This window comes from Halalkalibacter lacteus, from assembly GCF_036663595.1.
Classification (GTDB): Bacteria; Bacillota; Bacilli; order Bacillales; family Bacillaceae_D; genus Halalkalibacter; species Halalkalibacter lacteus.
The window spans coordinates 1-115343 of sequence record NZ_JAWRVL010000008.1; the positions used below are offsets into that span (position 1 = coordinate 1).

The following is a 115343-nucleotide window of genomic DNA, read 5'->3' on the forward strand; positions in this document are numbered from 1 at the left end:
AAGTCCATGTTCTTCAAAGATTTGTCTTGGTAGTTTTCCTTTCTTATTTTGTTCTATAAAAATATGTTTAAATTCCTAAGTATAAGTGATTCCTATAGAGCTAACTGTCTTCACATACGGATTAAAAGACAATAGTTCCATTTCTTTCTCAGAAAAATTCTTTTTACTCATAAACTGATCCACCTTTTTTATTTAATTGTACACAAAAAGACCCTATAGAGCAGTCTTTTTCAAGTGTCTACTCTACAGGGTACATTTTAACCCACTCATAGCGGGCTTTAAAACAAGGCAACGGCTACGCTTATTGCTTAAACTTAAATGCCACTGAAAAGTTAAAAAGCAACCTTTTTCAGTGGCCTCGGACACGGCACTTCCTATGGCAAGTCGCTGGTATCCTCCACACTTACAAGGATTAGCAATGGGGTATTGCTGGGGCCGGTAATAGTGGGACATTACTTGCAACGCTTTTTGGTCCAAGGATTGCAGAGCTTGTTGGTTGGAACGGAGTTTTTGGAGTAGCCATTATCCCGTTAGCACTTGTTTTATTTTCCTATATCTTTTTGGCAAAAGAGCCTCCCAATCAACCAGCGCCTAAGCCGATTAAAGAATACTTTTCAATTTTTAAAGAAAAGGACACATGGTATTTTTGTATCCTTTACAGTGTAACGTTCGGAGGGTTTGTCGGCTTAGCAAGCTTTTTAAGCTACTTCTTCTCAACTCAATATGGTGTATCTGGGGTAAGAGCAGGTGATTTTGTAACGTTAGTAGTAGCAGCAGGAAGTTTCTTACGGTCAGTTGGTGGTATGATTGCCGACAAAATTGGCGGGGTACGATTATTACAATTTTTACTTATCGGAGTAGCGATATGTATGTTTGCTGTTAGTTTACTTCCGCCATTAGCTTTCGTAACTGTTGCCTTATTTCTAGGAATGGGTTGTTTGGGAATGGGGAATGGGGCAATATTCCAATTAGTACCTCAACGTTTCCAAAAAGAAATTGGTATGGTGACAGGTGTTGTTGGAGCAGCTGGCTTTATAACATTCTCTCTAGTAGCATTGATAGCACTTGGATTACTAGTTTTTGCTCAAGTCGGATGGAGAAAACAATGGAAACTGTCAGGGAAATCAGTCCGAATATAAGTGAAAAGGCGAAATACTAAACAGCTCTATAATAGATATCCTTTACTTTTGGTTTGGACAGGGAATCACCTGTACTTCCAATTTAAAGGGTATTTTTATTGTGAAAATTTAAAATCCTTTAAAGATGGAACAGGGGATGTCCTTTAAAACGAGTATATAGATTACAATAATATGATAAAAACCTTATTTCATCACTTGGTGCAAGCGTTTGCACTTTAGGTGCTTTTCCGGTAAACTATAGTAAATAGTGTTGTAAGTTATTTGTAACTTTTTTTAGCCCAATATACAAAGTATCGCATGCGGGGGAATGAAGTTGAAAAAAAGGTCAATATTTCTTCTAGTTATTATTGTTTTTACTACTAGCTTACTAGTTTTTATTTCTAATTCATTTGCGAAAGAAAACCCTAAAATAGTTGTTGTTTTAAAAGATTTAGATACAGAGTATTGGCAACTTGTTAAAGCAGGAGCAGATCAAGCTTTTCAAGATTTTAATGTGGACGGCAAGGTTGTTGCCCCTGGTTATGAACATGAAGATGATATACAAGATCAACTGTTAAAAGATATTCTTATAGAAAAACCATATTCATTAATTGTTTCTCCTGAAGCATCTGTTATCCCAATATTAGAGGAGTTTGTTAAAAAAAATATTCCTGTATTACTAGTAGATACAGATGACTCTTGGGAAAATAAAGTGTCTTATGTTGGGACTAATAACTTCCATTTAGGCAGATTAGGTGGGGCGTTATTAGCTTCGCAACTTCAGCCTGGTAATGAAGTGGCTCTGATTGGCGCAGATGAAAGCCATCCAGTTTTTAGTAAGCGGATAAATGGAGCTAAAGTAAGTCTAGAAGCTGCAGGGATCAAAATGGCAGTAGAAGATGATGAGTATGAGACAGGTAGAGAAGCAATGGAAACGATTCTGCGGGATCACCCTAATATAAAAGGAGTATTTGCACCAACGGATCTCATGGCACTTAGTGCTTTGGATGTCATTAAGGAGCAGGGACTTCAAATACCGGTTATCGGAGCAGATGGGATTAATGAAATGATTGAATTGATAGAAGAGGGATTATTACCTGGTACAGTAGCGCAAAACCCTTATGATATGGGTTATTTAAGTGTTGAAGCGGCAATGAAAGTGATCAAGGGTGAAAATGTTGAAGAAAATATTGATAGTGGTGTAGACATTATTATCAAAGGTAATGCAGAGCAACGGCTAAAATTCCAGAGAAGGTTGTTGAGGTAACGCGCCAGTAGTATTCATTAAAAGTCAATGGTTCTGATGAGGAGGAATTCTTAAAGGACCTAAGTAGATTGTTAGAAGGAAATAAAATAGAAGCTTGCGTGCAGGGAAAACGTGATCGGTATTTTCTTTAAATAGGAGATGATCTGATGGACATGTGGGTAGGAAAAATTAAAGGATATAATTGTGATGGGGAATTTATAGGAACGTATCGGGCTGTTATTGTGAAGGATGGGGATATTCTCTTTAGGATGAATTTATATTTTGACGCTACAAATAATAAAAGCAAATGTCCATTTAAAAAGAAAGTCTATTTTAGTTCAAATCTAGATGTGTTAAAGAGAAAGTTTAGAACTTCATTACCTACAAAAGAAAAAGCAAAAGTACTATGGAAAAAGAAAGTTGGCGATTGTTGAGTCGCTTGAAAAAAACGTGGTTCTGTCCATCAGAGTTTTTTCTGATTGATCGACAGCCACGTTTTTTGTTTTAAATCAGTATCATAGAAAAAAGTCTTCTTAAATATAAATTGCTTTGTCTGTAGTCGAATTATATAAATCACAACGAAGATTCGAAATACTCTAATTAAATGTATGCTTGCTCACCTCTATACTGAATTTATACAAGAACATCTGTAAAACTATATACATAGACTAATTGAGTAATCACACTTTTATTTTGAGGAGGAAATAAGTGATGCATACTGTTCAACCCGGAGAGACGCTATGGGCTATTGCCAATCGTTATGGTGTAACGCTTCAAGAACTCATGTTTATTAATGCCATTACAAACCCAAACATAGTTTATATAGGTCAAGTGCTTAGGATTCCTCGTTTTCCCCCAACACCTTTACCGCCAACACCAACACCAACACCCATACCAACAGGTATAGCACAACGTGTCGCGCGTTTAGAAACACAAGTTGAGGAGTTAACAAGAAGAGTTCGCCGTTTAGAGTTTGGTCGCTAATGTAGCAATGGAATCCATTTTGCGGGTCAATAGCAATCCATTTAAAGAATGAAGTTATACTTTAACTAGGGTGTAAGGAAGTCGGGAGGTAAAAGAATAACACGCAACCATGAACAGACAATGGTTGCGTGTTATTTGCTGTTAGCTTATATATTTTAGCTATTTTTGTTTACCGGTACTTTTCCCTATTATTAACTCAGCTTGTTTTGTTATAGCTTTAGGAATAGTTTTATTTTCGTTAATTCGCTTTAAAAGCATGTCAACTAAAGTCCTGCCTTGCCATTCAAAGTCTTCATGAACGGTGGTAAGTTTTGGTCGTATATTTTTAAATATATCAATATGTCCAAAAGAAATTAAAGATATATCATCTGGGATCGTATATCCTTCATCTAATAGACAGTTTAATGCAGTTATAGCGGTTACTTCATTAGAAAGCAATAGGGATGAAGGATGTTCTTCTTTGTACAGATTTTTTATAAAGTTGTAGCTGTCTTCCATAAATCCCGGAGTTTTTAGAAGATTATTTTCATTAATAGGAAGTCCATATTCCTTTAAAGCTTGCTCAAATCCTTTTATTCTTTCTATGTTATGCGAGAGTAATTTCCCTTTTATATCTCCCACAATTATTTTTATATTTTTATGCCCTAAATCTAATAAATACTTAGTAGCTATATATCCACTATTTACATGATCAAAGCTCACGTAATTATCATCATGTTCGTTAGAGTATTTCATATTAAAGACATAAGGGATGTTATCCTTGTCTAATTTTTCACTCAAAGTATCATTGGCTGTAGAACCTAGTAGAATAAAACCATCTGCTGTATTATTCTTTATTACATCAATGTAGGAATCATAATTAATTCCAGCTGGATTAATTAATAAAATGTGGTACCCATAACTTTGTGCTCTCTCTGTTATAGCTTTTAACAGTAGAGGATAAAACGGGTTTAATATAACTTCACTAAACTCTTGTTGAGTAACGACTAGACCGATAATGTTATTTTTGCCAGATTTAAGTGTTCTTGCGGCTGTGTTAGGAACAAAACCTAATGAGTTCATTGATTCTAACACTTTACTTTTCGTTTTTTCACTAACTTGAGTAGATCCATTTAATACTCTTGATACAGTTGATTTCGTGACGTTAGCGTGTTTAGCAACATCATATATAGTTACTTTTTTTATTTTAATCACCTACCTTTAAGTTGAATTTTGCGCCTCAAAAAGTGAAAAGATACCTTCCTCTCGATTGTCAAGTGAAAAAACGTTTCGGTATCGATCCCATTATATAATACATCTATTGATAAAGACAAATATAGAATTAAAAAAATATAAAAAAGGATATTGACATTAACAATCTATTGAATTAGTATTTAGTTACAACATAACGGTATCGATCCCGGATATTAAATTACTGTAATATTAACAATTATAGTTTTTTTAAAAAGAATTAATGGTATCGATCCCAAATTTTATAAAAAGGATTTGGTAAACGAAATTTAATACTTATTTATTTTTTGGAGGGTTATGGAAGCGTTATCATTAGGAAGAATTTAGTGAGGGGGAGAAAAATTGATTGTATCTATTGGGAGTGACCATGCGGGGTTTCCGTTAAAGGCGACAGTAATGAAATTTCTAAAATCTAAGGGAATTGAAGTTATTGATCATGGAAGTTATACACCTGATCCTGTCGATTTCCCTGATATTGCACGAATGGTATGTGATTCTGTAAGGAATGGCCAAGCAAATCGAGGCATTATGGTTTGTGGTACTGGAGTTGGAGCAAGTATTGCAGCAAATAAGATTCCAAGAATAAGAGCAGCTGTATGTCACGATATCCATTCAGCTTATCAATGTGTGGAACACGATGATGTAAACGTGATGTGTATCGGGGCCAAAATTGTAGGAGATTGGCTAGCTAAAGATTTAATTGAAGCCTTTCTCAAGGCAGAATTTAGTACGGAAGAACATTGTAGACGTAGGGTAAGAAAGTTGGAATTATTAGAAAAAGATTCAGCTAAAGAATTGCAAGATAAATTATCTGATTATTAGTAATTTTCTTTCTTTGGAAGGGGGAATTTCGTAATAAGACTTATGATATTAAGTTTTGGGACTAATCATTATTTCTGAAAGCTATTAATTGGAGGGGATGAAATGTTTAGTTTTAAGAAAAAGAAGATTTTAAATATTATGATTGGAATTTTAATCGTTGTCAGTTCAGTAGCTTGTGCTAATCAATCATCATCAGAGTCTGAAGGGTCCACAAATGATGAAAAAACAAAAATTGTTTTTTGGCATAATTGGGAAACTGGTCCTTCTGGGGAATCATTAAAAAAATCAGTAGAATTATTTAATGAAACACATCCACATATCGAAGTGGAAGCGGTTTATGTAGCCCCTGATGGAGGTGATGCAGTTGGTTCGAAATTATTAACTGCTGTTGCTGGTGGAAACCCTCCCGATGTCTTCTTTACTAGTCGATATGGCATTGCAGAATATATGGATGCTGTCACCCCGTTAAATGAGTTTGCTGAAAGAGATGGTATTAGTCAAGATCTATTTTATGATTGGGCGTGGGGTGAAGCAACATATGAGGATACCTTACTCGGTTTACCATATGACGGTACCGCACGAGCCTTATTTTACAATAAAGAACATTTTAGAGCAGCGGGCTTAGATCCAGACAATCCTCCAACAACAATAGAAGAATTAGAAGAAGCTGCAAGAAAGCTAACGATTAAAGAAGGAAACAGGTATGAACAAATTGGATTTATTCCATGGTTTGGTGAAGGATGGTTATATAGTTGGGGTTGGGCTTTTGGTGGAGAATTTATTGATGAAAACGGAACAATAACGGCTAACGCGCCTAAGATAGTAGAGGCGCTAGAGTGGGAAACAGATTTTGCAACAGAATATGGAATTGAAACACTTAACAGCTTCGTAAGTTCAGCTGGAACGAATGCAACGAACCCATTTATAACTGGACAATTATCAATGATGGTAAATGGGAACTGGATGTTAGGCCAGATTGATGAATACGCTCCCGATTTAGATTATGGAATAAGTTATATTCCGACACCGACCGGGGATGGTTTTACAACCTATTTAGGAGGGCGAGCTCTCATCATGCCTAAAGGTGTAAAGAACCAAGAGGAAGCTTGGGAATTCATAAAATTCATGTGTACAACTGAGGAAGCACAAAGTTTGAAAAAAATTGCAGGAGATTTTTCGGCAATCGCTGATGTCAATCAAAAAATTTATGGAGACGATCCTAAACAAGAAATATTCCTTGAAGTGATGCCGAACGGACATCATCGTCCTGTAATTCTAGCTGGGAATATGATGTGGGATGAATTGGCAAAGGCTCCTGAATTAGTTATGAATAATCGCGGTAGTGCTCAAGAAGTATTAGATGAAATTACTAAAAAAATAAATAGGGAAATAGAAACGAAAAAAGCTGAATAAAATAATTACCTTTTTAACAGAGAAGGATTGATGGATTCTTCTCTGTTAAATAAAAGGGGGACATTATGTCAAATCCGGAACCAATTCAAAATGATATTGTTGTGCAACGTAAAAAAGATGAAGAGCCTAAGTTTAAACTAAACAAAAAGAAGGTGCACCATTTTAGTATGGAACATCAACGTGCTAGAGCGGGAATCTTATTTGCTACACCGTGGATTATAGGGTTGTTATTATTTTATGCTTATCCATTGGTTAGCTCGTTGTATTTTAGTTTCACGAATTACAATGTTATAAGTGAAACGAAATTTATTGGACTAGATAACTATGTAATCTTATTTCAAGACAGACTATTTTGGAAAAGTATATCTAACACGCTTATTTACGCAGCAATGTTTGTGCCTTTGAGCATCATCGTAGGTGTCAGTTTAGCTATTCTTTTAAATCTTCCCATCATTGGGCAGGGGTTTTTTAGAACCCTATTCTTTTTACCATCTTTATTACCAGTGATCGCTTTATCGATATTATGGCAATGGCTATTAAATTCTCAAATTGGACTTGTTAATTATTTGTTGGATTTAATTGGGATAGCTGGTCCAGGTTGGTTAAGTGATCCCACTTGGGCAAAGCCATCGCTTGTCGTGATGATGCTATGGGTAATTGGGAATGCCATGTTAATTTATTTAGCTGGCTTACAGGATATTTCGCAAGATTATTATGAAGCAGCAGAAATGGATGGTGCAAACTGGTTTTGGAAAGCGATGCATATCACTTTACCATTGTTAACACCTGTTATTTTCTTTAACTTAATCATGGGAGTTATTCAAGCATTACAAGAATTTACTCTGCCTTACGCCTTAACATACGGTACAGGTAGTCCAGCTGAATCCTTACTCTTTTACAGCATGCATCTCTACAATAACGCATTTTTATATATGAAAATGGGATATGCTTCATCGATGGCATGGGTTTTATTTATTGTCATTATGGCCATTACACTAATTCTATTTAAAACGTCAAAAAAATGGGTGTTTTATCAAGGCGATTAAGGAGCTGGAGGTGTAATTGTGAAAACTCAATTAACAGTAAAAAAGATATGGATCTATTCATTTTTAATAATAGCAGGGGTAACATTTGCAGCGCCCTTTGTTTGGATGATTTCTACTTCATTAAAACCTAATTCACAAATGTTTTCTTATCCGCCGCAATGGATACCTGATTATTTATATTTTGAACATTATATAAAGGCAGTAACGGACATTAAATTTTTTACATTTTTTCAAAACTCACTAATCATTTCTTGTCTTTCAACTATTGGGGTAATGATTTCTTGTCCTTTAGCTGGATATGCATTTGCTCGATTGAAATGGAAAGGTCGAGATACATTATTTATCGTCACTTTGGCAGTAATGATGATCCCATTCCCGGTAACGATGGTTCCCTTGTTTGTTATGTTTTCAAAATTCAATCTAGTAAATACTTTCTTGCCAATGATAATCCCAACATTTTTTGGTGTTCCATTCTTCATCTTTCTTATGCGTCAGTTTCTTAAGCAGTTACCAAAAAGCTTGGAAGATGCAGCAAGAATAGATGGTTGTTCTGAATTTATGATTTATCTAAAGATTATGCTTCCATTGTGCCAACCAGCCATTTTAACGATAGGTTTATTTCAATTTATGTTTTCATGGAACGACTTTTTACAACCATTAATTTATCTTAATGATGAATCCATGTATACATTGCAGTTAGGACTTCAGCAATTCAGGTCAGCACAAGATACAGCATGGGGACCAATGATGGCAGCGTCCGTCTTAATTTCATTACCAATTATTGCTATCTATTTCTTTGTACAAAAAGCTTTTATTAAAGGTATTTCATTTGGTGGAGTTAAAGGGTAATTCCTTTTACTTATATAAAAAATAAAAATAAAAATAATAGGATGGTGTTTATTATTATGGGTAATGTTAGTTTAAGAGATAAGTTTTTTGGGTGTATTTCAGGAGTTCATATTGGTTCTGCCATGGGGGCGGCTGTCGAAGGATGGAGCTATCAAAAAATAGAAGAAGCCTATGGTACTTTGCAAAATTTACAATCATACGAGCACTATAACAATGGTTGGGTGAGAGAGCCAGGTACAACGGAAGACGGTGTGGAAAGACAAAAACTTATGATTACAGCAATGATTGAAAAAGAAGATCGTGTAAATGCTGAGGACGTTAAAAAGATTTGGATTAGAGATATTAAACCAGAATCAATTGGGATGATCTCAGAGCCATTCGAAGCAACATTACTGTCAATGGCTAAAAGCGATATACCTGCTGTAGATTTAGGGAAATACTGTGATTATTCAGGGTTAAATAGTTTTGCACGTGCTTGCCATCCTATTGGATTAATAAATGCAGGTGATCCAATTGGAGCTTTGGATGATGTATTTGAAGTTGGGCAACTCTATCAATCTAGTAATAGTAGAGGGTTAAAATGGGCTTCTGTTACGGCAGTTGCTATTGCATCAGCCACTAAGCCTGGGGCAACAGTTGATCGTGTTATTGGAGATATCTATGATTTATGTGATCAAGACCGTGTCGTAAAAGAAATCGACAGAGAGTTGAAACATACAGCTCATTGTAAAGATTTTAGAGAGTTAAGAGAAACGTTTGATAGTGTTTATACGGGTGAGGGAATGGACTATGCGTATGCATGGGCAAATGAAGTTGTTACAAAAGGTATTTGTATCTTTAAAATGGTTGATGGCAACCTAAAAGATGCAATGGTATCTGCTGTCAACATGGGAAGAGATGTGGATTGTATCACTGCTGTAGCATCTGGTATTTCAGGCTCTCTTACAGGTGCTTCTTCTATTCCTGAAGAATGGATCAAACAAACAGACTATGCTACAAGCCTTAATAAAGTGACAAATTCTCAAAGAACAATTCGAGAACATTCAGATGGGTTATATCGTGCCTATCAATCTCGACTTACAAAGATCAAGAATTTTGCAGATAAGATGTTAGTTGAGGAAAATGTCATATAGTACATGGAAGATGATGGAAAGCGAATTCTCTCCATTTGTAGTACTAATCTAACAAACAAAGAGAAATGTATATTAAAACAATGGGTTCAAAATAACTCACTATTAAAATGGGAAGAACACTTGTGTTTAGCAGAGTGTAGCACTTGCTCCTACCATAAAATTGTGAAGGTTCAAGACCAAGTTTATCGTGCTAAAAATGTAAATCAGCTACTAAGCTTTATAAAATTTAGATTGTAAAGCTATAACTTTTAATCATAAGTAATGTTTTCTAAACGAAGCTCAAAAAATCTTGTTCTTGGAATCTGGTGTAAACGCCAGATTCCTTTTTAAAGAAAAGTTTTAAATATACTTATTAGGAAAGAGAGTTGTTTATTTTTGGGGAAATTATTAGTTGTCGGAAGTATTAATATGGATATTGTTAAGAAAGTACGCAGGTATCCATTACCTGGTGAAACGATAAAGTCATTAGATTTGACTTACTGCCCTGGTGGTAAGGGAGCTAATCAGGCAATGGCTATTCATTTAAGTGGTTGCGAGGTATATATGGTAGGTGCAGTAGGCCAAGACCCAATAGGGAAGCAATTACTTTCTCATTTTGACCATTTAGGAGTAAACACGAACAATATAGATGTAATAGAAGGGACATCAGGAATGGCTTTTATTACGGTTAATGAACGGGGAGAAAATCATATAGTGATATCTGAAGGAGCTAATGCTAATCTATCAAAGGAAAATGTAGAATTAGTAATACGGAATAGCTCATGGGGAGAAGGGGATACGGTGTTGCTTCAAAATGAAATTCCCTGGACTGTTACAAAGTTTGTGATTGAGCAGGCCTCCTGTAAAGGAATCCAAGTGGTCTTTAATCCTGCACCTGCTTTAAAAATTCCTGAGAACGCTTTTTCCTTGATTGATACCCTAATATTAAATGAAACAGAAGCACAATATATCACAGGAATGAAGATAAGTGACCATGCTGAAGCTTTAAAAGCTATCCAGTCGTTAATTAATCGTGGTGTGAAGGAAGTCATCATCACATTAGGAGAAAACGGCGCTTTATACCTCAATCAAGACCAAGATGAAATTTTCCAACCAGCTTTTTCGGTAAAAGTAGTTGATACTACTGCAGCTGGAGATACCTTTATCGGAACGTTTATTGCTGCAAGAGGAAATAGTTATCTGTCCACAGACCATTGTCTACGTTTTGCAAGTGCGGCAGCAGCGCTTACGGTTACTAGACAAGGAGCACAGAGTTCAATACCAACGATTGCAGAAGTAGAAACTTTTTTAAGTGACCAAGTCGAAAGTAGGCTTAGGTAAAATATAAGTGTAAATTGGTAAAAATAGATATGGACTGAGGGGGAGACCATGCTTAAACTAAAGATTCAGTGATGTGCAGTTTCTGTAATGGCTGTCATTTGGTGGTCAATGACTCTTTACCCTGCTTATTTTCGTTCCACGCTTTTATAGATTGTAATCATTATCACTTTGTGTTGGTCAATATAAAAGTATAAAAGGTCTTACGAGCACTTCTTCTCGAAAGACCTTTTAATGTCGCTTACGATAATTGTCTGTTTCATAAAAAGTCATGTTTAGTCCAACATTGGTAGGACAAAACCCTTCATAATTGAATAATTAAAATAAAAACACTCAACTATTTTCTTTCATTAAAAATATTTTTCTGCACGATTGTGAATAATATTAATACACAAGAAATATTCAAAAGGGATATCTGTCATGCTTTAATCTGAGCATGATATTTACCAATTTACATATCATTTAAAGTGAGGGAACAATTGTGTTTAGACAAATTAACGGTAATGCATAGGCTTGTTTGGTTGTTGAACCATGTATTTCATAGCTTTTATCAGTATGACTCTGATGTTTATCATTCGTCATTTTACTACACAGGAGAGCGAAATCGGTATTAGAAAACGTCAAGAGTCAGGTGCAATGAATATTAGCAATTCGTTGAAGTTGTATGAAGCTTGTCAGCGTGAAGGAATTACTCTTTGTTATCATAATCATGATTTTGAACTTGAACGACTGAACGATGGGAGAATGGCGCTTGAGGCTATTTTTGATGATACAAACCCAAGCCATGTCCAAACAGAGCTTGATGTATATTGGTTAACGAAAGCTGGAGAAATTCCTACAGCATGGATTGATCGATACCAAGGAAGAACACCGTTAGTCCACTTAAAAGATATGACGACAGACGATGAACAATTTTTTGCGGAACTAGGAACAGGTGGCGTTGATATTGAAGCGGTACTAGCTAAAAGAGAAGAAACGAATGTTTGTTGGTGGGTTGTTGAACAAGATGTTAGCCGACGTTCGCCTTTAGAAAGTATTGAAATAAGTATATACTACTTGAAGGAAAAGTTACCGCAGCTTGCTAATAAATAAAAGGGCTAACATTATGAAATACATACGAATGCGAGAAGCCGAGTTTATTGAAATAATAAATGAGATCTATACTTCCACAGCAAACGACCACTCAAATCGGTATGCAAAATAAAAAAATAGCAGATAAGCACCAAACTGTCGATATAGTAAGCAGAATAAAACATTCAGATAATGATCGAGTCATGCGTTTGGTTTATGGAGAAGAAGATGTTACGGGAACAGAACATGAGTTACTTTCCCTTATCGAAAAAACGTATTCGAATGAGCAAAAACCTATTTTATATCAGTCTTGTGGAACAGAGGATTTTTTGTATGAAGACAATATTCGGTTTAAAGAGCTGTGTGAAAAGACGAATTATCAATTGACGACTGATTTTGGACCTGGTGAACATGAGTAGGGATATTGAGATAAAACAATACAAGGTGTATTGACTTGGCTTCCTTTAAGAATCAATAATTGTAAAATGTAGGAGAAATTCTATTTGATAGAAAAATAACATAAGACCGTTGAGAGCTCTTAGCTCTCAACAGTCTCTTTTGCGTGTACGATTAATTTCTTCTTTCTCTTTGCTGTTATTCCTTCAATATATGTATATAAAGAGTGTGGTACGTCGCAGGAATATTTCCCTGCTCTGTTAGGAAACGCTCCTTATAAATAGTGCACATTTCTCGAAATAAGGAAACGGACTGACTTTGGTGTTCGGTGTTGCTATTAGATGCACCAATTTTATTAATGCTTTTCAAAAAATCTCTTACCTCAGAAAACATTTCCACATGTAGTTCTTCATAGCCATTGACGTTACATCTAGTTTCATCTGAGTTTCCTTGGCAAATTGTAAGGAGGTCTTCTAAAGAAAGAAAGCGCTGACTGACTTCTACTCTTTTTTCATAAGAGATCTTCAATTTAGCAGCTTGCATTGATTGATTCAATTCATAAAAGGTAGATGGACCGAAAGTAGAAAAGAGAACTTGGCCACCCCTATTCAAATGATTGCATGTTTTGGCAATCGTATCAGACAAATGGTTAAACCATTGAAAGGTAGCATTGGAAACAATTAAATCGTAGTTTCTAGTTAATTTTACTTCTTCATAATCACAGCAAGTGAAAGTGACATTTTTATTTTGTACATAGTGTTTTGCGGAATCAATCATACCTGGAGCTAGATCGATTGCATCGATCAGAGCATCTGGGTATTTATCAGCAAGTTGTTTAGTAAGTAAGCCTGTTCCAGAGCCAATTTCTAAAATAGAAGTAGGTGGATCAGCCGGTTCAGGTTGTGTAAAACTGAGCAATGAAGCCGCCATGATTCTCTGAACATTAGCGTAGTCATTATAGGTTGCGGAGTTTTTAGAAAAACGTTTTTCTAAAAGGGATTTATTAATCATCAATCACACCTCTTTATGTAGGGCTTGAAGGAGAATCTCAGCACATTGATGAGATTTTGTGAAAAAGGGCAAATGACCACTATCTATTTGGTGAAAAGTAGAATTTGATAATTTGTTTAAAAGCCATTTTCCTGCATGGATAGAAATAATCTTATCTTGTTTTCCATGAATGATATGAGTAGGTTTCTTAATATTGTGTAGGCTATCTCGGATATCGGTTTCCATTAAATAATCCAAACCTAGTTGTAAGTCTTGTTGTCTAAGAGAACGAGGGGTGTATTCCTCTATAAATGACTCGAAAAATGGCATTTCTCTTTCTTTTTTTGTAAACATTTTTTGATAGAAAGAAGCTAATGTTTTTCCTTGATTTAGAGCTAAGTTATCCTTCATTGCTTCTAGTGATTTTTTCGTCCAGCCAAATGGGAGATCAGATGCTGCATCTTTTAGAAAACGAGGAGTCGAACTGAATAAGATGACTTGGTCTATTTTATCTTGATAAATAGAAGCAGCCTTAAGCGCAGTAATGCTCCCTAAAGACCATCCTACAAGTGTTACAGAATCTGACGGATTTAGATTTGTTATCAACTCAACCACTCTCTTATCAATATCTTGTGAAGAATGGAGGTTAGACCATGAAACTTGCTTAACAGATAAGTCTTTTGATAAAGAGGAAAATAAAGGACGCCATATCTTTTGGTCCGTAGCCCATCCTGTTAAGAAAACAATAGTCTTGCTCATACAATTAATCACCCACCCTTATAATTTATTATTTAGTATACAAGATAGAAAGTTTATTGTTAACCCATAAAAACAATATAGTTAACAAATGTATTGTAGTGTTCAATATTCACAAAAAAGTGTTTTATGTTAAGCGCTTACATGATTTCGTTTAAAGTTGGTATGGAGATAGTATATGATTGTGTCACTGTTCCGTAATAAAGAGACTAGAAAGGAGGTAACTGGTGAAAGAAAAAAGGTAGGATTTAATCGAGCTGAAAGACGTCTTAATGCAATTATAGCAATTTTATAGTATTTCAGTGTTGTTTAGATTCTTTTCGTGAAGTGAATGGAGAGAGTTTTTATGCTCGAGCAGATGAGTATGGAATTAAATAAGAGGATTTTAATCACTAGTCTAAAAAATGGAGGGCTTTTTATTGTGAAGAATTTTAAACGTATGGTAACAATGACACTCGCAGGCACAATGCTTTTAACTAACGCATCATGTTCAAAAAATATTACAACTCCAACAAATAGTGGGGAAATGATACATGCTGTAACGACCGACAAGGCGATGTATGATCCAGGAGATAATGTTGAGATTCATATTGATCTAAAAAACAGTAAGGGAAGTGACTTTACAGGGACGATTGAGATTAACGCAAAACATCTTGATAGTCAGGTTGGTTCAACGATTGAAAAATCTTTCTCATTAACTAACGATGAAACCGACAGTATTATAGCAAACTGGGAGGCACCTTCAACAGATTTCAAAGGCTATTTGCTTGAAGTAGATGTTAGAGATTCATCTAATAATCTACTAGACTCAGACACTGTTGGTGTTGACGTTTCATCATCATGGACAAAGTTCCCCCGTTATGGGTATGTGTGGGATTTCACTGAAAATGTTGATGCTTCTCAAAGAATTGAAAAACTAAAGGATTACCATATTAATGCCCTTCAATATTATGATTGGAAATATCGTCATCATAAGCCAGTTGCGGATAATCTGGAAGTTTGGGATGATTGGACTGGTAGAGAGATTTATGGGGATTCAATCAAAAGCTATATTTCTGAAGCTCACGACGTAAACATGGTCAACATGTCTTATAATATGGCGTATGCTGCAGTCTCAGGATATGAGGACGATGGTGTGAAGCAAGACTGGGCCCTATATTATTCGGATAACAACGATAACGGAGAAGGTCATTTTCAATTTAAAATGTTAGATGAAACTCCAACAGGGATCACCCATTTATATTTCTTCGATATGAGCAACAAGGAGTGGCAAGATTATATCTTTGCCGAGTCAAATAAAGTGTTTGATGTCTTTGAATTTGATGGCTGGCATTCTGATACGGTTGGTGAATGGGGCGAGATGCAAACTGCTGACGGGAAAACTCTCTATGTAAAAGATACTTATACTGAGTTCCTGAACGCTGCTAAGGAAGCAATTGGCGATAAGTACCTAGTATTTAATCCAGTTGGAGCACAAGGGATTGAAAATGTGAATATAAGTGATGTGGACGTGTTGTACACAGAAATGTGGCCATGGGATAGAGATAGAGATGGAGAGCTGTATCACTCATATTACTCTTTGAAGAAAGAAATTGAGAGAGCTAGAGAGGAAAGCGGAGGAAAATCGTTAGTCATCCCTGCTTACATGAGTTACGATTACGGAGAAGCAAATCCAGGAAGCCCCTTTAATACGTCAGCTGTTTTGTTAACTGGTGCTGCTGTCTATGCGGCAGGAGGTGCACGTATGGAGCTTGGTGATGATGGGAATATGCTAAGCAACGAATACTTCCCAGCTCAACACTTATATATGACGGAAGAATTAGAGCAACGTGTAGCTAAACAATATGACTTCATTGTTGCTTACCAAAACTTGCTTCGAGATGGACAAACAGAAACTACGAACCGAATTGAAGTTTTAAATTATGATAACAATCCATATGGCGATCCGAACACAATTTGGACATATAGTAAACAAGACAGTAACTATGAAATCATCCAGATGATTAATCTATTAGGTGTTAGCCAGAATGACTGGAGAGCAAATGATGGTCAAAAAGAAACTCCAGATAAAGTATCTGATTTCAAAGTGAAATATTACTATTCAAATGAAGTAAATTCTGTTTGGTTAGCTTCCCCGGATAACAATGATGGCCGTTCACAAGAGCTATCATTCATGAAGGGACGTGACGAATACGGGAACTATGTGGAAATCACTGTTCCTTCATTAGAATATTGGAACATGATTTACATGAGTAGTAATACATCAGATGGTGTTGAAAATATTGGGACTGGATTAACTCAATCAATGAATAATTATATTGAAAGTGGTGACGTAAGCGGACCATTGGTTAAGCAGCTTACCGATACACTCAATCAAGCAGATCATCATTTAGAGAAAGGTTCAAATGAACAGGGGATCAAATTTTTAGAAGATTATTTAGCCCATTTAAATCGTAAATCAAATGATCAAAACGTCTCTACTGAGGCAAGAGATAATCTAAAAGAGACCGTTGAAGCATTGAACAACTACTTAAGTCATGGGGAAGAAGAAATTACGATACCAGCTGAAATCATCAACGGTGGCTTTGAAAGAGGGGACCTAAGAGGTTGGAATATAACGGGTTCCAATGTCGGTGTCGATGGTAATGATGTAAATAGTGGAGAATACAAAGCTTACTTCTGGGGTGATAAACCTTATGAACAAAAAATCGAGCAAGACCTTTCACTTATAGAGAACGGCGTTTACACCGTCACTGCTATGGTTAAGCAAAACACGGGTACTCCTACGATTAGTAGAATGGAAATATCAGGCTACGGTGGAGAAACAGTATATACGGACATTCCACATGAGGAAGAGTACGTTAAGATTAATGGAATAGTTGAGGTAACAAATGGAGAACTAACTATTGCTTTCCATCAAGCAGCTGATGGTTCTACAAATTTACAAATTGATGATGTTGAAATTATAAAAAATTAAAACCGTTTCAATTAAGTTATTAAATAAAAGAAAAGTCATGACCCAATAATAATGGGGTTATGACTTTTTCTATTGATTACGAGAATTCAAAATGGTTTTATCGGAGTGGTGTATTATTTTATGATTTTATAATGATATAAAACACCAACGAAACACATAGTAAAAAATGGATGAATGATCGTAATATAAGACACCTCATTCGTAATGCAAACGGTTTCTAGAAAACGATTTCAGATAGATAATAAGCATGTACTAAAAAACAAGGGGGAAGTAAAAATGAAGAAAATGAAATTATCTCTTTTCTTTTCAATGTTAATTTTACTTGTTGTTGTAAGCGCTGCATGTTCATCAAGCGATGATACTTCAAGTAATAATGATGGATCAAAAGTGGTACTAGACTACTGGCACACTTATGGAGAGCAAGAAGAAAAAGTATTAGTAGAACAAATAAAGCCGGCATTTGAGGAAGATCATCCCGATATTGAACTTAAGCTTACTAGGCAGCCTCAAGAAGGCTTAAAGCAACAAGTTATTGCTGGTGTGGCTGGCAATGCTGCACCTGACTTAATGAGAATGGACATTGTTTGGACATCTGAATTTGCAGAGTTAAATGCATTAGCAGAAGTAAGTACTTTTGAAGGTTTCGACGAAGTTAAAGAACAACTGTTTGAAGCACCAATGTCTACAAATTTCTATGATGGTGGTTATTATGGATTACCAATAAACACAAATACAAAAGTAGCTATTTATAACAAAGAAGTACTCGAAAAAGCTGGTTATAGCGAACCGCCAGCAACAATGGACGAACTTGAGGATGTTGCTCGTAAAGCGGTTGAGGCAGGAGCAATGGGTGGAATTTCGATTACAGGTGTAGGACAAACGTGGGATTACCTTCCATACTTTTGGAGTTTAGGCGGAAGATTAACAGATGATGATTTTACTCAATTTGAAGGTCATTTAAATAGCGGGGAAAGTTTACATGCTTTAGAAACGATTGTTCGATGGAATGAAGAAGGATTAGTGAGTCCAACTATGCTCGGGGGAGAACCAGGAACATGGGAAGGAATTGACAGAGGCGAGTATTTAATGATTGATGATGGTCCTTGGTTCTTCAGTATTTTAATGAATGAAGAAGGAAAGGCAAATCCTCTAGATTATAGTGTGTCGGCACCAATTCCTGAAGGTGTAGGTGGAAGTCGTTCTGTTATCGGAGGAGAAAATTTAGTCATCTTTGAAAACTCAAAAAATAAAGAAGCAGCTTGGGAATTCGCTAAGTGGATGACTGGCGAAAAGGCGCAAACAATTATTGGTGTAGAAACAGGGTTAATTCCAACTAATATGACGGCAGCGCAAACTCCTGAGTTTTTAGAGTTGCCATTTATCGGGCCATATGTTGAACAACTTGAAACGGCTCTTCCTCGTACTCCATTACCACAATGGTCTGAAGTTGAGCAGATTATTACATTAAATATCGAAAAAGTGCTTCGTGGAGCAATGGATCCCAAAGAGGCGTTAGACGACGCGGCAAAACGAGCTGATGAAATTATTAATAAGTAATTTTGAATAAAAAGAGGGTGACTCAAAACCAAAGGATCTGCTTCCCTAGTAACGAGTAGGGGGCAATCCCTTCTTGAGAAACCCTCTTTCACCAAAGTAATGCAAAAGGGGTGAAAAAATTGAGTCAAACAGATGCTCAGGTTCAAATGAAACAGAAAGAACCAAAGAGGAAGAAGGAACGAACTAACCTGAAAAAGGGGTTACAGCAATGGAAAGAAGTCTTTCCATTCATTATATTAGGCTTAATTGGTACAGGTGTTTTCGTTATTTATCCATTATTTAAAGGAATCATCATGAGTTTTCAAGATTACAACATTATGCCAGGTGCAGAAAGCCCATGGGTTGGTTTTGAGAATTATTCACGAGCATTTGAGGATCAAAAGTTCGGTTACGCTGTTAGAAATACATTTCTAAATACAATTGTTACAGTCCCAATAAATTGGTTTTTAGGTATCTTCTTTGCGGTGTTAATTAATCTTCAATTTATTAAATATAAAATTACATTTAGAACGTTGTATTATTTACCAATTATCACATCGTGGATTGTAGTAGCATTTTTATTCCGTTATTTATTCGCGTCTGGTGAAAGTGGTTTTATTAACTTCGTACTGTATACACAATTAGGAATTATTGAACAACCAATTAGTTGGCTGCAAAATCAATGGACAGCCATGTTTGTTATCTGGTTGTTCCACATTTGGAAAACAGTAGGTTGGACAGTCGTTATTTATTTGGCAGCATTACAAAGTATTCCGAAATCATTATATGAAGCAGCAACGATTGACGGAGCAAATGGTATTAAAATGTTCCGTTTTATTACGATTCCAATGCTTGCGCCAATAACGATTTTTGTTGTGATTCAATTGGTTATGGGTGCATTTAACATCTTCCCGCAAGTGTATTTCCTAACTGGCGGCGGACCGATGAACCAAACGGAAGTTATCCAAAGTATGATTTATACAGAAGCCTTTGAAAACATGAACTTTGGCTATTCATCAGCACTTGGGGTTATGATGGGCATAACGATCTTTATCGTTACTTGGAGTCAGCAAAAGAAGATTGGGAAACAAAAATTTTATTAGTTAGGGGGGAGAACGTTGAAGAATAAGTCAGAATTATTTTGGAAAATCGTCGTTTATGCAATTTTAATTCTTGGGGTTATTGCGTTTATATTCCCGTTTATTTATATGATATTGACCACCTTTTTAAAGGGGGCCTATTCACTACCAAGGCCGAGTGAAGTATTGGCAGCTAGACCTAATCTCGATAACTATGTAGACGTGTGGACCGGATACAACTTTTATCGGTACTTCTTAAACAGTTTATTAATAGCAGGTGTAGCAATGGTTGGAGGGCTTTTTCTAGGGGCGATGACGGCGTATGCCTTTGTTCGATTTGAATTTCCGTTTAAAGAGTTTTTATTTAGAACATTCTTATTTACGATGATGATTCCGCTCGTTTTGGCGATTGTTCCACAGTTTACGGTTATCAATAGCCTTGGACTAGTAAATACGTATTTAGGACTATGGTTAATTTATATTGGTGGAGGAGTAGTCGGTTCTACTTTCTTCTTGCGGGGTTTCTTTGAGACCATTCCTAAAGATTTAGAGGAATCAATTCTTATAGATGGTGGCGGAAATTGGAGAATATTCTGGAATATTTATTTGCCATTATCCAAACCAGCTTTAGGTACAATGGCAATTTTTGCTTTCTCAGGAACATGGGATGAGTACTTCGTTGCTTTAACCATCATTAAAGACGAAGCAATGCGTACTTTGCCAATTGCTTTAATGATGTTCCAAGGGCAGCATGCGAGTAACTGGTCATTAGTATTTGCGGCATCAATCATTGCCATTCTACCAGTTATGATTGTTTATATTATTTTCCAAAAGAAGTTTGTGAAAGGAGGCCAATCAGAGGGGGCTGTTAAAGGATAGAGGAATGCTATCTTTAAAATTAATAGAATAGAATTAATCAAGTATAAGTAATACCTTGCTACAGTATAGGAAGAAAGTTATGATGAAACCAAGAAATTGTGTAAATAAAAGCGGGGTTAAATGATGACCAATCTAAGTATGAATAAAAATCGATTCGCTACAAAAGTGGTAGTAGTCATTTTAATTGTGAGTTTAATCCCAACGATATTTAACAGCGTTTTCTTTTATGTATCATCATCAAATATCATTAAAGAAAATGTAAGAGAATCGTCTTTGCAAACTGCTCGTCAAGCAGCAGATTCGCTGACTTATGTATTAACTACAGGTAGTGACATGGCAGATCTTATTTACAGCAATGAAAGACTACAAGAAGTTGTAAAACAGGATGTAAATGAAGAACTACCCGAAATTGAGAGGCTAGAAAATCAACAAACGATGAATGCGTTCTTGAACGAGAATATATTTTCTAGCTCTTTTGTACGAATGATTTATGTTCTTAAAGAAGAAGGTTCAAGCTGGGGAAGTGGAAATTTTTCTTGGTTTAAATTTTCTCAATATAATTTGCGAGAACTAGATTGGCCTAAAAAAACAGTTGAACTAGATGGTGAGCTATTATGGCAGGGGCTTCAGTTTGATCGTTTTAGTGGGGCAGGGGAACGCGCCGAGTTGGTATTGCCGATTAGTAGGGTAATGAAAGATTTTGAAAATCTGAACAATATTGCCTATATTCAAGTTTTTCTAGATGGGAATGCTGTATTAGAAAAAATTAATCAGATTAAACTTGGGAAAACTGGACATTTCTTTGTCGTTGATCAACAAGGGAAAATAATGATCGATTCAGATATTAGTAAAATCAATCAAACAATCTCGAATGAACAATTGTATCATCGTGTTATTAATAAGGAAGAAATAGAGTTTGAGTTTGATGAAAATGGACGTGCTTATTATGGGGTCAAACAACCACTAGCCAATGGCTGGACAATTGTAGGAATTGTCCCTATTCAAGAAATTACCGGTCAATTATTAACGATTCAAACCATTGTGGTGCTAACGTCAATCGTATTTGGCATATTGGCAATGATGATTGGCTATTTCTTTGCCAACCGAGTGACTGATCCAATTAAGGTACTTACAAGGCAAATGAAGCTAGTAGGTGAAGGAGATCTTAATGTTCGGACAAACGTGCGAACATCTGATGAAGTTGGAGTTATGAGCACGGAGTTTAATCGAATGCTTGAAAAGGTTGAGCACTTAATGGATCAAGTAAAAATAGAACAAGTCCAAAAAAAAGAAGCTGAGCTACGTGCCGTAAAACACCGTATTAATCCACATTTTTTGTTTAACACACTTAGTACGATTCGGTGGTTAGTGAAATTTAATCAGGTTGACAGGGCAAATACGGCTTTGGCTGCACTAACTAAGTTACTTGAGGCGAATATGGGCAAAAAAGGAACATTCGTTACAGTAAAAGAAGAACTAAACATTATTGAGAAGTTCATTGACATTATGCAAATTCGTTATCAACAAACCTTCCATCTAAAACTGGATATTGATCAAAAAGTGAATGATTTTTTCATTCCCCAGATGTTACTACAGCCGATCGTGGAAAATGCTATTTTTCATGGGATTGTACCAACTGGTATGGAAGGTATGATTCAAATATCGGGCCGGAAAATAGACGATAAAGTAGAAATAGTCATTCAGGATAATGGGAAGGGAATGGATGAGGAAATACTAAACCAGATTCAGCATACACTTTACTCAATGAATAAGCCTGTTGGAATTGGCTTACTTCATATTTTTGATTCAATGAACCTTTATTTTGGTCCGGATTCTGCAGTAGAAATTGAAAGTAGCGAAAAGGGAACTGTCGTTAAGCTGATCATGAAACCGAAAAACAGAGGTGTGAATCATGTATAACGTAATAATCGTTGATGATGAACCAGTAATCCGTTTTGGTTTAAAGGCTTCTGTAGAATGGGAGAAAGAGGGATTATCTCTTATTGGAGACTTTCCTAATGGGGAAGAGGCCATAAATGCAATGAAGAAACAACATGTTGATCTTTTAATTACGGATATTAAAATGCCGATTATGGATGGGCTAACTTTAATGAAGAAAGCAATAGAACTCTTTCCGAAATTAAAGGTTATTTTAGTAAGTAGTTATAACGAATTTGAGTACGTCAAAGAAGGGATAAAATACGGGGCCGTTGACTATGTTTTAAAGCCGACATTAGAACAAGAAGAGTTTGTCCAATTAATTCAAAAATGTGTAAACAAAATGGATGAAGAAACAAACATTGAGAAAAAGCTCATTTTTGTTGAACAGACGACCTCTTTGCATGAACGGAAAAAGGTAGAGCAACAATTAAAACGTGTTCTTGCAAATGAAAAAGACTCTTCTCACTTTAAAGAAATAAAGAACTCGATGTCTGGTTCTCTTCTCGTTATTAATATGAAGATCAACGATGTAGCAAATATTGAAGAACAGTACGGGATATTATTTAAAAGTTTCACTCTCGAAGAAATTCAAGAGCGATTTTACTCAAAATATGAGAAAGGTGTTTGTCTTGCCATTTCGGAGACAGATCTGCTCTTTTTCATAGAGGCAAATTGTAATCCAGTCAAATTGATCCATCAATTGAATGATGAAGTAGTGAAGAAATCTGGTTTGAGTTTTTCATTTGGATATGATGTTATTACCAACTTATACGAAGCGGATATAGGCTTTCACAGAAGTTCTTTGGCTTGTGAGAGACGGTTCTTTTATCCTAATGAAGTTGTTTTTTCCTATAAAGAAGGAAAAGAAACACAAGAAAAGCCATACCAAGTAGAACAATTAAAAGAGTTACTGTTGCCAGTTGATGAAAAGAAGGTAGCAACGTATATAGAAGAGCGATACGAGCACTGGCAGCAAGGTGAAATACAGCCTTCTGACATTAAACAAGAAGCATGTGATTTAGTAACAAGCTTGTTTGGAAATAAGCTCGCTCTCTCCTTACTACTTGATAAATGTGAACAGTTAAAAAAAATTGAGTCATTATATGAGTTGTACACGGTCCTTACTAAACAAATTGCGGAATGTATTCGACTGATCTCAGATCTGCCTCAAAAGTCGAGCGTTGATAATGAATTAATGGAACGTGCGTTAAGCTATATTCACCAGCATTATACAAAAGAGTTAACGCTTCAAATGGTTGCCGATTATATTCATATTAGCCGAAATTATTTTAGTGTTCTATTTAAACAGTTTAGTGATCAAAATTTTATTGATTACGTAATTGACCTTCGTATTAAGAAGGCAACCGAGCTATTAATGAATACGTCGTTAAAAGTGTACGAAGTTGCTGCAAGATCTGGGTTTAAAGATGTCAAATATTTTAGCAAACTATTTAAAAGGATAACGGGCTATTCACCTGTAGACTATCGGAGTGAGCATCAAAAATAGGAGGTGACTGAAAATGGAGGTAATTCGACAAGTCAGAATATTTTTGTTGATAATCGCACTTGTTATGATTGTAACTGGTTGTGGGAACCAAACTATTATTGGAAACAGTCGACCTTCATTAGATGTTAAACCTTCAAAAGAAGAGCTAGTTGTTTGGCATACGTTTGGTGAATATGAAACGCACGTCTTTGAAAGCATTCTTATTCCTTTATTTGAAGAGCAATATCCAAGGATTGATGTGAAGTCTGTTAGACAACCATATAAAGACGAATTAAAAACTTGGCTTATTTCTAGAGCATCCACAAACAATCCTCCTGATATCATACGTATGGACATTGTTTGGATTCCGTCATTTGCTCAGCTCGGTCTGATACATCCTGTAAGCGGTTTTGATGATTTTAATGAATTAAAGGATCAGTTTTATGAAGAGCCATTACAATCTAACTATTATAACGGAAAGTATTATGGTGTTCCTTTAAATACCAATACAAAGGTTTCAATCTATAATAAGGAGATGCTTGAAGCGTCAGGAGCAGATCATCCACCTGAAACGATGGATGAGTTTATAGAAATGATTGAAAATAACCAGTTTGTCATTGGAATGGAAAATTTTTCGATATGGGATACTTTACATTATTTTTATGGACTTGGCGGAATGCTTACCGATCCTACTTACACAAAAGCAACAGGGTATTTGGACAGCGAAAAAAGCATAGCTGCTGTTAACAAGCTTTTGACACTTTTTCAAAATGGGAATTTAACAACATCTATTGCAAAATGGAATGGCGTAATAGAAGGCAATTCCTTTGTCATTGATGAAGGTCCATGGTTTTTTAGTGTTCAAACACCCGAACAAATTGATTATATTAACGAAGTAACAGTTTCAGCCCCGTTTCCCATTAGTAATGGGAAAAGAGCCGTTTTAGGTGGAGAAAACCTAGTTATTTCCAAAGCAACAAAACATAAGGAAGCGGCATGGACATTTGTCAAATGGATGACAAGTAAAGAACCGCAAACGTATTTAGCGCAAACTGGTTTAATTCCATCGAATAAATATGTGGAATTATCAGGTTTTTATGATCAATATCCTTACTATCAAACATATTTAGACAGTCTTGATGATGCACTTTTACGACCGACGGTTGCTCAGTGGTGGGATATTGAAGAAATCTATGGCAAGTACTTCACACTAATTTTCTCGGGAAGAATTAGTGTAGAGGATGGTTTAGCTCAAGCGGCTAATGAAATAGATCAAATACTAATAAATAAGAAAGGAAGATAGAAAAATGGAGAAAAAATGGTGGAAAGAAAGTGTTGTTTATCAAATCTATCCAAGAAGTTTTATGGACAGTAACGGAGATGGAATTGGCGATATTAAAGGAATTACGTCAAAACTTGATTATTTAAAGGAGTTAGGTATTGATGTAATCTGGTTATCACCAGTATACAAATCACCAAATGATGATAATGGTTATGATATAAGCGATTACCAAAATATAATGGATGAGTTTGGTACAATGGAAGATATGGACGAGCTTTTAGAAGAAATGCATGCCCGTGGAATGAAGCTAATGATGGACCTTGTTGTCAACCATTCTTCTGATGAGCATGAATGGTTTGTTGAGTCTCGTAAATCTAAGGATAGTCCTTATCGTGATTATTATATATGGCGCCCGGGCAATGATGGAGAAGAACCCAACAACTGGACATCTTTCTTTAGTGGATCGGCATGGCAATACGATGAAGCAACAGATGAGTACTTCCTGCACCTTTTTAGTAAAAAGCAACCAGATCTAAACTGGGAAAACCCGACATTAAGAAAAGAAATTTATAACATGATGACATGGTGGCTTGATAAGGGTGTTGATGGTTTTCGTATGGATGTAATTAATCTGATTTCAAAAGCGGATGGATTACCTAGTGCTCCAGGTGGAAAAAGGTATGACTGGGGTGGAGAGTTTTTCATGAATGGTCCGCGTGTTCATGAATATTTGCAGGAAATGAACCGTGAAGTCCTTTCAAAATATGACATGATCACAGTAGGGGAATGCCCAGGTGCTTCAACAGAAGATGCAGCAAAGTATGCAAATCAAGAAGATACAGAATTAAATATGATCTTCACATTTGAACATATGGATTTAGATTCGGGTCCTGGTGGAAAGTGGGACGTAAAACCATGGAAACTTGCTGACTTGAAGGAAGTTATGACAAAATGGCAAAAGGATTTGGAGGGGAAAGGCTGGAACAGTCTTTACTTAAATAATCATGATCAGCCGAGAATGGTATCGAGATTAGGAAATGACAAAGAGTATCGTGTGGAATCAGCAAAAATGCTTGCAACATTCCTTCATATGATGCAAGGAACACCTTATATTTACCAAGGTGAAGAGCTAGGGATGACAAATGTTCGTTTTGAATCTATTGAGGAATATAACGATATTGAGATTCAAAATATGTACCGTGAAAAAGTTGTGGAAGGTAACGAGGATCACCAAAAAGTGATGGAAGCGATTTATGTAAAAGGTCGTGACAACGCAAGAACGCCAATTCAATGGAATGATAGTGAAAATGCGGGCTTTACCACAGGTACACCTTGGTTAAAAGTGAATCCAAACTATAAAGAAATCAATGCAAAAAAAGCTTTAGAAGATAAAGATTCTATTTTCTTCTACTACCAACAATTAATTAAACTTAGAAAAGAGCATGATATCATTGTGTATGGCACATATGATCTTATTTTAGAAGATGATGAGAAAATTTATGCTTATACACGTACATTTGGTGAAGAGAAATTACTTGTAATGTGTAATTTCACAACGGAAGATGCAGAATTTAAATTGCCAGAGGGTATTCATTTTGAGTCTACTCAATTGCTTATCAATAATTATCATGTTCAAAGCAGTGTTGATATTTCGTCTATTATACTAAAACCATATGAGTCTCGTGTATATCTTTTAAAATAATGAGTAAAAAAAGCAGTACTATGTAATATTAAAGACAAGTGATTAGCTGTTCTTGTTATAAGAATAGGGATTGTCTTTAATGTTACACATTATATTCAATTGAGAACATCACTTATATGATTAGTGGTGTTCTTTTTATTTTTATGACCACTGAAATGACCTCATTTACAACAACAACAAATGCCGAAATTTGATTGTTGAAGCTCCATCAATTGTTGCGGTAAAATAAGAACGAACATTCTCAAGAACGTAAGTTCGATAATTAGGAGGTTGAATGCGTGAAAGAGTATACAGTGAAAGAAGTTGCGGAGCTCCTGGGTAAACACGAGGAAACAATTAAGCGTTGGATTCGCGCGGGGAAACTCCCTAACTCCTACCGCAATAGCGATAAGGAAGGTTGGAGAATCGCTGAATCAGATTTACTCAATTTGAACCATCCCCCTGTTTCTAACGATGTGCCAGAGCAGGTTAACGAAGAAAAAGAAATACAACTAGCCGTTGAACAAGTTGAAGGGGATGAACAGGAGTTAGTGAGATTAGCCTATGAAGCTGTTACATTAACCTCTCCCACGGATCAAATGGTCCAGACCTTGGCTTATGTAGGCATTAAAAGAACATTAGAAATATTGTTAATCATGCAGCAGTCACCCCATAAGGTGAAAAATCCAGATGGATTTATTAGAAAGGCGATTTCAAAAGGTTGGTCACCAACTACCCTGCCTCAAAAGATCGATAAAAGATTGACTGAATTCGAGAGTAGAAAAAAAAGAACAGAACAGATCCAGCAAGAGGCTCCAAGTTTTAATTGGTTAGAAAATGAATGGCAAAGGTGAAGGGTATGGAGTTAAAGTATACGTATTTCTATTGTCCCAAAGATGTTGAAAGTCGGTATGAATTACTTGTGTTTGATGGGAACAACCATCCCTTCCTCCCATTAACAGAACATTATCACGATTGCATCGGAAGAATTGGGAAAAGTTCTGCCATTTCCTATCTTCAATGCCTTCTGCCTTTTTTCAGTTGGTTAGATGAATACAGTAATTATCAAGGGGAACGGGTTAAGTGGGATTGTACACCCCAAGCGATACGCGTTGCCATTGAAGAATATCTCATGAACGAAATGGCTTGTAAGGTGCGTCAAAAAGACTTGTTTCGTTTTGTCAATCGTTCCAATAAAAGTCCAATTACCGTAAGCCGTTTTCTTTCCGCACTAAAATCATTTTATAAATCACTTATTTACTTAAAGCAATACCCATACGCTAACCCGCTCATTGATTCTCACGCTATTTTAAATGAGTATGAACAAACCGAAGGTGTGCGTGAAGGTAAACCAAGAATGCCAAAAGTTGCAGGAACAGAAGACGCCATTACCCATCGGAGATTAACAGATTCCTATTTCAAACTAATTAATGAAGAATGGCAGCCTGAAATCATTGGAGATATTCACCTCCCCTATCAAGTCTATCAAGCAGGAAAAAAAGTGAATTGGTCATTAAGGGAAATGGTCATTGCGCGTATGCTTTTTGAAACAGGGGCAAGAGCGTCAGAAGTAATTGAATTAACCATTGGGGATTACCGTTCTCGTAAATCATTCCAAGAAGCCAGCACATTTAACAAAGGCAGTCACGGAAAAAGAGTGAAATTCCTTCGGTTCAGTAAAGATACGGTAAAACTGCTCATGCGATATATTAATCTAGACCGAAAGCAATACGATGAATTACAACGGCATTTTGACACTCTGCCTAACGAAGCACCAATCTTCCTTACGGAAATTGGAACACCATTTACTTATGAGGCGTGGTATTATCACTGGGATAAAGCGATGAAAGAATGTGAGATGAAGTTAAATCCACATAAAACAAGACATTGGTTTGTTACATCAAGATTGCGTGCAATCTATCAAACTTCTAATACAGAAGCAGAGGTCAAACAAAAGAAGAATGAACTCATTAAATATATCAAGTGGAAAGATGAAGAAACCCTTAAAGTTTACGAGCATTATTTTGACGAAGAGAGCCACCGTAAAGCTCACGATGGCATGCTAGAGAGTATGGCTGAAAAAGAAAAAGCATACTTAGAACAAAAGAAAAGCAGACAAAAAAAGAAACCAAGTCTAACAGTCTTAGAAAATAATTTTGATGATATGGAAGTGGATGACGAAATAAAAGAATTATTGGATGGATTGGAGTGATTACCCTGACAGTATTAATAGATAAACTACAATCGCCATTTTATGAGCAATTAGTAGGGAGAGTTGATGAACAACTTCTTCATCTGCAAGATGTAAGAGGAGAATATTTGTTAGATAAAGTAATTGATAGAAATATGAAGTATTATGTTCGTAATGTGGTAGATAAACCTTGGAATAACCATATATTACTTGCGGTTTTAGTTTATGCCGATAAAAATTCAGGTGTATCAACAATAGAGCATATTTATAAAGATCTTCATACGAGATTAAATAATTTATTTGATGTTTTCCATTTAAGCAAAATGGCTGAGTTTGATGTTGAAACACACATGTATCAATATTTTAAAGGTTCAATCTACAAAGAACATTCGGACAACATGAGAAGAGTATTATTAAAACAGTATAGGTCTGCTTCTTATAAGGTAAAGAAATGGCTAAAACTAAAATTAAACAGTGACCAACAATCCTATTTTGAGCAATACCTATTCCCTATGCCATCTTATGATTCAAGAGATTTTTCTTTTACTAAATCAGCAATAGAACAGGCTCAAAACACTCGTAAGAGTGAAACGGATGCTATCGTACCTTTACTCCCTCAAATTCGAGCAGAAGGACATTTTCGTTGGAATCAGTTACATCGACTTCGGCAAGCGTTTTTAAAGGCGTGTGAAGAAGCGCAAACAACCAAATGTGCACTCCCCTTAGAGTTTCATTATGATGAACCTGAACGTATCGGAGAACGCTTTTATTTCCGTCTATGGGACAAGCATTCGTTTGTTTTACATCATCAAGATCAATTCACTGCATCATCGTTAAAAGCTGCATCCAATCGGACAGGTGCTTATTCAGAGGAAAAGAATAACTACTTCGTTGAGTTTATAAAAGCAGAACGGTTAAACGATGACGAAGAAGCTGAAGGACTTTGGTTTATGCAGCTTTTTGAAATGGGTGTTATTGGTGGTGGGTGGTATCAAAACGCAAGTGATGATGAATTACAACAAAAGCGAGAGTTGTTATATTCGTGGGGGTATGGTGATGAAAGCTCTACTATAAATCCTGTTCCTTTCAATTCTCAACAAAAAGGAATCATTACACCAAGCGCCTTTATTACTCGTAATCAAGATATCGCAGAGGGCATTTTATTTGATGTGGAACCTATCTATGCAGGCGTAGCCTTTGGTTTATTAGCATTAGATATTTTTACAACAACTGGTGCAAGACTTAATGAACTATTACAAATTAATTATTCAAAAGAATGCATCAAATCAGTAAAAGTTGATAATAAACTTCATCACTCCTTTTACGCTATACCAAAAGGTCGAGATGAGTTTGAATCCTTTTATATTAGCGATCAAACCATGAAGTTAATTGCCAAAGTTGTGAAACTCCTTAAATATCATTATAGTGCAACCAAGATACCGAGCGTGGAATATCGTGGTGAAAGAAAGCATTTATTCCCTAAACCAAAACCCTACCTCTTTCAATACAACAACAAGTCCTTTAAGAATAATGCGATTTATTCATGCCTGCGCGTTTTGCTCCATGGGCTACATTTTGAAACACAAGAAGGGAAAGCAGTTACGATTAAAACACACTTGTTGCGTCATGCATTTGCTACCGAAGCCGTTCAACGCCAAAAGTTACCGATTGATATTGTAGCAAAGATTTTACACCAACGAGATGTCGGTGTTACAGGATATTATTCGGAGCCTACACCAAGCCAAGTGGCTCAATCGGTCAGTGATTTACATGATGTGATTTCAGATTATGTGGATTTAGATGAAGCCGTCCTCCGCAGTCCAGAAGAGCTGCAACAAGAGCTGGAAGAATACAAAGAAAAAGTTGGTGTGTTTAATAATGTTTTGGGTGGAACGTGTGTCACAGATTTTGTATGCCCAACTAAAATGCAGTGTTTAGGGTGCCAAGCTAAAGTTCCGCAACCTGAAAAGAAACATGAGCTAGAAGAAGTAATAGAGCTTTCTAAAGACATGGAGAAACGTTTTTCTAAAATGAACTTGCCTGTGGAAGTGAAAAAAGCAAAAGCAATGCGGAAACATGCTCGAAATGAATTAAAGGAAATTGACCTTATTGAAAAGTATCGGGAGGAACAGAACTATGAGCCACACATTCGATTCGATAAATGACAAAGAGTGGCTAAAAGAAACACATCTAAAACGAAGCAACCGTTCTGTTGAATTGGGAAAACAAGCAATAAACGAGTTAATCAAACAAGGTAAGCCAGTGACTTATAAGAATATATCAAACCTCTCTAAAGAACTGGATCCCGAAGGGAAAGGGATTCATCCAAATACGATCCGAACAAATGATGCGTTATATGGCTATTACAAGCAACATAGTAAAACATACAAACAAAAAGAAAATGGTAAAAACCTTAAACCACAACGTATTGAATTAAACGATAATATGGATTTTCGAAAGATCAAACCAGATCGTAAGATTGAGAAGGTTCAACGCAATTACATGAAATTATCGAAGCAAGAACTTGTTCAACGACTGATCCTTGCTGAACAGTATATCGCAGAAAATAATACGAAATGGGTGGCGAATTATTTTGAGATGTTTAAATAGGTGATACAATGGAAACTATCCTATTTCTTCTTCAACTAACGGAGCAGTTTAGTGAAACAAGACGAAATAACTGGAGGCAAAAATGAATTGTGTCAAAGTAAGTGTTGCTTTAAGCATAATGTTATTATTTTTAATTGGTTGTTCTGATAAGCAAATTAGTTTTGAAGAGCGTTTCGAACAACAAATTCAGAATGCTTCATCAGAATCAATTATTCATTACGAGGTTAAAAGTAATTACGTCTATGTTTTCTATACTGACCATGAAATGTTAAGATACCAAGCATTTAAGATGTCAGGTAGTACCATAGAATGGGTAGATGGCTCTGGAGGTTCTGATATAAAAAAGGGGGGCTTTTCAGCATCAAATAATCCTGATATTCCCTTTTCCTTTTCTTACTTTACAAGTAATAATCCTGATGTAAAACAAGTGTTAGTTCATGGACAGGAAACTAAATATATAAGAGTAAATGATACCATTTCTTTTTGGGTTGCATTTACAGAAACCCCGTTTGAACGAGGAGATTTCGTTGCATTATCTTTTGAAGGTGATGAAGTTGATTTAGTAATATATGAATAGCGATAGCTTAATAAGGTTTTCATTAAGCCAACGGATATTCAAGTAACGGAGCAGGTTTCTCAAATAAGGTGGATTGCAGAAAGAAGGAGGATATTATGAAATTTTTACTCTTACTGCTTCTTTTAACCGTATCAGTTGCATGTTCAAATGATGGTGCAGAAGAAGAAGAAAATTTCATGGCAGTCAAAGATGAAGATGTAGTAGCTGTTGTAAAAGGTAAAGAAATTACATTAAAAGATATTCGTTCTTTATACTTTGTAGAAGACCAAGATATTCCTATAATGGTCGAAAAGTTTGTACAGGAAGAAGTTATGGTATTAGAAGCAAAAAGTATGGGGATTGATGTATCGGAAGAGCTTGAAAGTATGGAATTGTTATTTCCTCTTGGTAACACTGGAAATGAGGATTTCTTTGAAATTCAAGCGGATTATTTAGACATTACTGTTGAAGAGTATTACGAAGAATACTTTAAGGAACGTATCGAACGTGATGCTTATGTGAACTATTTAATTAACGAAAGACTAGACTTATCAAATTATGGACTTGATGAGTCCGAGGTAATAGATAAAGAAATTAACGACTTTATTTCTAGTGTATGGGATGAATATGAGGAAGATATAGAAATCCTATTATAGAAATACTTTGTTAAGCTAACGGATGCATTTCTTTAACAAGGAATGCCTTTTTCTATGTCAGTAAAAAGGAAATTAATGTTAAACTAAAGGGCAGATGAGTGAAGAAGAGTATTGGATTTTTATGGTAAAACATTAATTAGGGGAGGGATTTTGTTCATGAAAACATATTTAATAATTGGTGCTGTGGTCATATTGGGTCTTTTTCTTGCGCTACCGCTTTTCGGCATTGAAAGTTTTATTCTTTTTAGTTTAATTGAATGGACTACAAAATTTATATTACCTTGGGTAGTTTTGTATTGGTTAATGAGAGCAATTAAAACATTAGAGAAAAAAAGGTGAATACTCTCTTTACTAAATAGGGTGCGAATGCTATAAGTATTCGCCTTTCTTTATTGAAGTAATGAAGCAGTTTAGCACAAGAAGGACTATAAGAAAATATAACCAATTACTAGAAATGTATGGGTAAAATTGAGTAAATGTTATAAAGAAAGTTGGGTGAGTTTAATGTATTGGAAATTAAGAATTCCTCTACTACTGGGGGTTATCGGAGTTATATCGGGACTTGTTCAAAAGTTTCCAAACCTCTTTCTTGTGAACGCTTCTTATTTCATTAGAAGTGCTATTTTTATTGGTTTAATAGGTATCATTTTTACTATCTTAGAGAATACAAAAGTAAATGAAAAAAGGGTTCATTTTATGTTTGGGGTTGGGATAATCCTTTTAGGTATTATCTTTGACTATCTAATGGCATAGATTTCTTGTTGTGCTATTTGGCAGAATTGTTGAAGAAAGAGTAGTACAATTAAGTGTAGAAAAAGGGGGAAGGTTTTATGCGTTTATCACTTTTAGGTATTTCAATATCATTATTTGGCATAGCACTTATTCTAACATCAAGTGGTTCCGCAACATCATTTGGCCTTGGGGTTTCAGCAGTAGGGCTAATTGTTTCAATTTCTGGATGGAAATATGGAAAATAATTTTAACTAAAGGGTGCGGTGATCCAAGAAGGGTCAGCGCTCTTTTGTTGAATTACTAAACTAACTGGCAGAAGAGTACAACAACGATTTGAAAATATATTGAAAAAATCGGTTAGGGGTGATATTTTGAAAAATTTGAATGCAGTTGCACTATTTTTATATATTCCAGCTATTGGTGCGGTGATTTTTGGTATATTTGTACAAAGACAGTTCGATATGAGTGATGGCTTGAACTTATTAGTGAGTATAGGTAGTTTATTTGGTGGTTTTCTTTTATTAGGGATAGCAGAGATTATTAGACTACTTTCAAAAGTAAGTCGGCAGATTGATGAAAACAAGTAAATAATCTTTAACTCTAACGACGCAGTTATGTTGAATAAGAATTTTATAAAATTTAAACTGTTTTCGTATTAAAATGGAAAAAATCAGGGGTGGTTTAATGAGAAAGTTATTACCGTTTCTTTTATGTATTGTTATTTTATCTGGATGTAATTCAGAATTATCCTTCATCGAAGTAAGCAATGAAGGTGTTAACAAAGACATTCAATCGTTTATTAACAATGTTAAGGAAGAAAATGGGGTTCATCTTTATTTAGATAAACATAAAGCTATTTATGTTTATTTGAGCGGTGCAAATGTAAAACAAGGTGAAAAAGCTGTTCATTTTACTGATTTTAAGGTGAAAGGAAACGGTGACACTTTACACATTCTCTATAGTAACGATGAAACAACTGACTATTCAAATCAATCTTTAAATCATGAACTCTTATATAAGGTGAATTTAGATAAAAACTACGAGAATATTAAGGCTTTTAATAATGGTCAGGAAGTTTCTTTTGGTTTAATATCAGGTAATCAATAATTGCTTTGTTAAAGTAACGGGTAGCGATTGTTCAATTAGAACAGTCTCTTTTTTACTAACTGGGCAGGTTAGTGAAACAAGGAATCAAGGAAAAATGTTTATACTTAGAAGGAAACGCAAACATTATGAAATATAATCATTTTTCTTTTGGTGAATGGAGGGCATCTTAATGTGCACCTTAATTGGTTTTGGAATTGGCTTATTCTTTCTATTAATTGGTGGATTTTTCTTGTATTTGAATACAAAAGATGAGCCGAAATTTTTAAGGCTAATTTCTCTTTTTTCGTTTGAAGGTGGAGCAATTTTATTGGGTTTGCTAATAATCTTAATAACTATTCTTCCTATCTTGGGCATCGGAACTGGAACGTGTGAAAGTGATCTTTTCAACTAACGGTGAGCAATTGCGTAATAGTAATTAGCTCTATCTTATTTTATAAAAGTACGATAAATTTTTGAATAAAATAAAAGCCAAAAATGGAGGTAATATGATAAACATTTTATCGCAATTTATGAAGGAGCATTTTAATAATCTTAATCTAAGACCACCTCTATTTTACTTATGGAAATATGGTATCCGTTTTGAAATTTCTATGCCTTGGGTGGAACATGAAGATAAAGATAACCTTCAGCAAATAAATGAAAGAACCGTTACAATATTTAACAAGGTGTTTAATCAGGAGGATGATATATTCCTTATTACAGATATACATTGTGAAAAAAATAATACATTCTTGCAAAAGAGACCGACAAAAGTTTATCAGAAATATATAAAGAACAAGGAGACAGTAAGAAAACTTCAACATAGAGTCTTGCCAAGTGTTTTTTGGGAAGATGAAGATGGAGAAGATTATGCAGAGATGGTCACGCATAGATTTGTTTTGTCCTGTAAAAAGAATGACATTCGATATAAAGCACTCTTGACTGCCATTAGTTATGAGGATTTCCCACATCCAGAGCAAATTCTAAAAGGGTTCCCACGTAATGGAATTGACATATACTTAGTCAATATTACAAAGAAAATGATTTACCACTTATATGACGACCGAGGTTGTGACGTTATGGCTTCTAATAAAGAGGATTTATATTCGCTTTACCAAGATTGTAACGATTGGATATTGGACTATGACCGAGATGAAATTGAAAAAAATTATTGAGCTCCCTCAGTAAAATTGACTTATCTCACGAATACTCGCTTATTCGCAGGATTTCAAACCACTTGTAAGAAAGGTAGCGGATGAATGGTATGAGTGTTGGATCTTTTGGCTACATGAAGGCATGTGTAAATAGAGGGTACAAGTATAACCCCATTTATTACCATATACTGTACGTATTCTCCACGCCACCCCTGGAGGTTTTCGCTCCCATGTCTCAACGGGTCAATGCCCTCTCATTCCTTCGTCACACCTATCCAAGTGGTGGAGGCCGGTCTTTCTAACGGAACGGGTCTGAGCCCTTTGGCACAATACATCCGGTACTCCGCACTTTCTTTTGAGATCCTACGAATAAGCCAACATTCGTTCTAAAAATAAATTTAATGATTGAGTGCTAGTTATTTTCTTTAGGTATGTTATCTTAAAGCGTATAAAGTAAAGGCTTCAGTTATGCTGCTACCGATGTTAAAGGTTGTATTTTTTCAGGGCAATATGCCTCATTACGTCGGGACATTCCTACTAACATTCTTGCTAGTTTGCCAATCAGTTTCATGACGGACTTCATTTTCTTCATCTTTTTCACTTTGACATTATGGGTATGAAGCTCCTTGAACTCAGGGTTATTCATGATTAGACTCATTGTTGCTAAATACATGAAACGCCGCAGCCGAGATCTTCCACGTTTAGAGATGACAATTTGCCCTTTCCATTTACCTGAGCTAGCCTCTGCTAAATGCAATCCCCCGTGCCGTAATAGAGAGTTACCGTGGGCGAAACCACTTAAATCTCCTGCTTCTCCTAAAATGCCTGCTAGTGTAATTTCACTAATTCCTTTAATGGCAATTAATTTATCTGCGAAAGAAGTTTGCTTAAGTACGTCAGTGACTTCTTTTTCGATTCTTTCAAGTTGGGCTGTAGCGAGATCAAATTCTTCAAGTAATTGTTCTAGGTGTAATTTATATGCATCATGTGCTTGTTGGTTACCAACAGAATGCTTAGCTAATTCAACTAGTGAATGGGCTTTTTTTAGTCCAGCGTGTCGCTTCATTTTTGTTTTCCATCCTTTAACGATATCCTGAGCTTCCATGGAACGTAATTCGATGGGGGTAGGGAATAAGCGCAGGGTTGCGATGGCCCCTTTTCCTTTTACGTCTTTAAACACTTGTCGAAGTTCAGGAAAAACGATATCGACCCAACGATTAATTTGGTTGATGGAACTGACTAGCCGTTTAACGATTACGTCTCGGTTAGACATGAGTACTCGTAGCTTTTCGAAAGCCTCTGAAGTTGGACGAATAAAGGAGTAGTATCCATTCTTGACCATATCTGCGATGACGAGAGCGTCTTTTTTATCACTTTTGGATTGGGTGTTATCACGATTTTCTTTATTCTTTTTTACAAGGTGAGGGTTGACCGTTACGACGTCAATGTTTTGTTCATATAGACAAGTTGATAGGTTCGTCCAGTAATGCCCGGTAGGTTCCATACCAACGATTGCCGTATTAAATGTTGAAGCTTTTAACCGGTTGATCCACTGTAGTAGTCTAGCGAATCCTTCTTCATTATTTTCGAAAGAAAGAGGATCACCGACCACAATACCACGGTAATTTACTGCTCGAGCAACGTGAATCTGTTGGGCAATATCTACGCCTACGACAAGATGTTTGTCTGAAATTCTTTCAATTAGTTGATTTTGTTTGTCTTGCATTTTAAACTTCATAGTAGAGCTTCCTCCTAATGATGATTTTGTGTTGTGTGTGTATAATCATCTTACTGAGGAGCTCTATTTTTTTCAAAGTTGAAATGTAACGCTCTACAGGAATTCTAACGGGGGCGTTAGTGCAACAAAACCTAACTCTGTTGTTGTGGTAAATGAGGTCATTTGTCGTACAAAAAAAGGATAGGCAAAGCAGTTATCCTCACTGCTCTCCTATCCTTCTTCTTTTGCCCTTTTAAATGTGTAACATTTTATAAATAAACTACAATATAAAAGGTTTTAATCATTTACTTGACTTTTAATAAAACTTCGGCTGCTTTTTTTGTTTTACTTTTTTATGACAGGAATGTGATTGTTCTCTACTATTCATAATAATACCTTGAAGATGGATTCTTAAAATAAGAAATAATATTAATCCATACTCTAATCTATTGTATTAAATATGAATCATTTTTTATATGTTTGTTAAAAAGGTGCCATATTTCTCTATTGATCTATTAATATAATACACTCTTGGTGATAGATGGTAATTTTCCGGGTGACTAGTTGTAATAATAGACACTTTAACCATAATGAAAACGGTTTCCTGAAAGCGTTTTCTGGTAGATACTAAACGTGCAACAGAAAAGAAATAATATATTTTTCTTCAAAGGAGAAACCATCTTGTTATGGTGTAGTAATGAAGGGGGTGAACATTAAACAATACAACGAACAATAAAAGAAGTTCTGTAATTTTTCAAGGGAAAATTTAAAAACACGGAGGACATGATGAAAAAAAGAATCTTATTTTTATCCACTTTATTGGTATTGTTACTTCTATTATCTGCTTGTACGGGAGAGAGTAGCACGAAAGAAACTAGAAATGAGGATGGGACAGATGAAGCTCTAGACTTATCCGAATATGTCGAAATTGATGAGAATGAAAGTGGAACTCCAGATTGGCAAGAAAGAGAAATTAAATTAGTGTATGCAAGTAAATTCTATGGTGAAAATGATGGAACCAATCCAATATTCTTAAATATCCAAAAGTTTATGGAGAAATATCCGAATATTACAGTTGTTCGTGACCGTCAGTTTGCTGCTGATGAAGAAGATTTTACCCAAATGGAAATGCTTACGGCGAGAGCAAATGAACGAAATCTGCCTGATATTTTCTATTCCCCGCTGGCAGCCGAAGCGTATGACAGGGAGTTAACGTTAGATTTAACTCCATATATTGAAGCTGATCCGGAAGCGGAGTGGATTTCTGAGAACGCAAAAAGGGTTATGAAGACGTATGATGGTGAAGAGATTTATGGGATTCCGTGGATGTCTGTTGGTCAATTCCCAGCAATAAATACGAGATTGCTAAGAGAAAATAACATCCAGGTTCCAACGTATGATTGGACTTATCAAGATTATGAGGATCTGCGAAGTGAAGTGGCAAAACTAACTCCGGATAATCCGATCTTCCCAGGAATTATTGAATTTCAAGACCATGGTGCACATTATTTTGATAGTATCCCTAATGGGTGGTTAGGATACAATATCGAATCGGAAAGATGGGATTTTACCAATAGTAAAAGATATGGTGAGTGGTTTGAGCAAGTTGCCAGAGAAGGGATTGAAGGCTTGCACTTCTATGACCTTCCTGAGGCAGAAAGAATTGAGAAAGTCGGAAATTTAGGTTGGGCATGGGGTGATGGTTTAGAAGCGGTTAGCAATATGTGGATGTTTGCACTCAGTGGAGATGTTGGGGAACTAGTCGTAAACCGTGAAATGGAGATTGATATTTATCCTATGCCGGAAGCTCCAGAAGGTGGTTCGACAAGCATTCGCGCTTATTATGATACCTTAAGCATATCAAGTGCATTAGAAGACGATCCAGTCAAAGCAGAAGCAGCGTTTCAATTGTTGAAATGGCTTACGTATGGGGAAGAAGGTTTGAAGTCGAAATGGTCATTGATTGATGTATATTCTGGATTACCTGAAGATGCTCCACTAAGAGTAGAAGACCGGTTGATGGACTTCGTTCAAGGTTGGCCGATTACAACGAACCCGGAAGTATTAGAGCTTCACCCGCTTGTACAGGGTTTCCCTGAAGATAGTGAATTGGCGATCTTTAACTTTGAAGCGTTTAAAAATCCACAATTCCAACAGCAACTGGCAAATCCAGTTCCGTATCCAAGACAGATGCCGGCTGTTGCTAACGCGTTTCAAAACTTAGACATTTGGGAGTTGAGAAATCAGATTAGAGATGAAGGTGTAAGATACAATGATATTGTTTCTGAGTGGGATACGATGATGAATGATTATCTAGAGGATTATTTGAGACAGTATAACAGATAAATGGACTATATGAAATAAATCAAATCTAATAAACTATTAAATTCAGATTTTCCTAGGTTTTAAGTTATGAAAAAAAAGGAGTACTTCCCACATGTCAAGTTCGATTTAACCGACAACTACCGCTGGGGAAGGCTCCTTACCTATTATATTAAGAAATTTTTAGTAAAATTTGATTGTGTTAGGTTGGGATCAAATGACGATAAAAAAGAAGATAATTTACTCGATTTCCGGTCTTTTGATCATTGCACTTACTATTATTCTGCTTATCGGTAAAGAAAATATGAATAACAGTTACGAAGAGCAATTATCAAAAGCCGATTATGAACGTAGTATGTCGGCGATCGAAGCATATATTAGTGGTTTTCAATCCGATAGCAATTATTATAGTGTCACGAAACAATGGGAAAACGATCAGCAAGTTTTTCCTGATCAGAGCTATGACATTAACCATTGGCAAATTAGTGGTGGAGAATTATATGAAAGTTCGAAAAGTAAGGGCTATGGAAGTGAAGTCATTTATGTAGAACCGGGTAATCATATTTCCTTTGATGTTGAAGTCGCAGAGGAAGGACTCTATGAATTATGGATTGATTATTATATTTTGCAGGATACTCATTTAAGTCCTGAGCTTGCTATTAAAATTAACGATGAGATTCAATTCAATGAGATGAACAGGCTTAGCCTTTCTATGGATTGGAGACCGATAGCATTAGAAGGAGACTTAAAGTATGACCGATACGGTGATGAATTGAATCCAAGATCTGAGTTGATCTCAGAATGGAAAAATAAAGGCTTGATGGATCCAAATCATTTCTTTACAGAACCTTTGAAATTTAAGTTAAATAAAGGGATGAATTCGGTCACAATATCAATAAATGAAGGGTATGTTTTACTTGGGGATATAACGATCCACAATACTGTTGATTCCACTCCGACATATGAGGAGTACAGCGAATCAACACATGAACAAAATGATGCTCCTGAGAGTACGATTAAGATCGAAGCAGAAAATATGTCATCGAAAAGCAGGCAAAGTATTAGACCTAAGTATGTTAGAGATCCACAGGTAACGCCATATGAGTACAAGACGAGAGTGCTTAATGTATTAGACGGTTATTCTTTCGGAGATAGTGGTGACCGTGTAGACTATCATTTTACTGTTGAAGAGAGTGGATATTATCATCTTACATTGAAATATTCCCAAGATACGAATAATGGGATGCCAACGTACAGAAGAATTGAAATCAATGGCGAGGTTCCTTTTGAAGAGCTGGAATTATACATGTTTGACTATTCAAGTAACTGGAAGAATGAAACGCTAAGAGATGCGAACGGCAACTATTATGAAATCTATCTAGACAAAGGTGAACATACGATTACCTTGTCTAATAATAATTCACATGTTAGGGATGTTTACCATGAACTTCTTATGACACTGGAGGGGATTGATTCAATTTCCAGAGAGATCATGCGTTTAACCGGCGGTCTAGTAGACAGAAAAAGGGAATGGAGAATCGAAAGGTATATTCCCGATATTACGGATTATTTGTATGGAATCGCAGGAAGAATCGAAGAACAGAGGCTTGCTCTCATAGAACAGACCCAAATGAATGACTTGCCGGTGATCACAGAGCTTGAGATTGCTCATAAATTGATAACTGAATTTGCGGAGAAACCGGATGATTTACCACATTACATGGCTAGATTCAATGAAGGACACTCTTCAGCATACGGACGCATTCAGACGATTTTACCGATGCTCATTTATAATCCGATGCATTTAGACAAGTTTTATTTTCACAATCACATGGACTTGCCCAAGCCTAATGCTGGGATTGTTACTAGTCTGATAGAGGGTGTCAAGGCATTTGGTTATTCCTTTTTTAATCCGAAATACAATGAAGCTGCTGTAATTGATGATGATACAATTGAGGTTTGGGTTAACCAATCGAGATTGTATGTAGAAATTATGCAGCGAATGATTGATGAAGAATTTACACCAAACACAGGCATTAATGTAAATTTATCACTATTGCCGGATGAGAACAAAATTATATTATCCAATGCGGCAGATAGCACGCCTGATGCGGCTTTAGGTATTAGCCATGGAAGACCTTTTGAGCTGGCATTGCGTGGGATCATTGAAGATTTAAGAACGTATGATGGTTTTTTTGAATTAGCAGTACAGTTTAATCCCAACTCCTTTGTTCCGTTTATTTATGATGAGGGCGTTTATGCAATTCCAGAAACGCAAGATGTAAAGTTGCTATTTTATCGTAAGGATATTATGGAGTTTTTAGGTGAAGAACCTCCGCAAACGTGGGAGGAAGTTGTTAGTCTTATTCCAATGCTCCAAAGATATGACATGAATTTCTTTGTTCCTCTCGGAGCTGATAGTGCATACAAGGGATTTGATACAACGACCCCATTCATTTATCAGTTTGGAGGTGAACTGTATGACGAGACAGGTAGTAGAAGTGTCATTAATCAAGAGGGATCTTATGAGGCTTTCGATTTTATGACGAGTCTTTTTACAGTTTATAATATGCCGATTACAACGTCCGAATTTTACCAAAACTTCAGGAATGGAAAATCGCCAGTAGGTATAGGGGATCAGAATACTTATATTCAATTAAAGCATGCTGCTCCTGAGTTGGCTGGACAATGGGAAATCTTACCGATACCAGGGGTGAAAAATGGTACCGGAGTTATTGAACGCTGGGATCCGACGTATGGAAGCACAGGGATCATTTTTAGCGAGAGCGATAAACATGATGCAGCATGGGATTTCTTAAAGTGGTGGACAAGTTCTGAGACGCAAAGTGCGTTCTCATACGATATTCAATCAACGTTGGGGAATCAGTTCCTCTATTTAACGGCAAACATTGATGGTTTTAGACAAAGTTCATGGCCTTCGGAATCCAAACTTGCCATTTTGGATCAATGGGAATGGATCCAAACAACGGGCAAGGTTCCTGGTGATTATATGGTAGAACGTGAAATTAGTAACGCATGGAATAAAGTGGTATTCGAAAGAGGAAATTCAAGAGTTGCCATTGATCATGCAGTCAAAACCATCGATAGAGAATTGGAACGAAAACTAAGGGAGTTTGGTTATATAGAGAATGACCAACTAATCAAACCCTACATGGTTCCGACGATAGAAAACGTAGAGAAGTGGGTGAGAAGAGATGGAAAAGAGCAGTAGCATTAATCAACCGTCCGTAAATCGGCCGCCCTTAAATAGCCCTACTAAGTCAAAAAGCAGACAAATGAAGAACCTGTTTTATAAGGTCAAAAATTCACCTTATCTGTTTATTTTGCCTTACGCTACATTATTTACACTGCTTATTATCATGCCAGTACTTGTCGCGGTGTTCTTATCTTTTACGTATTTTAATACTGTGCAGTTTCCTGAATTTGTAGGTTTTCAAAACTATATCGATTTATTTACAGGAGATACAGTTTTCTTGCAGCATGCAGTATCTAGTACATTATTGTATGCAGTGATTGTAGGACCAATCGGTTATATGATGGCTTTCTTTCTTGCTTGGATGCTATCGCAGGTTCCTCATAATGTCCGAACGATTTATACAGTGATTATTTATTCTCCCTCGGTGACAGGTCCCGTCATGATGGCGATTGTTTGGAGAGTTTTATTTAGCGGCGACCAGGTCGGCTATTTAAATTTTTGGTTATTGGAATGGAACGTCATCAAAGAGCCAGTTCAGTTTTTACAGTCTCCTGAATTCTTAGTGCCTGTTATGATTTTTGTTGGACTTTGGGGCAGTATGGGTGTCGGTTTTCTCGCGATGTTAGCGGGTTTAATGAATATTGACAAGAGCTTGTACGAAGCTGCATACATTGATGGGATTCGAAACAGGTGGCAAGAAATCTTTTTCATTACGATCCCTTCGATGAAGCCGCAAATGTTATTTGGTGCAGTAATGGCTATTATTGGCACATTTAATGCTTCTGGGATAGCCGCAACACTTAGTGGAGGCACACCGCCTCCGCAATATGCCGGCTGGTTAATCGTCGATCATGCAAATGACTTTGGATTTATTCGTTACGAAATGGGTTACGCATCGGCAGTTACCGTCGTACTCTTATTAATAGTTCTCTTGTTCAATAAAATCAGCTATAGATTATTCGGAGAAAGTAAATAGTTATTAAAAACATAAAGAGTGGTGAGAACTTTGGCGAATTCAATGAAAATTAACCCGAGAAAGTTTCATAGAGATCAGTTGAAATTTCATGGTGCTTTGACGTTTCTCTCTATTTTTATGGCGCTTCCTATTTTATTTATTTTTAACCATGCCTTTAAACCGTTTACAGAATTATTTGCATATCCGCCTCGATTCTTTGTTCAATCGCCAACCTTAGAGAATTTCCGGTTGTTGATTAATTTTTCCGCTGAGTCGGGGATGCCCTTGTCAAGGTATGTGTTTAATAGCTTGTACGTGACGATTCTAGTTATCTTGCTTACTTTGTTTATAAGCTCTTTAGCTGCATTCGCATTGTCCAAATTAGAGTTTAAAGGAAAAGATACCTTTAATAAAATCAATACGCTGGCGTTAATCTTTGTACCTTTAGCTGTTGCGATTCCGAGATTCTTTATTATTGTAAATTTAGGAATTTTCAATACGTATTGGGCGCATATTATACCTCTATTAGCGATGCCGATCGGGATCTTTTTACTCAAGCAATTTATTGACCAGATTCCAAACGAACTTCTCGAGGCTGCAAGAATCGATGGAGCGGGGAACATGAGGGTCTACTGGAGTATTATCCTGCCTTTGGTCACGCCAGCACTAGTTACGGTAGCGATCTTAACCTTTCAGGCAAGTTGGGGTAATGTCGAAAGCTCAGCTATCTTTATGGACAAGGAGTCTATCAGAACGCTTCCTTTTTATATGGAAACATTAGTATCACAGTCTGGCAATATTGTTGCTGGTGCTGGATTATCGGCGGTAGCGGGTTTGATCATGTTTGTTCCTAATTTAATCTTATTTATCATTTTGCAAAATAAAGTCATGAATTCCATGGCTCATACGGGGATTAAGTAATATGAGTATGTATATGAAGATCACATTGTTACTAGGGATTATACTGATTGCCATTCACCCTAATTCGTATGTGTTTGCCGAAGCACCTTATTATACGTATACGAGTGACAGTCAAGGAACCATTATTAAAACCCAGACCGGCTATACACCAGCCAATCAAATAAACGTAATTAATGGTGAAAGATTAGAAATGCCTGAGCATGTATTTGTTGATGACGAGGACTATATTTATATATCCGACAGTTCGCACAATAAAATATATATATTGGACCGAAATTATCGCTTCTATAAAGAGTTGACTAGTGAAAAGTTTACTACTGTTCAAAGTTCATTTGTAACGGACCAATTTATTTATGTTGTAGATAGCTCTCAAAATAAGATCTTTCTCTTTGACAAATTGACCCATGAATATGTGAGAGAAATTGGGCAGCCGGACTCGCCGATTTTTAATGAAGGCTATAGTTTTAGTCCGACACATATTGCTGTAGATGTTAGAGGGAATATGTATGTTAGAAGCAGTGGATCTGTGAATGGGTTGATCATGTTAAATAGAGAAGGTGAATTTATTACTTTCTTTGGTGCTAATCCATTAAATGTACCATTGTTAGATCAAGTCAGGTCATTCTTTTTAACAGAAACACAACAACGGAAACTTGAGAGGGTTTTTCCAGATGTTCCTAGTAATATCGCAATAGACGATAAGGGATTTATCTATACAGTTACATCATCTATTGAAACGAATCCGATAAAGAAATTTAACGTCTCAGGAACCAACTATTTCCCTGATGAATTAGTAGCAACGCACAATATGGAAAGCGTTTGGATTGGAAAGCACAACAATGTTTATTCTATTACCTCAGAAGGATGGATTTTCGAGTATGAATCTGATGGAAATCTATTATTCTTGTTCGGGGGAAGCGATGTGAATTCAAGCCGATTTGGGCTTTTGAGCCGACCGGTAAGCATCGCTGCGAATTCAGCTGATGAGCTTATTGTTGTTGATCAGGGAACGAAAAGGATTCAAACCTATCAATCAACTCAATTTGCAGATGCAGTGCATCATGCAATGGGAGCTTATCAAGCTGGTGATTATACGGAGAGTAAAGAATTATGGGAATATACGATGAAGTATAATTCGATTTTTGACAATGCTCATATCGGTTTGGGGGATGCGTACCTTCGAGAAGGTGATCCGCACAGAGCATACGAAGAATATTTTGATGCTCAGTATAGTGAGGGGATCTCAGAAGCTTTTTGGGAAATTCGTCAATCATGGTTGGAAGATAATTTAAATAACGTATTTTCGCTTCTTTTAGTTGTAGTAGGTGTTGTTTCTACACATAAATTCTTGAATCGAAAATATCGTTATGGACCAAGGGTTAGAAAACGGATCAGTGTCCTAAAAAGGATAAAAATGGTTGATGATTTGCTTTATATGTTTACCTTCTTGAAACAACCGTTAAACGGTATTTATGAAATACAAGATAAAAACAGAGTAGCCAGAAGATCATCAACGATGATTTTTATTTTGATCGCTGTTATTTTTATCTTACATCATATGTATACGAATGTATTATTTGTTCCGAAAAATGAGTATATCCTTTATGAATTATCGATTATGATGCTTCTTTTTGTTTTGTGGCTCGTATCTAACTATTTAATTTGTTCGATTAATGATGGCGAGGGAAGCTTTACACATGTATATAATAGTACGGCGTATGCTTTGAGTCCTATCGTGATCATCATGCCTCTAGTCATCTTATTTAGTAACGGGTTAACTTTAGAACAGTCAGTATTCTATCATCTACCGGTTCAGGGCATGTTTATATGGGGAGCATTTCTACTGTTCTTCACGATAAAAGATATTCATAATTATGATGTCGGTGAAACAATCACCGTCATTTCCAAAAGTGTGTTTACGATGCTGATTATCGGATTGTTTTTATTTGTTTTATATTCGTTAGGCAATCAAATGATTGAATTCCTATACGATGTGGTTACGGAGGTGAGCAAACGATGGTAAAAAGATTCATGAAGTACGGAGTCGCATTTCTTATATTAAGTATCATTGGAGTTACCTACTTCCAGTTCAATACTCAAGGTATTCAATATGCAATTGCTGTAGCTGAGGATAACTTTAAGGATGTTATTGTGAATGATCAGAAGGGTACGTGCACCAATCAACTAGTTGAGGAAGATATTCCTGAACGATTTACGAAAGTAGCTGAAAATGAACAATTAGAGCTTTATCTTGAAGAAGAGTCTGTTGCAATTGCTGTGAAAGATAAATGTAATGGCTATACATGGTTCTCTTATGATGTTCATAGAGACATGGAAGCAGATGGCTACAGTCAAGAAATGATCAGGTATATACATTCAGGTATCTCATTAGTAACCTATGATGGTTTTACACCAGGCAGGAGAACCGTTCTGGATAGCAATATCGAAAAGACCTATCAAATGATGGACAATGGATTTACGGTAACGCTTGACTTTACTGCTCAGCAAATAAAGTTTGATGCGGTTGTTACCTTGCAGGGAGGGGACTTGCTTTTTCATATCCCACAGGAAAGTGTAGAAGAGTATAACCCAGATTTGTGGAAGCCGGGAAATAATAATGTGTCAATGAATGATCTGATTATCTACCCGTTTTTTGGGAGCGCAAGCCACAAAGATGACGGTTATATGGTCATTCCTGATGGAGCTGGAGCGATTGTAAATCTAGATGAAACCCCAAAACATGCAGCAGGCTATTCTGCTCCTGTTTATGGGAGGGACATGGGATATGAAAACTCCTCTTCACCAAGTCAGAGAGGGCTGACTACTAAGCCATTAGAGAATGTATCACTGCCAATTTTTGGGGTTATTCATGAAGTCGATAAAACGGGTGTGTTAGTTATCTCGGAAAGCGGGAGTAGTTATGCTACTTACAATTATCGATCCAGAGATACAAATACGAATTACTATCAATCGTATTTTGCTTATAACTATCGTACCGCCTATTCTCAGTTTCAAAGCCGGGTTAATGAAGATCAGCATGTTCTAGGTTTCCAACAGAAACCAAATGAGTTTGATCTCGTTCAAAGATATGTCTTCTTAAATGAGAATGAAGCAAACTATGTTGGTGTTGCTAAAAAATATCGTGATCTCCTTGAAAAAAAAGAAGGGCTAACGAAAAATATAGATTCTTCTTACAATGAAATTCCTTTGAAAATTGACTTTGTCAATAGTGAAATCACTATGGGGACGCTAGGTGAGGAGAGTATTCCGGTAACAACGTATGATCAAGCAAAAGAGCTGAGTAAGACATTATTGGATAAGGGATATGAGAATTTAAATGTTACGTTTAAAACATTTATTCAAAATGAACTTACGTATAAATTTGGCGTATCGGAAGGACTTGGAGGGCAAAAAGATTTAGAAGAAGCGATACAATTTTTTTCTGCAAACGATATTACATTTAACTACTATGCAGATTATGCTCGGTCTTATTTTGAGAAAACGAGATATTCTGCTAGTAAAATGAATCGGCAAAATCTTAGCGTGTATAACCGTCAGAATAATCTATTAAACTATTTGAATAATCCAAAATATTACACAGTTTTAGCTGAAAAAGATTTGGATCGTTTCAAAAAAAACAAGATAGATTCACTAGCATTAGGTGGATTTTCCGGTAGCTTATTTACCCATTACGACAGTGGTACGATCGGGAGCAGTACTGAGGGGATGGAGTATACCAAAAAGGTAATGGAATATTTACACGATCATGGTATTCGCACAAGTATGTATGCGCCTGATGCTTATCTTTATCGATATATTGAGGAGTATTTCGATGCACCTATTCATTCGTCAGGATTAATGTTTATTGATGAGACCGTTCCATTGGTTTCGCTAGTCTTAAGTGGTTACAAAGACATGTATTCTACGTATATGAATTTCTCATCCAATGATATCGAGGCAAAATTGAGGTTAATTGAGTTTGGGGTTTACCCGTCATTTGTTTTGACAGGTGAATCGACTTACAAATTAAAAGGTACTGTCTCAAATGATATCTATGTTTCAGAGTATAGCTATTTAGAAGATCGTATTGATGCCTACTACAACTTTGTCAATGAAGGGTTGGGTGATGTTATAGGCAGTGAGATGATCAACCATACAATTGTCGATCATGGGATCGTTATAGTCGAGTATAGCAACGGGAAGGAAATCGTTATTAATTATAATGATTCAGATTATTTATATGGAGATGTGCAAATTAAAGCAAAAGGGGTTGTGATATTATGATGACGCTGAGTATGAAGCAAAAAAAAGCTTTAACTGGTATTCTCTTTATCAGCCCCTGGATTCTCGGTTTTTTGGTTTTGGTTTTGTATCCGTTATACAGGACCATATTCATGAGTTTCAATAATGTTTCCTTTGGGAACAGATCAGGGTGGAGATATAACTGGGTCGGTCTTGAAAACTACCAAAGGATTTTGTTTGAAGACGTCGATTTTGTCATTGCAGCTCAAAACTTCTTTGTCAGTACGCTGTTGTACGTACCGGTAATTATTGCAGTATCTGTTATCATTGCGGTGCTGCTGAATCAAAAGATAAAGGGAAAGTCGTTTTTCCGATTGCTGTTTTTCTTGCCGGTCATTATTATGAGTGGTGAGTTGATGGAAAATATAAGTAGTTACGGCGGAATGGCGATAAGTGCCAACAGGCTGCTTTTAGATGTGATCTATACGATTATTCCATCTCAAAATGTTGTTTTGTGGATCGTTTCCCTTTTTGAACTGATTGTTCAGCTCTTGTGGTACAGCGCCGTTCCCATTTTGATTTTCCTTGCCGCTCTTCAGAAAGTCGGCAAGGACATGTACGAGGCTGCATCAATAGATGGAGCCTCGCCATGGACAGCTTTTTGGAAGATCACATTGCCTACTATATACCCTCTAGTAAGTGTATGCGTAGTCTTTGTCGTTGTTTTTCTAGCAAATTTTGAACTTAACCCGATTATAAGTATTATTATGGAGTCCACATATGACGGTTCTAGACGTGAGGGGTATGCTTCTGCGATCTCCATCCTGTATACGATCGTTCAAATAGTACTGATCTCCATATTGTACTATGCGACTCGAAGCAGAAAGACAAGTGTGAGGTGATGATAAATGTATAGTAACTTAGCAGAAACATATAATCGTTTCACGTACGAAGTTAAGAAAAACAGACTAAAAGCAAAGAAGATTTTTTTCGGTTCGCAAATGAGCGACGGACTCATGTACAAATTATCAACCTACACGATCTTGTTAATTTTTGGTTTTGTTTTTCTTTATCCTTTAATTTACATGTTTTCGGTAAGTTTGATGTCCAATTTAGATTTGGCTGATAGTACCGTCGAATGGCTACCAACCAGCCTCTATACGTTTAATTATGAGTTGACATGGAATGCGTTAAATATGCCAAACGCTTTTGTAACGACAGCACTTTTAGCTGGTGCGACTACAATATGTGTTATTATATCCTCTGCATTAATAGGATATGGTTTAGCCCGATTTGATTTTAGAGGGAAAAATATCGTATTTATGTTGCTGTTGTTTACGTATATCGTACCGAAAACATTATTTTTTATTCCGCGATATCAAATTTTTACGGAATTAAACCTAAAAGGAAATATTGGAGCTTTGGTAGTCCCAGCGTTAACAGGGCAAGGGGAACAAGCTGCATTATTTATTCTTATCTTCTTTCAATTCTTTAGACTAATCCCAAAAGCAATGGAGGAAGCTGCATTTCTAGATGGAGCGAATGCACTAAGGACGTTTTGGACTATAGCGATACCAATGGTTCGTCCCGCCTTTATCATCGTTGGTGTGTATGCTTTTTCGTTATATTGGAATGAAACGTTTTTAACATCCTTTTATTTAGAGGGGAAAATTCAGACAGTTCCAATGCTATTAGGATCTTTGCAGCAAACCTACGAGGGAGTGGCTCAGGCAAGTGGTGCTGGTGACCCTGGTGTAAATCCAAACTTAAGTTTTACAGAAGCGATAGCCTTTGCAGGTACCATCATATCAATTCTTCCACTAGCACTGATGTATATTATTGTACAAAGATGGTTTGTGGAAAGTATTGATAAATCAGGTATTACAGGCGAATAATAGTATAAAAGATTGAAGCGGTTTCTTAGTAAACCTGAAAAATATTAATGTAGAGACTAGAGGATAAAAGATTAGTAATATAGACATATTGTGAGTGGACTTGGTGTTAAATGCTGTATCACAGTATGAAAAGCTGAAATTGTGCAGTCTCCTGTTACTTTCTTATATACGGAAACATGGGAGCAACCTTATTATGAAGATTAAAAAAGTATTATCATCAAAATGGTGACAAGCCTACAATTTCATTTGTAACAGTATTGTCATAAATAAAATCACTTATAGGATTATAAGCAACCCTATAAGTGGTTTTTTAAAGCTATTTTCATTTCTTTGGCCCGCGGTATTATGATGATAGTTGTTAAAGCCAAAAAGAAAACATATATCTTAATAGTGTTTTATAATCTTAAATAGGGGGTCTTCAATTAAGCGCTTTCAATGTTTGTATATCCATATACATTTTCGCGTTTTATAATGAGAATGGACTTTTAGAAGAAAATAGCTTTTTATACGTAGGAGGGTAAAACATGATTAAAAATGATGTAGTAACGGTCGGGTTAATTGGACTTGGCGGGATGGCGAATGCGCATCGAAGAATGATCTCTGAATTAGAACAACTACAGTTGGGTGCTCTTTGTGATGTGAATGAGGAGCTTTTGAATGAAATTGGTAATGAAGAAGGGGTTAGTGAAGAGAAACGATTTAATGATATGGAAGCTTTGATTGCCGATCCAGATGTTGATGCTGTGATTTCGATTGTGCCTAACCATTTGCATGCTAAGGTAATAGAGTTATGTATTCAACATCAAAAACCGATTATGGCAGAAAAACCTTTTACTTTAAATTTTGATGAGGCCGAGAAATTAGCACTCTTGTATGAACAACAACCAATACCATGTATGGTTGGTTTTTCTTATCGTTACATTTCTTCTTTTCGCTATGCGAAACAGCTGCTAGAAGAAAATAAGATTGGTTCGATTCGTCATATTGCTGTTCGATATCTTCAATCATTCGGAGCGCCACTATTTGAAGTACCTTATGCTTGGCGTTTTAATAAAGCGATTACAGGTACGGGAGCACTAGGGGATTTAGGTGCTCATATGATTGATAGTGCTAGATTCTTTGTTGGAGAATTTCATTCTGTATCAGCATTAATGGAAACGTTTGTTCACGAAAGAAAAGAACCGAACAGTGGAGAGTGGAAGAAAGTCGATGTGGATGACTACGCTAGTTTTCAAGCAGTGCTTGATAATAATGTAATTGGTAATTTTCTTACGACAAGAAATGCAGTTGGATCTGGGAACCAGCACGAAGTATCGATTTACGGTGATTACGGTACGATTCATGTCAATTGTGAACGGCCAGATGAGATTGACCTTTGCTTTAAAGAAGAAAATGATAAAAGACCTACTTTTCAAACACAGAAAGTACCTGAACATTATAAGAAACAGCAATTGCAAGATTTTGCTGACTTAGTAACAAACAATCAGCAAGCGGGAACTCCGACTTTCTATGATGGTTACCAAAATCAAAAAGTACTTGAAAGAATTATTCAGTCTGCTGAAAGCGGTCAAACTGTGAAAGTAGATTAATAGAGTTTGTTCCAAAAGGTCATTTCTTACCTTTTGGAACAAACTCGAAACATGCAGGCGCTTAGCAAGTTAAGGCATTGCAGGTTCTTTGTTTAAAACATACTACTATTTATTCTCAGGAGGATATTATGAGTGTAAGTAACATAAATATTGGGGTAGTAGGAGCAGGTTCATTTGCAGATTTATGGTATCTCCCTATATTAGAAAGGCATCCAAACGTTCACATACAAGCCATTTGTAGTCCGAGTGGAACGAGTGCTGAAAACCTAGCAAAAAAATACACCATTCATTCAAGCTATCAATCATATAAAGAAATGTTTGAGAAGGCAGAACTCGATGGCATTTGTATCGTTACGCCGAATGAATCACACCATGACATTGCTGTAGAGGCAAGCAAACGTGGCATTCATGTTATGTGCGAAAAACCATTAGCAATGGACCAGCATGAGGCTCATTCAATGGTTAAAGCAGCAGAAGAAAATAAGATTATTCATGGTGTGAATTTTACATACCGTGAAAACCCAGGAGTGCAAAAACTGAAGGAACTTCTAGAGCGAGGTTTTATCGGGATAGTTTATGACGGGAAATTTCAGTATACAGGAGCCTATGGATTATCGGGTCCTCCGGGATGGCGAGGAACGAAATCTAAAGGAGGGACTGGTGGAGTTCTTGCTGATTTAGGATCTCATTTGATTGATCTTGTTCAATTTGTATTAGGTGAAAATGTTCGTAGTGTACAATCCTCTCTTTCCTTTTTACATGAGGGAAAATTAAAAATGATACATGATATGGACAACTATGATCAATCAGCAGATTCTGTTTATTTTAATGGTACTTTTTCTTCTGGTGCACATGGTTCGTTTTATACAAGCTGGATTTCTTCTCAGGGGAATAGAGGCCAAACCATTGAGTTATCCTTTTTTGGTAGTGAAGGAACGATACAATTTCTCTCTAGTGAATTAGGAGTGCAATTAAAATATGCCCATGGAAAAGGGCAATGGCAAGAAATTCATTTAGAAAATGTAATCAAATGGGATGACATGGCTGAACCGAATGAAGGACGGTTTAGACCATGGCGCTTAACCAATCGGAATGAGATATGGAAATGGCTAGATTTAATTCTAAAAAGAAAAAAAAGTGAAAGACGATTACTAACTGGCATTCCTAATTTTAGAGACGGGTATTCAGTTCAAAAAGTAATTGATGCCGTGATTCAATCCGCTTATTTGGGAAAAGTAGTGTCTGTTAAAGAAATAACAAAGTCAAAAAGTCATTAGTCAAGAACATTTGATGAGTCAAAAGCTGTTGAGAATCAATTCTCAACAGCTTTGTTCTTTTGGCGATGTCGCAATAGAACTAGATAATTATGTAAATCTATCTGAGCGTGATCAAATTACATTTACCTTTTCATCGTAACAGTAATGGCGTTAGGTTGGAATTGATTATGAATTAACGATCGTTGGGGGGATTATGTTCTTGATTAGGTGTTATATATTATTAGTTTGAACTATAAATATTACAATCAATGTGATAAATATTCATAATAGAAATAGATAGAAAAACTAGGGTTATATTATAAGATAGCTTTCAAATTTAAGAAGGATCTAGGGGCGAATTCATTGAAAAAAAGACCAATTGTTCTTCTTCTACTCGTTACTTTTTCTAGTATTTTATTAGCATTCATTTCTAAACAGCTTGCTGATGAAAGACCAACAGTTATCGTTGTTTTAAAAGACTTAAACACAGATTATTGGCAAATTGTTAAAGAGGGTGCAGAAAAAGGATTTCGAGACTTTGATATTAACGGTAAGGTGATCGCTCCTCATGAAGGATCAGCAGAAGAACAGGGCAAGTTGTTAAAGGTTGTCCTTAAAGAAAATCCAGATGTATTAGTCGTCTCACCTCATTACCCGGATTTTATCATTCCCATCTTAGAAAGGTTTGTTAAAAAGAATATTCCCGTAATGTTATTAGATACAGATGATCCTTGGGTAAATAAAACCTCTTATATCGGTACTGATAACTTTGATTTAGGAAGAAAAGCAGGGGCACTTTTAGCCTCTGAATTACAGCCTGGCAATAAAGTTGCCCTAATAGGTGGTGATGTAGAAAGTCCAGTTGGAGGCGGGCGATTACAAGGAGCAAAAAGTAGTTTAAAAGCAGCAGGAATAATCGTGGCGACAGAAATAGCAAACTTAGCAAATGAATTTGATGTTATTAAAGAAACAGTTGAATCAATTTTAACTGATCATCCTGATATTAAAGGGATAATCGCTACTAATGACACAATGGCTCTATATGCTTTACAGGTTATTGAGAAAGAGGGGGTTACAATTCCAGTTACAGGTGCTGATGGAATGAACGAAATGATTGAGTTAATAGAAGAAGGAACTTTACCTGGGTCCGTAGCACAGAACCCTTATGATATGGGCTATATAAGCGTTGAAATTGTAAGGAAAGTGATTGAGGGAGAGAAAGTTGAACGAAATATTGATAGTGGTGTAGATATTATCATCAAAGGTAATGCAAAGCAAAGATTAGACTTTCAAAAAAAGTTATTGAGGTGAGTATTCGTTATCTATTTACAAAAAAGGAGTATGTTCTTATGATTACAAAAAGAATGAAAGTGAAAATGAATACAGGTCTACAAGCTCGGCCTGCATATGAACTTGTTAATGTCTCACAAAGGTATTCCTCTAACGTTTTTATTCATGTAAATAACAGGGAAATTAATTGCAAAAGTATTATGGGTGTGATGTCGTTAGGTCTTGCACATGGTACAGAAATTACGTTAACCGTTGATGGCTATGATGAAAAAGACCTTTTAAATGAGTTAACTAGTAGATTTTTTAAAGGGTAAAGACTCTATAAAAAATACTCTATATTTTGTTAGGAGGGATAATAAACCTAATGGAAATGTGGGTTGGAAAAATCAAAGGTTATAATTCAGAGGGACAATATATCGGAACGTACCGGGCAGTCATTAAAAAGGATGGTGAATTCCTTTATAGAATGACACTATATTTTAATGGTCTTACTAATAAATCCAAAAAGCCTTATAAACGGAATGAATTTGTTAGTTCAAATTTAGAAGTGTTAAAGAGAAAGTTTAGAACATCTTTGTTTACGAAGGAAAAAGGGAAAGTCTTATGGAAAAAGAAAATAGACGTTTGTTAATTAGAATATAATAGACTCAAGGATAGTAACCTTTTAGGGGGGATTTAGGGGGAACGAATGTTACAGATTGTAAATGGTGATGTAGTTGGCAATAAACTTCGTGTACATTTTGAGCGTATAATCGTCTGGAGAGAAATGTATGATTTTGGACCATTAAGCTTGAGTTGGTCAGATGAAGAACTGATTAAAAGACGTTCGGCATTTTTTGAAGAAAAACTAGGAATTCCATCTTTAGAGTTTATTGCAAACTGTAATAAGCAGAATAAGTTACTAGATGACGCAGTCAGAACAGAAGAGGTTGTTCTATGGTTTGAGCATGACCGTTATGATCAGACAATGTTGATGTATTTGATTACAGAATTATCTTCTAAAGGCTTTAACAACCTTTCGATGGTGAGCATTAATCAGTATCCGGGGATTGAGCCATTTTTAGGGTTAGGGCAATTGACTTCCGATCAGCTGATTGAACTGTTTTCTTGTAGAAAAAAACTTACTTATGAACAAATTGAAGAAGCTCTCAGAGGCTGGATTGCGTATAATTCGAGTGATGTACAAGCTTTTGAAAATTGGATAGAACATAATCAGCACCAGCTCCCTTTTCTCTGGCAAGCGTTTCAATGTCATAAAGAATATTTTCCTTCCAAAAAAACTGGAGTTAATGAAGTTGAATGGTTAGCATTATCTTTTATTAAAGAAGGCATGTGTTCTTTTAATGAATTGTTTCAACATGTAGCGCGTAGTAGAGGAAATGATGGGCTAAGTAATCTTCACTTTGCAGCGATTTTAAACGAGCTAATGATTGGAGATAAGCCATTGCTTCAAAGTGATAAGCCATTGCCTAAGTATAATTCGCCTAACGTAGAAGCTAATATAGAAATAACGAATGATGGTGTGGATGTGTTGAATGAAGAGCAGCACCGTTTTGCATTAACTGGATTTGATTGGTGGGTTGGAGGAGTACATCTTAAAATAAATAGGTAGTGATTTCTCAATTCAATTAGTTAAAGGTCTTTGTTGTGACCAAACAAAACTGGAGGTAACCCATGCAAAACGTTATCCCTGCATTGCGAATAACAGATTATAGTAAAAGTAAAATGTACTACGTAGATGGACTTGGATTTAAAATTGATTGGGAACATCGATTTGAGCCACATTTTCCTGTGTTTATGCAGATTACGCGCGATGATTTCACGATCTATCTAACGGAACATACGGGTGATTGCCAAGTAGGAGGATTGGTACATTTTGTTGTTCACAATATTGATGAATGGTACTCTGAGTTTAAGAGCAAACATATTGTAAATGAGCCTCCAAACGAGATGGTTGAAGGAATTCGAGTGATGAATGTAGTAGATCCTGATGGGAATCAACTGCGCTTTATGAAGTATAAAAAAAGTTAGATGTCAATTTTTAATATGATAAAAAAAGAGAATGATCAAATGACAACTACGAAATAAGCATAAGTAATACCAGAGAAGCCCAATGAACCTCTTAAGTTGTTTGATTGGATTTTTCTTATTCTGTGATGAAGGTCACAGTAATATATTAGAAGCTAATAGTATTATGTAGTTATAGAAAGAAGCAATAAAAGCTTTTAAGTAACAGCAACTTAGGAGGGGTCTATATGAGATTTAATATTCGCGGTGAAAATCTAGAGGTGACAGATGCTCTAAGAGATTTCATTATGAAAAAGGTAGAAAAGCTTGAAAGATATTTTGACGGCTCCATCGCAACTGAAGTTCAAGTAAAGTTAAACGTTTACGAGAAAGATACAAAAGTAGAAATAACGATTCCGTTAAAATCATTACTTCTGCGTGCTGAAGAACAGCATGTAGATATGTATGCAGCAATTGATTTAATTGTCGATAAATTAGAGCGTCAAGTACGCAAATATAAGACAAAGGTTAACCGTAAACCAAGGCAAGTGAAAGCAGTAAATAAGCAAATCTCAAGCGCAGTTTTGTTAATGGAACCGGAAGTAGATAAGGAAGATCAAGAAGAGGGAATCCAAGTTGTTAGGACAAAACGGTTTAATTTAAAGCCAATGGATACAGAAGAGGCAGTTCTACAAATGAATATGTTAGGCCATCAATTCTTTGTTTTTACAAATGCCGAGACATCTATGACTAACATTGTATATCAACGAAATGACGGGAAATATGGAGTAATTGAACAGAATAAGTGAACTACTTTTAATTGAAAAGTAAATGAACCCTTTTCCACGATGGCAAAGGGTTCATTTACTATTTTTAAAGAAAGAGGTTAGTTCCGATCATAAAGGTCCCAAGCGAGTTTCAACGATTCTGTAATGTAATTAGCAGCTTCTTCCTCATCGAGATGATCGGTTGTAAATTTCAAATGATGAGTAGAATATATTTCTTTTCTTTTGTAAAAGAGTGCTTCAATCTCCTCCATAGAAAGCCCTTTTAAGACTGGGCGACTATCAATTATCATATTAAGACGTTCTTTCCACTGATCCCAAGAAATATCTAAAGCTATGACAATACAATTCGATAAGCAAACATCACGAACTTCTTTTTGTAAAAATGCACCGCCTCCTACGGAGATGATCTTACGTTTTTGGTTACAAAAATTCGTAATTAGATCTTTCTCTTTTTCACGAAAAGCTTTTTCACCGATTGTTTTGAAGATTTCCGTTGTTGGCATGTTATACTCTTTTTCAATTTCTTCATCTATATCAATGAAACTTCTGAATAATTTCTGTGCGACTAGTTTTCCAATGGTGGTCTTTCCTACTCCCATAAATCCGATAAAAACAATACTTTTCTCTCGTGGAAACATTTTAAAATTAGACATTTAAAAGCTCACTTTCCATTTATTCTGTTCGTTAGAATTGGTTATCCAATGATAGTTAAATTATAATATAGTTTTCAGATGAAGTAAAAATATTGTTGGAACTTTTAATATAATAGTTTTGCTATATGGGTTTTATAGGGACTGACCTCAACAATAACAACTAGGATATTAATTAAAGCTAGCAATAGTAGGCTTTAGCTTTAGTGCATAAAGGTATTAAGATTATATTGTTGTGTAGGTAGTTGCTCAATAAGCGTTGTTCATTTATGATTATAACAACTATTATAAAAGAGTGAAGTTGATTGTTATCAAGGAGGAAACTGTAGATGAATGAAAAAGTTGCTAATCAACAAACTGTAAAGGTAAGAGGGGTTCAACTAGGTAATGGCAACGCTCAGATTTGCATGCCGTTGATCGGTACATGCCAAAATGAGATTATGAATGAGTTAGAAAGTGTCAAGCAAGAAAAACCAGATCTAATTGAATGGCGTGGTGATTTTTTTGAAAATTTAGATGATACTGTAAAAGTAACCGGAATGCTTGCTACAATCCGATCTCAAGTAGCGGACACTCCAATTCTGTTTACGATCCGGTCGACAAAAGAAGGAGGAAATCCTATCTCTTTATCAGAGGAGGATAAAGTTCAATTAATAGCAGATGTTTGCGCAACAAACAATGTTGATATGATCGATTATGAATTAATCAATGATAAAGAAGATATTGAGTATCTACGAAAAGCTTCAACTAGTCACGATGTTCGTTTGGTTTTGTCATTCCATAATTTTGAGTTAACACCAGATCTTTCGGTTCTTATGGATAAGTTTAAAGCAGCTGAATCATATGGTGCGGACCTTGCTAAAGTTGCCGTAATGCCACAAAATATGGATGATGTGTTACTTCTATTACAAGCAACACAAGATGCTACTAAGAATATAAACATTCCTTTGGTGACAATTTCAATGGGCAAATATGGTGCGATTACTCGGATGTTTGGTTTTGTTTTTGGTTCGACAATTACATTTGGAGTAGGGCAAAGTAGTTCTGCACCAGGCCAAATACCGATTGAAGAGCTTAGGACTGTTATGGAGATTGTTAAGAAGTCGATATAGGTTGAGGCTACTAGTGTAAACGTGGAGGTGATATAGGTGAGATACAAACAGGTTCAACGAACAGACATTCAATGTTCAGTTCTTTGTTTGGGTGGTGCAAACATAGGGAGTACGTTAAATCAGCAAGAATCCTTTCGTTTAATGGATCTTTATGCAGATCGTGGTGGGACATTTATCGATACGGCTCAAGTGTATGCGAACTGGCTTCCCGTTGAATCTAGTATAAGTGAGAAAACAATTGGACAGTGGATGAAGTCTAGAAATAACCGGAACCACATGATCGTGACAACAAAAGGGGCACATCCACGTCTAGAAACAATGCATATCCCAAGACTTTCTCCTATAGAAATTAAATTGGATATAGAAGAGAGTTTGCGGAATCTTCAGGTCGATACAATTGATTTGTATTTTCTCCACCGTGATGATACAAGGCGTTCTGTCGGAGAAATAATAGAGGTCTTGAACGAGCAAATAAAAGTTGGAAACATTCGCTATTTCGGATGTTCCAATTGGTCGACAGCTCGAGTAGTAGAAGCCGAAGAGTATGCCCATAAACATGGGTTACAAGGCTTTTCTGGAAATCAAGTCATGTGGAGCTTAGCGGAAGCGAATCCAGAGAAATTAACAGATCAAACCCTTGTCCACATGGATCATCAGATGAGGCAATTACATAGAGAAAACAGGTTAGCCGCATTTTCTTATTCGCCGCAAGCACAAGGATTGTTTACAAAGTGGGATACGGGCTTGTATTCAAAAGAGGATGAGAGAATAAATCCTGCTTATCAGATGAAAAAGAACTGGAGGAGATTTGAAAGAGCGCACCAACTTGCATCAGATCTATCGATTACGATGAATCAAGTTGTACTTAGTTATCTTACCTCACAGCCGTTTCCAACTTTTCCTGTTATTGGATGCCGTGTGACTGAGCAATTAGAAGAAAATTTAAAAGCTGTAGATGTTCATCTAACTCAGGAACAGTTAGACTTTTTAGAGGCAGGGAATCAATAATTTTATAAGCTTGATAAAATAGATTGTCCTATTTAAAGAAGAAGGCCAATGAAGCAGGAAGCTTCATTGGCCTTTAAATACGAGGAACTAGTGATTCGAATGAAATGCAGGCGTCTATCACCTTCCTTCACGAGTAATAGGTGACCTTTTAAGTCTCACCAGAATCCATGCAAGGATTGAATGATAGATATTCCTTCCATAATTTTCGACTTGTGGCTGTTCCTCCTTTTCTCATTACAAGAATCGTCATCGGTTGTACCACTACTTTCATCGGTCATTAAAAACAGTTCCCTCGTTTACACTTTTCCTGTTTAACTTGAAGTGCCCTTCGCTCTAACGAGCAACGTTGACCGCTTCCGACGTTCCTTTCCGACGATCATTGTTTCAACTTAGGTGTCTCCTTTTCCCCGTGTCTAGCTCCACAGACTGTAACTGCGTTAGGATTTACTATCCGAATGAAAATTTCAATCCTTTAGACAAGCGTTATTTTCACGCCCGATTCATTTCTAAACCGTACTTCTGTCGAGGTTTACCTTCGGAGATTCGTCAGCCGTTGGTACGACATTCTCACCATAGATTGTTTATAGCCACCCGGCCTATCGCGTACCATATAATTCTGTATAAGCAATTACTTAGGCTTGTTTCAGCCGACTTTACCTAACTTCATACCTTTTAAGCTATCACTGTTCCAGGCATGTAGGAGTATTAGTGAGGCAGTTTCAAGAAAACGTGATTTCTTTCACTTCCTATCTTCAAAATAACAGTTAGACTAATTTTCAGTCCTTACATTTTATGCCATTTGGCATTTATAGTAAAACAGTTCGTACGAGGCTCTATGTCAAGCCGGCACCAACCAACCGCTTAGGCAGATAGTTCAGGCTTTAGGCGGTCTTCAAAATGAATGGCTAGCTGTGATATACATTCTTTCCAACCTCTTACCGGTATAGTCCATTTTTTGAAGCTAATATAGTAGCTAAATAAATAACCTTTCTCAGAGCCTCATCCGTTGGATAGGCTGTTTTTGTTTTCGTTACCTTTCTAAGTTGCCTATGAAAACCTTCAATAATATTAGTTGTATAAATCATCCTTCTAATGTCAGGCGGATAACTAAAGTAGGAAGTCAGCTCCATCCAGTTGGATTCCCATGAACGAACAATGATTGGGTGTTTCTGACCCCATTTATCCTTAAATTCATTGAAAGCCAACTCTGCTTCTTCGATTGTCAAAGCTTGATAGACTTTCTTTAAATCGAAGCGGTACACAATCAACTGTTTTTAGCGCTCATCACGTATTGTCCCAATGTTCTTATCCAACTCAAAACCAAAAGTAAGCAAACACTTTTATAAATTACTCGATGGTTAAAGAGGACCATATGGCGCCTGGCAAGAGTTTGGCTTAGCTACATTGTTCCTAGCGGGATTCCGTAAGAGAAAAAAAGTCGTTGTCACCTAAGTCTAATTGTATAATTTTACCAAATAAACAGTACCACCTTACGCTTGGTATTGTCGTTTTAGCTCATTTACCAGAATGAATAAATGACAGAATAATCAGATTTTAAATATCTTCTTTTATGCAACAATAGTGAAAAAAATTTAATAATATATTGCTCCCAAAAGCTTAATTAGTTATACTTAAAAAGTAAAAAATATACTGAAATTTAAATTTTTACTAAAATGGTAATATTGTTACGGGGGAAATTGGAGGTGGAAGTATGAGCACATATTTGATAAAAAGAACAAATGCCGAATTGCCTATTTTGCTAGGGAAAATAAAGAAATCTCCTTTCTACCAAAAGAAATTAATTGAGATAAGTAGACCTCATTCTATAAAAGATATTCCCTTTACTACTAAGGAAGAATTAAGAAGAGCTTCAAAATTTGATTTATTGGCTGTAGAAGCGAAGTTCATAAGTCATTATCACGAGTCCTCAGGGACAACTGGAATTCCGTCTACTTCGTGGTATACCAAAAATGACTTAGAGACTGGTGGCAAAGAGATTGCAGCCTCTGGTATTAAACTAAACGAAGATGATTTGATATTAATTAGGTTTCCTTTTTCCTTATATGTCCCAGCTTTTCTTGTACTTCAAGCTGCGTATTATAAAAATGCTGCTGTTATACCAGCAAGTAGTAGAAATACTGTTGCTACATACACTAAAGTATTGGAACTAATGACAGAGTTAAAAGCAACTGTCTTTGCGGGTATTCCTAGAGAATTAGAATTGTTAGCGGAAACAGCATCACAATTATCTCTTAACTTACATGATGCTCTTCCTAACTTGAGAGGGATATTGGTAGCTGGCGAACTATTATCTCCTTGTAGAAAAGCATATTTAGAAAAGCAGTGGGGAAAACCTATATACAATTTATATGGGTCAACAGAAACGGGGAATATCGCAAAAATGTGTGAGTATGGCGTTCTTCATTTATCTGAAGAAAACTACCTTATAGAGGTTTACGATGAGGATCTAAATCAAGAAAAGAAAATTGGAGAGAAAGGTGTTGCTGTAATTACAACACTTACAAACCAAGGTTCACCTTTATTGAGATACGTCAGTGAAGATTTAGTCTCTCTCCATAATACTAATTGCAAGTGCGGATCTAACCATTTAGAAGTTCGTCATTATGGACGTTTAAAGGACTGCTTATCATATGGCAGTAAAACTCTTAGTTTATACGACTTTCAAGAAGTCATTTATTCTTTGGAACAAATCCCGATTGCCTGGAAGGTACAAGAAAAGGATTACGGGATTGAAATATTTATGCAATACAATGAGGATTTACACCAAACGAAGGGAGCGATATTAGAATTTCTAACAGAAAAAATTGATATACCCGGAAAAATAGATCTAACTCTAGATAAACAACTTTTTGATACTTCAATGCTGCTCAATAACGATACTAGTCGAAAACCAGTTTATATCGAAAAAACAATACAATAACTCGAATATTTTTAAGGGAGGACCAGAGAATTGGATTTTTCACCTACAACACAAGCAAAATCTAGTATGTTTAATGGAACCTTAGAAAGCTTAGTCTTTGCTAAACTTAATCAATTTTTTAATGAAATACATAGTCAAGGAAAAAACATTGAAACATTAAATCAACAGCACAAAGACGAGTATTACTTAATGGCAATTAATTTGTTATTAGAATATGTTTGGGACAATAATAATTACTACCGCGAAAAATTAATAGAAAATGGATTTACACAACCTCACATTGCCCACAAAAAAGATATTGAAAAGATACCCTTTCTTGAGAAAGACCAGTTAAAAGGTAATAGGGACCTTCTCTTATCCGTAGACCACTTAAAAATCACTCAATATCACCTTACATCAGGTACTACAGGTAAGCCGATATATAATGCTCTTACCCTTGCAGACCAATACTACCATGATGCTATACCCTCATACCCCACTCTATACGAAGGAGACTCTTCCTCAGACGTTGTAGGAATAGCTTTACCCTATGAATTTGCACAACCTGCTTTAGGGTTTCACAGACTTTATCAATTTATTTTTGGAGCAGCAATAGTTTCATTAGGGAAAGGAGGGTACATGGCTCCACTAGATAAGACGGTTGATGCCATTCAACAATTTAAAATTTCTATTATTATTACAACCCCTTCTTATGCTGCCCTACTGGCTGAACAGATTGAAAAGGTGGGACTAAGCATAGGGAAAGAAATTCAAGTTAGAAAACTAATGCTTACTGGAGAAGGATGTTCTCCTCAGTTCATTACTAGATTAAAAGAAATTTGGAATTGTGAGATCCATCAGATTTACGGTTCGACAGAATGTGGCTTAGTTGGGATACAAAGCAACGTCGAAGATGGCTATCAGGTTTTAGATGGAAATGTATTAGTGGAAATTATTAATGATAATGGACAACCAATTGAGGATGGAGAGGTTGGGGAAATTGTCATCACTACCCTTTTAAGAGAAGCAATGCCTTTTATTAGATATAAGACTGGGGATATAGGTTTCTTACAAGAGCCATCAGAAAACGCTAGAAATAAATTAAAGAGGTTACATCTTAGAGGAAGGAAAGGATCAACTTTCATAATTGAGGGAGTAGATTATTCTCCTATTTTGTTGGAGCACTTTTTATTAATGATTCCTGAAGTCGGTTTATGGTTTACATTCGTGATAGAAGAAGAGGAATTAACCATTGAGATTGAAAATCCAATAGGCGTAGATGAAGAAGAATTAATAGAAAATGTGAAGAGACATATGTATAGCTCTGCCGGTGTAGTTTGTGAAGTTAGAATATCTAACAACATAGAAAGACAATATTCGAAAGTTAATCGAGTCTTTTTTAAAGGAGAGAAAAAATAATGATTATAGATGGCCATGCTCATATTGCTGAATTACCTTACATTAGTGTTGAAAAGTTAATCGAAACAATGACTTATTCAAAGGTTGACAAAACGATTTTATTTCCTGGTGGAATGGTGGATGTAAGGAAAATGACAAATTATGTTATTGGAAAGGATAAACCTGAGAAGCCAGATGCAAACAATGATTATGTTTTAAGTTTGGTAAAACATTATTCAGATATTTTTTACGGTTTCTGTAATGTAAATCCTAATAATAAGGCTGATAAGGTATTAGAGCAACTCGAATTCTATATTAGTCAAGGCTTAATTGGATTGAAGCTTGCTCCAATGGTTCATCAGTTTTCCTTACTAGGAAAGACTTCTAAAGCTCTAGCTGATTTATGTGGACAATTAAATATTCCATACTATACACATACACTTTTTCATGCCAGCGCAAGTACTGCAGCAGTTGGGAGATTAGCTAGTGAATTTAAAGAAACTACATTCATTATAGGACACATGGGCTTTGGACCATTTGATATTGAAGCCATTGAATTATCGGCTAAAATGAAAAATGTTTTTCTTGAGACATCTTCTGCCAATTACCTAACTATTGAAACTGCTGTAGAAAAGTGCGGTCATGAAAAAGTGATTTTCGGTTCCGAGTTTCCTTTATCCGATCCTTATGTAGAAAAAGTGAAAATTGAAAGATTACCAATCTCGGATGATAAAAAAGATTACATTTTTAGTAAAAATATACTTCACTTAATCAAAAAAGAAGTGGAGGTAAGGTAGATATATGTTAACAGTAAAAGATTTACTCACTATTAAAAATGGTGAGTTTCACTTACAGAGTATTAAACGCTGGTTCAATGGTTTAGAAGAAGAAGGACGTTCTATTGAGTCGATGGAAAGAGAAGAAGTCAGAGATTTTCATGAATTTTCATTAAATCACTTACTTCGCTATGTCTGGGAGAATAATCCTTTTTATCGTGATAGACTACAAGCTTCTGGTTATAGCTCCGACATTACTTTTGACATTGAGAATTATCGTTATATCCCTTTCCTAACAAAAGATGACCTAAGGGAGAGTTATAAGGATATTTTAACTAAAAAGAAACTTGCATATATCTGTAAATCTACTGGAACGACTGGGTCTAAACCAAGTTATATTGGCCATACAATGGATGAATTATACTCTTATTACTTTGCACCAAAGTATCCAAAGTTAATGAGTAAAGTAAAAAATTTAGTCGTTGCTAATATGCTCCCTTACGAAATGAGTTCCTCAGCACTCACATTCCATCACGAGTTTCAGCACCTGTTAAATTGTACTATTCTACCAATTGGAAAAGGGGGGGCATATTCAGACCCAGACATTGCTCTCCATTTTATGATGGATTGGGAAGCTGAAGTACTTGTAACAACACCATCTTATGCCATTGTTTTATATGAAGAAGCAAAAGTACTAAATATTGATGTTCAAAATGATTTAAAGATTAAACATATATTTTTAACTGGTGAAGGAACCTCTCATTATTTTAGAAAAAGAATTGAGGAAATTTGGGGTTGTACATCCACAATATTATTTGGATCTTTAGAGGCTATGCTTGTTGGACTTGAATGTGAAGAGCAAGATGGGTTCCACGTTGCTGATGGCCATCTGTATCTTGAAATTATAGATCCAGAAACCCTAGAACCATTAGAGGTAGGTCAACAGGGCGAGATTGTCATTACTACTTTATTAAGAGAAGGTATGCCACTAATTAGATTTAGAACGGGTGATATTGGATTTATTGATGAGAGTGGTTGTACTTGTGGTGTTAATCTACCGAAACTATACCTAAGAGGTAGAAATATTGAACAAATTAAGATTGCTTCAGGAGAATTCTCGCCAGTTTACCTTGAAAACATTTTAATGCAGGTTGAGGGTGTTGGGAACTGGTACCGATTTATTGTTAAAGAAGAACGATTAATTGTTGAGGTAGAGCCTTTTGACCAAGAAGTTGATATTGAATTATTGCAAGAGCAAGTTAGCACATCTCTTGAATTTCATATAAACATGGAATGCAAGGTACAAGTCGTTAAAGAGGTAAAGAGGAACCCAGGAAAAATAAAAAGAGTATGGTTTGAGTAACAGGAGGAATAACGATGAAAAAAAGGATTATTTGGTACGATGCAAGGAGTAATTATAGCAATTTAGAAGATATTATTCTAAAAGTTAATCAATCTAATAATTTTAACGGAATACTGTATCATGCTCATCAAGTTAAGGAATTTATACACTCTGCACGAATGAACATAGCTATTTTAGTAAATTCCTTAGTAGAATTAGAGGATTGTTTTGAAAAGCTTGATGGAGAAAATGGCAAGATAATTATAGTCTCTAAGGACATTGATGTTCTGAACAGAGCCAAAGAAGCAAATTTTGAAATAGGTATATATATATATATTGATGATGAAGAGTCCATGATGAAAGCGTGTATAGAAGGCGGGAATTATTCATATTTAATAGTTGAATTTAAGGATGAAACAAACATTCCATTAGAACTAGTTATTGCAAAGCTTCAACCAAAAGATGTAGTTATTATTAAATACGTCCAAGCAATTAGTGATGCTGTTGTTTCTAAAGAAGTTATGGAAGTAGGGTGTGATGGATTTTTGTTTGACACAGGCAAAACAGAAGATGTTTTCCAGTTAAATACAGTTATTGAAGAAAATAAAAAGACATCGCTTCCCGTTGTAAAAGCTAAAGTTTCAAGAGTAACTCATCTAGGACCTGGAGAGCGTGCTTGTATTGATACAACAAGTTTATTGACAAAGGAAGAAGCCATGATAATTGGTTCTACGTCAAGCGGGGGACTGCTGGTATGTAGCGAGACACATTATTTACCTTACATGAATACTAGACCTTTTCGAGTAAATGCCGGAGCAGTTCATAGTTATGTCTGGTGTCCGGATGATACAACAGAGTATATTACAGATTTAAAAGTAGGAGAAAAAGTTTCAGTAATTGATATTAACGGAAATGCAAGAGCAGTTAATATAGGTAGAATAAAAATCGAAGTCAGACCACTTCTGCTTATAGAAGCTGAATATGATGGAAGAAAAATAAATACTATTGTTCAAGATGATTGGCACATTAGGATATTCGATGGTGATGGGCAGCCTAAGAATGCTACTACCTTCGAAGTTGGCGACGAAGTTTTAGCTTATGAATGTGAGCCAGGAAGGCATGTAGGGGTCAAAATAAAGGAAAAGATAACAGAAAACTAAAAAAACTATCTTAAAATGAGGTGGAATGTCGTGAATAAGGCTCTCCGAATGAATAGATTAATTAATCCTGTATCAAAGAATTCCATCTTTTTCCCTATCGACCACGGGACTACTTTAGGTCCATTAATGGGTTTAACCGATATTCCAAATTTGGTCAAGGTTGTTGCAGAAAGTAACTTCCAAGCGGTTGTTGCTCATAAAGGAACAATTAATTATGCCTTACAAAATATTGAAAACACTAGGAATATTGATTATATTCTTCATCTTTCAGCTTCTACTAACTTTGTATATAACGGGGAGTTCAAACAAATAGTTTCTACTATTGAGCATGGGCTTAGAATCGGAGTCACTGGCATTTCTGTACATGTAAATTTGGGAGTAGCTGAGGAACCAACAATGTTAAAAGACTTAGGGTTGGTGTGTGACGAAGCTTATAAATGGGGACTTCCTGTATTAGCCATGATGAACGTTTTTGATGAAGATGATAGCTTAAATCCAAATAAGAATGCTATAGCACATGCTGTAAGGGTAGCGGGTGAATTAGGTTCAGATATTGTAAAAGTTAAATATGCTGGCAACCAAGAAAAAATGAAAGAAGCCGTTGATGCATTTGATATACCTGTCCTTATATCTGGAGGAGAGAAATCTGATAATACTTTAAATATTTTTAATCAAATTTATGAATCTATTCAAGTTGGGGCACGTGGGATATCTATTGGTCGTAATATATTTGAAGATAAGAATCCCCGCGCAATGTCATTGGCACTATCAAGTCTAGTTCACGATTTTGTAAAACCCAATGATGCCCTTGATATTTATCTTGAAATTTGTGAGCAGCTAGATGGTTCAGAAATAAGGAGGATAAATTACAGTGTTACAAGTACATAAATTTTCGCGCAAAATGGTTGTTAATATCGATGAGGAAATTTGCTACGAACCTCTATTAAGCTTTTTTGAAGAGATAGAGGAAGCAGGGTTTTCGTTTGATGCCTTGCCTAAGGAAACGATTGAAAACTATCAATTATCCGCATTAAATATGCTTTTAGAACATGCTTTAACAAATAATTCCCACTATCAAGACTCCTTTAAAATGAAAGGTGTCACATTCAATAAGTTGCTTAACATAACCCATCTCTCTCAACTACCATTTCTTCAAAAAGATATGATAAGAGGAGATAGAAGTAAAATTCTCTGTGTTAATCCTAAGCAAATTGGACAAGTCCATGTAACTTCCGGAACTACAGGTAAGCCAATATACACATCGTTCACATTAGCTGATCAATACATCTATGAATTACTACCGAAATATACTCACTTATTTCCAGAGAACGAAAACGATATATGTGCAGTAGCCTTGCCTTACGAATTCGCTTTACCAGGGCTTGGATTCCAAAGACTCTTCCAATTTTCATTTGGATCAACCGTTCTATCGTTAGGTAAGGGTGGTTACATGGCACCCGTAGATAAATCATTAGAACTTATGAACGAATTTGGAGCTACAGTCTTAGCTACGACGCCTTCCTATGCAGCACTTCTTGCAGAAGAGAGTCAACAACTAGGCATTGATCTAAAAAAGGATATGGGTCTTAAGAGAATTATTTTGACTGGAGAAGGTTGTTCCTATTCTTTTAGAAATCGGTTAGAAAAACTATGGGGATGCAAAGTATCTTTCTTTTATGGTTCTACAGAGTGCGGTGTTATTGGTATAGAGTGCAAAGAACATAACGGTTATCACATAGCTGAAGGCCATGTGAGGGTTGAGATTGTGGAGGTAGGTGGAGATGAGGTATTAGATTATGGTCAAACTGGTGAGCTAGTGGTTACGACATTGCTTCGTGAAGGAATGCCAATGATCCGTTATCGAACAGGTGATATTGGATATCTAGAAAAATCAGAATGTGCTTGCGGTTGTAAAATGGATATTCTGCAACTGAGAGGACGACTAGAAAGTCAAGTGAACATTGATGGTGAATTATACTCTCCATTTATTTTAGAAAATTTTCTTTTAGAAATTGAAGAAGTAGGGCTGTGGTATCACTTTGTGATTGGAACAGATAATAAAGTAACTATTGAAATTGAACCAAATCCTACTATTAGCAACGATGAGTTAAAAGAAAAAGTTGAAAAGCACATGAATTCTATATTTCCTGTACCTTTTAACGTTAATTTTAAGGACATTCCTAGAACATTTGGAAAGGCAACAAGAATTTTGTTTAATAATTAAAACTCAATGTAAGGGTGGAGTCAGTCTTATGAACGCAACTGAACTATTAAACACCGGCAAAAAGAACTTATTGGAAGACGATTATATAGCCGCAAAGAAATATTTTCAATCTGCAATTAAATTAGACCCTAATAATGGTGAAGCTCATGCATTTTTAGCTGCTAGTTACGGAAAGTTAATGGAAAATGGGGGTTTTATGGATAGGATTAAATATTTTCCCCAATTAGAAAAAGAGATAGCAATAGCGTTAAAGTTAAGTCCCGATTCAACTGTTGCGAGAAGGGTTAATGGCTTGAGACTAATTAAAACCCCTAAGGAATTCGGCGGTAATCCTAGTAAAGCTATTGGAGAATTTCTCTATTGTATTGAAAGAGGAGTTCAGGATGCGGACTTATATTATGGCTTAGGGCTTGCTTATATTCAAACAAAAGAGTTCACAAAAGCTAAAGACGCCCTGGATCATGGTCAAACATTGTCTCCTAATCATCTTCTTATTCAACAACAATTAGGCTTGGTAAACAGGAGTGTTAGTAATGGAAATAGTTAAAGTAACTAAAATCGAAAAACATTTCGGGGAAAATCATGTCATTAAAGGAGTTAACTTTTCTATTGAAGAAGGTGAAGTCTTTGGTTTATTAGGTCCTAATGGGGCTGGCAAAACAACGTTAATTTCAATATTAAGCGCCCAGATGTCGACATTTTCTGGGCAAATAACTATAAACAACCTAGATATTGAAAAGAACACTTCAGACATAAAAAAATTAATTGGAGTAGTACCTCAAGAAATTGCTTTATACCAAGAGTTAAGTGCGTATGACAACTTAAAATTCTTTGGGGCTCTGTATGGTTTGAAGAGAAAAGATTTAAAAGAAAAAGTAAAGTGGATTTTAAAATTAGTAGGATTAGAAGATAGGGCTCATGAACCCATTAAAAACTATTCAGGTGGTATGAAGCGAAGAATTAATATTGCAGCGGCTCTTCTCCACGACCCTCTTGTAGTGTTTATGGATGAACCGACAGTAGGAATTGACCCGCAATCTAGAAACAAGATATATGAATTAATAACTCTGCTTAAGAAACAAAAGAAGACTATTATTTACACAACACATTACATGGAGGAAGCGACAAGCTTATGTGATACGATTGCCATTTTAGATTGTGGATGCATTATTGAGTATGGTAAAACGAATGAGCTATTAAAAAAATTACATGGGGGAATATTAGAGCTCCATTTAGAGTCAACTGCTTTAGCCACATCAACTAAAGAAATTATAGAGCATCACGATTGTGTAATTAGTAGCATGCAGAATAACGATAAGTTGGGAATTATTGTTACAGATACACAGGATGCCCTTCAAATAATTATGAATTCCTTGAATTCTAATAATATAAAAGTAAACTCTATTAACACAATGCCTCCTACGCTAGAAACATTATTTTTACACTTAACTGGTAAAGAATTAAGGGAGTAAGCAAAAGTAGGCTCTTTTGTATTTGATAATCTAAAATTGAGCCACTTTTAAGGAATTCGATCACATAAAAAATGAGCCACATGATTTCCAATTATACTAACCTCTCTTATGATAGAAAGTGACCAAACTATCTACATATAGAGAGAGGATTAAAAGGATGATCGATATGACTCAATTCCATGATATCAAATTCTTAAAAGAGGTTGAAGGTCTGTCTCAGAGACAGATTTCAAAAAGACTAGGAATTGCTAGAAATACTGTTAGTAAATATCTTAAACAAGATCAGGTCCCTACAACAATTTTACGGCAACAAACCTACGCAACTAAAGAGTATTCAGATGAAACCAAACGGGTATTGTCTATAATTGATGAATGGCTTGAAGACGATCAAAAACGTGGGGAAAGCAAAAACACACAGCAGCAAGAATCTATGAAAGATTGGTTGAGGAATATGAGTTCAAAGGTTCTGAATCTAACATTCGGAAGATTGTTGCCAAACGCCGAAAAAAACTACAAGAAGTCTTTATTCCATTAGATTTTCAACTCGGCCACCAATTCCAATTCGACTGGGGAGAGGCGGATATTATTCTACAGGGTCGAACACTTCGCATTTACCTATTTTGTATGCAACTCTCTGCAAGCCGCGTACGGTTTGTGAGAGCGTATATACACGAAAAACAAGAGGCTTTTTTAGATGGTTTTGTTCATGCGTTTGAGTTTTTTGGTGGTGTTCCGGCAGAAGGATTATTTGATAACTTAAAAACAGCTGTAAACAAGATACTACAGGGAAGAGATCGCTTGGAACAGGAATCTTTTCTAGCTTTACAAGCACACTATCTATTTAAAGCAGAGTTTTGTAATGTACGATCAGGAAATGAAAAAGGTCGTGTTGAAGGTACGGTTGGGTACATAAGAAGGAAAGCATTTGTCCCATTACCAGAAGCTCAATCGTTAGAGGAGCTAAATAGCTATCTTTTAGAGTGGTGCTTAAAGGAAGCTGAACACAAAAAAGTTCCCTACAAAAAAGAAACAGTAGCCGACATGTGGGGAAAGGAAAAGGAGTATCTCCATCCTCTGCCTGAACAAAGGTTTGAAGCTTGTAAATTGGTTTCGTGTCAGGTCAATAAAACCTCTTTAATTACTATTGAAACAAATCAGTATTCTGTCCCCTGTAGTTATGTAGGTCAAGCAGTGTGGGCAAAAATTTTTGTCGATCGAGTGATCGTAATGGCTCAAAATCAAGTGATCGCTGAGCACCGACGTTCTAACGAACGGAATCAAATGATTACAATATTAGATCATTACCTGGAAGCATTAATTCAAAAACCTCGTGCTATTCGAGATGCCCATGCATTTCAATCATCTGACATCCCAGATGTGTTCAGGCGTTTTCATCGTAAGATGAGAGAACAAGAAGGATCAATAGGAGATCGGAAGTTTATAAGGCTCCTGCTTCTTCATCGCGAGATCGGAATAGAAAAGTTAACATTAGCCTTACAGCAGGCTGAACAAAACCAAGTCTATCGTTATGAAGTTGTACATGAAAACATCCAAAGACTATTAAATAACAACTTTAGGATTCAGGATCTCTCAAAAGAAAAAACGCCAACAAGTTTACTTGACTATAAGATTCAAAAGTCAAATGTAGCTCAGTATGAACAATTAACGGGAGGTAAGAGTTAATGACAACAGAACTTCTATTAGACCATTTAACGAAACAGTTAAGAATGCCTACAGTTGGTAACCAATACCGTTCGCTCGCTAGAGAGGCAGAGGAACGAAATTTAGGTTATGAACAGTATTTATTGGCATTACTAGAAGCGGAATCTCAAGTTAGAGAAGAAAAACAAAAACAACGGTTATTAAAACAAGCATCTTTTCCTGTCCACAAAACGCCTAGATACCTATGATTTTAGTCTAATGCCAAGTTTGAATCGCAATCGGTTTTTAACTTTAGCAAAAGGTGGTTTTATAGAAAATAAAGAGAATATTATCTTTCTCGGGAATAGTGGTACTGGGAAGTCGCACTTAGCAACAGGTATCGGGATAGAAATGGTTCAAAGAGGTTATAAAACGAAATTTATTACAGCTTCTGAATTAGTAGAAGAGTTATTAATGGCAAATGAAGAGCATAAATTAGGATCCTTTGAAAGAAAGTGGCTCAAATATGATGTGATCATCGTAGATGAGTTAGGCTATATCCCTTTTTCTAAGACAGGAGCGGAGTTATTGTTTCAATTTTTTTCGAGTAGGTATGAACGCGCAAGCGTAATTATCACAACAAACCTTGAATTTACTGAATGGACCGATGTATTCGGTGACGAGAAGATGACAGCAGCATTACTAGATCGCCTTACTCACCGATCACATATTCTTCTTATGAATGGCCCATCTTATCGATTCAGGCAAAGTATGAAGCAAAAAGAAGAAAATGATCAGGAGTAGTAAACGGGCGACGGAGTTGGGGGTTCTTGCCCCTCCCCGGGGCAAGAACCCCCAACTCCCAAATACACCCACTTATGGAAATCTAACTTCCGAAAGTGGCTCACTTTTGAAGTGATCGCAATGACTCAATTTAATATTGACAAAAACATCTTTATTATTGGAGGAAATTACGATGAAATTTTTACCTATTGTAATGAAAGACTTAAAGTTAATTATTAAGGATAAAGCTGCTATTATAGTTTTATTTCTATTACCTATTATGTTTATTAGTGTAATGAGCTTTGCTTTAATGCCAGTTTACAATGGCGGAAGTGATAATACAATTTCTATTGCATTAATTGATAATGATATGAGCAAGGAATCAAAGCAATTTATAAATACGATTAATGAACTAGATGGTTTAAGGGTAGTTACAGAGATTAACGATGGAGTACTATCTTTAAAAGATGCAGAAGATTTAATACTTAAAGGCACTTATCCTATGGCCGTCATTATCACAGACGAATTTGGAAAAAAAATTTTAAATAATGAAACTATCACTATAAATACTTATATTGATCCCGCTCAATATAATACTAGCTCTGTAATAGTAAAAGCACTCGAGGGAGTCTCAAGTACATTTGCTGCACAGTTTACGATAGAAAATATGGTAGATAGTCAAATTTCTGAAATCAATACTGTACTGGATACCCGAATTAACGAATTAACTAGTTCTTATGAAAGCAAAATCGAGGAACTGACAGTAGAATTAAATATGTTAGTAGCCAGTGTTCCAGCTAGTACCACTATAGAATTAGAACCTGTAGATACTGAAGACAATACAGTAGACATGGGAGCAATGAGGGAGTCTTTGTTAGAAGAAGCTATAAACTCAGTAGGAGAGCCCCTAATATTGGTTGAAGAGAATATAGGAATTTCTCAGAAAGCTGAAACACCGAATTCTTTTCAGCAAAACGTTCCTGGTTATACAGTAATGTTTGTGTTTTTTATCGTAATGTTTGCAGGGCGTTCGTTTTTGAATGAGAGACATGAGGGAACTTTCAAGAGAGTTTTATCTGCGCCAATAGGAAAATGGAGTTTATTTTTTGGGAAAATGATACCAAACTTTCTAATAAGCTTAGCACAATGCTTCGTTATGTTTGCTATAGGTAATCTTATCTTTGGGATGGCTCTAGGAAATTCGATTCCAGGATTAATAGGGATTTCTCTTTGTTTAGCATGGGCAAGTACATCAATAGGAATGCTAATTGCTTCTTTAGTACGGTCCGAGACTCAGATAGTAGGAGTTTCAATGATGACAGTGTTAACTTTAGCTGCATTAGGAGGGACAATGGTCCCGCTATTTATTATGCCCGAAGTTATGCAAAAAATTGCTTTGTTTACTCCCCATGCTTGGGCATTAATAGGGTATCAAGACTTACTGGTTAGAGGAATGGTTTTTTCAGATGTATTACTAAATATGCTAGTACTGCTAATGTTTGGGTTGGTTTGCTTATCTACCGCTGTCTGGCGCTTAAGGTTTGACTAAAAAGAACAGCCCTTACGTAATAAGGAGGGTAAAATCCCAAGGATGAATGTATAGATCCTTATGCGATCATATTTTGGAATTACAGGAAAAACCGTACTTTTCTTTCTTTCCTTACACTCTTATAAATCCATATTTATACAGTTCGAGAAAATCCTTCTTTTTCTCTCTTTGTGTTAAAAATGAAATCTTGAGAAAACAGGAGTAAATGAGAGAAAATAGTAAATTATAGTGGGAGGAATATATGAATAACTTAATAGATATTTATAAAGATATCATTTTTAAACTCTTGTTAACTTCTAACGGTCGTACTACTGATATTCTTGAAGTTTTAGCAGAAGAAGGACTACAACTTATTGTATCTAACCAAACTATTGACCATGAACTTTTAGGGAATGGGGAAACTACAAAATGTATCTTAAGGGAGTCTCATATTTTAACGAGAGAATCCAAATTTATTCTTTCGCATAATTATGCCAAAATATATCCAGAGTTTACACCAGACACTTTAAGCGAGAAGATTTTTAAAAAAAAGGAAGGAATAGGAAGTAATATAAAGGAAATGGATATTATTTCAACTAGGCGGATTATTAATTATGGTTGGAGAGAAAGTACAAATGTTGTAAATTTATTAAATGAAAAAACACAAATAGTTTTTGATTGTAAAGATCCCATTCCTTTTAAGGAATATGTTGTTAGCTTTGAACAGAATGGTCATTCAGGTATTCATCTAATAGAGTATTTTAACCCAAATATATTATTCCTAATGGAACGTAAAGTTAAAGAGCCACAAAATTTATTAGTAAAGTAGAAAATTGGAATTATTGAACAATTTTAAGTAGATAGTTAACTAACTCAGAAGTGTAGTGGTATATGAAAATGAAAGGGGTCTTTAAATGATAAAGATGAAGCATGTTGGGTTAGTAGGAGTTTCTGCGGTAGGTGCTGCATTGTGCTATCAAGAACTCGTAATCAAGTGTTTAAAAAGATACGGTAACCATCCCGAAATAACGCTTCATAATATGCCAGTTAATATGTATAGTAACCAAGATCTTCGTAAGACTGGGGATATCCTATTGTCCTCATTAACTTCTCTAAGGGATGCCGGTGCAGAAATTACAGCGCTAACCGCAAATACTACACATTATGCACTGGATAGTATCCGAAAAGAAATTACATTACCCATATTAGATATTGTTGATTTAACAGTTAATAAATGTAAAAACTTAAATTATAAGATGGTTACGGTATTAGGGACCTTCGTAACTATGAATTTTGGCTTATATGAGAAGAAATTTAATAAATTAGGGATCGAATTGGTTCAACCTACATTAGAGGAGCAAGAAGAAATAGATCGAATTATTTCAGAAGAGTTACAAGCAGCAATAGTAAAAAAAGAATCTAAAGAATATATTAATAAGATTGCTATTAGGCTTTCGGAAAACCACTCTGAAGCTATTATACTTGCATGTACCGAATTACCTCTTCTAAATTTTGAAAGTCATTCTATTAATTTCATAAACCCGAATGAGCTCTTAGTGGAGGAAATAATTCAATATTCAGTAATAAATACAGATAATGGGAAAACAAAAGACCATGTTAAGCTTAAGGAAAATCGTAGGAAATTTGAAGTAATGTCTTCATATTTCAATTACCCACAACAAGATTTAGTCAAAGAGAATATTCAAAAAGGTGTAGATTGTCTCAACCAAGATAATTATGACGAAGCATATAATTATTTTTATGAAGCAACAAACATAGATTCAAGTGACCCAGAAGCTATCTCCTGGTTCGCTATCGTATTAGGGTATAAAATGGAAGCTAGCAATGCTCTTGTAAAAGTAAAACTTCTCCCCAAATTTGAACAATCTGTTCAGAAGTGCTTAGATTTGGCTCCAGACTCGCTTATTGTTAGAAGAATAAGCGGTACACGTCTTATAAAAATCCCTCAAGAATTTGGAGGAGACTTAGAAAAAGGATTAAGGGAATTACTCTATTGTATAGAAAATGGGTTACAGGACGAGGAAATCTACAAATTAATTAGTTATGCATATTTACAATTGGGTGACAACGAAAAGAGTGAAGAGGCACTTCGCCATGTCCGAGAAATTGCTGGCGTATCTACTAGTTAATCGGTATACCAATGGAGGAGTGATATAGATGACTATTATAAAGAATATTAAAACGTATGCTAAAGTACATCCTAATAGAGTAGCCGTAAGTGATAATGACCTATTTCTAACTTATAGTCAATTAGATAATCTTAGTACAAATTGGGCTAATTTTTTTATCAAACAGGGGTTAAAAAAAGGTTGTAAAGTCATGATTTGTATGCGAAACAGTAGTTTGTTTTTGGCTGTTGTTGCTGCATTAGAAAAGTTAGATGCCGTTATCATTCCAATAAATTACCAGTTGTTGGATAAAGAGGTAAAAGAACTTTATATAAAGTACGAAGTCCAGTTACTTCTAACTGAAGAATACTTCCAAGATAGATTTAAAGATTGGGAAATACCCCCACAGTATGTAGAAAACTTAGACTTAACATATTCATTAAAGGGGAATATGGAAGACCTAGAGTTAGTAGAAGAATACCAAAATGACAGTAAAATGGTCTTCTTCACGTCAGGTTCAACTGGTAAGCCAAAAGGAATAGTGGTGAAAAAAAAATCTTTAAACCCAACTGTCCTTCCGGACTTTTTAAAAGAAAAACCCTCAATTCATTTATTAGTTAGACCCATGTTTTTCCGTTCACATTTAACACTAGCCTATAACACTATTTTACAAGGGGATACTTTAGTCGTCAGTAAGAGCGATGACCCAAGAATTATTTATCAAATGATTATACAGCATGGTGCTACACAAATGACATCTGGACCTTCTGACTTACATGATCTCATTGATTTTATTGAGTCATCTTCAAAAGAGTTGCCTTCAGTATTAAGGGAAGTCATGAGTACAGGGAGAGCTATGTCGGAAGATTTAAAGAAAAAATTAATGCTATACCTTCCTCATTGTGTAATTATTGATTTCTATGGGACTAGTGAAGTGGGAGCAATATCTTCTATTGATAATTCAGAATGGAAATATAAGAAGAGATCTTCTGGTAAACCTGAATTTTTTATTGATATTAAGATAATAGATGAAGAAGGTCACTCTTTAGCACCACTAGAAGTCGGAGAAATATGTGTACTTTCTAAATATAGAATGGAGAGGTATGAGTTTGAAGCAGAAACGACAGCTGATACCTTTTTTAATGAATATATTAGAACCGGTGATATGGGTTATTTAGATGAAGAAGGTTATTTGTTTCTATTAGGAAGAAAAAAAGAAGTAATTAATCGAGGTGGATTTTACTTTTACCCATCGGAACTGGAGAACAAGCTGTTGGAATTTAAAGAAATTCAGCAGGTAGCTGTATTACCTATCCCTCATAACAAATGGGGTAATTTACCCGCTGCTTTTATTGTGTTAGAGGACACCTTTAAGGAAATTAATGAACACGCCTTTAAAGAAAACGTTAAGAAGAAGCTTTTGACCAGCTTACCTCCTTATAAAATTCCAGAACATATGATAATAATAAATAAGCTACCTGTTAATTTAGGTGGGAAACTAGACAAATTAAAACTTTTGACATTAATAATTTAATATCAAATCACAGCAGCATAGGAGAGGGAAATGAAAAACACTAAAGTTAATTTCATCAAAATAATGATAGGAATTATATTTCTTTTAGGAATAATACTTATTTCTTTTGAGAGCAACAACTTTTTAATTTTATTAATTTTCATGGTATTGTTTACACTTAGTGTTGTTTATAAGAGAAATAGTTACTTAATTATTAGCGTTTTTATCTTTCTCCTTAGTTTCAAGGCTTATGCCTTACTCAGGCATTTGCTCCACCTGCACATCGAGGATATTCAAGTGGTAGTTATATTAGATCGATTATTGCTCAGTATAATAGTTTTGTGTCTTGTTTTGACGTCTCTTTGTTTTAAAAAGCCAATTGTATTAGGCTTAAATAAACCCAATTGGAACAATAGAATATACTTTCCTTTTGTGACACATGGCTTCCATTCAATAAAAATAAGTACATTTCTTATTATAGCTATTCTAGGAAACATGCTTGTATTTGTCCCACTAATATTTTTTCTAAATGACAGTGAACAATTAAGAAATCTCCTTTTATTTGGTGTTGCATTCTCTCTAATAAACGCTTTTTTAGAGGAGTTAATTTGGAGGGGGAGCTTTTTCAGTATTCTATCAAATGAGGTTTCTATATTATATGCATTAGTCTTTACTAGCTTAGCATTTGGACTTCATCACATTGTTATTGGAATTCCATTCTTTGCTGCATTTAGCTTTTCAATTGGTGGATTGTTCTTTGCTCTTGTTGTAATAAAAACTAATAGTATTATACCAGCCGTTCTTTGGCACTTTATTATTAATATGTGCATGGTTTTTGGTGGTTTAATTATATAGTTGCGATTGTTAGGGGAGAATTTTCTCGCTATTAAATTATCAATGGATCGTTGCTTTTAGCTCAACGAGTCTTATCAAGGCGGGTGTGATGGGTTCAAGTAATTGTCGTAAGCAAAAAGAAAAGGTTGCACGCATTCATGAGAAAATCCAAAATAAACGTACAGATTTGACCTCTACCGACATCATCAAAAACCACGATGTGATCGGAATAGAGAGTTTGCAAGTGTCTAATATGATGAAAAGCAAGAAAAGTGCCAAAGCCATCGCTGATGTGTCTTGGTACCAATTTAAGATCATGCTGAAATATAAAGCTGAGTGGTACAGGAAAACCGTAGTAGAAGTGAGAAAGACCTTTCCTAGTTCTCAGTTGTGTTCGAGCTGTGTGTCGTAGCGTAAATAAAGTTAATGAGCGGAAAGAATTTTTTAAAGTTACCCTTCAAGAAAAGCAATTACTGTTACGTTAAAAACGGGGGTTAAGCACGTTAAGCTGCACAGCTAGCAAATCTATCAAGTAAGGGCTTAAAAGATGAATTCGTTAAATATCCTTCCTTAAAAAGAAGAAAGATGATGAAAACGTACACAATTTGCCCCTATTTAATGATAAAATAGTATTAAGGAAAAATGGTTGTAGACGTATCGCTAATTATTCCAACTGTGCTGGTATACTTTTACATCCATACTATGAAATTCGATGGATACAATGCTACACTAAAATATAGCGAATCCAGATAATAGGAGGAACTACTGTGTCATTATTACGTATAATTGTAGGAATGTGGAAAAGTCATGAAGAAACAAGCGAGAAACCAAAGTTGCCGGGGTTAAATACACGGTATTACAAAAAAGGCAGAGAAGCAATGATTGAGACTGTCAATAAAGTTGTTAATAGCAATAAGTTGGCAAATTGGAAAATTACGAAGATTGATTCTGAGCGTGGAGAAATCGTTCTTGAAAAAAAAGGCGTCTCATCTTATATTATGGTTGTAACTGTTTTTAAAATTACCCCTATTAAATCGGCTATTGATGTTTACTGTTCTAAACAAGGTGCATTGGGTGATCTGGGAAATAGTTACAAACATATTCTAGAGTTTTTTAAAGTACTACATACAGAGATTTCACCTGAAGATAGTAAATAATATGAAATAAAAAGGGGAACTCAAAAGGTCATTTTTTACCTTTTGAGTTCCCCTTTTAATAAAACACCCCGCGATCTACTAGATTGCGGGGTGACTTTGTAAATCTTAATGAATTCTTAATTCAGTTTCTGTATCAAAGAAGTGGACTTTGTTCATGTCAAATGCTAAATCAAGTTTTTGTCCCATTTTTACGTCAGAACGAGCATCTACGCGAGCGATGAAGTCTTGATTATCTACTTTTGAGTAAAGGTAAGATTCAGCACCTAGTAATTCAGATACATCAACCGATGCTAGGATTTTAGATTCTGGTGATGCTTCTAAGAAAACTAATTCATCATGAATATCCTCTGGGCGAACACCAAGAATTATTTCTTTGTTCACATAGTTTCTTTCTTTTAATACTTTTAATTTTCCTTCTGGAACTTTAACTCTCACATCGCCCATTTTAAAGAAACCATCAGTTGTCAAAGTTCCGTTTAGGAAGTTCATTGCTGGAGAGCCAATAAACCCACCAACAAATACATTATCTGGATTATCATAAACGTCCTTTGGAGTACCAACTTGTTGAATGATCCCATCTTTCATAATAACAATTCGAGAGGCCATCGTCATTGCTTCAGTTTGGTCATGTGTAACGTAAATAGTTGTTGTTTGTAAGCGTTTGTGTAATTTCGTAATTTCAGCACGCATTTGAACACGTAGCTTAGCATCAAGGTTAGATAATGGCTCATCCATTAAGAATACTTGAGGATCACGAACAATCGCTCTTCCTAAAGCAACACGTTGACGCTGACCACCAGACATTGCTTTTGGTTTACGATCAAGCATTTCTGTTAAGCCAAGAATTTTAGCAGCATCTTGTACTCTTCTATCAATTTCATCTTTCTTGAATTTACGTAATTTCAGACCAAACGCCATATTATCATATACATTCATATGTGGATAAAGAGCGTAGTTTTGGAACACCATCGCGATATCACGATCTTTTGGAGCAACATCATTTACGCGACGATCTCCGATATATAGGTCTCCTTTAGAAATATCCTCAAGACCTGCAATCATACGTAGCGTAGTAGATTTACCACAACCTGATGGTCCAACAAAAACAACAAATTCCTTATCTTGAATATCTAGGTTGAAATCAGTAACCGCTGTTACGTCACCTTCATAAATTTTGTAAATGTTTTCTAATCGAATATCACCCATGTTTTATCTCTCCTTCGTTTCTTTAAGATATTCTAAGTCTACCTTTTGTAACCGTTTTCGTATACGGTAAATGTGCATAAAAAATAATGCATTGTTTTTGTGCACAATGCATTATTTTCTGAGGCCTTCTATCATTAAAGCCAAATAAATAGAGACGGCATTACCAAAATGTTTAATGTCGATTCCTGTTTTTTCGATAAACTTATCAACACGGTATTGTAAGGTATTTCGATGTAAATATAGCTTCTTTGCAGCGAGGGATACGTTCATATTGCAGTCTAAATAAACCTTAATGCTTTGAATTAAGTCTCGATCATCAATGACATTTTTCAATGTTTCTTCTGTAATTTTTTTTAATGTAATTGGGTTCGCCTCATGTAGTAGAAGATACGGAAGTAGTTCTTCGCTTTTATAAATCTTCTTTTTGGTGAACTGTCTTACAATGGAGAAACAAGATTTTTCCCAATGGTACCGACTAGTTGCTTCTGTAATACTGCCATTACTAAGGCCGATATACATAGATAACTCGAAATAGAAATCGCTTATAATTGTATCGACAATCGATTCATATAGATTTTCAATTGAATCTGTTACATTTGGGTCTAAATCAATGATAATTCCATTTGTTTCAGATTCCCAAATTATGACCGATTTGGAGGGGAACAAACTTTTTATTGCACCATTAAAAGCTTCTCTTTCGGATGGCTCATCCTTTAGATGAAAGTGGATGAAACGGAAAGAGGCGCTCTTGTATTCTTCGAGTTCGGAAGAAGGAATTTGACCATTTTGAAACAATAACGTTGACCAAAACGTCTCTTCTGATGATTTTGGTTCATAGCTGGCTTTTTTACTAAGAGGTGTTAAAAAGATAGTTAATAAAGCAAGTTCTTCTTTTTGAATTTTATTTGTTGGGAAACCAACCGTTATATTTTCAGGTGTTTTAAACCAGTAATATGTTGTATCAGTTGAAAAGTCTTCTTGCGTTACAATAAAGTTATCACCGAAATGCTCTTTGAGTTTTTCTAACATGAATGATTAAATTCCTTTCCAAACAAGGCTTATAATATAGGTTATTCTAAACGGAACATTTTTTACAAACTCCCTTTAAACACACAATAATAGTATAACAAAACAACAGTTTTGGATAAATCTTTTCATTATAAATATAGATTTTGAAAAGAGCATGAATGTGATTATTAGATACAGAGTTTTCTTGTATCCCACTTGTTCTATCGATAAGGATGAAGTCATAACATACGAACATGCACTATGATATAATGTGATTGAATATTACAATAATTTGTAAGTGTATATGTTCCTCGATCTCCATATGTCATAAATAAAAACTGTATATAAAATGGCAAATGAGTATCATAAAAAAATATTTCTACATGTTGATCTGATACAAGGTTTAAAAAGCGATGAGTATGCAACAGAATATCTATCTCAAGAAATTAAGCCATTTGGATTAATCTCAACTAAAGTAAATGTTATCCAAAAAGTAAGGAAAAAGGAGTATTCGCTATTCAACGTATATTTGTCCTTGATTCAAATGCGTTAAGAAGAAGTATTACCTTAATTAAGAAAACAGATCCAGATGCAATTGAAGTTCTGCCGGGTCTCATTCCGAAAGTGCTTACAGAAATACGATCTAAAACGGGGAAAGAAGTATTTGCTGGTGGGTTAATCGAAACAGTCGAAGAAGTAGAACGAGCTATTGATGCCGGAGCCTCAGCTATTACGACGTCAGAGAAAAAGATTTGGGATTATTTTTGTAAGCGATAAAAAAGCCCAAATGTACTATTTATAAAGGAGAATTTCATGGAAACCTATATTTTATCCTTAGACCAAGGAACAACAAGTTCACGTGCCATTCTTTTTAATCAAAAAGGAGAAATCGTTCATTCTGCACAAAAGGAGTTCAGACAATTTTTTCCGCATCTTGGTTGGGTGGAGCATGATGCAAATGAAATTTGGGGATCGATCCTTGCTGTAATAGCATCTTGTTTATCAGAATCAGGTGTTCATGCGAACAAAGTTGTTGGAATTGGGATTACCAATCAAAGAGAAACGACGGTTGTTTGGGATAAAACGACGGGATTGCCGGTTTATCATGCAATTGTTTGGCAGTCGCGTCAAACAGCTTTGATTTGTGATGAATTAAAGGAGCGAGGTTTGGAGGAAATATTTCGTCAGAAAACTGGTCTTTTGATTGATCCATATTTCTCTGGTACGAAGGTTAAGTGGATTTTAGAAAATGTAGATGGTGCACGTCAAAAAGCGGAAAAAGGCGAGTTGCTTTTTGGCACGATTGATTCATGGTTAATATGGAAGTTATCGAATGGAAAAGCACATGTAACAGATTATTCGAATGCTTCAAGAACCCTTTTCTTTAACATATTTGAATGCAAGTGGGATGAAGAGCTTCTTGATGTTTTAACGATTCCTAAATCGATGCTACCAGAAGTATGTTCATCTTCTGAGGTGTATACGCATACAGACAAAATCCACTTTTTTGGTCATGAAGTCCCCATTGCAGGTGTTGCAGGTGATCAGCAAGCGGCTTTATTTGGTCAAGCTTGCTTTGAAGAAGGAATGGCGAAGAATACGTACGGAACTGGTTGCTTTATGTTAATGAATACTGGAGAAAAAGCCGTTCGATCCGAACATGGATTGTTAACGACCATTGCGTGGAAAATTGATGGGAAAGTACAGTATGCATTAGAAGGAAGTATTTTTGTTGCAGGCTCAGCTATTCAATGGCTTCGGGATGGTCTTCGCATGATAAAAGAGGCAAAAGAGAGTGAACGTTATGCTCAAAAAATTGAGTCAACGGATGGTGTATACATCGTTCCGGCCTTTGTCGGACTCGGAACTCCTTATTGGGATACTGACGTTCGTGGAGCCGCATTTGGATTAACTCGTAGTACGACAAAGGAACATTTTATTCGTGCAACCTTGGAATCGCTTGCCTATCAATCTAAAGATGTTCTTGATGCAATGGAATTAGACTCAGGTATCTCTCTTAAAACGTTGCGAGTCGACGGAGGCGCAGTGGCGAATAATTTCTTAATGCAGTTTCAAAGTGACATGTTAAATGTCCCTGTAGAACGACCAAAAGTTATTGAAACAACGGCACTTGGAGCAGCTTATTTGGCAGGGTTAGCTGTTGGGTTTTGGAGTAATCAAGCAGAGATCACGAAACACTGGAAAATGAATCATAAGTTTACACCGTTTATGGAACAGGAAACAAGCGAGTCACTTTATAGTGGATGGAAAAAAGCAGTTCAAGCAGCGATGCTGTTTAAATAATGCACAAGCAGACTTCTAGGAAATATGTTACAATAGTAGCAAGTTAATATGACGGTTGGAGACTAGGAGAGACCACACTACACTTTTGGAGAAAAATTTGCCGAAGTGTTAGTTGTGGTCTTTTTGTTTTTCTACAGGAGGGGTTTAAATGAAAAGATTATTCTCGAGTTTTAATAGAAAGAGTGTTATCGATCAAATGGGAAGAGAAACGTTTGATGTGTTGGTAATTGGTGGAGGTATAACCGGTGCAGGAATAGCAATGGATGCAGCGAATCGTGGGATGAGTGTTGCATTAGTAGAAATGCAAGATTTTTCTAGTGGGACGTCTAGTCGATCGACGAAATTGATTCATGGTGGCTTACGTTATTTAAAGCAATTCGAAGTGGGGCTAGTAGCAGAAGTAGGTAAAGAACGTGCGATCGTTTATGAGAATGGACCTCATGTGACAAAGCCTGAATGGATGCTCTTACCGATTTATAGAGGAGGTACATTTGGTAGATTCAGTACATCACTTGGGCTAAGAGTTTATGACTATATAGCTGGTGTGAAAAAAACGGAACGACGACAAATGCTCTCAGCCAAAGAGACATTGGAAAAAGAACCACTTATAAAAAAAGAAGGATTAAAAGGCGGAGGATATTATGTAGAATATCGAACCGATGATGCTCGTTTAACAATAGAGGTGGTAAAGGAAGCTGTCCATCAAGGTGCTATAGCTACAAATTACACAAAAGTAGAAACGTTGCTTTATGAGAATGAAAGACTAATAGGTGCAGAAGTGAAAGATATTCTTACGGGGAAAGTATTTAAAGTTTATGCTAACAAAATCATTAATGCAACTGGTCCATGGGTTGATCAATTACGAGAACTGGATCGATCGAAAATGGGAAAATATTTGAAGTTATCAAAAGGAGTACACCTTGTAATTAGTCAAGAAAGATTTCCATTAAAGCAGGCTGTTTATTTTGATACGCCTGATGGTCGAATGATGTTTGCTATCCCTCGTGATGGAAAAACGTATGTTGGGACTACGGACACTTTTTATGAAGGGGACGTACAAAATCCAACGATAACAGAAAGCGATCGTATCTATATTCTTCAAGCAATTCATTATATGTTTCCCAATTTGAAATTAAAAGATAGCGATGTTGAATCAAGTTGGGCTGGACTAAGACCACTCATATATGAGGAGGGGAAGAATGGGAAGAATCCTTCTGAAATCTCGCGGAAAGATGAGATTTGGCAATCAAAATCAGGATTAGTAACAATTGCAGGTGGGAAATTAACAGGTTACCGTAAGATGGCTGAATCTGTAGTTGACCTGTTAATAAAGGAGAGTTCAAAAAAGGTTACAACTTGCAAGACAAAGTCAATCCCTATATCAGGGGGAGATGTTGGCGGGGCAAAAGAGTTTTCATCGTTTGTGCAAAAAAAGACGAACGAGGCTGTGAAATTTGGGCTGACAACGGAACAAGGTACCAAGCTAAGTCGCTTGTATGGTTCAAACATTGATCAGGTTTATGCGATTGCGATAGATGCAAAAAATGAATATTTGTTTAACTTGCCTTTAGATATCTATTGTTCACTCGTATATGGGATTAAGTGTGAGATGGTGATGACACCTGCAGATTATTTTATTAGGCGAACTGGAGCACTCTTTTTTGATATTGATTGGGTCAACAGTTGGAAAGAAGAAATCATAGCATGTATGGCACATTTTCTTAAATGGTCGATAACAGAAAGAGAATCATATAAAATTCAACTTGACCAGTATATAAAAGAGGCAGTTCGGCCAAGAAAATAGGGTATTTAAAATTCCATCTTCAAACGTAAGGGTCTGCCACCCTAGAGTACATTATATGGGATCTTACTAAGAGATCAACATTCCATACATTGCACGCAGCTTAGTCGGTTTTTGCCCTTTTTGGCTGCCGACATAAAAAAGCGCCTTTATTGGGCGCTAATATTCGTTCACTTATCTATACCAGCTTGCACCGATGATAATGAGCAGTATGATTAACACGACAATCAGTGCAAAGCCAAAGCCAGTGCCGTGACGAGGTGCTGGAGGACAGCAGTAGCCACCATACCATGGTCCGTAGTAAACCATAACTACACCACCTTTCAAGGGGTTACTACACCATATGCACGTATCCTGCTTCTGTCATAGGCAATAGTGGAATTTACTAGAAGTTTTCATAATTATTTTTGTTTTTAAACTGTTCTTAAAAATAGTAAACTAGTATGATATTATCTAAGCTCAAGTTTTTCTCATAAACTCACTTATTGTGCAGTGGTTTAGAGAGTGAAATTTTAGTGAAATTCAGTAAAAGATGAGGATTACATACATGCTGATAAACGATTTAATCGTGTATATTATGGTTGTGTTTTTTTTTTAGGGGCAGTCGATAAGTGTATAGGTAACAGAATGGGACTAGGACAAAGTTTCACAAATGCTTTTATGGCAATGGGCTCATTAACATTAGCAATGGTTGGAATTGTCTCATTAGCACCTGTAATTGCTAGTATATTGACGCCAATTTTAGCACCGGTTTATGGCCTAGTTCGTGCAGACCCCGCTGCGTTTGCTAATACAATTTTGGCTATTGATATGGGGGGATATTCGCTTGCAAAAGAAATGGCACTGAGTGAAGATGCCGAAGTGTTTTCATGGGTGTTTCTAGGTACGATGATGGGACCGACATTAGTTTTCACGGTTCCGGTTGCTCTTGGAATCATAGAAAAAGAAGATCATCCTTATTTTGTGAAAGGGATTCTCCTAGGAATCATTACGGTGCCCATCGGTTGTCTAGCTGGGGGGTTACTTGCAAATCTGACGTTATTATGGTTATTAGAAACCTGATTCCTACAATAATTTTGTCGTTACTAATTGCTATAGGGTTATGGAAAATTACAGATAAAATGATTAAAGGGTTTCAATATTTCGGAAAGCAATTGAAATTGTGGCAACTTTCGGACTAGCTGCAATAATCGTTGAGACATTAACAGGATTTGTGCTTATTCCGCAAATGACTCCTCTAGAAGAAGGAATGAAAATTGTAGGCATGATTGTTATTGTCTTAGCAGGTGCCTTTCCATTTGTGGCATTTATGACAAATGTATTTACTAAAAGGTTGAAAAAGCTAGGCTCTATTTTGCAAATTGATGAAAAAGCAACCGCTGGTCTTATTGCTTCACTAGCTCACGTTATTCCTATGTTTTCAATGATGAAGGAAATGAAACAAAGAGGGAAAGTGTTAAATGTCGCTTTCTCGGTTAGTGGGGCCTTTGTATTAGGGGGACATTTAGGGTTTGTTGCTGGTGTCGAAAAAGAGATGGTCTTTGCAATGGTAGTTGGAAAACTTGTTGCTGGTTTTTCTGCCTTAGCTTTAGCTCATGTTGTCATGAGGAATACATAACTCTTTTGTGGTTTGTTGGCGCTGATAATGTATGATACCCTATTTTATAATGACTAAAGAATAGGTGAGAATTTATGACAGACAAAAGCTTTGTAAAACAGCAAATTTTAGAAGCATTTCAATTCAGGCACGCGACGAAGGAATTTGATTCTAGCAGAGAAATATCAGATGAGGATTTTTATTTTATCCTAGAAACAGGAAGGTTATCACCAAGTTCAATTGGTCTTGAACCTTGGAAATTTGTCGTTATTCAAAACCAAGAGTTTAAAGAGAAACTGCGAGCGATTGCTTGGGGTGCAGAGAGACAATTGCGAACTTCGAGTCATTTTGTGATCATCCTTGCTAGGAAGAGTGTAGATGTAAGGTATGATTCAGATTATATTACGAATCATTTAAAAACGGTAAAAAAAGCACCAGATGAGATTGTGAAAGACCTTCCTAGAAGATATCAAAATTTCCAAGAAAAGTTTGGTGTATTGGAAAATGAGAGAACGATTTTTGATTGGTCTTGTAAACAAACCTATATCGCATTAGCGAATATGATGACTGCAGCCGCACAAATTGGCATCGATTCATGTCCAATGGAAGGGTTTGAATACAAACGAGTGCACGATTTACTCGAAAAAGAAGGGCTATTAGAAGAAGGACATTTTGATGTTTCTGTAATGGTTGCTTTTGGTTATCGAAAAGACGAACCACGAGAAAAAACAAGAAAAGAGCTAAATGATATCGTAACATGGATAAAATAGAGGGTGTGTCAAAAGGTGGCTTTATACCTTTTGGCACACCCTCCATTCGTCATCAAAAATAAATAGTTCATCGATCGTTGTATGTAACGCTGTGGCAATATCGTGAGCGAGTTGTTGTCTCTTTTCCTATTTACTTGTTTACTAATTCTTTTAATTGTGCCAGTACGTTTGAAAATGCTTGTTCATTGCTAACTTCACGAAACAATTTGAAAGGATCCATTTGGTTTTCTGTCCTTTTTAATACAGCTGGAAGGGTAAAGGCAAATGGTGTCAATGATTCTTCTACTTCATCCCAATTTAATGGTGTTGCAATAAGACCTTTTTCGCTTCCGCGTGGAGAGTACGGAGCAATTATCGTCTTTCCAGCGTCATGCTGAATGTAGTCTAAATACAATTTGTTATTGCGATTCTTTTTTAATCGCTCAGTTGTAAATAAATCAGGATCTTGTTCAACTAAAAATTGACAAATGAATTGAGTGAAAATGCGTGTTTCTGTATAAGAAAAACGATTCTTTGGTAAAGGAATATACACTTGTAGTCCTTTCCCTCCGGATGTCTTTACAAATGCTGTGAGTTTAAATTGATCAAAGATCGATTTCATTTTTTTAGCTGCCGTAATCGCTAATTGGAATTCAGTAACTGATGGAGGATCTAAGTCAAAGACAATTTCGGATGGTTTCTTTGATTGCTGAGTTTGAAAGGGGATATGGAACTCGAGAGCGAGCTGATTTCCTAACCACAGAAGCGTTTCAATCTCGTTGCAAATGATATATTCAATATCCTCTTCCTTTTCAGTTAGAACAAAATCTGGTGCGTAGTCAGGACAGTGTTTTTGATAAAAACTTTCCCCTGATGACCCGTGTGGATACCGGATGACGGTTAATAGGCGCTCACGTAAAAAAGGAAGTAGGAAAGGAGCAATTTTTTGTAAATAAAGCAAATACTCATCTTTGTTTATATTAATAATGGGCCAAATAGGTTTGTCAGCATTCGTAATTTGAATGTTTTCGGGAAGTGGATTTAGTTGTCTTTGCATGTGCTGCCAAGAACAGTCCGTTGTTTCTCTTTCAAAATTGAATGAATGAAACATAGGTTCTCGTAAGCTTTTACCATCAAAATCGATACAGGCAATATCAACGCAAATGGAAGGGGGAAGTTCCCATTCATTTACTGAAATTTTCTTTCCGTTATTTTGAAAAAATGAAAATAATGTTCGTTCTTCTTCTTCGTTTAGTCCATGGCGAAACACAACAATTTCAATGAGGGAATTGTTAGAAAATATAGAACCATGGAAATAGCCATTATTTTTATCGAATTTGGTTAATATGACTGTAACGTAACGCCAATTTTTAATTTTTAGCCAGTTAGGTGTTCGTTTCGCACTTTCCCAAGTGCTTGAGCTTTTTTTAGCAACTATACCTTCTCCATTATAAACAACAATTTGGTCCCAAAGTTCCTGTCCGTTTTGATAGGTCTCAATTAATTGAAGTCGTTGTGTATTCTCGTAATTAACGGATAGGGGGAGGTTACTCTTCTTAAAAAGGGTTTGTACTGCCTTTTTCCTTTTTGTAAGTGTTACATTCATTTGATTCGTTTTAGCCAATGTAAGAACATCAAATGCAACAAAGTGGCAAGGGAATTGTTCGGCATGGGTAGCGATCACGTCTCGTTTCCTCATACGGCCTCGTAGTTGAACCGTTCGAAACTGACTTTTATAGTTGTTTGTTAAGTAGACTAATTCTCCGTCTAATTTTAGTGGCAAAAAAGTCTTAATATAAGGATAAATTTCTTCACAAAAGTGTATAATTTCAGGAAATTGAAGATTTAGATTCTTTCCGTTTCTACTCATCAACTGTGGAACGGATTCCTCCCAATGTAAGAGACAACGGAATCCATCATATTTGACTTCATATAGCCAACCTCTATTATTCGGCATATCTGTTGCAGGTGACAAAAGCATTGGCTTCACAGTTTTTCCCTACTTTCTTACTTGTTTAGTGTTTAGATTTAACATATTTAAAGTGATCATACATAAACAAGATCAATTAATTGCACATTAAGATAAAAAGTAGGTGGAATAAACGATGCATACAGTTTGGAAAGGAAGTATCAGCTTTGGCCTTGTTAATATTCCCATTAAGCTTCATACTGCAACGGAAAACAAAGATATTAAATTACGGCAAATACACAAAGAGTGTCACACTCCAATAAGCTATCAAAAGGTTTGTCCTGGTTGTGAAAAAGAAGTGACCAATGAAGACATTGTAAAAGCATACGAATATGCAAAAAATAAATTTGTAGTCTTAGATGATGAAGATCTTGAAAAATTAAAAAAAGAAAATGAAGATAAAGCGGTTGAAATTATTGATTTTGTGAAATTAGAAGAAATTGATCCAATTTATTTTGAAAAAAGCTATTTTATTGCTCCAGATAGTGGTGGTGGGAAGGCATACTCTCTTTTACGCAAAGCTCTAGTGGAATCAAGGAAAATTGGAGTGGCAAAAATCATTATTCGTTCGAAGGAACAATTGGCTGTTGTTCGTGTGTATGAGGATACACTTTTAATGGAAACCATTCATTTTCCTGATGAAGTTCGAAATGTTCAAGATGTTCCAAACGTACCTTCCGAGCAGTTAGTCGTGCAAAAGGAACTTGACACAGCATTAATGCTCGTGGATCAGTTAACAACAACGTTTGACCCCGAAAAGTACACAGATGAGTACCGAACGGCTTTAATGGAGCTAATTGAGGAAAAGAAAACGGGGAAACAGACAGTAACAGCGACAGAAAAAGAACCAGCTGCTGCTTCTAATGTGACGGATTTAATGTCAGCTCTACAAGCATCACTTGATAAAACAAAAACGAAAAAGACGGGAACACGAAAGAAAAAAGCAGCGACTACGAAAAAAAACATATCTGAAAAAGCGACAACAGCTCGCAAAAATGCTTAATCTGCGTGCAATGGCTCATATGATGCTTTGAGGTTGTTCAAAAAGAGAAAACGATCCTTTTTGAACAACCTTCTTTTTTTAGTAAATATTGGATTATTTATAGTAGTACAACTATGGTTTATATAGTAAACTATTAAGTGATAATTATTATAATATAAAATAAAGAAAAGGTTGAAACTATGAAAATAAAAACAAAGCTTATTATTGGTTTAGGGTCCATTATCGCCATTATCCTTATTTTAAGTACAACGGTCTTTTATACACTTACGGCACAAAATAGCTATATGCGTGATATCGTATCAGAAAATTATGAACGAGTGATGTTAGTAGAAGAATTGAAGAATGAAACGAATACGATAGATCGGGAAGTTCGAGAACTTCTATTAAGCACTTCAGACTCACATGTTAATGAAAAAATAGCAATCATAGGTCAATCGGAAGCCAATATAGCTGCAATATTTGATACATTACAAAGAACTGAACCTTTTGATGAAGAAAAAAGATTGTTAATATCATCGCTCAATTATTTACACGAAGCGTATGATGATATGATTCAAAATGTTAGCTCACTTGTCATAACTGGGAATGAAGTGGACGCAAGATCGTATCTTTTAGAAGAGAATCAAGATTTAAGAAGAGATATCATTCATGAAATTGATGTATTTGCTGCATTTGAGGAAGAAGCGATGACGACGGCACTTTCTGAATCAGAAGAAGCCTATCAAAATACTGTTTTATTTCTAGTCGTTTTCATAGGAATTGCGTTAATAGTGATCACCTTAATTACTTATTCAATTGTAAAAGGTATTTCAAAACGCATTAATAGTGTGAGTAGAGTTATGACAAATGTATCTACTCATTCAACTAGACATTTGCCACGGATAGATGTGAAAACGAAAGATGAGATTGGCGACATTGCCAGTGCGTACAATGTCATGGCAGATTCTCTTGAGACAATTTCTAAACAAGAAAAGCAATTCGCGGATGCATTAAAAGATGAAAATTGGATTAAATCACGCTATGCAGAATTAGCAATGAAGTTTCAAGGTATAAAAGAGATGAATGAATTTGGGAAAATTATTATGACCAATATCTCTCAATTTGTAAAAGCAACTTATGGGGCTATTTACATAAAGGAGGAAGGGGGAACTTTATCAAAAATAGCAGGTTATGCGCGTGAAGAGAAAGATATAGTAGTTAAACAAGTTCAAATTGGTCAAGGATTGGTAGGTCAGTGCGCAGAAGATAACAAAATGATGCATGTGAATCATCTGCCGAAAGGATATATTTCAACTAGCTCTGGATTAGGAGAGGCTACACCAACTTCATTAATATTAGTTCCAATTGATTTTGAAGGGGAAGTATTAGGTGTCATAGAATTAGCAAAGTTTGAACCCTTTACTTATTCAGAAATCCGAATTCTTGAGCAACTTAGTAGAGCATCAGGAACTAGTATTGAGCGAATTTTAGATCATATGAAGATAGAAGAACTCTTAGTGGAATCTCAATCACAATCTGAAGAATTGCAAACACAGTCAGAGGAACTTCAGCAACAGCAAGAAGAGTTACGTCTGATTAATGAACAGTTACATGAACAATACAAACAATCAGATGAAAAGGCGAAAGAGCTTGAATTGATAAAAAAGGATCTAGAAGAAAAAAATAGAAATATTAAATTAGGTTCAAGTTACAAATCGCAGTTTCTTGCAAATATGTCACATGAGCTACGAACACCATTGAATAGTTTACTGATCTTGTCTCAAATGCTAGCGGAAAATACAGAGGGAAATTTAACGCCAAAACAAATTGACCATGCAGCAACAATCTATTCATCAGGAAGTGACTTACTTGATTTAATTAATGATATTTTAGATTTATCTAAAATTGAGTCAGGTAAAATCGATGTGTATGCTGAAGAAGTGTTAATTACTGATGTGAAGGCATTTATTGAAAGACAATTTGCACCAGTTTCCAATCTAAAAGGAGTAGATTTTAAATTAAAGGTTGATCCAGGTACACCAAGTATACTCTTTACAGATGATCAACGATTAAAACAAATTTTAAAGAATCTTCTATCTAATGCATTCAAATTCACTGATAAAGGTTGTGTAGAGCTCCATATAAAACAAGGGAAAGAAAAAGAGGGCTTCAAAGTAATATTTTCCGTCATTGATACGGGAATTGGAATATCGAAAGAGAAGCAGCGAAGTATATTTGAAGCGTTCTATCAAGAAGATGGAACAACATCAAGAAAATATGGTGGTACTGGGTTAGGGTTATCTATTAGTAGAGATCTCTCCGAGTTATTAGGTGGAAACATTGAAATGGAAAGTGTGGAAGGAAATGGGAGTACCTTTACTCTATCTTTGCCAGATTATGATGGAATAGCAGATATTCATCAAACTGCTATTCAAGAAATTGCAGCAACAGTCGAGGATGAAGCAATAGTAGCGGAAAAAGAGATGTTGGATGGTAATCCTAAGGAAATTACTGTTGAGCAAATGGGTATTCAGAAAGAAATGATCCATGAGCAATTACAAAATAAAATGGTATTAATTGTTGATGATGACATGCGAAACGTTTTTGCTTTAACAACGGCATTAGAGGCACAGAACATGAAAGTTGTATTTGCTGAGAATGGAAAAGAAGCGCTCAACGTTTTAGCAAGTCATTCGTCTATTGATATTTTATTAATGGATATAATGATGCCAGAGATGAATGGATATGAAGCGATGAAAGCTATTCGAAAGAACGCAAAATGGGCTGAATTACCGATCCTAGCTTTAACGGCAAAAGCGATGAAAAGCGATAAAGAAAAATGTCTTAATGCAGGAGCTTCTGATTATATAAGTAAGCCTGTTAATATGGGGCAACTGCTTTCGTTAATAAAAGTTTGGCTACATAAGTAGATTTAAAGAGTTGGTGAACTATGAACGACTTGATCGAATACAAATCTCAAATAGAAAAGAAAACTCAAATAGAAAAGAAAAATGAAATTGAGAAAATTGAAGTAGAATTATTGCTTGAAGGCATCTACCAGTTATATGGATATGATTTTAGAAATTACGCGTATTCATCGATCAAGAGAAGAATATGGTATCGTGCCCAGATTGAGAATGTAAAGTCAATCTCAGAGTTTCAAGCAAGAGTGTTTAATCAACCAACAGTTATGAAGGAATTGTTACGTAATTTTTCGATTAATGTGACAGAAATGTTTCGTGACCCTAGTTTCTTTCAAGCCTTTCGTATAGAGATCGTTCCGATATTACGAGAACTCCCCTTTATAAAGATCTGGCATGCTGGTTGTTCGTCTGGTGAAGAAGTGTATTCAATGGCAATTGTATTACATGAAGAAGGAATTTATGATAAAACAAAGATTTACGCTACAGATATGGATGAAGAGATCATTGAAAAGGCAAAAGAAGGCAAAGTGCTACTCGAACACATGCAACGCTATACAAAAAATTACCAGCAAGCAGGGGGACAGAAGGAATTTTCAGATTACTATGCGGTGAATAATGATCAAGTTGAATTTCATCCGTTTCTAAAGAAAAACCTTATCTTTGCCCATCATAACTTAGTGACGGATCACTCATTTAATGAGTTTCAAATGATCGTGTGTAGAAATGTTCTCATTTATTTTAATAAGAATCTTACAAACAGAGTATATGATTTATTTTTTGATAGTTTAAGTGAAAGAGGCTTTTTAGGGATAGGAAGCAAAGAGTCAATCCAGGTATATCAGTTATCAAACAATTTCGAAGAATTCAATTTGAAGGAAAAAATATATATTAAAGGGAAAAAATCGAGAAATTGAAGATAAAGGGGTAGTTTATGATTAATCGGGATAAGGTTGATATATTAATGGTTGATGATCGACCAGAAAACCTGATGGCCTTAGAGGCGGTATTAGACTCTAATGATTATCATTTAGTGGCTGCGGCCTCAGGAGAAGAAGCATTAAAGTATGTACTTCAGTATGAATTTGCTGTTATCTTATTGGATGTGCAAATGCCAGGCTTGAACGGATTTGAGACTGCAGACATTATAAAAAAAAGAAAAAATTCAAGTCATATTCCCATTATTTTTATTACCGCATTAAGTAAGGCCAATGAACATGTTTCCACAGGGTATTTAACAGGTGCGATTGATTACATTTTTAAACCATTTAATCCGATCATTTTAAAAAGTAAAGTGGAAGCATTTATTCAGCTTCACAGAAAACAAAACGAAATAAAAGAGAAAAATAATTTGCTTGAGAAGCAATCACTAGAGCTTCAAGAAAGCTATAACAACTTGGAAAACATTATCGATGAAAAAACAAGGGAACTTGTGCAGGCTAACAAGGAACTTCAAGTATCCCAAGAAAGATTTCGTAAGATTTTTCAGCTTAGCCCCAATTTAATGGCGATTCGCTCCCTACTCGATAAACGCTATGTAGCTGTTAATGAAAGTTGGATCCAGTTTACAGGATATCAATTTAAAGAGTTGGAAGATCAATCAAAAGATGTTTTGGAAATTACATCTACTTCAAATGGCATACTATCAGATAAAAACGTGCCTAATGACGTCAGTGATGCATATTATAATGAAGAAATTACATATAAGACTAAAAAAGGTGAGCTACGTGAGGGTTTGCTGTCAACTGAAACGGCTACTATTAATGGAGAGTCTTGTATCATTAGTACGATAACGGATGTAACTGATCTAGTGAAATTGGAGAAAGAGGTGTCTCGTTTAGATCGCTTAAATTTAGTTGGAGAAATGGCTGCTGGAATTGCACATGAGATCAGGAATCCAATGACAACAGTTCTTGGCTTTTTGCAACTAGCTAAAAGCGAGCAGCATGTGCCACAACCAGAAGAATACATTAACTTAATGATTGATGAATTGCATCGAGCTAATGGGATTATTACAGAGTTTCTGACGTTAGCAAAAGATAAAGCAAATAACCGTAGGGAAGAAGACCTCAACTCAATTATTAAGACATTGCATCCTTTACTAAGAGCAGAAGCACTTATGAATAATAAAGTAATTCAATTACAACTAAGTGAATGTCCAATGTTACTCCTAGATGAAAAAGAAATAAGACAGCTAATCTTAAACATAGGGTTAAATGGGTTAGAAGCAATGAACCCTGATGGCACGCTAGAAATCAAAACGTATACGGTAGACGAAACAGTGATATTAGAAATTAATGATAATGGTCCAGGAATTGAAAAAGAAATTTTGGGGAATATAGGGACTCCTTTCTTCACAACAAAAGATCAGGGAACAGGTTTAGGTTTAGCAATTTGTTATAGTATTGCAGCACGTCACTCGGCAAATATTGAAATCAAAACAGGGGAAGCTGGGACTTCATTTATCGTCTGCTTTCCATTGAATCTAGAATTGACGCAAAGTACAAATTCATTTTCAAATTTGTAGGTTTTAAAAGAAGAGTAAAAGGGGATTAGTATGTAAAAGTACCATGTAGGAGGTATATCCATATGAATGGAAACTCGAAATATCCAATTTACCGCGCTCTATAGAAAAGAACTTAACAAGAAAAACGGATGAAGATGAAAGGTCCTTTATTAAATGGATGGTAAAATAATCTAAACGAATAGAAAATCAACGAGCATTATTTAAGGAAAATACATAAATAGAAACATATAACAGATAATAACGGAGAAATAAAGGAGGGTTAAAATGGCAAAACAAAAGGACAAAAATTCATATCCATCATCAGAAGCTGTTGCTGAAAATTCGTATCAGCCATCAGATTATCAAAGCTCAGAGGAAGTTGAACAAGGTTTGGCTACTACGCATGAACAAGTTAGTGATGCGTATGTGGAAGGAACCGTTGATGATGCAATTCAAGAAAATCGTGAAAAAGACAATGAACTTCCTGATGCGGGGTTTGAAAGCTAATAGCTGTAATAATTTCTATGATCTGTGCCCTACTTATGAGAAATCCACTCATAGTAGGGCTTTTATGTAATGTGAAAAGTAGTTTCTAGCATTGGAGGCTGTTTCGGCCATTTAATTAGGTCAATGCCTGAGCGGTGTTTGTAATGAAGCAGAGAATAGGTGATTCATGGTCCAACTCTGAAAAATACAAGCTAAAAGACCTAAAGTACGAATGAGACTGTTTTTCTGGACTCTAAAACAGTATTCGTGCGAAAGATAATTAGAATAATATCTAAAAAATGACTCAACATAAGTGAGAGTCAATAATGAAGGAGTGGTTTAATTGAAAAAATGGTTACTATGTTTGGTGTTTGTTGTGGCAGTAGCAGGTACTTCTGCAATCCCTATGATTACAGCCATTGAAATGTACCACCTCTGACATAGCATTTACCACTACAGTCCTTCTGGTGATAAAAGATGTATTTTGCAAGATATAAAACCATAGTTTTGAGAATCAAAAATCTTATAAAAAATTGATTGAATTTAATAAGATCAGTCTTCTGCAAACGGTCCAGATTAATTCTTGTATTACGTAGTAGACGTATACTACGCAACAAGGATTTTGATTTTTAGACGACTTTGTGAAATCATATGAATTCTTAGACAATCTTTTTCTTTTAAGTTATGACTTTATAGATGTTGAAGGTTAATCGTATATTACAGCTTTTCCTTGTTCACGTAACTTTTTTAAAGATGTAAGCATATGATTTATTTCTTCATCGGAATGTCTTTCCCATGAACTTAATTCAGCTATTATTTTCAAAGGCGATATAGACCTATAAGAACGTGTTGGGTTTCCAGGAAATTTTTTGTCAGTTAAGTTCGGATCATTTTCAAAATCACCTAATGGTTCTACAATGTAAATTCTTTCTTTTGATTTAGATGTTGCTAATTCAGCACCCCATTTAGCCGCATCTAATGTTGCTGTGAAATATATATAGTTAGATTTTTTGTCTTGGTAATTTGATAAGTGTTGCGGTTCTAAAAGATCTCCAATTTTTAGTTCTGCTTTAGTACCATGAAAGAAAGGACCATTATCTAAGACATCTTTTTTGTCATTCATACTTATACACCTCTTATATTTTTAGATTTGTATATAACAGTATAGGACAGGAACTTTAGAAAGTGTAGTCTATAAATAATTTATAATGAGTAGTATAATGTAAGTAGAGAGAATGATTTCGAACGAAAATTACCTATTATTTACGTTTAATTAGCAATCAAAGTTTATGGTTGCTGGGCGTTTTATGGACTGACATATGGTTTTGTATTTAAAAAGTGATATTTAAACAATCGGGCTCTATAATTGAAGAACGTTATTAAATTTTTCTTTTAATCGTTACTTGATTTATGGAAAATATAGGAGATAATTAAATAAGAAAGAGTAAGTAAAAGAGCCACCTTTAATCAGGTGGCTTTCGAATTATATACTAATATTAAGTGATAGGGCGATAGTATTAAAAGCAAGATAAAAAACAGCTTTATTTAATGCGCAGTACAACGATACTATTCAATAGAATCGGGCGCGATTGCGGAAGACCATAAGTCTAATTCCTCGGTAAACATAAGGGGGATTAGGCTTTTTTACTTTAAAATCCTTGACGTATTCCTATTGGTAAACACGTTGACAGCAAGTGGTAAATTTCGTGGCAACTGCTGGTAAAAAACTTGGCAGAGATGGTACATTCTTGTGGCTGTAATCATCCCTACAATTATTCAAGCTGAGGAAGTGTCTGATCAAATTGAATCAAAAGTAGAGCTTACTGAAGAACAAAAAGTAGGAATAGCAAAATTACATAAGGATGTATTGGAAAAAAAGAAAGAAGTTATTAACAAATATGTAGAATATGGGGTCTATACAGAAGAAAAAGGCAAAAAAATTGCGTCTATGTTTGATAAGCACTATATCAAGTTAGAACAAAATGGGTTTATACCTAAATGGGATGGAAAAAGCAAGCATCATCATTAATTGAATGATCTTTAAGTAACTTTGTCATGGACTGTTAAAAGACTGAATCGCTTTTGAATTTAGTCTTTCATAATGATTACTTTATTTGAATAATTTCCGGATGGTTTTTCCAGTATCACGACCAGCTACGCGCCGACCGATTCGCTTTCCAACTCTTCCTTTTCTGACTGCATCAATATCGTTCCATACCCTAAGAAATTTATAAATCGTTGACTTTAAACCTACGGCTCTCATCATCCTTCTTTTGTTGTTTGCTTTTCAAAAAATGGCTCTAGTTGAAGCAAAGAAAATAACCACCTATATGTAAACTTGCGAAGTTGCATTCATGATACTGTCCATTTCGTCCTTCTTATGATAAAATACGACATGAATAAGGTGGGATAAAAAATGGAATTAGATAGTTGGAGATGGGATGCATTTTTACGTTCTTTAAACAGATTAGAATTGGTTGATATCGGAATTGCGATTGCTATATTTTCGATCTTTTTGTTATTTCGTAAAATATTTACAAAATATATTTTTAAAATTATCTTAACAACACTTCGTAAGACGCCGACAGTTTTATTTTCAAACATATTATTATCTTTTGAGAAACCTTTACGGACATTTTGGATAGTTTTAGGGACATACTTAGCTCTAGTCTATTTGCCTTTTAATTTTACAACAATTGCGTTTGTCGAGCATATTTATAGGTCCATTATAATCATCTTAGTTGGGTGGGGGCTATATAATTACACATCGGAATATTCGACGGCTATTTTTCGCCTCGCGCGCAATGTTGATTTAGATGAACACAGTATGGTCGTGCCTTTTTTATCAAAAATATTGCGTTTTGCTGTAGTTGCTCTTGTTATTGTTGTGATTGCAAGTGAGTGGGGTTATGAAATTAGTGGTTTTATTGCAGGGCTTGGCCTCGGTGGTTTAGCATTTGCTTTAGCTGCTCAAGATACGATTGGAAACTTTTTTGGTGGTGTTATCATTATTACAGAGAAACCTTTTTCAAAAGGGGATTGGATTCAAACTCCTTCGGTAGAAGGAACGGTCGTAGATATTAGTTTCAGAAGTACACAAATACGTACATTTGCCGATTCTATCGTAACGATTCCCAATTCAACACTAGCGAACGAACCAATTACTAACTGGTCCGAAATGGGGAAACGCCGTATTTCGTTTTCGATTGGTGTTACGTATTCTACCTCCAAAGAAAAGCTTGAAACGTGTTCAAGAAGAATGGAGTCGCTTCTGCGATCGCATGATGAAATTGATCAAGACCTTATTATGGTTCGCTTTAATGAGTTTAACAGTTCGAGCCTTGATATTTATTTATACTTTTTTACAAAAACAATCGCATGGGTTGAATGGTTTAGAATTAAAGAAGAGATCAATTTCGAAATTATGAAAATTTTAGAAGAGGAAAGTGTCTCGATTGCTTTTCCAAGTAGAAGTATTTACGTAGAAAATGAGAATGTAGCATCTAATATAGAAGCCGAAATGTTTAAAAAAAGTTCAAGCGAAAAGTGAGCTTTTTTTCTTTGTCTATATGTAACTAGAATTAATAAAATAGCGCTCATTGTTGCAAACTAAGAAGATAGAACAGAGAGCTTAATCCGATTTGTTTTTTGATATGAGAGGAAGGATAATCGTGAAAAATTTGACTATCACTTACAAAATTTCTGTTGTCAGTGCTCTTATTTTTGTCTCGTGGGGAACGTTCTTTCCTGATCACTTAGATAGCGTAATGACCAATTTACAAACGTTTTTCTTAAATGCTTTTGGATGGTTCTATAATTTAGCAGCCTCCTTCTTTTTGGTATTTGCGTTATTTTTAATCTTTAGTAAGTATGGGAAAATTAAGCTTGGAAAAGACACTGATCAACCGGAGTTTAGTCGTCCAACATGGTTTGCCATGCTCTTTAGTGCTGGTATGGGAATCGGTCTTTTATTTTACGGTGTATCAGAACCTGTTTCACATTATGCTGCACCGCCGGTTGGCGAAGGCGGGACACGAGATGCTGCCTTAATTGCACTACGCTATACGTATTTACATTGGGGATTTCATGCTTGGGCGATCTATGCTGTCGTTGCATTGGCCCTTGCGTATTTTAAGTTTAGAAAAGATGCACCTGGATTAATGAGCGCCACGCTTTCGCCTGTACTTGGTGATCGCGTTAAAGGCCCTATTGGTTACACAATTGACATTATTGCTGTTTTTGCAACTTTATTTGGAGTTTGTGCATCTCTGGGACTTGGATCTCAACAAATCAATGCAGGTTTAAGCTACTTAATTGGAATTCCAGTTAACTTTGGTATTCAGCTAACAATTATCGCCATAATCACTGTTCTTTTTATTTTGTCAGCGAGTACAGGAATCAAGCGAGGTATTAAATATTTAAGTAATGCAAATATGATACTTGCTACAATTTTATTGATATCAATGGTAATACTTGGACAAACATTGTTTATATTAAACTTATTTACTCACACGTTCGGAGAATATATCCAGAACCTTCCGTAGATGGGGATGCGAATATTTCCATTAGATGCAGATCGAGCAGCCTGGACGCAAGGATGGACAATTTTTTATTGGGCTTGGTGGATTTCGTGGTCTCCTTTTGTTGGAATGTTTATTGCTCGTGTTTCAAAAGGACGAACTGTTCGGGAATTCACGGTTGCTGTTCTCGTTGTTCCAACTCTTGTTTGTGCATTTTGGTTTGCTGTATTCGGAGGTACGGGAATTTATTTAGATCTTTTGCAAGGGGTGGATGTCGCTGGTCAAAGTTTAGAGACGGGTTTGTTTTATGTTTTTAACCATTTGCCGCTTGGAGGGCTATTGTCTGTTGTAACGGTCTTTCTTATTACTACGTTTTTTATTACCTCTGCTGATTCAGCAACGTTTGTTCTAGGTATGCAAACAACGGAAGGCGATATGGACCCATCGAATTTCATTAAAATAACATGGGGATTAATTTTATCGGCATCTGCTATTGTCTTAATGGCTTCTGGTGGATTGAATGCTCTTCAAACAGCGATCATTGTTAGTGCATTCCCATTAACCATTATATTACTAGTGATGAGTGTCGGGATTGTAAAGGTCTTTAAGACAGAGGTAAAAGGATATAAAAAGCCTAAAAAAACCGTATAGAATTTCTGAAAATAGTTTATTTAGTTGTAGTCCATATTGTCGTAAAAAATAATAATAATAAGAAGAAGTAACCCTTGAAAACAATAATTTTCAAGGGTTGTTTTTTGGGGGTTAGGTAGTTTTTCTAGAAATGTTCAATCAGAAAATAAAATGAAAATATTCAAAAAAAAAGAAAATAATGGTTGCTTTCAACTCGATACTGTTATATTATAATTTTGTAATATACACTCTGTATTAATACACATTAAGTGGAGGGGGAGAATGAGCTATAAAGCACTACAAGGTATAAGTGTGTTGAAAAAGTTGACCAGGTTTTGTAAGAAGATGTTGATGACTAGGCACCCGGTGAAAGGAAGAAACGGAGAAGAAATGCGTCTTTAGTTAGTAACGGCGTGGCTGGAATCATGAGGTGAGAATTTAGTGTTATATGGGTGAAATTGTATCGGAAAGTCTTGGTTAAAAACTATTAATCTAAAAGAAAAGGGAGAGATTATCATGACAGAATCTAGACAAAAACAAGCAAGACAGTTAGAGGAACAGTGGGGAAATGATGATAGATGGCAGGGGATTGAAAGGCCGTATTCAGGTGAAGATGTTGTTCGCTTAAGAGGATCTGTACAAGTGGAACATACACTTGCTCGCAGAGGAGCAGAGAAGTTTTGGAACTTACTACATGAAGAAGACTATGTAAATGCGTTAGGAGCATTAACTGGGAATCAAGCTGTTCAACAAGTAAAAGCAGGATTGAAAGCGATTTATTTAAGCGGGTGGCAAGTTGCGGCAGATGCGAATCTTGCTGGGCAGATGTATCCAGATCAAAGTTTATACCCAGCAAATAGTGTTCCAAGTGTTGTAAAACGAATTAATCAAGCGCTTCAACGTGCTGATCAAATACAGCATATGGAAGGGGAAGGTAACATTGATTACTTTGCTCCGATCGTTGCTGACGCAGAAGCAGGGTTTGGAGGTCAACTGAATGTATTTGAATTAATGAAAGGCATGATTGAATCAGGTGCTTCGGCAGTCCATTTTGAAGATCAACTAGCATCAGAGAAAAAATGTGGTCATCTAGGCGGAAAAGTACTTATACCTACCCAAACTGCTATTCGAAACTTGATAGCTGCAAGATTAGCGGCTGACGTAAGTGGTGTTCAAACAGTGGTTATTGCCCGTACAGATGCAGATGCAGCTGATTTAATTACGAGTGACATTGACCCAACAGACCGTCCATTTATAACAGGAACGCGTACTCCTGAAGGTTTTTACCGAACGAATGCAGGCATTGATCAAGCCATTGTTAGAGGGCTTGCATATGCACCGTATGCAGATTTGATTTGGTGTGAAACGTCAAAGCCATCTCTTGTAGAAGCGAAACAATTTGCTGATGCTATCCACTCTAAGTTTCCTGGGAAAATGCTTGCTTATAATTGCTCTCCCTCTTTTAACTGGGAAGTGAACCTTGATAAAGGTTCAATTGAAACGTATCAAGTGGAACTTGGGAAGATGGGATACAAATTCCAATTTGTTACACTTGCAGGATTTCATGCCCTTAATCATAGTATGTTTGAGCTTGCGCATGGATATAGCGATCGAGGTATGGGGGCTTATTCGGAGCTGCAACAAGCAGAATTTGCAAGTGAAGATAGAGGATATACAGCAACACGCCACCAGCGTGAAGTAGGAACAGGTTATTTTGATGAAATATCACAGGCTGTAACTGGTGGCACTTCGTCTACAACTGCCCTAAAAGGATCGACGGAAGAAGCTCAGTTTCAATAATAAAGGACGCATTTTATGTTAGTCTCCGTATATTACAAGCAGACTCTGTACCTTTGTGCAGAGTCTGTTATAGTACAAATATTTAAAGTGTGAAATTCAGTATAACAAAAGTGCGTTAATTTTGTTATCAATTGGCTCTGTCGATTGATAAGGATGCTTGTATAATCTCCTACATTCTTGCCGGGGAAATAAAATGTTTTTTATTAAAGTGGGTTTGATTGCTCCGCATGTTGCTTAGAGGCTGTTCAAAAGGTGAAAGTTCCTCTTTTTTAACAGCCTCTTCAACTCTCTTTTCAAGAGGAGTATAATAGACTAGTAACTAGTAGTGGAGTTAAGAGTTGGAGAGGATACATATGCAAATATTTTTTGAAGTTGTAATGCCTGTTTTACTTGTGTTTTTAATTGGGTTTGTTGTTCAGAGATGGAAAAAAGTGGAAATCAAGTCAGTTTCGACTGTGGCCATTTATATTATGACACCATGTTTAGTCTTTCGAACTTTTTATAGTTCGGAGTTGAATATCCAATCATTTTATATGATTGTTTTTGCATTGCTTATTTTAATTTCAATCATCTTCATAAATAAGATTTATGTCAAAATAAAAAAATATGACCAGTCTATGGAAGGGGGGCTCATTTTATCTACAGCTTTTATGAATGCCGGTAATTATGGAACGCCGATTATTTTATTTGCATATGGCGAAGTGGGGTTCGCTTATGCTGTTATGTTTCTTGTATTACAATCGATTCTTATGAATTGTATAGGAGTTTATTATGCTGCGAGAGGAAAGGCCGGAGTGGGAATTGCGATTAAAGAAGTAATGAAAATGCCTGCTACGTATGCTTTCTTAATCGGAATTCTATTGAAATTACTAAACGTGTCTGTTCCCTCTAACTTTATGTTAACAGTAGACATAATTGCTGAGGCAGCTATTCCGACGGTAATGATTATTTTAGGGATGCAACTAGCTAGAATAAAATGGGGCAATTTTGAGTGGGGCATCGTAACCTATAGTACGATCGTTAGACTCCTGATATCTCCTGCGATAGCTTATGGAATTACGCTTTTGTTACCAATGGATCCAGTTATGGCAAAGGTATTAATTGTTTCTGCAGCAATGCCTTCAGCAGCGACCATTGTCATGTATGCGGTCCAATTTGATTCACAACCACGACTTGTATCAAGTGTTACACTAATAACTACTTTATTTAGTATTGTAACAATAACGGTTTTACTTATCATATTAGGCTAATTTCTTACTTGTTACTTTAGAACTTTGAAGTAGTGAAGCCACTTTTAAAAAAAATAAAAGAGTTACTTTTTATTTTTCCTGGATTTATAGAAGAAAAACGTGCTTGATGATTGCATTTTTCATCTTAAATCTTTATCATAATGAAGAGATTGTTCAAAAAGTAGGAGGACTTATAATGAAAATGATGGATGCAAATGAAATTATTCAATTTATTTCACAAAGTGAAAAGAAAACACCGGTAAAAGTACATATTAAAGGTGATCTAGAAGACTTACATTTTGGTGCTGATACAAAGGCATTTATTACAGGATCTATTGGCGTGCTTTTCGGTGAATGGAGTGTCATTGAACCAATTCTAAAAGAAAATGAAGCGAGAATCGAAGATGTTGTTGTTGAAAATGATCGTCGTAACTCTGCGATTCCTCTTCTAGATATGAAAAATATTCAAGCACGTATTGAGCCAGGAGCGATCATTCGTGATCAAGTTGAAATTGGTAATAATGCTGTTATCATGATGGGTGCTAGCATTAATATTGGTTCTGTAATTGGTGAAGGTACGATGATTGATATGAATGTAGTTTTAGGTGGACGAGCTACAGTCGGGAAGAATTGTCATATCGGTGCTGGGTCAGTTTTAGCCGGTGTCATTGAACCTCCTTCTGCTAAACCGGTTGTCGTAGAGGATGACGTTGTAGTTGGAGCTAATTGTGTTATTTTAGAAGGAGTAACGGTCGGTAAGGGCGCTGTTGTAGCAGCTGGAGCTGTGGTTACAGAGGATGTACCACCGAATACGGTAGTTGCTGGTACACCTGCACGAGTAATTAAGGAAATTGATGAAAAGACAAAAGGAAAAACGGAAATTAAGCAAGAACTTAGACGGTTAAATGAAGATAACTAATAGTTGTGGGATGAGTAGCTTTGTCGATTAGGTGTTAACCTCTTTGGCAAAGCTCTTTCCTTACATAGAGTGAAAGGGGTATAGAGCGGTGTCGAGTTGGATAGAACGTGACAATCAGACAATTATGTCAACCTATGGTCGATTACCCATTGTAATTGAGCGTGGGGAGGGGAATTATTTAATAGATGAAAAGGGAAAAAAATACTTAGATTTATTTACGGGACTAGCTGTAAATATATTAGGTCATTCTCATCCAAAAATAATCAAAGCATTAACAGAGCAAGGTGCTAAATTCTTGCATATTTCAAACGTTTTTTATAATAAGCCAGCAATTGCTCTGGCAGAACGCTTGCTAAAGCATTCAATAAAAGGGAAGGTTTTCTTTACAAATTCTGGAGCCGAAGCAACAGAGGCAACGTTGAAATTTGTTCATAAATGGTCGAAAGAACAGACTGAAGAGCGTCGGGGCGTCGTTGTTTTAAAAAAAAGCTTTCATGGTCGTACGCTAGGTGCGATCAAATTGACGAGGCAGCCTGGTGTGTATCAGGATTTTCCGGTTACTGACACTCCTGTTTATGAAGTGGATCCTCATGATGTTGCTACTCTTGAACATATTTTCCAAGCAAAAAAGCCAGCAGCTATCATTGTTGAACCTGTCCTTGGGTCAGGTGGGATTGTCCCGCTTGAAACATCTTATCTTCAAGCTATTTCAGAGCTTTGCCAAACATATAGTGTATTGTGCTGCATGGATGAAATTCAAACTGGGATTGGCCGGACAGGCACGTTTTTTGCTTATCAACATGCAGGGATTAAACCAGATGTGATTCTTTTTGCAAAAGGTATTGGTGGAGGTTTGCCACTTGGAGGAATTATAGTAGCTGAGCAGTTATCTCACTTGTTTCAACCTGGTGACCATGGGACGACCTTTGCTCCATCACCACTAAGTGCTGCACTTGGTAATACGGTCATTGACGTGTTAATAGAGGATGGACAATTAGAAGTAGGTTCAAAAATAGCCAAAAAATTATATGATGAACTAACACGATTACAAATCACCTACCCCAAGTTAGTAAGTGGTGTCAGAGGAAAAGGAATGATGCTTGGATTAGTGATGAATCTAGAAGCCTCAGAGGTGAAATCGATTCAACATCAACTTTTAGATGACGGCTTTATGGTTGATGTAACTCAGCAAACGATTATCCGATTATTGCCTCCATTAACCTTAACGAGTGAAGAGGTTTCAATGCTTATTGGAGTTTTAGAGAAACAGCTACAAACTCTTTTGAAAGTAGGGGAAAGATAATGATACTTACGGAAGAACTAATTCGTATTCGTCGCGATCTGCATCGGATCCCTGAACTAGGTTACGAGGAAGTGAAAACACAACAATATCTTTTGGATCGCCTCAAAGAACTTCCTCAGGAATTTATGACAATAGAGTTGTGGAAAACAGGGATTTTTGTTTATCTTGAGGGGAAAGATCCTTCTAGAACGCTCGCATACCGTGCAGATATAGATGGATTGCCAATTGAAGAACAGACAAGCTATAACGATTATAAGTCTAAGCATGTAGGAAATATGCATGCTTGTGGACATGATATCCATATGACAATAGCGTTAGGTGTGATTAGTTACTTTGCCCATAAACAACCGAGTCAAAATCAGCTTTTTATTTTTCAACCGGCTGAAGAAGGTCCGGGTGGCGCAAAGCAAATGCTTGAATCGGAACAGTTAAAGAAATGGTGGCCTAATGAGATTCTGGCATTGCATATAGCTCCAGAATATCCGGTAGGAACAATTGCAACCAAACCAGGTTTACTTTTTGCCAATACGTCTGAGCTTTTTATCCATTTAAAGGGAAAAGGAGGTCATGCAGCGTATCCTCATACGGCAAATGATATGGTTGTAGCAGCTAGTCATTTGGTGACGCAGCTACAAACAATTGTTTCGCGTAATGTAAATCCTCTTGATGCTGGTGTAGTTACAATTGGAGTGATCAAAGGTGGAACAAAACAAAATATTATTGCAGACACTGCTGTAATTGAAGGAACAATTCGAACAAAATCAATTGAAACGATGCAAGTCATAAAAAAACGGATTGAATCGTTACTAAACGGACTAGAAATAGGATTTGACTGCCAGGTTGAGATCGACTATGGTGCAAATTATTGTCAAGTTTATAATGACGAAACTGTTTCTAATTCATTTATTGAGTTTGCAAAGGCGAATGAAAATGTGAATCTTTCTATTTGTAGTGAGGCAATGACTGGGGAAGACTTTGGTTATTTTTTACAGCAAATACCTGGAATGATGTTTTGGCTAGGAGTGGAAAGTCCATTTGGGTTACATGATGCTAGATTAGAACCAAATGAAGATGCGATTCCTTTTGCAGTTCAAACTATAATTGAATACTTTAAGCAACATAATTCTGCTAAATAATGACAAAAAAGTCGTCTTTCCAGACGGCTTTTTTGTATGAAATGAATAATCAATTATCCTATTGACGGTTGTATTTCTTCCTAAAAATTATCGTTTTGGTGCATAGTTAGCAAAGAATGGGAAACAGTAATAAGTGTTATGAATTAAAATCTAGCGGAGGTGCTGGTGATGCCAAAAATCGGTGTCGAACAATCATTATTAGATGTACAACAACAATTGCAATCCATGGGATATGATGTTGTTCAATTAAAGCAGGAGCAAGATGCACAAGGATGTGACTGTTGTGTTATTACTGGGCAGGATCAAAATGTGATGGGTGTTCAAGATGCGGCTATTAAAGGGTCTGTTATTAATGCTCATGGGATGACAGCTCAGGAAATTTGCCAACAAGTTGAACAATCGATCGGACATCAGCAATAAAAACAAAGGAGGCTGAAACATTTTGTTTCAGCCTCCTTGTCGATATAACCATAGTCTAGTCTAATTTAATACACGGTATTATTATTTCTTCTCAATAAATACTTGATGTGGAAATGGGATTTCAATGTCATTCGCATCTAAAGCTTCTTTTAGAGCTTTACGTAATTTACGTTCAACAGCCCATTGTTCCATATTCTCTGTTTTTGCGATTACTCGGATGACGACATCTGAGTCCCCTAGACCTTGTACTCCGACAACATTAGGTCCCTCTTTAATGGTTTCATCTTCGCTTGCTATTTTGTCACAAGCGGCTTGAAGGATAGCCATTGCTTCATCGATGTTATCATCGTAGGAAATACTCATATCTACAAGTGCTCTCATATTACCACGTGAATGGTTGCTGACATTGCTGATTCCTCTATTAGGAATAAAGTGTAACGTGCCGTCAAAGCCTCTAATTTGGACATTTCGTAAACCTACTTCTTCTACGATTCCGTCTACCCCACCAGCTGTAACATAATCACCAACATCAACTTGCTTCTCTAATAATAAGAAGAATCCCGTAACAACATCGCTGACAAGACCTTGCGCTCCAAATCCGATAGCTAGTCCAACAACACCGGCACCAGCAATCAGGCCAGTAGCATCTAGTCCAAATATGCTAATAATGATTGTAATAAAAACGAATATTAGAACATAGGAAAAAGCATTAACCGCTAATTTCTCTAGTGTTTTTACGCGACCGGCAGACATACCTTTTTGCGTCTCCATTTTTGAAAAGCCACCTTGGATGAGCCTTTTTCCAATTGAACGCGCAATTAAGAAAGCTAAAATTGCTAACACGATTTGGCCAATAATTGTCACTAAGCCAATTAAAAATACCCCACCTGAAAATTGGTTTACCCATTGTTCCATTGTATCCCTCCTAATTTCAAACTACATCAATAAAGATGTAACTTATTTTAGTTCGTTTCAAACACATAATAAAAATATTAAGAATTAATAGTAGCATAAAAAAACACTCCTCTCAAATAGGTTGTACATTTGATTGAGAATGATAAGCATATTAATCGCTTTTCAGAGAAAACATTGTTATAATTAAATTTGTAAGAGTCGTTTAGAAGCACAAGACGTGGGTATACTACTATTTGTGCTTTAATGTAAAAGAATTTTACATGCTATTTATATTTATTATTAATTAATATTGACTAGTATTAAAACTTCTTTTATAATGACGGCTGTAAAGATATTTATTTATTAATAGGAGGTTGTACATATGACAGACAAGCGTATGGTAGCAAAACAAGCACCGCGTTTTGAAATGGACGCAGTATTGCCGAACAAAGAATTTGCAAAGGTGAGTCTAGAAGAAAACATGAAGAATGACAAATGGACAGTTCTTTATTTCTACCCAATGGATTTCACGTTCGTATGTCCAACTGAAATCACAGCTCTAAGCGATCGTTACGATGAATTCGAAGATTTAGATGCAGAAATCATTGGAGTATCAACTGATACAGTTCACACTCATAAGGCATGGATTAACACTTCTCGTGATGAAAATGGTCTTGGTGAGTTGAAATATCCACTTGCAGCTGATACAAACCATGTTGTATCTCGTGAATATGGTGTTCTTATCGAAGAAGAAGGTATTGCACTACGTGGTTTATTTATCATTAGCCCAGAAGGTGAGTTAATGTACTCAGTTGTTAACCATAACAACATTGGTCGTGATGTAGATGAGACTCTTCGCGTACTTCAGGCTCTTCAAACGGGTGGTCTTTGCCCAGCGAACTGGAAACCAGGTCAAGAAACACTTAACGTGTAAGAATCTAAACACAAGAAGGTCTAGCAGCAATGTTAGGCCTTTTTTGATCCAAGTTAAGATAATTCAAGAGGAGGATGGTTTGAATGGCGTTAAAACTACGGTCTCAAATGCCTGAATTAGAAGGGGCGTCAACTTGGTTAAACGGAGAAGTCACAAAGAGTGATCTAGTAGGAGATAAGCCAACCCTCATTCACTTTTGGTCAATTAGTTGTGGTTTGTGTAAAGAAGCAATGCCTAATGTTAATGAATTCCGTGATACTTACAAAGATAAGTTAAACGTCATTGCTGTGCATATGCCACGTTCTGAAAAAGATTTGAATTTAGACGAAATTAAAAAAGTAGCGGAAGAGCACGAAATTACTCAACCGATTTTTGTTGATGATCAACACAAATTAACTGATGCTTTTGAGAATGAATATGTACCTGCTTATTATGTATTTGATGGGGAAGGACAACTTCGTCATTTTCAAGCTGGCGGCGGCGGAATGAAAATGCTGACGAAGCGTGTAAATAGAGTTCTAGGTATAAAAGAATAAATAAGAAAAGGCTGACAGGGGTATAAAGTCCATTACGTCAGTCTTTTTTCTTGTGTTTTGCTTACATCACGAATGATTACTTCTTCATATATATATGATGAGGTGATCATTCGATGAATATTATAGATAAAAGAAGCTCTCTAGCATCTAGTCGTTCGAGATCATACACACGAAGAGCTCGAAGTGCAATTAGAAATATCGCTATCCATCATAGCGCGACGACGTCTGGAAGCGCAGAAGCGTTCGCACGTTATCACGTTAATGAATTAGGTTGGCCCGGTATTGGGTACCATTATGTTATAGATAAGGATGGTTCGATTAGTTTATGCCATGATTTAGAAGTTGTTAGTTATCACGTTGGAAATAGTAATAGTTTTGCAGTGGGCATTTGTATGGTTGGAGACTTTCGAACACAATCGTTAACAGATGCCCAGCGCCAAGCAACCTTGGATTTAACTCGAAGTTTAATGGATCAATTAACTATTCCAATTGATAATGTATGGGGCCATATCGAATTTCCTGGATACTCATGGAAACCTTGTCCGTCAATTAGTATGCAGAAATTTCGAAGTTGGTTACGTGAGGAGGGGGCGAACTTTTCTGAGAGCCCACCTCCGTCTCCGAGTTATGTTGCCGGAGCTAGGAAGAGAACGATTCTTTCTAGAGGTGATCAAGGTGATGACATTAAAGCCTTACAAGAACGCTTAGATGAAATAGGGTTTCATCCTGGACCAATTGATGGAATCTTTGGTCCGCAAACAGCTGATGCAGTAATGCGATTTCAACGAACAGCTTCGATCTCAGTAGATGGTATCGTCGGTCCTGAGACTCGTGAAGCATTACGTGACTATAAGCCAGCAACAGAACCAATCGAACATGGTTCTCCAACAGATGAGCCAGATGACCGGGAAGAAATGTATCGAACGGAGACGAGAAGAATGCTTCGCTTAATCAGCCCAATGATGAGGGGAACTGATGTTCAAGAAGTTCAAGGGAAAATAGGTTCTGCTACAGATGGAATCTTTGGACCGGAAACAGGGGCAAGAGTTCGAGAATTTCAAAGAAGTGAAGGTATTACAGAAGATGGAATTGTTGGCCCGCAAACGTGGCGAGCGTTAGATAGGATTCAACAGAGCAGAGGAGGACGTTATCAACGCTTACTGTCTGTTCAAACTCCATATATAAGAGGAGAAGACGTAAAACTTATTCAGAGAGCGCTAAATGTTCGAGTAGATGGTCTATACGGGCCACTTACTGAGCAAGCGGTTCGAAAATACCAACGAAGAGAAGCAATTGCAGTAGACGGAATAGTAGGTTCACAAACGTGGAGAAGATTGTTTAATTAAAGAGGTTGCTCCAAAGGGGTGATCTTCCCTTTTGGAGTAACCTCGTAGCCATTACCGCACTTCAAAGAACGATCTTCCCTTTTG

The 115343-nt window shown here is 36.0% G+C and carries 99 protein-coding genes and 7 pseudogenes; 93 read left to right on the forward strand and 13 right to left on the reverse strand.

All coding sequences use genetic code 11. The features are described 5' to 3' along the window. Window positions 1–171: pseudogene (locus tag SAZ04_RS07575) on the reverse strand (HTH domain-containing protein); the annotation flags it as partial. 196 nt (window positions 172–367) lie between these two features. Between SAZ04_RS07575 and SAZ04_RS07580 the strand changes: the two are divergent. The 4 genes and pseudogenes from SAZ04_RS07580 to SAZ04_RS07595 form a co-directional block, all read left to right on the forward strand. Then, a pseudogene (locus tag SAZ04_RS07580) lies at window positions 368–1139 on the forward strand (MFS transporter); the annotation flags it as partial. 313 nt (window positions 1140–1452) lie between these two features. Beyond that, on the forward strand, window positions 1453–2385 hold the full coding sequence (locus tag SAZ04_RS07585) for a sugar ABC transporter substrate-binding protein (RefSeq protein WP_332693497.1): 933 nt from the start codon (window positions 1453–1455) through the stop codon (window positions 2383–2385). 146 nt (window positions 2386–2531) lie between these two features. After that, window positions 2532–2798, forward strand: coding sequence for a hypothetical protein (locus SAZ04_RS07590; RefSeq protein WP_332693500.1), 267 nt, complete (start codon window positions 2532–2534; stop codon window positions 2796–2798). Window positions 2799–3075: 277 nt separating this feature from the next. After that, window positions 3076–3348: a LysM peptidoglycan-binding domain-containing protein gene (locus SAZ04_RS07595; protein ID WP_332693503.1), complete on the forward strand. Its 273-nt coding sequence runs from the start codon at window positions 3076–3078 to the stop codon at window positions 3346–3348. A 159-nt stretch (window positions 3349–3507) separates the two neighbouring features. Here the strand turns inward: SAZ04_RS07595 and SAZ04_RS07600 are convergent, their stop codons facing one another. Then, complete coding sequence (locus tag SAZ04_RS07600; protein ID WP_332693506.1) at window positions 3508–4542, reverse strand: LacI family DNA-binding transcriptional regulator; 1035 nt, start codon at window positions 4540–4542, stop codon at window positions 3508–3510. 378 nt (window positions 4543–4920) lie between these two features. Between SAZ04_RS07600 and rpiB the strand changes: the two genes are divergently transcribed. The 8 genes from rpiB (at window position 4921) to SAZ04_RS07640 (ending at window position 12648) form a co-directional block, all read left to right on the forward strand. Further along, on the forward strand, window positions 4921–5400 hold the full coding sequence (rpiB, locus tag SAZ04_RS07605) for a ribose 5-phosphate isomerase B (protein ID WP_332693508.1): 480 nt from the start codon (window positions 4921–4923) through the stop codon (window positions 5398–5400). 102 nt (window positions 5401–5502) lie between these two features. Continuing rightward, window positions 5503–6813, forward strand: coding sequence for an ABC transporter substrate-binding protein (locus SAZ04_RS07610; RefSeq protein WP_332693511.1), 1311 nt, complete (start codon window positions 5503–5505; stop codon window positions 6811–6813). 65 nt (window positions 6814–6878) lie between these two features. Further along, the gene (locus tag SAZ04_RS07615; protein WP_332693516.1) at window positions 6879–7859 is read left to right on the forward strand and encodes a carbohydrate ABC transporter permease; all 981 of its coding nucleotides are present in this window, start codon (window positions 6879–6881) and stop codon (window positions 7857–7859) included. A gap of 18 nt (window positions 7860–7877) precedes the next feature. Next, window positions 7878–8708 carry a carbohydrate ABC transporter permease gene (locus tag SAZ04_RS07620; protein ID WP_332693519.1) on the forward strand — a complete coding sequence of 277 codons (831 nt, stop codon included), beginning with the start codon at window positions 7878–7880 and terminating at the stop codon, window positions 8706–8708. 56 nt (window positions 8709–8764) lie between these two features. After that, on the forward strand, window positions 8765–9841 hold the full coding sequence (locus SAZ04_RS07625) for an ADP-ribosylglycohydrolase family protein (protein WP_332693522.1): 1077 nt from the start codon (window positions 8765–8767) through the stop codon (window positions 9839–9841). Window positions 9842–10216: 375 nt separating this feature from the next. Further along, window positions 10217–11161, forward strand: a complete 945-nt coding sequence (rbsK, locus tag SAZ04_RS07630) for a ribokinase (protein WP_332693525.1) — start codon at window positions 10217–10219, stop codon at window positions 11159–11161. Between the two features lie 528 nt (window positions 11162–11689). Continuing rightward, entirely contained in the window at window positions 11690–12250 is a 561-nt protein-coding gene (locus tag SAZ04_RS07635) for a sugar phosphate isomerase/epimerase family protein (RefSeq protein WP_431308975.1), read from the forward strand. A 59-nt stretch (window positions 12251–12309) separates the two neighbouring features. After that, window positions 12310–12648: a hypothetical protein gene (locus SAZ04_RS07640; protein ID WP_332693528.1), complete on the forward strand. Its 339-nt coding sequence runs from the start codon at window positions 12310–12312 to the stop codon at window positions 12646–12648. Between the two features lie 175 nt (window positions 12649–12823). On the opposite strand, the gene bioC is transcribed toward SAZ04_RS07640, so the two are convergent. Together bioC and SAZ04_RS07650 are read right to left on the reverse strand one after the other, a co-directional pair. Further along, window positions 12824–13636, reverse strand: a complete 813-nt coding sequence (gene bioC, locus SAZ04_RS07645; RefSeq protein WP_332693531.1) for a malonyl-ACP O-methyltransferase BioC — start codon at window positions 13634–13636, stop codon at window positions 12824–12826. 3 nt (window positions 13637–13639) lie between these two features. Next, on the reverse strand, window positions 13640–14374 hold the full coding sequence (locus SAZ04_RS07650) for an alpha/beta fold hydrolase (protein ID WP_332693534.1): 735 nt from the start codon (window positions 14372–14374) through the stop codon (window positions 13640–13642). Window positions 14375–14792: 418 nt separating this feature from the next. Here SAZ04_RS07650 and SAZ04_RS07655 point away from each other — a divergent pair, with 418 nt between their 5' ends. The 21 genes from SAZ04_RS07655 (at window position 14793) to SAZ04_RS07755 (ending at window position 36238) form a co-directional block, all read left to right on the forward strand. Then, window positions 14793–17348: a glycoside hydrolase family 66 protein gene (locus SAZ04_RS07655; protein ID WP_332693537.1), complete on the forward strand. Its 2556-nt coding sequence runs from the start codon at window positions 14793–14795 to the stop codon at window positions 17346–17348. Between the two features lie 276 nt (window positions 17349–17624). Continuing rightward, on the forward strand, window positions 17625–18905 hold the full coding sequence (locus SAZ04_RS07660; RefSeq protein WP_332693540.1) for an extracellular solute-binding protein: 1281 nt from the start codon (window positions 17625–17627) through the stop codon (window positions 18903–18905). Window positions 18906–19024: 119 nt separating this feature from the next. Next, window positions 19025–19987, forward strand: a complete 963-nt coding sequence (locus SAZ04_RS07665) for a carbohydrate ABC transporter permease (RefSeq protein ID WP_332693543.1) — start codon at window positions 19025–19027, stop codon at window positions 19985–19987. Window positions 19988–20002: 15 nt separating this feature from the next. Beyond that, window positions 20003–20842 (forward strand): carbohydrate ABC transporter permease, encoded by an 840-nt coding sequence (locus SAZ04_RS07670; RefSeq protein ID WP_332693545.1) that lies wholly within the window; start codon window positions 20003–20005, stop codon window positions 20840–20842. Window positions 20843–20962: 120 nt separating this feature from the next. Beyond that, window positions 20963–22762, forward strand: coding sequence for a cache domain-containing sensor histidine kinase (locus SAZ04_RS07675; RefSeq protein ID WP_332693547.1), 1800 nt, complete (start codon window positions 20963–20965; stop codon window positions 22760–22762). Next, on the forward strand, window positions 22755–24290 hold the full coding sequence (locus tag SAZ04_RS07680; protein ID WP_332693549.1) for a response regulator transcription factor: 1536 nt from the start codon (window positions 22755–22757) through the stop codon (window positions 24288–24290). Before SAZ04_RS07675 ends, SAZ04_RS07680 begins: the two co-directional genes overlap by 8 nt. A gap of 13 nt (window positions 24291–24303) precedes the next feature. After that, the gene (locus tag SAZ04_RS07685; protein WP_332693551.1) at window positions 24304–25572 is read left to right on the forward strand and encodes an extracellular solute-binding protein; all 1269 of its coding nucleotides are present in this window, start codon (window positions 24304–24306) and stop codon (window positions 25570–25572) included. Between the two features lie 4 nt (window positions 25573–25576). Next, window positions 25577–27253: a glycoside hydrolase family 13 protein gene (locus tag SAZ04_RS07690; protein WP_332693553.1), complete on the forward strand. Its 1677-nt coding sequence runs from the start codon at window positions 25577–25579 to the stop codon at window positions 27251–27253. A 278-nt stretch (window positions 27254–27531) separates the two neighbouring features. Beyond that, entirely contained in the window at window positions 27532–28086 is a 555-nt protein-coding gene (locus SAZ04_RS07695; protein WP_332693555.1) for a helix-turn-helix domain-containing protein, read from the forward strand. Between the two features lie 5 nt (window positions 28087–28091). Beyond that, window positions 28092–29444 carry a tyrosine-type recombinase/integrase gene (locus SAZ04_RS07700; protein WP_332693557.1) on the forward strand — a complete coding sequence of 451 codons (1353 nt, stop codon included), beginning with the start codon at window positions 28092–28094 and terminating at the stop codon, window positions 29442–29444. A gap of 5 nt (window positions 29445–29449) precedes the next feature. Next, on the forward strand, window positions 29450–31588 hold the full coding sequence (locus SAZ04_RS07705) for a site-specific integrase (RefSeq protein WP_431308977.1): 2139 nt from the start codon (window positions 29450–29452) through the stop codon (window positions 31586–31588). Further along, window positions 31560–32033, forward strand: coding sequence for a hypothetical protein (locus SAZ04_RS07710; RefSeq protein ID WP_332693561.1), 474 nt, complete (start codon window positions 31560–31562; stop codon window positions 32031–32033). Before SAZ04_RS07705 ends, SAZ04_RS07710 begins: the two co-directional genes overlap by 29 nt. Before the next feature lie 82 nt (window positions 32034–32115). Next, the gene (locus SAZ04_RS07715) at window positions 32116–32610 is read left to right on the forward strand and encodes a hypothetical protein (protein WP_332693563.1); all 495 of its coding nucleotides are present in this window, start codon (window positions 32116–32118) and stop codon (window positions 32608–32610) included. A 95-nt stretch (window positions 32611–32705) separates the two neighbouring features. After that, window positions 32706–33245 (forward strand): hypothetical protein, encoded by a 540-nt coding sequence (locus SAZ04_RS07720; protein WP_332693565.1) that lies wholly within the window; start codon window positions 32706–32708, stop codon window positions 33243–33245. A 156-nt stretch (window positions 33246–33401) separates the two neighbouring features. Further along, on the forward strand, window positions 33402–33584 hold the full coding sequence (locus SAZ04_RS07725) for a hypothetical protein (protein ID WP_332693567.1): 183 nt from the start codon (window positions 33402–33404) through the stop codon (window positions 33582–33584). 165 nt (window positions 33585–33749) lie between these two features. Next, complete coding sequence (locus SAZ04_RS07730; RefSeq protein WP_332693569.1) at window positions 33750–33998, forward strand: hypothetical protein; 249 nt, start codon at window positions 33750–33752, stop codon at window positions 33996–33998. A gap of 77 nt (window positions 33999–34075) precedes the next feature. Then, a complete protein-coding gene (locus SAZ04_RS07735) occupies window positions 34076–34222 on the forward strand; it encodes a hypothetical protein (RefSeq protein WP_332693571.1) in 147 nt (48 codons plus the stop codon). Window positions 34223–34348: 126 nt separating this feature from the next. Next, window positions 34349–34564 carry a hypothetical protein gene (locus SAZ04_RS07740; RefSeq protein ID WP_332693574.1) on the forward strand — a complete coding sequence of 72 codons (216 nt, stop codon included), beginning with the start codon at window positions 34349–34351 and terminating at the stop codon, window positions 34562–34564. Window positions 34565–34661: 97 nt separating this feature from the next. Next, the gene (locus SAZ04_RS07745) at window positions 34662–35084 is read left to right on the forward strand and encodes a hypothetical protein (RefSeq protein WP_332693577.1); all 423 of its coding nucleotides are present in this window, start codon (window positions 34662–34664) and stop codon (window positions 35082–35084) included. A 169-nt stretch (window positions 35085–35253) separates the two neighbouring features. Beyond that, window positions 35254–35475, forward strand: a complete 222-nt coding sequence (locus SAZ04_RS07750; protein WP_332693580.1) for a hypothetical protein — start codon at window positions 35254–35256, stop codon at window positions 35473–35475. A gap of 94 nt (window positions 35476–35569) precedes the next feature. Then, window positions 35570–36238 (forward strand): DUF3885 domain-containing protein, encoded by a 669-nt coding sequence (locus tag SAZ04_RS07755; RefSeq protein ID WP_332693583.1) that lies wholly within the window; start codon window positions 35570–35572, stop codon window positions 36236–36238. A gap of 445 nt (window positions 36239–36683) precedes the next feature. Here SAZ04_RS07755 and SAZ04_RS07760 read toward each other — a convergent pair whose 3' ends face one another. Beyond that, complete coding sequence (locus SAZ04_RS07760; protein ID WP_332693586.1) at window positions 36684–37955, reverse strand: IS110 family RNA-guided transposase; 1272 nt, start codon at window positions 37953–37955, stop codon at window positions 36684–36686. 762 nt (window positions 37956–38717) lie between these two features. Between SAZ04_RS07760 and SAZ04_RS07765 the strand changes: the two genes are divergently transcribed. The 16 genes from SAZ04_RS07765 to hpf all read left to right on the forward strand — a co-directional run bounded on the left by SAZ04_RS07765 (window position 38718) and on the right by hpf (window position 58437). Next, entirely contained in the window at window positions 38718–40280 is a 1563-nt protein-coding gene (locus SAZ04_RS07765; protein WP_332693589.1) for an ABC transporter substrate-binding protein, read from the forward strand. A 193-nt stretch (window positions 40281–40473) separates the two neighbouring features. Continuing rightward, entirely contained in the window at window positions 40474–43488 is a 3015-nt protein-coding gene (locus SAZ04_RS07770; protein WP_332693592.1) for an extracellular solute-binding protein, read from the forward strand. Next, on the forward strand, window positions 43472–44449 hold the full coding sequence (locus tag SAZ04_RS07775; RefSeq protein WP_332693595.1) for a carbohydrate ABC transporter permease: 978 nt from the start codon (window positions 43472–43474) through the stop codon (window positions 44447–44449). The genes SAZ04_RS07770 and SAZ04_RS07775 overlap by 17 nt, the downstream gene beginning before the upstream one ends. A gap of 21 nt (window positions 44450–44470) precedes the next feature. Further along, window positions 44471–45349: a carbohydrate ABC transporter permease gene (locus tag SAZ04_RS07780; protein ID WP_332693598.1), complete on the forward strand. Its 879-nt coding sequence runs from the start codon at window positions 44471–44473 to the stop codon at window positions 45347–45349. A gap of 1 nt (window position 45350) precedes the next feature. Next, window positions 45351–47372, forward strand: coding sequence for a YIP1 family protein (locus SAZ04_RS07785; protein ID WP_332693601.1), 2022 nt, complete (start codon window positions 45351–45353; stop codon window positions 47370–47372). After that, complete coding sequence (locus tag SAZ04_RS07790) at window positions 47366–49633, forward strand: DUF5696 domain-containing protein (protein ID WP_332693604.1); 2268 nt, start codon at window positions 47366–47368, stop codon at window positions 49631–49633. The genes SAZ04_RS07785 and SAZ04_RS07790 overlap by 7 nt, the downstream gene beginning before the upstream one ends. 110 nt (window positions 49634–49743) lie before the next feature. Next, the gene (locus SAZ04_RS07795) at window positions 49744–50493 is read left to right on the forward strand and encodes a carbohydrate ABC transporter permease (RefSeq protein ID WP_332693607.1); all 750 of its coding nucleotides are present in this window, start codon (window positions 49744–49746) and stop codon (window positions 50491–50493) included. 6 nt (window positions 50494–50499) lie between these two features. Continuing rightward, a complete protein-coding gene (locus tag SAZ04_RS07800) occupies window positions 50500–51486 on the forward strand; it encodes a carbohydrate ABC transporter permease (RefSeq protein ID WP_332693609.1) in 987 nt (328 codons plus the stop codon). A gap of 524 nt (window positions 51487–52010) precedes the next feature. Continuing rightward, entirely contained in the window at window positions 52011–53075 is a 1065-nt protein-coding gene (locus tag SAZ04_RS07805; RefSeq protein ID WP_332693612.1) for a Gfo/Idh/MocA family protein, read from the forward strand. 128 nt (window positions 53076–53203) lie between these two features. After that, complete coding sequence (locus SAZ04_RS07810; RefSeq protein ID WP_332693615.1) at window positions 53204–54352, forward strand: Gfo/Idh/MocA family protein; 1149 nt, start codon at window positions 53204–53206, stop codon at window positions 54350–54352. 342 nt (window positions 54353–54694) lie between these two features. After that, entirely contained in the window at window positions 54695–55642 is a 948-nt protein-coding gene (locus SAZ04_RS07815) for a sugar ABC transporter substrate-binding protein (protein ID WP_332693618.1), read from the forward strand. Window positions 55643–55680: 38 nt separating this feature from the next. Then, window positions 55681–55935 carry an HPr family phosphocarrier protein gene (locus tag SAZ04_RS07820; RefSeq protein WP_332693621.1) on the forward strand — a complete coding sequence of 85 codons (255 nt, stop codon included), beginning with the start codon at window positions 55681–55683 and terminating at the stop codon, window positions 55933–55935. A gap of 50 nt (window positions 55936–55985) precedes the next feature. After that, window positions 55986–56252 (forward strand): hypothetical protein, encoded by a 267-nt coding sequence (locus SAZ04_RS07825; protein ID WP_332693624.1) that lies wholly within the window; start codon window positions 55986–55988, stop codon window positions 56250–56252. Window positions 56253–56309: 57 nt separating this feature from the next. Beyond that, window positions 56310–57233 carry a DUF1835 domain-containing protein gene (locus SAZ04_RS07830; protein WP_332693627.1) on the forward strand — a complete coding sequence of 308 codons (924 nt, stop codon included), beginning with the start codon at window positions 56310–56312 and terminating at the stop codon, window positions 57231–57233. A 62-nt stretch (window positions 57234–57295) separates the two neighbouring features. Next, complete coding sequence (locus SAZ04_RS07835; protein ID WP_332693630.1) at window positions 57296–57652, forward strand: glyoxalase superfamily protein; 357 nt, start codon at window positions 57296–57298, stop codon at window positions 57650–57652. A 224-nt stretch (window positions 57653–57876) separates the two neighbouring features. Beyond that, window positions 57877–58437: a ribosome hibernation-promoting factor, HPF/YfiA family gene (gene hpf / locus SAZ04_RS07840; RefSeq protein WP_332693633.1), complete on the forward strand. Its 561-nt coding sequence runs from the start codon at window positions 57877–57879 to the stop codon at window positions 58435–58437. 77 nt (window positions 58438–58514) lie between these two features. On the opposite strand, the gene SAZ04_RS07845 is transcribed toward hpf, so the two are convergent. Further along, window positions 58515–59069: a shikimate kinase gene (locus SAZ04_RS07845; protein WP_332693636.1), complete on the reverse strand. Its 555-nt coding sequence runs from the start codon at window positions 59067–59069 to the stop codon at window positions 58515–58517. Between the two features lie 326 nt (window positions 59070–59395). On the opposite strand from SAZ04_RS07845, the gene aroD reads away from it, so the two are divergent. Both aroD and SAZ04_RS07855 read left to right on the forward strand, forming a co-directional pair. Beyond that, on the forward strand, window positions 59396–60178 hold the full coding sequence (aroD, locus tag SAZ04_RS07850) for a type I 3-dehydroquinate dehydratase (protein WP_332693639.1): 783 nt from the start codon (window positions 59396–59398) through the stop codon (window positions 60176–60178). A 36-nt stretch (window positions 60179–60214) separates the two neighbouring features. Further along, entirely contained in the window at window positions 60215–61186 is a 972-nt protein-coding gene (locus SAZ04_RS07855; RefSeq protein ID WP_332693642.1) for an aldo/keto reductase, read from the forward strand. Window positions 61187–62047: 861 nt separating this feature from the next. Here the strand turns inward: SAZ04_RS07855 and SAZ04_RS07860 are convergent. Then, a pseudogene (locus SAZ04_RS07860) lies at window positions 62048–62436 on the reverse strand (transposase); the annotation flags it as partial. 461 nt (window positions 62437–62897) lie between these two features. Here SAZ04_RS07860 and SAZ04_RS07865 point away from each other — a divergent pair. The 20 genes and pseudogenes from SAZ04_RS07865 (at window position 62898) to SAZ04_RS07960 (ending at window position 82063) form a co-directional block, all read left to right on the forward strand. Continuing rightward, window positions 62898–64127, forward strand: coding sequence for a phenylacetate--CoA ligase family protein (locus SAZ04_RS07865; protein WP_332693645.1), 1230 nt, complete (start codon window positions 62898–62900; stop codon window positions 64125–64127). A gap of 30 nt (window positions 64128–64157) precedes the next feature. Further along, a complete protein-coding gene (locus SAZ04_RS07870) occupies window positions 64158–65525 on the forward strand; it encodes a phenylacetate--CoA ligase family protein (protein WP_332693648.1) in 1368 nt (455 codons plus the stop codon). Then, the gene (locus tag SAZ04_RS07875) at window positions 65525–66301 is read left to right on the forward strand and encodes an amidohydrolase family protein (RefSeq protein ID WP_332693650.1); all 777 of its coding nucleotides are present in this window, start codon (window positions 65525–65527) and stop codon (window positions 66299–66301) included. Before SAZ04_RS07870 ends, SAZ04_RS07875 begins: the two co-directional genes overlap by 1 nt. A gap of 4 nt (window positions 66302–66305) precedes the next feature. Then, window positions 66306–67643 (forward strand): phenylacetate--CoA ligase family protein, encoded by a 1338-nt coding sequence (locus SAZ04_RS07880; RefSeq protein ID WP_332693652.1) that lies wholly within the window; start codon window positions 66306–66308, stop codon window positions 67641–67643. Between the two features lie 14 nt (window positions 67644–67657). After that, entirely contained in the window at window positions 67658–68782 is a 1125-nt protein-coding gene (locus SAZ04_RS07885) for a 3-dehydroquinate synthase II domain-containing protein (RefSeq protein ID WP_332693655.1), read from the forward strand. 30 nt (window positions 68783–68812) lie between these two features. Beyond that, window positions 68813–69670 (forward strand): class I fructose-bisphosphate aldolase, encoded by an 858-nt coding sequence (locus SAZ04_RS07890; protein WP_332693658.1) that lies wholly within the window; start codon window positions 68813–68815, stop codon window positions 69668–69670. After that, entirely contained in the window at window positions 69654–71006 is a 1353-nt protein-coding gene (locus tag SAZ04_RS07895; RefSeq protein ID WP_332693661.1) for a phenylacetate--CoA ligase family protein, read from the forward strand. Before SAZ04_RS07890 ends, SAZ04_RS07895 begins: the two co-directional genes overlap by 17 nt. Window positions 71007–71034: 28 nt before the next feature. Further along, window positions 71035–71553, forward strand: coding sequence for a tetratricopeptide repeat protein (locus tag SAZ04_RS07900; RefSeq protein WP_332693664.1), 519 nt, complete (start codon window positions 71035–71037; stop codon window positions 71551–71553). Further along, complete coding sequence (locus tag SAZ04_RS07905) at window positions 71540–72478, forward strand: ABC transporter ATP-binding protein (RefSeq protein WP_332693667.1); 939 nt, start codon at window positions 71540–71542, stop codon at window positions 72476–72478. The genes SAZ04_RS07900 and SAZ04_RS07905 overlap by 14 nt, the downstream gene beginning before the upstream one ends. A gap of 157 nt (window positions 72479–72635) precedes the next feature. Further along, window positions 72636–73013: a helix-turn-helix domain-containing protein gene (locus SAZ04_RS07910; RefSeq protein ID WP_332693670.1), complete on the forward strand. Its 378-nt coding sequence runs from the start codon at window positions 72636–72638 to the stop codon at window positions 73011–73013. After that, window positions 72917–74161: an IS21 family transposase gene (gene istA / locus SAZ04_RS07915; protein WP_332693673.1), complete on the forward strand. Its 1245-nt coding sequence runs from the start codon at window positions 72917–72919 to the stop codon at window positions 74159–74161. The genes SAZ04_RS07910 and istA overlap by 97 nt, the downstream gene beginning before the upstream one ends. Continuing rightward, window positions 74161–74388: an ATP-binding protein gene (locus SAZ04_RS07920; protein ID WP_332693676.1), complete on the forward strand. Its 228-nt coding sequence runs from the start codon at window positions 74161–74163 to the stop codon at window positions 74386–74388. The genes istA and SAZ04_RS07920 overlap by 1 nt, the downstream gene beginning before the upstream one ends. A gap of 10 nt (window positions 74389–74398) precedes the next feature. Further along, complete coding sequence (istB, locus tag SAZ04_RS07925; protein ID WP_332693679.1) at window positions 74399–74923, forward strand: IS21-like element helper ATPase IstB; 525 nt, start codon at window positions 74399–74401, stop codon at window positions 74921–74923. Window positions 74924–75095: 172 nt separating this feature from the next. After that, entirely contained in the window at window positions 75096–76451 is a 1356-nt protein-coding gene (locus SAZ04_RS07930) for an ABC transporter permease (protein ID WP_332693682.1), read from the forward strand. A gap of 241 nt (window positions 76452–76692) precedes the next feature. After that, entirely contained in the window at window positions 76693–77259 is a 567-nt protein-coding gene (locus SAZ04_RS07935; RefSeq protein ID WP_332693685.1) for a hypothetical protein, read from the forward strand. 85 nt (window positions 77260–77344) lie between these two features. After that, window positions 77345–78580, forward strand: coding sequence for an amino acid racemase (locus tag SAZ04_RS07940; protein ID WP_332693688.1), 1236 nt, complete (start codon window positions 77345–77347; stop codon window positions 78578–78580). Between the two features lie 28 nt (window positions 78581–78608). Beyond that, window positions 78609–80093 carry a class I adenylate-forming enzyme family protein gene (locus SAZ04_RS07945; RefSeq protein ID WP_332693691.1) on the forward strand — a complete coding sequence of 495 codons (1485 nt, stop codon included), beginning with the start codon at window positions 78609–78611 and terminating at the stop codon, window positions 80091–80093. 30 nt (window positions 80094–80123) lie between these two features. Further along, window positions 80124–80927, forward strand: coding sequence for a CPBP family intramembrane glutamic endopeptidase (locus SAZ04_RS07950; RefSeq protein ID WP_332693694.1), 804 nt, complete (start codon window positions 80124–80126; stop codon window positions 80925–80927). A gap of 94 nt (window positions 80928–81021) precedes the next feature. Next, window positions 81022–81309 (forward strand): annotated as a pseudogene (locus tag SAZ04_RS07955) (RNA-guided endonuclease TnpB family protein); the annotation flags it as partial. A 364-nt stretch (window positions 81310–81673) separates the two neighbouring features. Beyond that, complete coding sequence (locus SAZ04_RS07960) at window positions 81674–82063, forward strand: hypothetical protein (protein ID WP_332693697.1); 390 nt, start codon at window positions 81674–81676, stop codon at window positions 82061–82063. 105 nt (window positions 82064–82168) lie between these two features. Here the strand turns inward: SAZ04_RS07960 and SAZ04_RS07965 are convergent, their stop codons facing one another. Then, window positions 82169–83269, reverse strand: a complete 1101-nt coding sequence (locus tag SAZ04_RS07965) for an ABC transporter ATP-binding protein (RefSeq protein WP_332693700.1) — start codon at window positions 83267–83269, stop codon at window positions 82169–82171. A gap of 111 nt (window positions 83270–83380) precedes the next feature. Further along, complete coding sequence (locus tag SAZ04_RS07970) at window positions 83381–84298, reverse strand: PucR family transcriptional regulator (RefSeq protein ID WP_332693703.1); 918 nt, start codon at window positions 84296–84298, stop codon at window positions 83381–83383. Between the two features lie 328 nt (window positions 84299–84626). Here SAZ04_RS07970 and SAZ04_RS07975 point away from each other — a divergent pair. The 3 genes and pseudogenes from SAZ04_RS07975 (at window position 84627) to SAZ04_RS07985 (ending at window position 88385) form a co-directional block, all read left to right on the forward strand. Then, window positions 84627–85054: pseudogene (locus SAZ04_RS07975) on the forward strand (glycerol-3-phosphate responsive antiterminator). A 36-nt stretch (window positions 85055–85090) separates the two neighbouring features. Further along, the gene (gene glpK, locus SAZ04_RS07980; RefSeq protein ID WP_332693706.1) at window positions 85091–86581 is read left to right on the forward strand and encodes a glycerol kinase GlpK; all 1491 of its coding nucleotides are present in this window, start codon (window positions 85091–85093) and stop codon (window positions 86579–86581) included. A gap of 148 nt (window positions 86582–86729) precedes the next feature. After that, window positions 86730–88385 (forward strand): glycerol-3-phosphate dehydrogenase/oxidase, encoded by a 1656-nt coding sequence (locus SAZ04_RS07985; protein ID WP_332693709.1) that lies wholly within the window; start codon window positions 86730–86732, stop codon window positions 88383–88385. Between the two features lie 171 nt (window positions 88386–88556). Here the strand turns inward: SAZ04_RS07985 and SAZ04_RS07990 are convergent, their stop codons facing one another. Then, the gene (locus tag SAZ04_RS07990) at window positions 88557–88691 is read right to left on the reverse strand and encodes a YjcZ family sporulation protein (protein WP_332693712.1); all 135 of its coding nucleotides are present in this window, start codon (window positions 88689–88691) and stop codon (window positions 88557–88559) included. Window positions 88692–89009: 318 nt separating this feature from the next. Between SAZ04_RS07990 and eutH the strand changes: the two are divergent. Next, window positions 89010–90000, forward strand: a pseudogene (gene eutH, locus SAZ04_RS07995) (ethanolamine utilization protein EutH). 74 nt (window positions 90001–90074) lie between these two features. Next, window positions 90075–90749 (forward strand): NAD(P)H-dependent oxidoreductase, encoded by a 675-nt coding sequence (locus SAZ04_RS08000; RefSeq protein WP_332693715.1) that lies wholly within the window; start codon window positions 90075–90077, stop codon window positions 90747–90749. Between the two features lie 130 nt (window positions 90750–90879). Here the strand turns inward: SAZ04_RS08000 and SAZ04_RS08005 are convergent, their stop codons facing one another. Then, complete coding sequence (locus tag SAZ04_RS08005) at window positions 90880–92718, reverse strand: DNA ligase D (RefSeq protein ID WP_431308976.1); 1839 nt, start codon at window positions 92716–92718, stop codon at window positions 90880–90882. 115 nt (window positions 92719–92833) lie between these two features. On the opposite strand from SAZ04_RS08005, the gene ku reads away from it, so the two are divergent. From ku to SAZ04_RS08030, 5 genes are all read left to right on the forward strand, one after another. After that, entirely contained in the window at window positions 92834–93700 is an 867-nt protein-coding gene (gene ku, locus SAZ04_RS08010; RefSeq protein ID WP_332693718.1) for a non-homologous end joining protein Ku, read from the forward strand. A 179-nt stretch (window positions 93701–93879) separates the two neighbouring features. Next, on the forward strand, window positions 93880–96609 hold the full coding sequence (locus SAZ04_RS08015) for an ATP-binding protein (RefSeq protein WP_332693721.1): 2730 nt from the start codon (window positions 93880–93882) through the stop codon (window positions 96607–96609). A gap of 20 nt (window positions 96610–96629) precedes the next feature. Further along, window positions 96630–97517 carry a CheR family methyltransferase gene (locus tag SAZ04_RS08020; protein WP_332693724.1) on the forward strand — a complete coding sequence of 296 codons (888 nt, stop codon included), beginning with the start codon at window positions 96630–96632 and terminating at the stop codon, window positions 97515–97517. A 17-nt stretch (window positions 97518–97534) separates the two neighbouring features. Beyond that, a complete protein-coding gene (locus SAZ04_RS08025; protein WP_332693727.1) occupies window positions 97535–99127 on the forward strand; it encodes an ATP-binding response regulator in 1593 nt (530 codons plus the stop codon). Window positions 99128–99391: 264 nt separating this feature from the next. Then, window positions 99392–99613, forward strand: a complete 222-nt coding sequence (locus SAZ04_RS08030; RefSeq protein WP_332693730.1) for a YozQ family protein — start codon at window positions 99392–99394, stop codon at window positions 99611–99613. A 685-nt stretch (window positions 99614–100298) separates the two neighbouring features. Here SAZ04_RS08030 and arr read toward each other — a convergent pair. Beyond that, on the reverse strand, window positions 100299–100715 hold the full coding sequence (gene arr, locus SAZ04_RS08035) for an NAD(+)--rifampin ADP-ribosyltransferase (protein ID WP_332693733.1): 417 nt from the start codon (window positions 100713–100715) through the stop codon (window positions 100299–100301). Between the two features lie 627 nt (window positions 100716–101342). Between arr and SAZ04_RS08040 the strand changes: the two genes are divergently transcribed. The 9 genes and pseudogenes from SAZ04_RS08040 to SAZ04_RS08080 all read left to right on the forward strand — a co-directional run bounded on the left by SAZ04_RS08040 (window position 101343) and on the right by SAZ04_RS08080 (window position 111549). After that, on the forward strand, window positions 101343–101621 hold the full coding sequence (locus SAZ04_RS08040; protein WP_332693736.1) for a DUF2680 domain-containing protein: 279 nt from the start codon (window positions 101343–101345) through the stop codon (window positions 101619–101621). A 387-nt stretch (window positions 101622–102008) separates the two neighbouring features. Beyond that, window positions 102009–103142, forward strand: coding sequence for a mechanosensitive ion channel family protein (locus SAZ04_RS08045; RefSeq protein WP_332693739.1), 1134 nt, complete (start codon window positions 102009–102011; stop codon window positions 103140–103142). 121 nt (window positions 103143–103263) lie between these two features. Further along, window positions 103264–104763: pseudogene (locus tag SAZ04_RS08050) on the forward strand (glycine betaine uptake BCCT transporter). A 495-nt stretch (window positions 104764–105258) separates the two neighbouring features. Continuing rightward, window positions 105259–106542 carry an isocitrate lyase gene (gene aceA, locus SAZ04_RS08055; RefSeq protein WP_332693742.1) on the forward strand — a complete coding sequence of 428 codons (1284 nt, stop codon included), beginning with the start codon at window positions 105259–105261 and terminating at the stop codon, window positions 106540–106542. Between the two features lie 353 nt (window positions 106543–106895). Beyond that, window positions 106896–107792 (forward strand): AEC family transporter, encoded by an 897-nt coding sequence (locus SAZ04_RS08060; protein WP_332693745.1) that lies wholly within the window; start codon window positions 106896–106898, stop codon window positions 107790–107792. Between the two features lie 175 nt (window positions 107793–107967). Beyond that, window positions 107968–108690 carry a 2,3,4,5-tetrahydropyridine-2,6-dicarboxylate N-acetyltransferase gene (dapD, locus tag SAZ04_RS08065; RefSeq protein ID WP_332693748.1) on the forward strand — a complete coding sequence of 241 codons (723 nt, stop codon included), beginning with the start codon at window positions 107968–107970 and terminating at the stop codon, window positions 108688–108690. Between the two features lie 124 nt (window positions 108691–108814). Then, window positions 108815–109993: an aspartate aminotransferase family protein gene (locus SAZ04_RS08070; RefSeq protein WP_431308978.1), complete on the forward strand. Its 1179-nt coding sequence runs from the start codon at window positions 108815–108817 to the stop codon at window positions 109991–109993. Next, window positions 109993–111129, forward strand: a complete 1137-nt coding sequence (locus SAZ04_RS08075; protein WP_332693754.1) for an N-acetyldiaminopimelate deacetylase — start codon at window positions 109993–109995, stop codon at window positions 111127–111129. The genes SAZ04_RS08070 and SAZ04_RS08075 overlap by 1 nt, the downstream gene beginning before the upstream one ends. A gap of 168 nt (window positions 111130–111297) precedes the next feature. Continuing rightward, window positions 111298–111549 (forward strand): YkuS family protein, encoded by a 252-nt coding sequence (locus SAZ04_RS08080; protein WP_332693757.1) that lies wholly within the window; start codon window positions 111298–111300, stop codon window positions 111547–111549. Window positions 111550–111630: 81 nt separating this feature from the next. On the opposite strand, the gene SAZ04_RS08085 is transcribed toward SAZ04_RS08080, so the two are convergent. Then, window positions 111631–112464 carry a mechanosensitive ion channel family protein gene (locus SAZ04_RS08085; protein WP_332693760.1) on the reverse strand — a complete coding sequence of 278 codons (834 nt, stop codon included), beginning with the start codon at window positions 112462–112464 and terminating at the stop codon, window positions 111631–111633. Between the two features lie 361 nt (window positions 112465–112825). Between SAZ04_RS08085 and SAZ04_RS08090 the strand changes: the two genes are divergently transcribed. The 3 genes from SAZ04_RS08090 to SAZ04_RS08100 all read left to right on the forward strand — a co-directional run bounded on the left by SAZ04_RS08090 (window position 112826) and on the right by SAZ04_RS08100 (window position 115259). Continuing rightward, the gene (locus tag SAZ04_RS08090) at window positions 112826–113377 is read left to right on the forward strand and encodes a peroxiredoxin (protein WP_332693763.1); all 552 of its coding nucleotides are present in this window, start codon (window positions 112826–112828) and stop codon (window positions 113375–113377) included. An 83-nt stretch (window positions 113378–113460) separates the two neighbouring features. After that, complete coding sequence (locus SAZ04_RS08095; RefSeq protein ID WP_332693766.1) at window positions 113461–113913, forward strand: TlpA disulfide reductase family protein; 453 nt, start codon at window positions 113461–113463, stop codon at window positions 113911–113913. 113 nt (window positions 113914–114026) lie between these two features. Then, the gene (locus SAZ04_RS08100) at window positions 114027–115259 is read left to right on the forward strand and encodes a peptidoglycan recognition protein family protein (RefSeq protein ID WP_332693769.1); all 1233 of its coding nucleotides are present in this window, start codon (window positions 114027–114029) and stop codon (window positions 115257–115259) included. Window positions 115260–115343 lie beyond the last annotated feature (84 nt).

Excerpts from the sequence above, each read along its gene's own strand:
- SAZ04_RS08100 (WP_332693769.1), top strand. The coding sequence starts at position 114,027 with ATGAATATTATAGATAAAAGAAGCTCTCTAGCATCTAGTCGTTCGAGA.
- SAZ04_RS07595 (WP_332693503.1), top strand. The coding sequence starts at position 3,076 with ATGCATACTGTTCAACCCGGAGAGACGCTATGGGCTATTGCCAATCGT.
- SAZ04_RS07875 (WP_332693650.1), top strand. The coding sequence starts at position 65,525 with ATGATTATAGATGGCCATGCTCATATTGCTGAATTACCTTACATTAGT.
- SAZ04_RS07635 (WP_431308975.1), top strand. The coding sequence starts at position 11,690 with ATGTATTTCATAGCTTTTATCAGTATGACTCTGATGTTTATCATTCGT.
- SAZ04_RS07790 (WP_332693604.1), top strand. The coding sequence starts at position 47,366 with ATGGTAAAAAGATTCATGAAGTACGGAGTCGCATTTCTTATATTAAGT.
- ku (WP_332693718.1), top strand. The coding sequence starts at position 92,834 with ATGCATACAGTTTGGAAAGGAAGTATCAGCTTTGGCCTTGTTAATATT.
- SAZ04_RS08025 (WP_332693727.1), top strand. The coding sequence starts at position 97,535 with ATGATTAATCGGGATAAGGTTGATATATTAATGGTTGATGATCGACCA.
- SAZ04_RS07765 (WP_332693589.1), top strand. The coding sequence starts at position 38,718 with ATGATGAAAAAAAGAATCTTATTTTTATCCACTTTATTGGTATTGTTA.
- SAZ04_RS07715 (WP_332693563.1), top strand. The coding sequence starts at position 32,116 with ATGAATTGTGTCAAAGTAAGTGTTGCTTTAAGCATAATGTTATTATTT.
- SAZ04_RS07785 (WP_332693601.1), top strand. The coding sequence starts at position 45,351 with ATGAGTATGTATATGAAGATCACATTGTTACTAGGGATTATACTGATT.
- SAZ04_RS07885 (WP_332693655.1), top strand. The coding sequence starts at position 67,658 with ATGAAAAAAAGGATTATTTGGTACGATGCAAGGAGTAATTATAGCAAT.
- SAZ04_RS07610 (WP_332693511.1), top strand. The coding sequence starts at position 5,503 with ATGTTTAGTTTTAAGAAAAAGAAGATTTTAAATATTATGATTGGAATT.
- SAZ04_RS07750 (WP_332693580.1), top strand. The coding sequence starts at position 35,254 with ATGTGCACCTTAATTGGTTTTGGAATTGGCTTATTCTTTCTATTAATT.
- SAZ04_RS07910 (WP_332693670.1), top strand. The coding sequence starts at position 72,636 with ATGATCGATATGACTCAATTCCATGATATCAAATTCTTAAAAGAGGTT.
- SAZ04_RS07830 (WP_332693627.1), top strand. The coding sequence starts at position 56,310 with ATGTTACAGATTGTAAATGGTGATGTAGTTGGCAATAAACTTCGTGTA.
- SAZ04_RS07905 (WP_332693667.1), top strand. The coding sequence starts at position 71,540 with ATGGAAATAGTTAAAGTAACTAAAATCGAAAAACATTTCGGGGAAAAT.
- SAZ04_RS07640 (WP_332693528.1), top strand. The coding sequence starts at position 12,310 with ATGAGATCTATACTTCCACAGCAAACGACCACTCAAATCGGTATGCAA.
- SAZ04_RS07745 (WP_332693577.1), top strand. The coding sequence starts at position 34,662 with ATGAGAAAGTTATTACCGTTTCTTTTATGTATTGTTATTTTATCTGGA.
- SAZ04_RS08090 (WP_332693763.1), top strand. The coding sequence starts at position 112,826 with ATGACAGACAAGCGTATGGTAGCAAAACAAGCACCGCGTTTTGAAATG.
- SAZ04_RS07880 (WP_332693652.1), top strand. The coding sequence starts at position 66,306 with ATGTTAACAGTAAAAGATTTACTCACTATTAAAAATGGTGAGTTTCAC.
- SAZ04_RS08060 (WP_332693745.1), top strand. The coding sequence starts at position 106,896 with ATGCAAATATTTTTTGAAGTTGTAATGCCTGTTTTACTTGTGTTTTTA.
- SAZ04_RS07760 (WP_332693586.1), bottom strand. The coding sequence starts at position 37,955 with ATGAAGTTTAAAATGCAAGACAAACAAAATCAACTAATTGAAAGAATT.
- SAZ04_RS07920 (WP_332693676.1), top strand. The coding sequence starts at position 74,161 with ATGACAACAGAACTTCTATTAGACCATTTAACGAAACAGTTAAGAATG.
- SAZ04_RS07945 (WP_332693691.1), top strand. The coding sequence starts at position 78,609 with ATGACTATTATAAAGAATATTAAAACGTATGCTAAAGTACATCCTAAT.
- SAZ04_RS07735 (WP_332693571.1), top strand. The coding sequence starts at position 34,076 with ATGCGTTTATCACTTTTAGGTATTTCAATATCATTATTTGGCATAGCA.
- SAZ04_RS07845 (WP_332693636.1), bottom strand. The coding sequence starts at position 59,069 with ATGTCTAATTTTAAAATGTTTCCACGAGAGAAAAGTATTGTTTTTATC.
- SAZ04_RS07950 (WP_332693694.1), top strand. The coding sequence starts at position 80,124 with ATGAAAAACACTAAAGTTAATTTCATCAAAATAATGATAGGAATTATA.
- aceA (WP_332693742.1), top strand. The coding sequence starts at position 105,259 with ATGACAGAATCTAGACAAAAACAAGCAAGACAGTTAGAGGAACAGTGG.
- SAZ04_RS07590 (WP_332693500.1), top strand. The coding sequence starts at position 2,532 with ATGGACATGTGGGTAGGAAAAATTAAAGGATATAATTGTGATGGGGAA.
- SAZ04_RS07650 (WP_332693534.1), bottom strand. The coding sequence starts at position 14,374 with ATGAGCAAGACTATTGTTTTCTTAACAGGATGGGCTACGGACCAAAAG.
- SAZ04_RS08095 (WP_332693766.1), top strand. The coding sequence starts at position 113,461 with ATGGCGTTAAAACTACGGTCTCAAATGCCTGAATTAGAAGGGGCGTCA.
- SAZ04_RS07795 (WP_332693607.1), top strand. The coding sequence starts at position 49,744 with ATGAGTTTCAATAATGTTTCCTTTGGGAACAGATCAGGGTGGAGATAT.
- SAZ04_RS08080 (WP_332693757.1), top strand. The coding sequence starts at position 111,298 with ATGCCAAAAATCGGTGTCGAACAATCATTATTAGATGTACAACAACAA.
- SAZ04_RS07825 (WP_332693624.1), top strand. The coding sequence starts at position 55,986 with ATGGAAATGTGGGTTGGAAAAATCAAAGGTTATAATTCAGAGGGACAA.
- SAZ04_RS08075 (WP_332693754.1), top strand. The coding sequence starts at position 109,993 with ATGATACTTACGGAAGAACTAATTCGTATTCGTCGCGATCTGCATCGG.
- SAZ04_RS07710 (WP_332693561.1), top strand. The coding sequence starts at position 31,560 with ATGAGCCACACATTCGATTCGATAAATGACAAAGAGTGGCTAAAAGAA.
- SAZ04_RS07615 (WP_332693516.1), top strand. The coding sequence starts at position 6,879 with ATGTCAAATCCGGAACCAATTCAAAATGATATTGTTGTGCAACGTAAA.
- SAZ04_RS07835 (WP_332693630.1), top strand. The coding sequence starts at position 57,296 with ATGCAAAACGTTATCCCTGCATTGCGAATAACAGATTATAGTAAAAGT.
- dapD (WP_332693748.1), top strand. The coding sequence starts at position 107,968 with ATGAAAATGATGGATGCAAATGAAATTATTCAATTTATTTCACAAAGT.
- SAZ04_RS07680 (WP_332693549.1), top strand. The coding sequence starts at position 22,755 with ATGTATAACGTAATAATCGTTGATGATGAACCAGTAATCCGTTTTGGT.
- SAZ04_RS07770 (WP_332693592.1), top strand. The coding sequence starts at position 40,474 with ATGACGATAAAAAAGAAGATAATTTACTCGATTTCCGGTCTTTTGATC.
- istB (WP_332693679.1), top strand. The coding sequence starts at position 74,399 with ATGCCAAGTTTGAATCGCAATCGGTTTTTAACTTTAGCAAAAGGTGGT.
- SAZ04_RS07660 (WP_332693540.1), top strand. The coding sequence starts at position 17,625 with ATGAAGAAAATGAAATTATCTCTTTTCTTTTCAATGTTAATTTTACTT.
- SAZ04_RS07725 (WP_332693567.1), top strand. The coding sequence starts at position 33,402 with ATGAAAACATATTTAATAATTGGTGCTGTGGTCATATTGGGTCTTTTT.
- SAZ04_RS07805 (WP_332693612.1), top strand. The coding sequence starts at position 52,011 with ATGATTAAAAATGATGTAGTAACGGTCGGGTTAATTGGACTTGGCGGG.
- SAZ04_RS07755 (WP_332693583.1), top strand. The coding sequence starts at position 35,570 with ATGATAAACATTTTATCGCAATTTATGAAGGAGCATTTTAATAATCTT.
- hpf (WP_332693633.1), top strand. The coding sequence starts at position 57,877 with ATGAGATTTAATATTCGCGGTGAAAATCTAGAGGTGACAGATGCTCTA.
- SAZ04_RS08015 (WP_332693721.1), top strand. The coding sequence starts at position 93,880 with ATGAAAATAAAAACAAAGCTTATTATTGGTTTAGGGTCCATTATCGCC.
- SAZ04_RS07930 (WP_332693682.1), top strand. The coding sequence starts at position 75,096 with ATGAAATTTTTACCTATTGTAATGAAAGACTTAAAGTTAATTATTAAG.
- SAZ04_RS07675 (WP_332693547.1), top strand. The coding sequence starts at position 20,963 with ATGATGACCAATCTAAGTATGAATAAAAATCGATTCGCTACAAAAGTG.
- SAZ04_RS07690 (WP_332693553.1), top strand. The coding sequence starts at position 25,577 with ATGGAGAAAAAATGGTGGAAAGAAAGTGTTGTTTATCAAATCTATCCA.
- SAZ04_RS07700 (WP_332693557.1), top strand. The coding sequence starts at position 28,092 with ATGGAGTTAAAGTATACGTATTTCTATTGTCCCAAAGATGTTGAAAGT.
- glpK (WP_332693706.1), top strand. The coding sequence starts at position 85,091 with ATGGAAACCTATATTTTATCCTTAGACCAAGGAACAACAAGTTCACGT.
- SAZ04_RS08045 (WP_332693739.1), top strand. The coding sequence starts at position 102,009 with ATGGAATTAGATAGTTGGAGATGGGATGCATTTTTACGTTCTTTAAAC.
- SAZ04_RS08020 (WP_332693724.1), top strand. The coding sequence starts at position 96,630 with ATGAACGACTTGATCGAATACAAATCTCAAATAGAAAAGAAAACTCAA.
- SAZ04_RS07800 (WP_332693609.1), top strand. The coding sequence starts at position 50,500 with ATGTATAGTAACTTAGCAGAAACATATAATCGTTTCACGTACGAAGTT.
- SAZ04_RS07900 (WP_332693664.1), top strand. The coding sequence starts at position 71,035 with ATGAACGCAACTGAACTATTAAACACCGGCAAAAAGAACTTATTGGAA.
- SAZ04_RS07990 (WP_332693712.1), bottom strand. The coding sequence starts at position 88,691 with ATGGTTTACTACGGACCATGGTATGGTGGCTACTGCTGTCCTCCAGCA.
- SAZ04_RS07625 (WP_332693522.1), top strand. The coding sequence starts at position 8,765 with ATGGGTAATGTTAGTTTAAGAGATAAGTTTTTTGGGTGTATTTCAGGA.
- SAZ04_RS08000 (WP_332693715.1), top strand. The coding sequence starts at position 90,075 with ATGACAGACAAAAGCTTTGTAAAACAGCAAATTTTAGAAGCATTTCAA.
- SAZ04_RS07970 (WP_332693703.1), bottom strand. The coding sequence starts at position 84,298 with ATGTTAGAAAAACTCAAAGAGCATTTCGGTGATAACTTTATTGTAACG.
- SAZ04_RS07720 (WP_332693565.1), top strand. The coding sequence starts at position 32,706 with ATGAAATTTTTACTCTTACTGCTTCTTTTAACCGTATCAGTTGCATGT.
- SAZ04_RS07730 (WP_332693569.1), top strand. The coding sequence starts at position 33,750 with ATGTATTGGAAATTAAGAATTCCTCTACTACTGGGGGTTATCGGAGTT.
- SAZ04_RS07810 (WP_332693615.1), top strand. The coding sequence starts at position 53,204 with ATGAGTGTAAGTAACATAAATATTGGGGTAGTAGGAGCAGGTTCATTT.
- SAZ04_RS07940 (WP_332693688.1), top strand. The coding sequence starts at position 77,345 with ATGATAAAGATGAAGCATGTTGGGTTAGTAGGAGTTTCTGCGGTAGGT.
- SAZ04_RS07820 (WP_332693621.1), top strand. The coding sequence starts at position 55,681 with ATGATTACAAAAAGAATGAAAGTGAAAATGAATACAGGTCTACAAGCT.
- SAZ04_RS08085 (WP_332693760.1), bottom strand. The coding sequence starts at position 112,464 with ATGGAACAATGGGTAAACCAATTTTCAGGTGGGGTATTTTTAATTGGC.
- arr (WP_332693733.1), bottom strand. The coding sequence starts at position 100,715 with ATGAATGACAAAAAAGATGTCTTAGATAATGGTCCTTTCTTTCATGGT.
- SAZ04_RS08030 (WP_332693730.1), top strand. The coding sequence starts at position 99,392 with ATGGCAAAACAAAAGGACAAAAATTCATATCCATCATCAGAAGCTGTT.
- SAZ04_RS07865 (WP_332693645.1), top strand. The coding sequence starts at position 62,898 with ATGAGCACATATTTGATAAAAAGAACAAATGCCGAATTGCCTATTTTG.
- SAZ04_RS07685 (WP_332693551.1), top strand. The coding sequence starts at position 24,304 with ATGGAGGTAATTCGACAAGTCAGAATATTTTTGTTGATAATCGCACTT.
- SAZ04_RS07985 (WP_332693709.1), top strand. The coding sequence starts at position 86,730 with ATGAAAAGATTATTCTCGAGTTTTAATAGAAAGAGTGTTATCGATCAA.
- aroD (WP_332693639.1), top strand. The coding sequence starts at position 59,396 with ATGAATGAAAAAGTTGCTAATCAACAAACTGTAAAGGTAAGAGGGGTT.
- SAZ04_RS07935 (WP_332693685.1), top strand. The coding sequence starts at position 76,693 with ATGAATAACTTAATAGATATTTATAAAGATATCATTTTTAAACTCTTG.
- SAZ04_RS07775 (WP_332693595.1), top strand. The coding sequence starts at position 43,472 with ATGGAAAAGAGCAGTAGCATTAATCAACCGTCCGTAAATCGGCCGCCC.
- bioC (WP_332693531.1), bottom strand. The coding sequence starts at position 13,636 with ATGATTAATAAATCCCTTTTAGAAAAACGTTTTTCTAAAAACTCCGCA.
- SAZ04_RS08070 (WP_431308978.1), top strand. The coding sequence starts at position 108,815 with ATGTCAACCTATGGTCGATTACCCATTGTAATTGAGCGTGGGGAGGGG.
- SAZ04_RS07965 (WP_332693700.1), bottom strand. The coding sequence starts at position 83,269 with ATGGGTGATATTCGATTAGAAAACATTTACAAAATTTATGAAGGTGAC.